The sequence below is a fragment of the Phaeobacter sp. CC-HEC084 genome, from assembly GCF_059429255.1.
In genome coordinates, this window is the sequence record NZ_JCAIJQ010000004.1 from 1 (window position 1) to 111,486 (window position 111,486).

Consider the following 111,486-nt stretch of genomic DNA (forward strand, 5'->3'; position numbering starts at 1 on the left):
ATGGGTTAAATGAAGCCATCGCGCCAAAAAACTGCCAGGAGCCGCCCCATGCCCGCCCAGCAGACGGACGCGTGGAAAGACTCACTCGCGACAAAACCCCACATCTAGACGGATACCACAATGAGACCACAAGACACCCGCGACTCACGGCAGCGACTCGGACTGATATCCGTCACAAAACAGTCGAATCCTCCGCGGCGGCGGCTCTGCTAACAACCGACGGACCATCGTCTGCAGTCTGGCGGCGACGTCGGAGGATATGCCCCCCTCCCCTACCGCCGCAGTTGCCTCTGCGGCATCGCGTGAGGATCCACTTGGCCAAGCGGGACCGAATGCGCATAGTGCAGGCATGAAAGCAGCTGCAATCACCATGGTGCACAAGGACTACTGGGCTTTGCGCCAGTGGTACCGGCATTATTCCAACGCCCTCGGGGCTGAGAATCTCTTTGTCGTCGCCCATGGGCCGGACCCGGCGGTGCAGGAGATCTGCCCGGAGGCATCGGTCATCACGATCCCCCGGGACCGGTTGCAGGGATTCGATCATTGGCGCGGACGCCTTCTGAACGGAATTCAACGCGGCCTGCTGGAGATCTACGACTGGGTGATCCGCACCGATGCGGATGAGCTGATCTGCGTCGACCCGCAGCGCTGGTCCTCTCTGCCGGAAATGCTGGCAGAGCAAGAGGCCAGCGCCATCTTTGCCCTTGGGGTGAATGTCTTTGCACCCGACGGCAAAACCGGAGCTGCGCCCTATGACGGCCTGTTCTCCGGGCACTACAGCAAGGCCTGGGCCGTGCGTCAGCCGCATGACCTGCGGCGCCACGGGGTACAGGTGCGGCCAAGGCGGCTGGCGGAGTTCCCCTATTGCATGCCACGCGGCGTCTATCTTGCGCATCTGAAGTTCGCCAACCGGCAGGCGGCGACCGAGATGGCTGATATCCGAACGGAGGTTGCAGGCGCTGAAGGCACCGGGACGCCCGGCAAGGCCTGGAAGCAAGCACATCAGGAAATGGCAGCGCAATTCGCGGCCCTTGCCGATCTGCCACTGTCGCCCTGGGAGAAAGCCGAGGCAGCGGCCTGGGACGCGTTGCAATCGCCGGTGCGGGACGAGGGGATCTCGGTCCTGCGCAGCAAGAGCCTGCGGTTTGACCGCCGGGTGCATCTGCCGGATTGGTTTCCGCCCCGCGGAGACTAAGGGCAGAGGCTAGCCCTGCCCTTTCGCTCTTTCCCTTAAAGGTCGACCTCGATGGTGCCGTCCTTTTGTGCTGCGCGCGATTGGCACAGGATGACCGCGCCTTTGCGCTGCGCCTTGGACAGGACGAAATCCCGGTGCTCGACCTCTCCAGAAAGGAGGTCACATTTGCAGACCCCGCAGATCCCGTCGGCACATTTCACATCGACGCCGATCCCGGCCTCTGCCAGCACATCGGTCGCACTTTTGTCCGCCGGGACGTGCAGATCCCGCCCAGACTTGCGCAGGCGCAGTGTGAAGGGGTGGTTTTCATACTCGGGCACCTCGGGGACCGAGAAATACTCCAGATGCCGCGCCTCCTCGGGAAAGCCCTGGCGCTCGGCGGCCTCAAGCACCCCCTGCATGTAGCGATCCGGGCCGCAGGTGTAGACGTGATACCCTGCCTGATAGTCCGCCAGAACCTGATCAAGATCGGCCCGGGTGCCTTCCTTCGAGGCATGCACATGGACGAGATCCGCCCAAGGTACCTGCGCAAGATCGGGCAGATATCCCGCCGCTGTGCGGTCGCTTATGGAATAGTGCAGCTCGAACGGGCGGCCCAGCGCATGCAGACGATGCCCCATCGCGATCATCGGGGTGACGCCGATGCCGCCGCCCATCAGGAAGGACTTCGCAGCGCCCTCCTCTAACGGGAAATGGTTGATCGGCTTTGAAATAAAGATCCGGCGCCCTTCGGTAAAGATCCGGTGCAGCAGTTTAGAGCCGCCCCGCCCGGCATCCTCGCGCAGAACACCGATCTGATACTTTGACCGGTCGGCAGGATCGCCCGACATGGAGTACTGCCGCAAGAATTCCGGCGCCACGACGATGTCGAGATGCGCTCCGGCGGTCCATTCCGGCAGGTCGCTGCCATCGGGGCTGCGGAATTCATACTTGGTGACATCGGCGCTCATCTCTTCGACCTTGGAGACGATCACCTGCAGCACGGGACTGTCCGCGTCGTTGGAATAGATGTGATCCCAGGCCCCGGTTTCCCCGCGCGCCCGGCGGGATTGATATTCTTCGGCGGTGACCATCGCCTGATAGGCCTCGATCCCGGCCTCCCGGTCCATCGGGAACGGATAGGGCCAGGGGTGCGGCGCCAGCGGCGCGGGATAGACCGCAAGAGTCTGATCCTCGTATTTCAGATCGAGATCCTTTTGCAGGCCGCGGGCATTGACCGGGTGACGAGTCGGGCGATAGCCACCGTCCTCTTCCAGCTCCAGATCCCACCACCATTTCTTGGCCGGGTTCATCTCACCATTTCCCAGCGCATCGTCCAGTTTCGCCAGCGCAGGCGCCGCCTTGGGCAGTTTCATCGCCGCCCAGCGGAAGGGCTTTTCGGCAAAGATCCCCTCAAGATTCCACGGACAGGTCTTCATGCAGCGCCCGCACATGGCACCGCCCGGCGTGGTGATCCGGTAGGTGGTGCATTTCTGGCTGTCACTTTTCCAGATCTCATAGCCGTTGAACATCAGCTTGGGTCCGGCCGTGATCGCCCCCGAGGGGCATTCGCGGGCGCATTTGTTGCAGCTCTCGCAAAAGGACTGCAGGCCAAAGTCGATCGGCTTGTCATGCGCCAGCGGCATATCGGTGGTCACCACCCCGGATTTCAGGCGCGGGCCAAGGAAGGGATTCAGGATCACCTCGCCAATGCGGCTGACTTCCCCCAGCCCTGACAGCAGCAAAAGCGGCGGTTGCAGGACCTCGCCGTCCATCACGGTGTGTGCCTTGGCCTTGTAGCCAAGGTTGCGGATCTGCCGCGCGATCACCCCGCCCAGCAGGGAAAACCGTAGATAGGCCCGCATGGATTGCGCCACCGCGATCCAATCGTCGCCCGAGGTGCCCTCGGTGGTGTCAAAGCCCTGATCGACGATCATGCTGATGGCCTGATCATGGTCGGGCACGATGGGCGCGCCGGTGGCGTCATGGCTGTACCAGGTCCAGTCGGGGCAGCGACTGATCCCGACCGCATCGATCCCCAGCCAGTAACTGGCGGCCTTTACGTTGGCGGCGTTGCGCTCTGCATCCGCGGGACGCGGTCCTCGCGCGGGTTCACCATCCTGCAACAGGACAAAGGCCCCCAGCATCCGTCGCTGCGCCATTGATGGCGCCGCCTTGCGCGCATAGAGCCCGCCGGTTGCGGCCTTCTGATTTGCCTTGCCCATGTCGCCGAACTGGCTACGGGCAAACATGTCGGCACGTTTTGGGACGCGGGCGACGCGCGCTTCGTCGATATAGGTGGTCGGCGTCTCGACCCGCTTCAGGGTTTCAAAGGGATGCGGCCCGTCCTTGAAATCCCGCGCCGCGAAGGGATCGCCATTCAGCGCCGAACGTTCCGAACCAACGCCCAGCCACCATTTCGGCCCCTTGGTAGAAAGGCCCGGTTGCTGATCCTCGGGCGCAAGCGGGCGATCCATCGCAAGGTCGAAATCGGTGGTGACCACCGCAAGGCCAAAGCGATCCCCCAGATAGGGATTGTGCAAACGGGAGCCATTCACCGTTGCCAGTCCAGCAGCCACCGCAAGCTGGTTCAGGTCCACATCTGCCGAGGTGCCGGTATGCGCCTTGGCGTCCCAGCCCAGCAGGCGAATGTAATTGGCCAGCACCACGGCGGTTTCGCTCGCCCGCAGGCAAGCGCGGTGATGTTCCGCATCGTGCAGCCAGTCGCAGCCATCCTCACCCGGATGCGGGTCGCGCGGCATCTCGTAAAGAAAGGTGATCGCACGGGTATGCCCGCCGATCCCACTGGGCGGCGCCTGCATGGCATCGCGCAGATCCGCCATGATCATATCAATGCCCGAAGCCAGCGTCTTGGTCTGCTTGGTCTTCAGATCATGGGCCAGCCGGTCGATATCCGGATTGCGATAGGGCTGCTGCAGATGCGCCGACTGTGGCACCGGGCCGATCCCGACCATCGCAGCATCAGCAAAATAGCCAAACGCCTTGATATGATCTGCCCGCACCTGGGGATCCTCCGGGCAGCCTGCCTGCGCCTTGTTGACCAGTCCATCCCGGATGGCGTCCATCATCGCCTGATAATCGCCCATGGCGTTGACGATCGACCCCGGCAGATCCGGGCGGCTGAAGGTCAGCGGCTGAAACGGCGGCACCGCAGTGAGATCCGGCATCCTGCCCCGCGCCAGCCGCTCAAGCGGGAAAGGCCCCAGATGAACGGGCCGGTCACGAGTAGAGAAGAAACGCATCGCCATAACACCGGATCCTGCTGTGAATGAAAAAGCTGCGCAGTCTATACCGCAGGTACAGGCCTATCGGTAGCAGCCAATATCCAATTTCACATAAAATCCACTTAACTCACTGAATAATTTAAGAACAATAATGAGAGACGCGCCAGGTAACGCAGCTCTCCACTTCTTATCAGGCCGACGGCCAAGCGACGGATCAGCCCGTGCGGCCGTCGAAACGGCGGACATCCACCCCGCCTTCGGTCAAGCTGGCACGCACCGCGCGGGCCAGAGACACCGCCGTCGGTGTATCCCCGTGCAGGCAGATCGTGTCGATGGCGGTCGGGATACGCTTGCCGCTTTCGGTGATGATCGCGCCTTCCGTGACCATCTGCAGCATGCGCGGACCGGCCAGTTCCGGATCATGGATCACCGCGCCCGGCTGACTGCGATCAACCAGGGTGCCATCGTCGTTATAGGCGCGGTCCGCGAAGATCTCGCCACACCAGTTGCAGCCTAGATCCCGCACCACCTCTTCCATGGCCGTGGCCGCAAGCACCATGATGATGATGTCCGGATCCACCTCCAGTGCCGCCTGATAGCAAGCCCGCGCCATATCGTAGTCGGTGCAGGCCATGTTGGACAGGGCGCCGTGCAGTTTCAGGTGCCGCACCTCGGTGCCCAGCGCCGCCGCCATGCCACGTGCGGCGCCCAGCTGATAACGCACCAGATTGCCCAGCGTCTCATGCGGCACATGCATCCGGCGGCGGCCAAAACCCTGCAGATCCGGAAAACCGGGGTGCGCGCCGATGCCGACGCCATTGTCGCGGGCCAGCCCCATGGTACGCGCCATCACATCCGGATCGCCGGCATGGAACCCACAGGCAATATTGGCAGAGGACACCACGTCCAGCAGCGCCTGATCATCGCCCATATTCCACGGGCCAAAGCTTTCGCCCATATCCGCGTTCAGATCGACAGTTTTGCTCATGTATCGCCTCCAATGGCAAAGGGGTCGGCCAAAGCAGAGACCGCACCGCTGACAAGTTGATAGGACAGAAGGTCCTGAATCTCTGCGGGATCCCGCAGCAGAGGATGGCAACCGCCCGGCAAGGCGCGCAGCGCCCGGTCATATGCGTCCTGAATCTGCAACCCCTCCTCCAGCGAGACCCAGCGGAACCGTATCGACGCGCCCGCCTGCGCCTGGGCCACCTTGGGCAGATCGCAAGGCAGGACTGTCCCGATCCTCGGATATCCGCCAGTGGTCTGGGCCTCACGCAGCAACACGAAGGGTTTACCGTCGCCGGTCATCTGCACATCACCGGGCACGATCACTTCGGACAGGATGTTGAGCTGCCCGGCGGCCGCAAAGCCCTCCCCTTCAGACAGCATTTCAACCCCCATCCGGTTGGCCCGGCTGCCGCGGGTGAAGTCGGTGTCCGCAAACCGGTTGCGCACCTCGGGCGAAAACAGCGCGCTCTGAAAACTCTCCACGATGCGCAGCTCGCCGCCCTGAAACCGGTCTTCTGCAGCAAGGGTCAGCCCCGCTTCGCCCGGTGCATCCGGTCCGGCAGGCAACAGATCACCCACGGCGACTGCCCGGCCCAGCCCCGCCGCCACATGGGCGGACCGGGAGCCAAGCACCGGCTCCGTATCGATACCGCCCCCTAGGTGCAGATAGCCATAAACACCGCGCCGGGCCGGGCCGATGTCCAGCCGCTGTCCAGCCTCAATCCGGTGGCTGGCGTTCCACGCCAGCGCCGCCCCATCCAGCGTCGCGGCCATCGGTGCCCCGGTCAGGGCAATGCGCAGGGGCGCTGTTGCTTCGAAAGTGCCGCCCATGCCGCCCATTTCCAGCGCGGCCAGCCCCGGATCCTGCCGCAGCAAGGCAGCGCCTTCAGCCAACGCCAGCACATCGGCAGCGCCGCCGCGAGACACACCTTGATCCAGTAGACCCGGACGCCCGCCATCCTGCACCGAGGCCGCCGGGCCGATTTTCAGCACCTTCAGCGCGTTCATGCCGGGATCTCCTCTGCGATGGCGCCGCCCATGGCTGCATCACTCTCTCGCAGCTTCAGGAAATCAGCGCGCGAGACCGGTTCGAACTGCAACTCATCCCCCGCCTGCAGCGCAAAGGGCGCTTCGGCTTCGGGGCGGAAGATCATGAAACCCGTCTGTCCGACATGGCGCCAGCCTGTCGGTGTGGCAGAAGAAAACAACACGAACTGACGGATAGCCAAGACCAGCGCACCGCGCGGCACCATCGGCGTCAGCTCGGTCTGGCGCGGCAGATCCCATTCAGGTCCCAGCGGCCCCAGATAAGGCTGCCCCGGCGCAAAGCCGATGGTCAGAACCCGCACCCGCGCCGATCCCAGACTGTCGATCGCCTGCGCCTCGCTCATCCCCGCAGCATCGGCGGCCTCTGCCAGTTGCGGCGCCAGATCGGTGCCATAGACGGTGGGGACCCGCCAGAACCTGCGCCCGGGCGGCAGCGCCTGCTGATACCAATCCCGGGTACTCAGCTCTTCCTCAAGCCGGGCCTGTAGCCTGTGATGATCAAGGATCGCGGGATCGAAACGGATATAGACCGAGGCCAGCGAGGTTGCGGTTTCAAGCACGCCATCAAGGCCCAGCGCCTCAAGCCGCTGACGAAAGGCAAGTGTCGCCCGGTTCGAAGGCTCACTCAATGCATCGGCAAAGGTCACCAGCATACCTGTCAGGCCGACCGTGCGGATCATTGGGAAATCCGAAGCTACGTGCGAAGTCATCCATGCCCCCTGTTTTGCGCGCAAACGTTGCGGCGCAGGGCGGGAGTGTCAACACAGCAGTTTCAATCCTCGCCGGGGATCAGGCCCCCGCGAGCCCCCCCGCCCCTATGACAGGAGACATCTCCGTGCCAGCCAAGACAAGGCGGCGCGTGTCAATCAGAGGATTCAGAAATCTTCCCAGCGCACAGCCTCAGCCGTGGCAGCGCTACCGACCGCGACCGGCGCGGCGGGCCTTGGCCGGGGGGCGGAAGGCTTGGCCGAGGGGCCTTTCCCAGAGCTCTCACCCTTGGTTTCCATGCCGATATCCGGACGCGTCTTGAAGGACTGCACCTCTTGCATCAAATGCGACGCATCGTTGGACAGAATCTGTGTCGCGGCCGTCGTCTGCTCCACCATGGCCGCGTTCTGCTGGGTCACCTGATCCAGCTGCGAAACGCCGGCACTGATCTCGACCAGAGTGGTGGACTGCTCTGAAGCGCCGGTGGCGATCTCGGAAATGTGACCGGAGATCGTCCCCACCGCATCGACGATTCGCTTCAGTTCCTCGCCGCTGCGGCCGACCAGATCGACGCCAGTGCCGACGTTGTCCTTGCTCTCGTCGATCAGTTGTTTGATTTCACCCGCGGCCGTCGCCGACCTTTGCGCCAGCGCCCGGACCTCTGCGGCAACAACAGCAAACCCACGCCCTGCGTCTCCGGCACGGGCGGCCTCAACCCCCGCATTCAGCGCCAGAAGGTTGGTCTGGAAGGCGATCTCGTCAATCACAGTGATGATCTTGGCGATCCGCTCGGATGAGTTTTCGATCGCGGACATGGCGCCAATGGCATCGGATACAACCCGCTCACTCTGCACGGCGACAGACTGCGTGTTGCCAACAATTTCCTCGACCTTGCGCGCGCCTTCAGCAGCAGCGCGCACGGTCGATGTCAACTGTTCCAAAGCCGCCGCCGTCTGCTCCAGCGTGGCTGCCTGGCTTTCGGTGCGATGCGACAGATCGGTGGACGACTGACTGATCTCGGATGCGGTCTGCTCCACCGCGAAGGACACATTCTTGACCGTGTTAACGGCCTTTTCCAGCTGTTCCATGGAGCGATTGAAGGCTTTGGCGATTACCACCGTGTCTTCCGAGCTGCGTACATTGACCCGCTGACGCAGATCCCCCTCGCTCAACGCCTGAAGTCCGGCGGCAACCTCCTGCAGGGCACGACGGCGGGCTGTGACATCGGTTGCAACCTTGATGACCTTTTCGGTCACACCATCGGCACCAACCACAGGTGCATAGGTCGCTTGGATCCACACCACCGACCCATCCTTGGCAAGCCGGGGATATTGATCCGACATGTTGCGCCCGGCTCGCAGCGCCGTCCAGAACTGTGCATAGTCCCCGCTTGCTGCAAATTTCGAATCCACGAACATCGCATGGTTTTTGCCGACAATCTCGTCGAGCTGGTATCCCAGCAACGAAAGAAAATTCTCGTTCGCAGAGATGATGGTTCCGTCAGCTTTGAACTGGATAACCGCCTGAGTCCGCTCGATCATATCCACGAGCACGCGATCCATTTCCGATCTTTCGGGCGCTGCCCGCGTCCTACCTTTAAAAAACACTCCAGCGCTCCGCGATGAGTTGGATTGGTTGTGTACTGAAAGCTCAAACTATCCGGAAATCTCTATCTAAACTTTAACGCTTGCAGAAAATCCGCGGTGCAAAAGAATAGCTCACGCTTCGACGGGATAGATGCCGACGGGAAAATGCGGCATGCCCGCTCCACTACGAAAGGGCGTCTCTGCCACACCGGAACAAAGTAAAGGGGAGAAGAGAAGCAGTGGCGGACCGAGGAGGATTCGAACCCCCGACCCCTTGATTCGTAGTCAAGTACTCTATCCAGCTGAGCTATCGGTCCACTGCTGCGGGATTTAAGGCTCCCAGACGAATGCGGATTTACCATTCGTCTAACCTGCGCCGTCCACACCATTTTCAGTGTTTCAGGTAGTGGCGGACCGAGGAGGATTCGAACCCCCGACCCCTTGATTCGTAGTCAAGTACTCTATCCAGCTGAGCTATCGGTCCACTGGTGGCGGGGTTTAATGTGACCCGCAGATAGGCGCAACCCCAAAAACGAAATTAGTTTCAGCGCACCCGCACGGGCGCGTGAGCGACTTAAAACGCTCCGTCTCCTTTGGGCAGGCAGATCTCAAAAACCGTGCCCTCCGGGCCAGTCTGACGCATATAAACGGCGCCGCCATGGCCCCGCGCCAATTCCTGCGCGATGGCAAGGCCAAGGCCACTGCCCCCCTTGCGCGCGCCACCCTGGAACGGGGTGAACAGGTTGTCCTGCGCCTTTTTTGGCAGCCCCGGCCCGGTATCGGTGATCCGGATTGTCCAGGCGTCATCCTCTTCGCTGGCGGTGATTTTGACCTGCCCCGGCTTTCCGGTCGCGGCAATGGCCTGGCGGGCGTTGCGCACCAGGTTCATCACGATCCGGTAGAGCTGCTCCTGATCTGCCCGCACGGTCAGCCCGGCCGGGACCGCGGCCACGATCTCGACCTCTCCACCGCTGGCTGCCAGTGTCTCGCTTTCGGCGACGTCACAGGCGATCTCATGCAAGGAGACGAAAGCAAATGTTGGCGCGGGTTCTTCGGCACGGCCAAAGGCCAGCGTGCCTTCGCACAGCGAAACGGCCCTTGTGATGGAATTCACCAGCTTAGGCGCCAGCCTGCGCACCAGTGGATCCTCGCTGGTTTCGATGCGGTCGGTGAACAGCTGCGCTGAAGTCAGGATATTGCGCAGATCGTGGCTGACCTTGGCCACCGCTCCGCCCAGCTGCGCCAGCCGTTCTTTCTGCTTCAGCGCGTGGGTCAGCTCGGTCTGCAGCTTCATCAGCGCCTCTTCGGCTTCGCGCAGCTCAGTTACGCCTGCGTTTGGCTGGATGATTCCCCGCGCATCCTCGGGCGCGGCTGCATAGCGCTGCATATAGCCCACAACGCCCTTGATCGGGCGCACCAGAAACACCCGTACCGCCATGAACAGCAAAAGCGCCGTAAAGACCGAGATCACCGCCGACAGGATCAGAATACGAACGCCATAATCGATCATCGCCGACCGCAGGGGCGCGGTCTCCATGGTGATTTCGATCAGCAGCCCGGCATCTCGCACCGGCGCGCCAATGACCCGGATAATGCGGTTTCCGGGCGTCACCATACGCGTCACCGCATCGGAAATGAGCGTGAACGGCCCGGCCATGCGCAGATCAAAGGTGCCTTCGATCGGCTGCGGAATCGGCGAGGACAGCACCAGCTGGCGCATCTCGTCCCGGCGCAGGACCACGTTGAAGACTCCCGCATTCGCCAGAAGCTCCTTCTCCAGCTCCGAATCCAGCATGTCGTCCGCCAGAAGCGCCAGCGAGGCGAGCTGCGCCCGCTCCAGACGGTCCGACAGGTAATCCAGCCGAAACCGGGAAATGGAGGGCACGAAGATCAGCACCTCGGCCAGCATTACAAAGACCGTGGTCAGAACCAGAAATCTGCCCGACAGCGTATTCAGCATTTCGCCCCTTCCGGCTTAGGGGATCCAGCGCTGTACGAACCGGACCACGCGTTCAACCTTGGGATTATCAAATAGACGAGGAGAGAAATAGGCCCCCGCGACCCGTTTGTTAACCTCACCAATCGTCGGATAGGGCGAGACCATGGCCGCGACCTGGCTCATCTTCATATTATTGGCCAGAACAAGCGACCAGAGGTTGATCAGTTCGCCTGCCTGATGGCCGACAATCGTGACCCCCACCGGACGGCCCTTGACCACCATCGCCTTGATGAAACCCTTCGCCTTGCGCTCGGCAAGGGCGCGGTCGTTATGGCTGAAATCAAACCGCGCGATTTCCAGCTTGCTGCCGTGTTTCTTCCGCGCCTCTGCTTCGGTCAGGCCGACCTGCGCCAGTTCCGGGTCCGTATAGGTGGCCCAGGGAATATGGGCGGTCTTTGCCTTTGACGGCAGCCCGAACAAGACAGAGCGGATGATCACCCCGGCATGATATCCCGCCACATGGGTAAACTGCAGCCCCCCGGCCACGTCACCGATGGCATAAACGCGGCGATTGGTGGTGCGCAGGCTGTCATCGACCTTGATCCCCGAGCGCGTGGTCTCGATCCCCGCTACGTCCAGGTTTAGCCGCTCCGTATTGGTCTTGCGCCCGACCGCCACCAACAGATGCGTACCTTTGAAGATGCGGCCATCCTTTGCTTCAACTTCAATAGCCCCCGCCGCGCCGCGAATCTCACTGGCCAGGGCCTGTTCGGCAATCTCAACGCCTTCGGCGCGCAGATGATCCAGCACCAGGGTTGCGGCCTCAGGATCATCCTTTGCCAGCGCGGTGTCACCTTCGATCACCGTCACCTTGCTGCCCAAACGCACATGCGCCTGCGCCATTTCAAGACCGATGGGGCCACCGCCGATGATCAGCAGATGATCTGGGCGCTCGCGCAGATCAAACAGGGTCTCGTTGGTCTCGTAAGGCACCTGATCCAGCCCGGGGATTGGCGGCACCAGCGGCGACGATCCCGTGGCGATGACAATCCGCCGCGCGGTGATGACGTGATCGCCCGCCTCCACCTCGCGCGGAGAAATAAACCGCCCGAGCGCACGGATCACCCGCACCCCGAACCCTTCGAACCGCTCCTGACTGTCGACCGGTGCAATGGTGTTGATCACATCCTGAACATGATCCTTGGCCGCCGCGTAATCCGCCTGCGGCACCTGATCTGCCACCCCGAAGGCCGAGGAATGCGCGGCGCCATAGGCCGCCTTGGCGCTGGCCAGCAGCGCCTTTGAGGGCACGCAGCCGTAGTTGAGGCAATCGCCGCCCATCTTGTGCCCCTCCAGAAGGACCACATCGGCGCCCATCTGGCTGGCCCCGGCCGCGACAGACAAGCCACCTGACCCGGCCCCGATGACCAGCAGATCACATTTAATACGCTGCATGATCATGCCTCCGGCGTTTTGCCTGCACCCTTGCGGCGCAACGATTTGACGATGATTGGCATGGCCGCCAGCACACAGAGCCCCAGAATCGGGCCGATCACATGCGGCTCCCACAGGAGCGACAGGTCGGGATCCTCGCCTCGGTCGAACACGGCGCCGACACCAACACCGATCCAGGTAAAGACAATGGCGCCGGGGATGATTCCCACCGCCGTCGTCCACAGGAAGTTTCCGAACTTCACCCCGACCATGGCGGGCAGCAGATTGGCCACGAAAAACGGTACCGCCGGAACAAGGCGTAACAGCAGGAGCACCTCAATCTCGTTTTCCCGCAGCGCCTGTTTCAACATTTGCACACGTCCTTCGGCGGCTTCGAACCGGGCCGAGAGTGTTTCGCCCAGCCCCCAGCGCGCCGCCAGAAAGATGCCTGCTGCACCGATGGTGGCCGAGACCACATTGAGCGTGGTCCCGGTGGCAAGGCCGAACAGGAAGCCGCCGGTCACCGAAGCAACAGCGGCGCCGGGAAGCGAAAACACGACCATGACGATGTAAACGGCCGCAAAAACCGCCGCGAGGCCGATCAGATTCTCATCACGGAACTGCAACAGCGCCTCCCGATTGTCCCGAAGCGTGTCGAAGGTAAGGTAATCCTTCAGCGTCACGGCTCCGATCACCGCGACCACAGCCACGATAATCAAAGGCAGGTGCCGCGCGATGCCCGGCTTTTTGAGGTCTGTCATCTTGCTCTCACCCATGTCTTGGCTGTTCGGCAGGGCACGGCCACCGGGGGAGGTTCTCCCCCCTTGATCCGCCTGCCCCGGCGCCTTTTGCTGCTCCGGTGCATTTTTCTATGATCAATATGGCCCCGGCACGAGCCTGACGCATAGCAGTTCACGGGCGCTTGATCACCGGACATTTTTCGTGAGAAATCCACTAGTCCGCATGCGCGCCCTGTAACAATCCCACCGGTTTTCCTGACGCGACAGCGCCGCAGCCCCCCGAATTTTGACATAAATATTGCATGAGGGGACGAAAAGCGGCGAAAACACCGGCCAATGGGTTTGACTTGCCGCCCGATCCCTTCTAATGACCGGGCTTCGAGATTTGACCCCGGGAGGCGATTCCGCGCCCTGCCCGTAGATACAATGTGGAGACCGGAGCGATGAAACGCACCTATCAGCCTTCGAACCTGGTTCGCAAACGCCGCCACGGCTTCCGTGCGCGCATGGCCACCAAGGCAGGCCGCAAGATCCTGAACGCACGCCGCGCACGTGGCCGGAAAGAGCTGAGCGCATAAACCGCGCTCACTGCTTGATCCGCGTTGACGGTATGACACCGCCGAAGGCCCCCAAAGACGGCTCTGCCGACGACCGGGACACGCCTTCGGCGGTTTCCGTTTGTCCAGACGGCGCCGAATCCCCGCAAGGGATCGAGGTGTTGACCAAGCGCCGCGAGTTTCTTGCGGCGGCGCGCGCGCGTCGTCAGGGCAGCAAGGGCATGATGGTCCAGGGTCGCAACCGCCGGGATACCGGCGGCATTCGCGTTGGCTTCACCTGTTCAAAAAAGGTCGGCAATGCCGTTGCCCGCAACCGGGCCAAACGCCGACTGCGCGAGGTGGCTCGGATGATTCTGCCCAGTCACGGTCGCCCCGGCTGGGATTACGTGCTCATTGGCCGCGCCAATGAAACCGCCCAGCGCCCGTTCGAAGAGCTGAAACGCGACCTGATCTACGCCCTGAAGAAGATTCACGGCTGATCCTGTCTGCGGGGCCTTCCCCGGGCCCAACCTGCTTCCTATCTTGATCAACATGACCTTCTTTGCCCGCATCCTTGCCCTGCCCGTGCGCGCCTATCGGCTAATCTTTAGTCCCTGGGTCGGTTTTAACTGCCGGTATCAACCCACCTGCTCGGCCTATGCGCTGGAATCGCTGGAAAAACACGGCGCGGTAAAGGGAACATGGCTGATCCTGCGGCGAATCGGCCGCTGCCATCCCTTGGGCGGAGATGGCTACGATCCGGTCCCGGGCAGCGATCCACAGCACGAGACCGAACAAAAGAGCAAGTCACAGGGTTAAGGGGCTGCTATTCCCCACCCAGCGCCCACGACAGGCACTCTCGGCTCAAAACCTTGTGCCCCGCTTTTTTCTTGGCAAAGCCGTTTTGACAGGCTACGGGGCCGTCATGCTTGATGATGATCTGGACGAAATCCATCCGCTCTTTGCCGGTGCGCCCTCCACCACCGAATTCAAGAAGCTGCGCAAACGCATAGTCCGCTATGCCCGCGAAGCGATTGATCAATACGGCATGGTGGAACGACGCACGGACGGCACCACGCCGCGCTGGCTGGTCTGCCTGTCCGGCGGCAAGGACAGCTACACCCTGCTTGCGGTTCTATATGAACTGAAATGGCGTGGGCTGTTGCCGGTGGACCTTCTGGCCTGCAATCTGGATCAGGGTCAGCCCGGTTTTCCGGCAACGGTTCTGCCGGAATTCCTTGAAAAGATGGGCGTTCCGCACCGCATCGAATATCAGGACACCTACAGTATCGTCGTCGACAAGGTGCCACAGGGGCGAACCTATTGCGCCCTCTGCTCCCGCCTGCGCCGGGGTAACCTTTATAGGATCGCGCGCGAGGAAGGCTGCTCCGCGGTTGTGCTGGGGCATCACCGCGATGACATCCTTGAGACGTTCTTCATGAACCTGTTTCATGGCGGGCGACTGGCCACCATGCCGCCCAAGCTGGTCAATGAAGAGGGCGACCTCTTCCTGTTCCGCCCCCTGGCCCATGTGGCCGAGGCGGATTGCGAGAAATTTGCCAAGGCGATGAACTACCCGATCATCCCCTGCGACCTGTGCGGAAGCCAGGACGGGCTGCAGCGCCAGCAGGTCAAACAGATCCTGGATCAGTGGGAATCAAACAGCCCCGGGCGCCGTCAGGTTATGTTCCGGGCCCTTATGAATGCACGTCCTTCGCATCTTCTTGACCCGAAACTGTTCGATTTTGTAGGGTTGAGCGTGAAAAACCCATCAGAAACAGAAGATTTGGACAAGATTCCCGTATTGCGTTAACTCCGCAGTCAGAAGCGGATCATAGTCTTTGCATGCACCCCTGTGCAGAAGGTGAAAGGTCCGCTCATGCCAAAACTCAATTCAGGTCTGCTGACGCACATCCGGAGAAAGATCGCTCCCGCGTTGTTCACGCCTCCTGTCTTGGCGTTTCTGCCTGCCCTGACACTGGCGACCTTCTGGATTGGCGGCGAGGCTGCGCTGCTTTGGGTGGCCCTCGGCCTTCCCATTCTCTTCGCGGCCCTTGGCGGCTTTGACCGCTCACGTAATCGCGGCACACCCCGGGATAGCATCACCGGCATGATGCTGCGCGAAGGGTTCGAACTGGGTGTGCGCGACGTGTTCGAGGATACCTCTGATACCGGGCTGCGCTCGGTGATCTACATCATCGAAATCGACGATTACAAAAACGTGGTGGATCGCTACGGTCAGGAAGCCGGCGATCAGATCATGCAGCGTTGCGGCGACCGCATCGCCAGCACCCTGCGCAACAAGGATATCGTGGCACGGATCGGCGACAGCAAATTCGGTATCTGCCTGACGCCCGTGTTGCAGCTGGACCTGGAATCCTGCGTGCAGTTGTCCGGCCGCATGCAGGCCTCGGTCGAAGAACCGATCTCGCTTGATGGCACATCGGTTTATATCTCCTGCTCCATCGGGTTCTGCCTGCGCAGCCGTGCGCCGGGCACCAAACCTTCCGACTGGGTCGCTGCCGCAGCCACCGCGCTGGCCGAGGCGCAGCAAAATGGCCCCTCGGGCATCCGGGTCTATTCCGCAGATATCTATCACCGCACCAAAGCGCGCTGTAATCTGCGCGACGAAGTTGCCGAGGCGCTGGAAACCGGTCAGATCATGCCCTGGTTCCAGCCCCAGATCTCAACGGATACCGGACGAGTGTCCGGGTTTGAGGCGCTGGCCCGCTGGATGCATCCGGTCCGCGGCCTGATCCCGCCTCATACCTTCCTGCCCGCGCTGGAAGAGGCCGGGCTGATGGAGCGATTGAGCCAGGTCATGCTGTTCCACTCTCTCACCGCCATCAAGGCATGGGACGCGGCTGGTGTGGAGGTTCCCTCTGTCGGGGTGAACTTTGCCACCCAGGAGCTGCGCAACCCCGGCCTTGCCGACAATATCCGCTGGGAGCTGGAACGCTTTGGCCTGTCGTCGGACCGCCTGTCGGTCGAAATTCTGGAAACCGTCATGACGGACCAGCCTGACGATGTGGTCACCCGCAATATCGCAGCGCTCAGCGCCATGGGTTGCCGGATCGAACTGGATGATTTCGGCACCGGCCATGCCTCGATCTCGGCGGTGCGACGCTTCAATATCTCCCGGATCAAGATCGACCGCTCTTTCGTGATGAAATCGGACCGCGATCCGGAGCAGCAGAAACTGATTGCTGCGATCCTGACCATGGCCGAACGCCTGGACCTGGAAACCCTGGCCGAAGGCGTCGAAACCGTCGGAGAACACGCGCTGCTGTCGCAACTGGGCTGTGACCATGTTCAGGGCTTTGGCATCGGCCGCCCGATGCCCTTTGACCAGACTCTGGACTGGATCACCGCGCATCAGTCCAAACTGCAGGACGCACCGGCCATTGGACGGCAAAACCCCTGATTTTTTGGATTTCCCGGCGCCGGGGGCGGAATGCCGCCCCTGTTTTCCCGGATTCCGCTTGACCTTTGGGGTCCACCTCTGTTGAACCACACCCTGTCATTCCATGCACGAGGTGGCGGTCCCCAATGGACGATCAGAACAAGAATCTCATTCTCGCAACAGCACTCAGTTTCCTGGTGATCCTTGGGTGGTACAGCTTTTTCCCGCCGCCGGAACCGGAGCCTGCTCCGGAAACCGTGGCGAATGAAACGGCTCCTGCGGGAGACACGGCAGCTGCGCCCGGCGCAGCCCAGCCCGATACCGCGGTCAGCACCCAGCCCAGCGAAGAGGCCCAGGCCCCCGACGCTCCGCGCCTGACCATCGATACCCCACGCCTGGCGGGCAGTATCTCGCTTCAGGGTGGGCGGATCGATGATTTGGCGCTGAAAGACTACCACGTCGAGTTGGCAGAGGACTCCGACATCGTGCGGGTGCTGTCCCCGGTGGGCGAGGACAATGCCTTTTACGCGCTTTATGGCTGGGCACCGGGCACCGGGCTTGGCTTTGACGATGTTCCGGGCGCCAATACCGTCTGGTCTGCGGACGAAGGCCAGGTTCTGACACCGGACAGCCCGGTAACCCTGACCTGGGACAACGGCAAGGGCCTGACCTTTACCCGTACCGTCGCAGTGGATGAGGATTATCTGTTCTCGGTCACCCAATCGGTTCAGAACGCCACCGGCGCCACCGTGGCCCTGGCACCCTATGGCACCCTGGCGCGTCACGGCGAACCTGCGAATCTGAAAAACTTCTTCATCCTGCACGAAGGCGTCGTCGGCATGGCCGACGGAGAGCTGGCGGAAATCGATTATGGTGACATGGCCGATTTCGACCCCGATCCGCGTGATGGATCGCGCGCCGAGGTCAAGCAGGTCGAATCCAACGGCTGGCTCGGCTTCACCGACCACTACTGGATGTCCACGCTGATTCCCGAACCCGGTCAGGGCTTCCGCTCGATCGCGAAATACGACGAACGGCGCGAAATCTACCAGACCGACGTCGTGCTGCCGACCGCGACCCTCGCCGATGGCGAAAGCAGCGAAGTCACCACCATGCTGTTTTCCGGCGCCAAGGAATGGGCGACCATCCGTGGCTACCAAAAAGACGGCATCGAAGGCTTCCTCGACAGCATCGACTGGGGTTGGTTCTTTTTCCTGACCAAACCGATCTTTGCCGTCCTGCACTGGCTGCACGCGATGATCGGCAACATGGGCTGGTCCATTATTGGCCTCACCATCTTCATCAAGATCCTGGTCTTCCCGCTGGCATATAAATCCTATGCCTCGATGGCGAAGATGAAGGAACTTCAGCCGCAGATGGAAAAGCTGAAAGAGCGCGCAGGCGACGACCGTCAGAAGCTCCAGAAAGAAATGATGGAGCTCTACAAGAAGGAAAAGGTAAACCCCGCTGCGGGCTGCCTGCCGATCCTGATCCAGATCCCGATCTTCTTCTCGCTCTACAAGGTGATCTTCGTCACGCTGGAACTGCGGCACGCGGCCTTCTTTGGTCCCTTCCAGGACCTCAGCGCGCCCGATCCGACCTCGTTGATGAACCTCTTCGGCCTGCTGCCGTTCTCTGGCCCCGAGCCCGGAACCATCTTTGCCACCGTGTTCATCGGGATCCTGCCCATCCTTCTGGGTGTGTCCATGTGGCTGCAGCAGAAACTGAATCCGGCGCCCACCGATCCGACGCAAAAGATGATCTTTGCCTGGATGCCTTGGGTGTTCATGTTCATGCTTGGCGGTTTTGCTTCGGGTCTGGTGGTTTACTGGATTGCGAACAACACCATCACCTTTACGCAGCAGTATCTGATCATGCGCAGCCACGGGTATAAACCGGACGTGTTTGGCAATATCAAATCCAGCATGAAACGCGCCCCCAAGACGGAAGACAAATGACAGACACCGTTACAGAAATCTGGCGCCACCCGGTCAAATCACACGGCCGGGAAGCGCTGGAAACGGTAACACTGACCGCCGGGCAGACCATGCCCGGCGATCGTGTTTGGGCGGTGGCGCATGAGGCCTCTACCGCCGATGGCAGCGCATGGGTGCCCTGTTCCAATTTCAGCCGTGGCGCCAAGGCGCCGCAACTGATGGCGATTGATGCCAGCTACGACGAGGCCACCGGCCACGTCACGCTGCGCCATCCCAGCCGGGGCGAACTGACCTTTGATCCCGACGCCGCAGAGGACCTGCCCCGGTTTCTTGATTGGGTGGCCCCGCTGATGCCCGCAGAGCGCGCCGCCTCGGCGCGTATCGTTCGGGTGCCGGGGCGTGGCATGACTGACACCGATTTCCCCTCGGTGTCGCTGTGCAACCTTGCCTCGCACCGCGCGGTCGAGGCGGCGATCGGTCATGAGCTGTCGCCACAACGCTGGCGCGGCAACATCTGGTTCGATCTGGGCACGCCCTGGGTGGAAAACGAATGGCTGGGCCGTGAGGTGCATATCGGGGAAGCGGTCTTTGCGGTGCGCGAACGCACCCGCCGCTGCATGGCGACAACCGCCAACCCGGCCACCGGCGAACGCGATGCCGAAACGCTGAAGACCCTGAACAGTGCCTTTGGCCATCAGGATTTTTCAGTCTATGCAGAGGTCGTGCGCGGCGGAACTATCCGCCTTGGCGATCTGGTAAAGGTGCTCTGATGCAAATGCAATTTTCCCTGGCCGAAGCGCCGGACGAGGCAACCGCCGAAAAGGGCCGCAAACTCTTTGCTGGCCAGTCCGAATTCCTGAAAGGCGTGGTCGCCATGTCGGGCCTGCCCGAAGCCGACCGGGTCGAGGTCTGCTTTGCCGGGCGCTCCAACGTGGGCAAGTCGAGCCTGATCAACGCGCTGACCGGCACCAAGGGGCTGGCGCGCGCCTCCAACACCCCGGGCCGCACGCAAGAGATCAACTATTTCACCCAAGGTCCCGATCTCTACCTCGTCGACCTGCCCGGCTATGGCTATGCCAATGCGCCGCTGGCGGTGGTGGAGAAATGGCAGAAGCTGCTGAAACGCTATCTCAGCGGGCGTCAGACCCTGCGCCGCGCCTTTGTGCTGATCGACAGCCGCCACGGCATCAAGAAGGTCGATGACGAGATCATGGCGCTGCTGGACAGCGCTGCGGTGACCTTCCAATGCGTGATGACCAAGGCCGACAAGGTCAAGGCGAAGGATCTGGATAAGGTGATGGAGCAGGTACGTAGCGCCCTGTCCAAACACCCGGCGGCCTATCCTGAAATCGTGATGACCTCTTCTGAGAAGGGCGAGGGAATCGCCACGCTGCGCTCGATCATCTCCGGCATCGACTAAGCCATTCGGCGCCCGTCAAACATGCTGGGCGCCGTTCACTTCGATCTCCGCCCCGGAGATATATGAGCTCCCTTCAGAGCAGAGGAAGTAGATCGCAGAGGCGACTTCCTCGGGCTGGCCCAGACGCTGCATCGGCAGTTTTTCCACGATATGTTCGGTCCCCGGTGACAGGATGGCCGTTTCCACTTCTCCCGGCGCGATGGCATTGACCCGCACGCCGAGCGGGCCGAAGTCATGCGCCATCTCCCGCGTCAGTGCTGCCAAGGCAGCCTTTGACGTGGCATAGGCCGCCCCGGCGAATGGATGCACCCGGCTGCCCGCGATTGAGGTCACGTTGACCACGGAGCCCTTGGCGGCTGCCAGTTCATCCTTTAGCCCCCGCGCTAGCACCACCGAGGCAAAGAAATTGACGTGGAACACCTTGCCCCATGTCATCAGATCGGTGTCGAGCGTGTTCAGCCGTTCGCCATCCGGCCCTTTGGGGGAAATCCCCGCATTATTGACCAGTGCATCCAGCCGCCCGTTCAGACGTTCCTGAATGACCCCAACCGCATTAATGGTGTCCGAAGGGTCCGACAGGTCCAGTTGCACGTGATTCTCTTCTCCGCCGCCCCAGGGGCATTCCTGCGGAAACGGGTGGCGGGAACAGGTGATCACCCGCCAGCCTTCGGCATTGAAATGCCGCACGGTGGCATGGCCAATGCCGCGGCTGGCTCCGGTCAGCAAAAGGGTCTTCTGGCTCATGGGGTGGGTTCCGGTCTGAGGGCTATACGGCCTGACCCTATCATTCCCGCACCGCGCTGCAACGGCGCACTTGGCACAGGGCGCAGAACCGCGTAACACCACTTGCCAGAGGGACCCAGCCATGAAGAAGCAAGATATGAACCGCGATTGGATTGCAACCGCCGAGACACTGTCCAGCGCCCTGCCCTATATGCAGTGCTATGACGGTGCCATCGTCGTGATCAAGCTCGGCGGACACGCCATGGGCAGCGACGAGGCCATGGAAACCTTTGCCCGCGATATCGTGCTAATGCGACAGGTCGGAGTGAACCCGGTCATCGTGCATGGCGGCGGTCCAATGATCAACGCAATGCTGGACAAGCTTCAGATCAAGTCCGAGTTCGTCAACGGCAAGCGGGTCACCGACAAGGCCACGATGGAAGTGGTTGAGATGGTCCTGTCCGGTCTGGTCAACAAACGCATCGTCCAGGCGATCAATGCACAGGGCGGTATGGGTGTTGGCCTGTCAGGCAAGGATGCGGATCTGATCACCTGCGAAGAGACCAACCCGGATCTGGGATTCGTCGGCACACCGGTAGAAATGAATCCGGCGGTGCTGCACCACCTGTTCGAGAATGACATCATTCCTGTCATCGCTCCGATCGGCGCGGGCCGCAATGGCGAGACGTTCAACATCAACGGCGACACCGCCGCCGGGGCGATTGCCGAATCCCTCAACGCTGATCGCCTGCTGCTGCTGACGGATGTGTCCGGCGTGAAAAACGCCAGCGGCGAAGTGGTTACCGAGCTGAAGGCCGCCGATGTCGAGGAAATGACAAAGGCAGGCGTCATCGCAGGCGGCATGATCCCGAAGACGGAAACCGCCCTGTCAGCGGTCCGAAACGGTGTCCGGGCCTGCACCATCGTCGATGGACGGGTGCCGAATGCGGTGCTGCTGGAGCTGTTCACCGATCATGGCGCCGGGTCGATGATCCGGGCCTGACCCGCACGGGTGACATCAAGACAGTATTGAAACCGCCCCTCCCCCGGGCGGTTTTTCTTTGGGATCACGGGTCCAGAGGCTACATTTGGCTACCATCACCCAGGGAAGCCTATGACATCCGCACCCAGTTATCAGGAGATCGAGCGCGCCGCCAAACACCGCGACCTTGCTGTGCTTGGCGCCCTACACCCGCGCCATAACCCAGTTCAGGACCTGAAGGGCGGTACGCTGGTCCTCCTAGGCCTTCTGGGGCCGGAATGCTGGACCCGCATCACCGGCGCGCCGGAGTTCAGCGATGCTGCGACCGATCCGCTGGACCGATGGTCTGAGCGGATCATCGACGCCTTGGCGACAGATACCGGAGCCACCGCCCACTACCCCTTTGGCGGGCCGCCCTATACGCCCTTCATCAACTGGGCGCTGGCCTCGGGGCGGGCTTTCACATCCCCGTCGCACATGCTGGTCCATGATACGGTTGGCATGATGATCTCGTACCGGGGAGCGCTTCACTTGCAGCAGGAGATCGATCTACCACCGCCTCCTCTGGCGCAGTCCCCCTGCGACAGCTGCGTGGCCAGACCCTGCCTCAGCACCTGTCCGGTGCAGGCGTTGGTGGCGGGTGGCCCCTACGGTGTTACCGCCTGCCACAGCCATCTGGACACCCCGGAGGGCGCTCCTTGCCTTGAAAACGGCTGCCTTGCCCGGCTTGCCTGCCCCCTTAGCCAGGGGGCCAGTCGCGACCCGGTGCAATCGGCCCATCACATGAGCTATTTTCACAAGACATGACCTGCACACTTATTCTGACCCGCCACGCTAAATCCGCCTGGGACACCAGCGCCCCCAGCGACCATGCCCGCCCGCTGAACAAACGGGGCCGCGCCTCGGCCAAGGCATTGGGCGACTGGCTGCGGGACATCGATCAGTTGCCGGGACAGGTGCTTTCTTCCTCTTCGCAGCGCACGCGGGAAACCTATCAGTTGATGGATCTCTTCGCCCCGGCTGTCTTTACCGAACGACTGTTCCACGCCAGCCCGGAGATCATCTTTGAGGTTCTGAAACAGGCCGAACATCCGCGAACCATGATCCTGTGCCACAACCCGGGCATTGCCGCATTTGCCCATGCCATCGTAAGCCATCCGCCAGACCATTCGCGATTTGACGACTACCCCACCGGCGCCACGCTGATCGCCCGCTTTGACATCGACCGCTGGAGCGATCTGACCTGGGGCAGCGGCAAGGTGGTGGATTTCATCGTGCCACGCGAACTTTTGGGCGCCTGAGCCCCCACAATAAGAAAAACCCGCCGGAATATCCGGCGGGTTTCTTATTGGCGCAATGATCGGGAAGATCAGTGACCCAGGATCTGGCTCAGGAAGAGCTGGGTACGTTCGCTTTGCGGGTTGTTGAAGAAGGCTTCCGGCTCATTCTGCTCAACGATCTGACCCGCATCCATGAAGATAACCCGGTTCGCCACCTGACGGGCAAAACCCATCTCGTGGGTCACGCAAAGCATGGTCATGCCCTCTTCCGCCAGTTCGATCATGGTGTCGAGCACCTCTTTGATCATCTCGGGGTCAAGCGCCGAGGTTGGCTCATCGAACAGCATGATGCGCGGCATCATGCAAAGGGAGCGCGCGATCGCCACACGCTGCTGCTGACCACCGGACAGCTGGCCCGGGAACTTGTTGGCTTGATCGGGGATCTTGACCTTTTCAAGGAAATGCATCGCCCGCTCTTCGGCTTCCTTCTTGGGCGTCTTGCGAACCCAGATCGGCGCCAGCGTGCAGTTTTCCAGAATGGTCAGATGCGGGAACAGGTTGAAGTGCTGAAAGCACATGCCAACCTCGGACCGAATCTTGTCGATGTTCTTCAGATCCGACGACAGCAGCGTGCCATCCACGGTGATCGCCCCCTGCTGGTGTTCTTCCAGCGCGTTGATGCAGCGGATCAGTGTCGATTTACCAGAGCCGGACGGGCCGCAAATCACGATCCGTTCGCCCTCATAGACCGTCAGGTTGATATCGCGCAGCACGTGAAAGGAGCCGTACCACTTGTTCATTCCGTCAATGGTGATCGCGACTTTGTCGGATACCTGCATTTGTGAAGTGCCAGTCATGTCTTGGCCTCCTTATCGGTGATCGGTCGCAAGGCGGCGTTCCAGCCATTGCGAGTATTGTGAGATGCCGTAGCAGACGACAAAGAACAGAGCGGCAGCGAAGCCCAGAAGCTCCCAGTAGACGCCATTCCATTCGGTCGAAGCGAGGATCGGTCCGCGGATCATACCCACCAGGTCGAACATCGAGATGACCGACACCAGCGTGGTATCCTTGAACAGACCCACGGCCACGTTGACGATGCCCGGGATCGAGATCTTCAGCGCCTGCGGCAGGATGATCAGACGCATCGCCTGCGGGTAATCAAGCCCCAGCGAATCCGCAGCCTCATACTGCCCTTTGGGCAGGGCCGCGAGACCACCACGGATCACCTCGGCGATGTAGGCCGCGGAGAACATAGTGATCATGATGACCACACGCAGGAACAGGTCCACAGTGGCATCAGGCGGGAAGAAATAGGCCAGCATCACCGACGCCACGAACAGCAGCGTGATCAGCGGCACACCGCGCACGAACTCGATGAAGACCACGCAGATCCATTTGATCAGCGGCATGTCAGACTGACGGCCCAGCGCCAGGGCAATGCCCAGCGGCAGGGACAGCGACACACAGGTCACACCCAGCATCAGGTTCAGCATGAAGCCACCCAGATCACGCGAAGGCACCGCTGGCAGCATCGCATTGTCCGACGCCCCTTCGGGGATCAGCAAGCTGCCCAGCCACCAGATGATCAGGGCTGCAGCAATGCCACCAAAGAAGCCCGCGGCGAAGGAACCCCGTCCATAGATCTGGAACACCACGCCGCCAACAATGAACCCCAGAAGGGCCAGGATCGGCGCCATGATTGTGCCACCCCAGATCAGCCAGAAGGCAATAAAGGGATAGAGCGCGGTGAAGATCAGCATCTTGCGGGGTAAATCGAAGAACAGCACTGGCGCAATCGCCACCAGCAGCAGAACCAGCGCCAGGTTCGGGCGCCAGTAGAACTCTGCCGGGTATTTGAACCCGTAAAGAAGCTGGTGCCAGCGTTCGGTCAGAACCGAGAAACAGGCCCCGACCTTGCCATCCAGAACCTCGCGGCACTCATTCAGCGAGTTGGTCGTCCACACGCCATTCACCAGCCAGGGCACGGTGTTCTGCAGGATCATGTAGATCAGGGTCAGCGCCACAAGGGTCAGGATCCCGTTGGGAATGCTGGAGAACAGGTTTTCCCGCAGCCACCTGACCACGCCAGCCTGGCTGGCAGGCGGCGGTGAGGGCGGAATGGTGCCTTCGGCGACAAAGGCAATCTGATGGGTTGTCTTGTCACTCATGGCTTAGCGCTCCTTCAGCTTCACGGAGGCGTTGTAGATGTTCATCACCATCGAGATGACCAGTGATGCCGTGAGATAGAACAGCATCAACAGGAGCACGCATTCGATCGCGCGTCCGGTCTGGTTGAGGGTAATGCCGCCCAGGGTCGCGGTGATATCCGCATAGCCCACGGCGATCGCCAGCGAGGAGTTCTTGGTGATGTTGAGATACTGCGAAATCAGCGGCGGAATGATCACCCGCAGCGCCTGAGGCAGAATCACCAGGTTCATGATGCGTCCGGGCCGCAGTCCCAGCGCGGCCGCCGCTTCGGTCTGGCCCTTGGAGATCGCCTGGATCCCTGCCCGCACGTTCTCGGCGATAAAGGCACCGGTGTAGATCGAAAGTGCGAACCACAGTGCGATCAGCGGACCGCCGATCTTGATACCGCCCTGGAAGTTGAACCCTTTGAGTGCGGGAACTTCCCAGGTCAGCCCCATGATGAGCATCAGCAGGATGAATGGCACCAGCCAGACGCCCAGCACCATCAGCAGCGTCTTGGGGCGCACGCCGGTGGCTTCCTGTTTCGCGGTCGCCCAGGTCTCGATCCGGCGGGTGACGAACAGCGAGCCGATCAGAACCGCCAGCACCAGAACCCAATTGAGGGCGGTGGAAGCAAACAGACCGCTCTCGAACCACGGCATCGGAATGTAGACACCCCGGTTGGTGAAGGCGAAGAGTTCCAGTAGCATCGTCGAATCCGGATTGTCACCGCGGAAGGCCCGCGGTCCCGGCAATACGGCGGTCATGATCGTAAAGATGATGATGATCCAGATCAGAACCGGAATGTTGCGGAAGATCTCGACGTAGACCGCCATCAGCTTGGAGACGAGCCAGTTGTTGGACAGACGCAGAACGCCGGCGATCACGCCGAAAATCGTCGCCGTCACGCAGGCAAGGAAAGCAACCAGAAGCGTATTCAGAACGCCCACAAGGGCGGCACGCCCGTGGCTGTCCTGGTTGTCATATTCGACAAGCCGCTGGTTGATATCATAGCCGGCGGGATTGCCCAGAAAGTCATAAGAGATGTTGAGGCCCGCGGCGCGCAGGTTCTGGATCAGGTTATTCCCCAGATACCAGATCGAAAGTGCAAGCAGGAGCGCGGCAATCGCCTGAAAGGTCAATGAACGATAGCGGGTATCGTTGATCAACATAGACAGCCGGAACCCGTCCTGTGGAGGGTCAGAGAGAGTTGACATGTAAAGAGATCCCCGAGGCTACAGATCTGTGTCCCGGCAGGGTTTTCCCCTGCTCCGCAGAAATCCGAAGCTCATTTTTTTTCAGATAGGAAAAGGGCGCAGGATATCCTGCGCCCTTTTCGTTTTATGCTTACCGGAACGGCGGCGAGTACAGCAGACCACCTTCGGTCCACTGTGCGTTCAGACCACGGGCCAGACCGATCGGGGTGTCCTCACCGATGTTCTTGGCGAAGATTTCGCCATAGTTACCGCCAGCGGCGATTGCGTTTTTAGCCCAGTCAGCCGACAGACCCAGCATCTCGCCCAGGGTACCTTCGGTGCCCAGCAGACGGTTGATTTCGGGGTTGTTGGTGCCTGCGGACATTTCAGCCAGGTTGGCCGAGGTCACGCCCAGCTCTTCGGCGGTGATCAGAGCGTTGAGGGTCCAGCGGACCACGTCGCCCCATTCGTTGTCGCCGTGGCGGACAAGCGGACCGAGCGGCTCTTTGGAGATGATCTCGGGCAGCAGCACGTGGCCTGCCGGATCGTCAAAGGTTGCGCGGGTCGCGGCCAGGCCGGATGCGTCGGTGGTGTAAACGTCACAGGCGCCAGCCAGATACTGCTGTTGTGCTTCGGCATTGGTTTCGATCGGAACCGGCTCGTAGCTGATGTTGTTCGAGCGGAAGAAGTCCGCCAGGTTCAGCTCGGTGGTTGTACCGGTCTGGATGCAGACGGTTGCGCCGTCCAGTTCCTTCGCCGAGGAAACACCCAGGTCCTTGGGAACCATGAAGCCTTGGCCGTCGTAGTAGTTCACGCCGGTGAATTCGAACTTCAGATCAACGTCGCGCGAAAAGGTCCAGGTGGTGTTACGCGCCAGCATGTCGATTTCACCCGAGGCCAGAGCCGTGAAGCGGGTTTTGCCGGTGGTCGGCACGAATTCAACAGCGGTCGAGTCGCCCAGAGTGGCCGCAGCAACAGCGCGGCAGACGGCGACGTCAAAACCTTCCCATTCCCCATTCGCATTCGGAGCAGCAAAACCGACCAGACCGGTGGTGACGCCGCAGTTCAGTTTGCCGCGGGCTTTCACATCGTCCAGCGTACCGGCAGCAGCTGCACCAGCTGCAATCCCGGCCACGGTCAGCGCGCCCAAAAATACGGATTTGTTCATTTTTACCTCTTCCTGATGTTCCACCTGTACTGGTGGTTTTTTTCCGCCGTTAGCCATACCGGAACGACGGGATCTAGGGAAAACACCTAAATCACAGGGAAGTTTGGGCGGATTCATAAACAAACGTCAAGGGTTGGATCACCAAATTCGATGGACGCATAGCGAACAGGGGGGCGATTGTTAAAATTTTTCGCTCAACCGTCCCGCTGTGATATTTCCTGTCTCACGTCCTATCCCGGCGGCTGTCTCAACCCGAGAAATCGTAGAACCGTTTAGCGTGCAAAAAAGAATCACGCTTCAGTTCTGCTGTGGTTTGCGCCTCTTCATCGACGCCCCACTGCTCTTCCTGCCAGCGTTCATCCAGCCGGGACAACTGCCAGATCTCCTCGGCGTCGCGCCAGTCCATAGCCGCGGCAAATCCCAGGATCAGAGACCCCGACATCCCCACGAGATCGTGAAACCCGGCGAGCTGAAATGGGGTCATCCCATGCACCCGGGCGCGCAGGTCAGCAATAGTGGCCGCATCCTGCGGCTGATGAAGAACACCGCTGCGCGGATGCAAGCGTGCGCCCAGGGTCTGATGCGCCCAGTCGAGCGCCGGATCCCATTCCTCGGCCTGACGGGCGACCAGTTCCTTCGGGCTATCGGCCCGGTAGCACAGCAAATCGGAATCGCCATATTCAGCCAGCATATCGGCCACTTCGGCGTGCTGATGGGTCACCTTGTCGATGGCAGCATTGGCCGAGCGGGTAAAAGGCATGGTGGCAGGATTGACCGATTCGGTCTGCGCGTCCCACTCCGCCGCGATGGCTTCGGCCATCTGCTGCGAGGGGACTTCAAGCAGAGCCTTTGCCGGGGTTTTAACCCGGCGCCCGTCCAGTTCGACGGTATAGCCGTCATCCGTTTCGGCGACTGCCGTGGCTTTCCAGAATCGTTTCGGTGCCCATTCGCTCATTGTCTTATGCCTTCCAGATCTTCTCTAGCAGCGGTTCCAACTCGGTAAAACTGCCGATCATATGGTCTGCCTGCAGCCGCTCTGCCGGGTGATAACCCCAGTCCACAGCGATGGTGGTGACCCCGGCCGCGCGGCCCATATCCATATCAAAGCTGGTATCGCCGATCATCACCGCATGGCGTGCGTCCACTCCGGTTTCAGCGAGCGCCGTCAGCACCATCGAGGGATGCGGTTTGGACGGGTGGTGATCGGCCACCTGTCGGGTCACGAAACAGTCCAGATCATGCGCCGCGATCAGCGCATCGAGGCCCCGCTGTGATTTCCCGGTCGCGACACCCAAAAGGTATTCGGGCACCGCGTGCAGGGCGTCCAAAGCCTCCCGTGCGCCCGGAAACAGCGGCGAGTGCCCCGCCCCTGCAGCCTGACGCGCCGACATATAAGCCTGCTTGTAGCCATCCACCAACGCAGCCTGCGCCGTCGCGCCAGCCTCGGGCGCCAGCTGTGCCATGGCCTGCGGCAGCGACAGCCCGACAATCGACAGGACCGCATCGCGCGAAGGTGCGGGCAGATCCACCGTCGCAAAGGCCGCGCTCATCGCGCTGGTGATGGCTGCCTGACTGTCGGCAAGGGTGCCATCCACATCGAACAGTACCAGCCGCAGCGGGGCACTCATAGGAGGCCCTCGAACGGATCCTCCGCCGCCAGATCCTCGGTCCAGCCAAAGGTATCCCAGCTGTCTTTCATATGCTCGGGCAACGGCGCGGTGACCGAGATCTGCTTTTTCGTCACCGGGTGCTCAAACGCCATCCGGCGGCAATGCAAATGCAGCTTCTTGCTGATGATGCCACCCAGTTGTGCGCCCCAACCGTCGCCCAGGTTTTCCTGACCCGAGCCACCGTATTTGCCATCGCCGACAATCGGATGGCCGATCTCGGCCATATGCGCGCGCAGCTGATGGGTGCGGCCGGTGACCGGCTCCATCGCCACCCAGGAAGCGCGCCCCGCCATCCGGTAGAGCGTGGCATAAAAGGTATGCGCCCGCTTGGCCCCTGGCGTGCTGTCGATCTCGGAAGGGTGCACCGCGATCATTTTTTCGCCTTCGCCGCTGCGACCATGGCCGCCCGCCTTTACAAGACCGGCCTTGATTTCGCCCAGGTATGGCGTCGGAACGCCGGCAACCAGCGCCCAGTAGATCTTGCGCGTGTTGCGGTGGCGGAAGGCGGCGGTCAGCGCCTGCGCGGCTGCCCGCGTTCGCGCCAGAACCAGTACACCCGAGGTATCCTTGTCCAGCCGATGCACCAGTCGGGGTTTTTCATCATAGCCAAAGCGCAGAGCCTCGGACAGGCCATCCACGTGTTTGGTGGTGCCGCTGCCCCCCTGCACCGCCAGCCCGTGCGGCTTGTTCAGCACGATGACATCATCGTCTTTGTAGATCACGCAATCGCGGATCATCTTGGCATCCGCATCCGAGATCCGCCGCTTTTCCGGCGTGATCGGCTGATGATCGGCCGACGGCAGCGGCGGCACACGCACGGACTGCCCGGCCTCAACACGGGTGCTGGCCTTGACCCGGCCACCGTCAATGCGGAGCTCACCCTTGCGGCACATCTTCTCGATGCGGCCCTGGCTGACATGCGGGAACAGGCGCCGCAGCCAGCGGTCCACGCGCTGGTCCGCATCCTCTTCGGTGACGGTAATTGTCTGAACGCCGCTCATGCGAAAACTCCTCTGGCGGCCATCAGGCCCAAGAACAGACCGCCAACAGACAGTCCCACAGACAGCACAATATAGAGAGCCGCCTGCCCCATTGCACCCCGTTCGATCATATTCGCCGTCTCAAGCGAGAAGGCCGAGAAGGTCGTGAAGCCACCCAGCATGCCAGTCATCACAAAAGGGCTGAGATGGGTCAGCCCTTTGTGCGCGGCGGTGACAGCAAAGACCCCCATGATGAAGGAGCCGATCACGTTGACCGTGATGATGGCCAAGGGAAAATCGCCATGGCCGAACAGTCGGACCACGCCAAGCCCGGTCAGATAGCGGCAGGCGGCCCCAAGGGCGCCGCCAAGGGCGACATATAGAACGGTGAGATACATGCGCGGTCTGTCGCGCGGCGGGCCACGGATGTCAAGTTTTCAACGCGCAAGGCGGCCAAACGCAAAATTCATGCCAACCTTCCAGTGGGTGGATGTCTTGTCAGACCTGCAGGCCCCCTTAGTTTGTCAGCCATCCACTGGGAGGAGACCCTTATGCCATCTCGCCGTTCCTTTCTCGCCAGCCTTGCCGCGCTGCCGCTTTTGCCCCGCAGTGGCTGGGCCGCGGCGCCGGTTCAGCTTGTGCTGGCGCCCCTGCAGCAGCAGATCGCGCCCGCGCAATATGGCAAGACAGATCTTTGGGGGGTGAACAGCAGCATGCCGGGACCGGCCCTGCAGGCCCGGCAAGGGGACCGGCTAAAGGTTCAGGTCAACAACGGGCTGCCACAAGAAACCTCGATGCACTGGCACGGCATCCGCATCGAAAACGCCATGGACGGCGTACCGGGGCTGACGCAGGACCCCATCGCGCCGGGCGCAGAGTTTACCTATGATTTCGCCCTGCCGGATGCCGGGACCTATTGGTACCATTCCCACGCCCAGTCGGTCGAACAGGTGGAGCGCGGCATTCAGGGCCCACTGATCGTGGCCGAACACGACGCCCCCGATGTGGATCAGGATCTTGTTCTAATGCTGGATGACATCCGCCTCATGCAGGATGCGGCGGTGGACCCGGTGTTCGACCACCCCCACGACATGTCCCACGCCGGGCGCATGGGCAATGTGATGCTGACCAACGGCCAGATCGAGGCGCGCTACCCCGTGCAGCAGGGCGACCGGCTGCGCCTGCGGCTGATCAACAGCGCCAATGCCCGGATCTTTGCCCTTGGGCTGCAGGGGCTGACAGGTTGGATCATGGCTTATGACGGCATGCCTCTGACAGCGCCGGAAGATATCCCCGACCAACTGCTGCTGGCACCCGCGCAGCGGATCGACCTGATCGTCGATGTGACGGCCGACGCGGGCGAGGATGCCTTTCTGGTGCAGTTCGAACGCGATGGCGGTTACGCGCAGGCGAGCTTTCCGGTCTCTGCCGGAACCAAGAGCACCCGCAACATGCCCGCACCGCTCCCACCCAACCCGGACCATGCGATCACCCTCGGCAATGCGCGCAGTGCGACCCTGCGCATGGAGGGCGGCGCCATGGGCGGCATGCGGGCCGCTGAGTGGCAGGGAGAGACGCAAGGCATGCGCTCGCTAGCGCAGGCGGGTCAATTCTGGGCGCTGAATGGCGTGGTCGGGCGACCGAACGCCCCGCTTGTGCGCGCGTCCATTGGCGAGACGGTCAAACTCACCATGGTCAACGACACTGCCTTTCCCCATGCGATGCACCTGCACGGAATGCATTTTGCCGAAGTCCTGCCGGACGGCGGGCTTGGCCCCCTGCGCGATACGCTGTTGATGCTGCGCGGGGAGACACGGACCGTCGCATTCAACGCCCACAACCCCGGCAAATGGCTGCTGCATTGCCATATGCTGTCGCATCACGCGGCGGGCATGGGCACCTGGGTCGAGGTCACCGCCTGACCTGATCCGCCCGTCACCCGGTCAACTGTTCCGCTGTAGCCGCAGCTTGGCAAAGAACTCGGTCCGCCGTTTCAATTCCCGTTCAAACCCGCGCTCGACGGGCTGATAGAGAACCGGACGTTTGACGCCTTCGGGGAAATAGTTCTGCCCGGAAAAGCCATCCTCGGCATCATGATCATACTGGTAGCCCGCGCCATAGCCCTGTTCGGTCATCAGCTTGGTCGGGGCATTCATGATATGTTTCGGTGGCGGCGTGCTGCCCGTTTCCTTGGCCAGACGCCGGGCGGCCTTGTAGGCCATGTAGCCTGCGTTGGTCTTTGGCGCGAGTGCGAGGTAGATCACCGCCTGCGCCAGCGCCAGCTCCCCTTCCGGGCTACCGAGCCGTTCGTAGGTCTCCCAGGCTTGCAGACAGACCGCCTGTGCCTGCGGGTCCGCCAGCGCGATATCCTCGACCGCCATCCGGGTCAGCCGCCGGGCCAGAAAACGTGGATCCTCGCCACCCTCCAGCATGCGCGCATACCAGTAAAGCGCCGCATCGGGATCCGAGCCGCGCACGGATTTGTGCAGCGCCGAGATCAGGTTGTAATGCTCCTCGCCAGATTTGTCGTATTTCGCCGCCCGCCGCATCAGCCGGGTCGCCAGCGCCTCTCGCCCGAGAGGCGCCTCAACCCGCCAGGCAGAGACCTGTTCGATCAGATTGAGCAGCGCACGCCCATCGCCATCCGCCATTTCCTGCAGCGCGTCGCGCGCATCGCCGGTCAGCGGCAGCGCCCGGCCGAGTTCCTTCTCGGCGCGCTGGGTCAGCAGTTCCAGATCCGCCAGCGGCAGGCGTTCCAGCACCAGCACCTGCGAGCGCGACAACAGAGCGGCATTCAGCTCAAAACTCGGGTTTTCGGTGGTGGCCCCGACCAGAAGGATGGTGCCATCCTCCATATGCGGCAGGAACCCGTCCTGCTGCGCCTTGTTGAAACGGTGGATCTCATCAACGAACAGCAGCGTGCCCTGTCCATTGGCGCGCCTGTGCTTGGCCGCCTCGAACACCTTCTTCAGATCCGGTACGCCAGTGAAGATGGCCGAGATCTGCACGAAATGTAGATCGGTTTCCTGAGCAAGAAGCCGCGCGATGGTGGTTTTCCCCACCCCCGGCGGCCCCCAGAACACCAAAGAGGACAGTGATCCCGATGCCAGCATGACACCCAGTGGTGCCTCCGGTCCCAGCACCTGCTGCTGGCCGATCACCTCGGACAGGGAGCGCGGGCGCAGACGGTCCGCCAGCGGCCTGTTCGGTTCTTCGCCGCCCGTGGGCTGTGGCGCGTCGCTGTCAAAAAGATCTGCCATGGATCAGAGCCGGAAACGCAGGCTGACGCGCTGCCCGCGCCGCAACAGGTCGATAACCAGCCAGCCCTGCGTGCGGCCCATCAGATCGACCACATCCTGCGGCGCCGTGACAGCCTCGCCATTGATCCCGAGCAAGACATCGCCCCGCTGCAGCCCTGCCCGTGCGCCATAAGGCCCCGGATCGGCGATCACCACACCTTCGGCCGTCAACGGCAATTGCAAATCCACGATGAGCCGCGGGTTAATGCGCGCCACCGTCAGCCCGGGCAGTGGGCTGCGTTCGCCCAGTTGCACTGGGTCGGCCGCAGGATTGTCCGGGGCGCTGTACATCTCGACCCGCACCACTTTTTTCTCACCGCCGCGCCAGCGCGCCACGTCCGAGCTGCCGCCCAGACCGGCAATGGTCATGCGGAACACCATCTCGGAGGGTGAATTTACCGGCTCGCCGTCCACCTCGATCACCACGTCACCAACCTCAAACCCGGCCTTGGCAAAGGGGCTTTCGGGGTGGAGTTCGGAGATTAGCATGCCTTCAGGGCGTGACATCCCCAGCGAGGCCGCCAGATCCGCATCCACCGGTTGCCCGGTCATCCCTGCCCAGGGGCGCTGAAAGCTTTCCGCGCCCGCGCGGGCCTGATGCAGGAACTCCCGCACCAGATTGGCCGGAATGGCAAAGCCGATGCCGTTGGATCCGCCCGAACGGCTAAGGATCCGTGTGTTGATCCCGATGAGCTCGCCATTCACGTCGATCAGCGCCCCACCAGAGTTGCCGGGATTGATCGGCGCGTCGGTCTGGATGTAATAGCCAAAACCTTCTCCGGTGCCGGTGCCCGTGCGCGCCAGCCCCGAAATGATACCGCTACTGACCGTCTGCCCCACACCAAAGGGATTGCCGATGGCCAGAGCCAATTCGCCGACCTCAACCTGATCGCTGTTGCGCAGATTGAGGAACGGCAGGCCCTCTGCATCTTCAAGCCGCAGGATCGCCAGATCGCTGGCCTGATCTGCGAGGACCACGCGGGCGTCATATTCGTGCCGGTCAGTGGTCACGACGCGGATTTCCGTCGCCATTCCAACCACGTGGTAATTCGACACAACGATGCCATCCTCGGCAAGGATCACCCCCGACCCCAATGAGTTCTGCACCCGGGGGCGCGGGTTGGAAAAACTGCGGAAGAAATCGTCAAAGAAGGGATCGCCCGCAAAAGGCGATGCCTGCGGCGCCTCGGTCACGATCTTGGCGTAGATATTGACCACTGCGGGGGCCGCCTGTTTCACAAGCGGCGCAAACCCAAGTGAAATCTCAGCCTGCGACTGCGGCACCCGCGTTTCGGCGGGGGCCTGCGTCCCCAAAGCAAGAGCCAGCATCAGAGCGGTCAAAACAGCGCGGATCATATCGCCTCCATTCCTCGGTCAGAACAGGATATGCGGAGGCTGGCAGCGGAATGCAAGCGCAGCAACGGCGCCAGTCGCGGTCCCCTGCCGGACCGGCACGTGAGGACAGAAATGAAAAAGCCCCTGCAGGCACAGCTGCAGGGGCCAGAATGACAGACCGTTGTGGCCTGTAATTTATTATTCGTCGTCGGCAGCCGCTTCGGCTTCGGCAACGCGCGCCTTGTCGGCAGCGCCCTTGGCATTTACGTCGCGGTCAACGAATTCGATGATCGCCATCGGCGCCATGTCGCCATAACGGAAGCCGGCTTTCAGGATACGGACGTAACCGCCCTGACGATCCTTGTAGCGCGGGCCCAGAACGTCGAACAGTTTCGACACATACTGGTCTTCCTTCAGACGCGAGGCGGCGTTCCGGCGGGAGTGCAGGTCGCCTTTTTTCGCCAGCGTGATCAGTTTTTCAACGATCGGACGCAGTTCTTTTGCCTTGGGCAGAGTGGTTTTGATCTGCTCATGCTCGATGAGCGAGCCAGCCATGTTTGCAAACAGAGCCTTGCGGTGCTCATGGGTGCGGTTCAGGCGGCGATATCCACGTGCGTGACGCATTTTCTAGTTCCTTCTAAAGGTTTTGCTTTGTCTGTCAGCCGATGCGTGTCAGCTGCTCTCCTTGGGGCGGGTTTGCCCTGATTGTCCCCACCAGCGTGGGCATTTGTAGTTGGGGAGGACTTGCGCCCTCCCCTTATTCTCAGAACGAATCTTCGAATTTCTTGGCCAGATCTTCGATGTTGTCCGGCGGCCAGTCCTCGACATCCATGCCAAGGTGCAGGCCCATGCCCGACAGCACTTCTTTGATCTCGTTCAGCGACTTGCGGCCGAAGTTCGGCGTGCGCAGCATCTCTGCTTCGGTCTTCTGGATCAGATCGCCGATGTAAACGATGTTGTCGTTCTTCAGGCAGTTTGCCGAACGCACCGACAGTTCCAGCTCGTCCACTTTCTTCAGCAGAAGCGGGTTGAACTCGAGACCATCGTCCTCGTCCTGGCGGCCAGCCGATTCCGGCTCGTCGAAGTTGACGAAAATCGACAGCTGGTCCTGCAGGATGCGCGCAGCATAAGCCACGGCGTCGTCCGGCGTCACGGAACCATCGGTTTCAACCTTCATGGTCAGCTTGTCATAGTCCAGAACCTGACCTTCACGGGTCGGCTGAACGTCGTAGGAGACCTTTTTCACCGGCGAGTAGATCGCATCGATCGGGATCAGACCGATGGGTGCGTCTTCCGGTTTGTTCTTCTCTGCCGAAACGTAGCCTTTGCCGGTGTTGACGGTCAGTTCCATGAACAGATCCGCACCATCATCGAGGTGGCAGATCACGTGGTCACGGTTCAGAACTTCGATACCGGCGCTTTCCGAGATATCACCAGCGGTGACAACTGCGGGGCCTTTGGCATTGATCGACAGGCGCTTGGGGCCTTCGACTTCCATGCGCAGCGACACACCTTTGAGGTTCAGGATGATGTCGGTGACATCTTCGCGAACGCCAGCGACGCTGGAGAATTCGTGCAGAACATTGTCGATCTGAACGCTGGTGATGGCTGCGCCTTGCAGCGAGCTCATCAGGACGCGGCGCAGTGCGTTGCCCAGTGTCAGACCAAAACCACGCTCAAGCGGCTCTGCAACGATGGTTGCCTGCCGTGCGGGGTCATTGCCCGGCTTCACGTCAAGCTGTGTCGGCTTGATCAGCTCTGCCCAGTTTTTATGGATCATGCAGTCCCTCCATTCCTGTCCGTACCCCATGTCCGAAGGTGCAGACGCCCGAGGTTTAAAATGACGTACTGGGGCCCGACAAATCAAGCGGGGCCCCAGCGAAAGTCGTAAATAATTAGACGCGGCGGCGCTTTGGCGGGCGGCAGCCGTTGTGCGCGATCGGGGTCACGTCACGGATCGAGGTGATGTTGAACCCGATTGCGGCCAGGGCGCGCAGTGCGGATTCACGACCCGAACCGGGGCCCTGAACTTCGACTTCGAGGGTTTTAACACCGTGATCCTGAGCTTTTTTGCCTGCATCTTCTGCAGCCATCTGCGCCGCATAGGGCGTGGACTTACGGGAGCCCTTGAAACCCATGGTGCCAGCGGAGGACCAGGAAATCGCGTTACCCTGAACGTCAGAGATCAGGATTTTGGTGTTGTTGAACGAAGAGTTCACATGTGCAACGCCGGTGGCGATGTTCTTGCGCTCTTTACGCTTCGTGCGGGATTTATCGCGTGCCATTGATCAAACCCTCCCTTACTTCTTCTTACCAGCGATGGCCTTTGCGGGGCCTTTGCGGGTGCGAGCGTTGGTGTGGGTCCGCTGACCGCGAACGGGCAGGTTACGACGGTGGCGCAGGCCACGGTAGCTACCCAGGTCCATCAGACGCTTGATGTTCATGGTCACTTCACGACGCAGGTCACCTTCAACGGTGTAGTTTGCGTCGATGTGCTCACGGATGGCCAGAACTTCGGAGTCGGACAGCTCGTTGACGCGACGGGTTGCGTCGATGCCAACGGCTTCACAGATGGCTTTCGCCGAAGTGTTGCCGATTCCGGTGATATAGGTGAGGGCGATGGGGACCCGTTTGGCAGTCGGGATGTTTACGCCGGCAATACGTGCCACGTGTCACTTTCCTTTTCGTTGCGGTTCCGTAACTCCAGAACCTTTTTTCACAACACCTGATGACGCCCCGAGAGGCTTTTCATCAGATAATGTATCGAGGTACTCACGCGGCACGGAATCGGGCCGCCTGGATTGATTCCCAAGAGGGATGGGCTTCCCTATTGAGAATTCCGCATGTCGTCAACCCGGCGCCCGGCGGAAACGTCAAAGTTTATGGGCCCAGGGGCAACATCCTCCCACATCGCCTGCATCCTGCCCGGACGACGTCAATCGGTGCAGGAATAAAACCGCGTCGTGTATTCGTTGCTGTCGAACAGTGCGATCTCCCCCGGGGCTTCTTCACTCATCACGAAGGTAAACAAGGTTGGCATGAAAACCGGCCCGGGCGTCTGGCAATGCCCCACATGGGTCGTAACCTGATAGCCGTCCCAATGATACTGCAGATCCGGCTCGAAACTGCAGAAATACTCCATTGAGCTGAAGCCGTCCTCCTCCAGGATCAGCCCACCGTCATTGGCAAAATCCATCAACCGGTCCTGCTCCTCCGCGTTTGTCGGGCAGGCGGAGGGATCATTGACGAAATAACGTTCGGCAAATCCGGGGGCCGTCGTCGCCAAACAGAGAACAGCCGCGGCGGTGATCACGGAACAGGTGGGAGTCGTCATTGGCAAGGTCCTTTTACAAGATCCGCCCACCCTCCCCTTTTCGCCTTTCCAAAACGAAAAGAGCCGGGACATGCCCGGCTCTTTTTTCATTCTGTGCTGACATTTCAGATCAGCCGAGGACCTTGGCGATAGAGGCCTGAACCTCGTCGATGGATGCCAGACCGTCGATCTTGTTCAGCTTGCCCTTGGCATAATAGTAGCCGATCAGCGGCGAGGTTTTCTTGTAGTATTCCATCAGACGGGTCTTGAGGCTTTCCTCATTGTCGTCCGCGCGCCGCTTGATGTTGCTGCTGCCGCAGTTGGCGCATTTGCCATCGGCCGGCCAGGGTTTGGTTTCATCATGGTAGACTTCACCGCAATCGCCGCAGGTCGACCGGCCGGTGATACGTGCCACCAGCGCAGCGTCATCGACCGCCATTTCAACGACGGCATCCAGGCTCTGCCCCATTTCGGCCAGCAGGTCGGTCAGTGCATCTGCCTGCCCCAGCGTGCGCGGGAAGCCGTCAAAGATGAAGCCTCCCTCGGCGCCTTCGGCGATTTTCTCGCGGATCAGACCGATGACGATCTCGTCCGTGACCAGTTCACCGCGGGCGATGACCTCGGCCACCTTCTTGCCCATCTCGCTGCCGCTGGCCTGCGCATCGCGCAGCATGTCACCAGTGCTGAGCTGTACCATGCCCCGGGTTTCGACCAGATGACGGGCCTGCGTGCCCTTACCCGCGCCTGGCGGGCCCAAAAGAATGATATTCATCGACGAGCGGGCCCCCGTTTTGTGCGTTTCTTGCTGCGGCCACGCAGCTGGCTTTTCTCGATCAGACCTTCGTACTGGTGCGCCAGCAGATGGCTTTGCGCTTGCTGGATCGTGTCCATCGTGACCGAAACAACAATCAGAACCGAGGTGCCGCCAAAGTAGACCGGAATGGCGAACTGACCGCGCAGGATTTCTGGCAGCAGGCAGACAGCCGCCAGATAGGCCGAGCCCAGAACCAGAACGCGGTTCACAACGTATTCGATGTACTCAGCGGTTTTCTTGCCGGGACGGATGCCAGGGACAAAACCGTTCTGGTTCTTCAGGTTCGTCGCCACTTCATCAGGTTTGAAGGAGACGTTGAAGGTGTAGAAATACGCGAAGAACACGATCATCGACACGAAGAACAAGAGGTACAGCGGCTGACCGGGGCCAAAGTTGGCCAGCAGCCAGGACATCACCGGACCAGAGGCCGAACCCGCCGAGAAGGTAGAGATCGTGGTCGGCAGCAGCAGCAGCGAGGAGGCGAAGATCGCCGGGATCACGCCCGCCGGGTTCACCTTGACCGGCAGGTGCGACGAGCCGCCATCATAGACCTTCATGCCCACCTGACGGCGGGGGTATTGAATGTGAATCTTGCGCAGGGCGCGCTCCATGAAGACCACGAACATGATTACCGCGACAACCATCAGGATCACGCCGATCAGAACCGCCGGGCTGATGGCACCGGAGCGGCCGGAGGCAAAGAACTGCGCGATGGCTGCGGGAACCTCGGCGATAATGCCGACAAAGATGATCAGGGAGATACCGTTACCGATGCCCCGCTGGGTGATCTGCTCGCCCAGCCACATCAGGAACATGGTGCCGCCCACCAGGGTAATCATGCAGGCCAACCGGAAGTACATGCCAGGGTCGGTCGCAAGATCGCCGGACTCCAGCGACACCGCCAGACCGTAGGCCTGCGCCGTTGCCAGCGCGACGGTGCCGTAACGGGTGTACTGGTTGATTTTCTTGCGGCCCTGATCGCCTTCTTTTTTCAGCTGTTCCAGCGCCGGAACCATGGAGGTGAGCAGCTGAACGATGATCGATGCCGAGATGTAAGGCATGATCCCGAGGGCAAAAATGCCCATCCGTCCAAGCGCACCGCCGGTAAACATCGACACCATGCCGCCGATGCCCTGCCCCGCCGACTCCATAAATTCGCGCAGTGCCGAGGCATCAATGCCCGGGACCGGAATGAATGTGCCAAGACGGTAGACGATCAATAGGCCGAGGGTGAACAGGATGCGGTTGCGCAGATCCTTGGCCTTGCCGAGCGCGGACCAGCTGGTGTTCGCCGCCATTTGTTCTGCTGCTGATACCATGAAATGGGTCTCTTTTTGCGAAAACGCCGCCCGGAACCGTTTTCCGGCTCGGGCGGCGTATGGAAAAACTGTGACCTATGTAAGCGGCATCGACGCCGCTCACAAGCCGTTACTCAGCAGCAGCTGCTGTCGCCACGGTCAGGGTGCCGCCCGCTTTTTCAACTGCCGCGATGGCAGATTTGGACGCGCCGGTCACGGTGATGTTGGATTTGGCCGAGAAATCGCCTTTGGCCAGGATCCGCACACCGTCTTTTTTGCGGCGCAGCAGGCCCGATTCGACCAGCGAATCTTCGGTGATGGTTGCCGCGTCCAGCTTGCCCGCGTCGATGAACTTCTGGATCAGGCCCAGGTTCACAACAGCGAAAGTCTTGCGGTTCGGCTTGGTGAAGCCACGCTTAGGCAGACGCTGGTAGAGGGGCATCTGGCCGCCTTCGTAGCCATTGATCGAAACACCCGAACGGGATTTCTGACCTTTGATACCACGGCCACCCATTTTACCTTTGCCGGAACCCGGGCCACGGGCCACACGGGTGCGTTTCTTGGCGGCGCCGGGATTGTCGCGCAGTTCATGAAGTTTCATATCGCTTCTCCTTGCCGGATGTGACCCCTGAAGCGTAAGCGGGCCAACCTCGGCTCTTCTTGATTGTTGATTCTGTGGCTTGGATTGCCACCGGGGGCGTATAGACGCTGTGCCGGGCGATATCAAGCCCTGCCTCCCGGCGCGGAAGCCCCCTGTCCGCCCCAGGCTTCCCGCGCATGGCGACGCCGGACAAATTAAAAACGCCCCTGCGCAGGGCAGAGGCGTCTTTCGATCCCGGCCAGTCCGGGGGAGGCAATAAGTCAGGCCGGGCTATGGTGTCCGATCAGTTGCCGTAAGCGTGCAACCGGGCAATGTTGCTGATATCGCAGCGCCGCACGCCGATATCGGCCAGCTCGCGGTTGGATAGGTTTTCCAGTTCCGCATAGGTGCGCCGGTATTCGGACCGGCGGGCCAGAGTGGTGCGGAAGTTCGCAACTGCGGCGCGGATGCGGGCGCCAAAGGAATAGGTCGGGGTAGCGGAAGTTGTATAGGCCATCGTCGTCGTCCTTGATCTCGGCAAAACCGGGATCCCTTCCCGGCTGGTCGTTCATGTCTGTTTTGTGACACCGGGGAGATAGGTCGCATTTCATGACCTAACAACCGACACTAGCGTTTGACCGCTATGCGTTTTCGGAATGGCTATAAAACAGGCGATAGTGGGGATTTTGCCCCCATCCGTGCAGATAATCGCAAATCTCCCGAGAAATCCGCCGATTTACGTGAACTGCTTCACACTTCGCGCTTGCGCATCGTGATAGCGGGCAGCGAATTGTAACAGTTTTTTAACAAGGCGGTTTCGGAATGATTGCGAGTCGGGACCTCGGTATAGCTACCTCTTATCTCAACTCAGGCGCCTACAAACCGGCCCTGAAGATTGCAAAACGCCTGCAAAAGACGACTCCGCGGGATCCACATCCGTTTAACGTCGCTGGCATCTGTCTTTCGGCCATGAACAAGCTGCCCGAGGCGATCGCACAGTTTCAGCGCGCGATGAAGATTGATCCGGGCTTTATCGACGCGCGGCACAATCTGGCACAGACCCTGATTCTGGCAGGGCGCCACGCGCAAGCTATCAAGATTGTCGAACCCCTGCGGGAAAGCGACCCGACCGCCTGTTTTTTCCTGGCGCAGGCGCATGTGCACCTTGGCGATCTCACCGCGGCAGAGGTTGCGATCAATCAAGCGGTGACCTTGCGCCCGTCATTTGCGCCTGCCCAGAATCTGCGCGGCATGATCCTTGCCAACCTCGGCGAAGAGACCGAGGCGATCGCGGCCTATGAAACGGCGCTATCGCTTGATCCCAACAACGTGGAGACCCTCGTCAATATCAGCCTCCCGCTGGCCCGCCAGAACAGACACGCCGAAGGCCGCGAGATGGTTGAACGCGCCGTACAGCTCGCGCCCGAGCACATTGGTGCCCGGCTCCGGCTCGGAACCTCATTCATCGAGGCCGGACGGTTCGAAGAGGCCAAAGAACAATTCCGGGCTGTCCTGGCCCTGCAGCCCGCGCAGACACAGGCGTTTGAACAATTGTCGCTGTTGCTCGACAGGGACGAGATGAAAACCCTGGCCCGCCCCGCAAAAAAGGCGCTCGGCAAACTCCGCTCAGGCTCGGTCGAAGCTGCCGAACTGCAGTTTGCCTTGTCCCGGATCGAAGATGCCATGGGCGACCGGCAGGCCGCCGCCAAGGCGCGCGAGCGTGCAAACGGTATCCTTGCAAAACAATTGCCCTATGACGAAGAGGAAGACACCCGGCAGACTGAGCGCATCCTGAGCCGCTTTCCGGACATCACTCCCTCTCCGACCGACAAACCCGACGGACCATATCCCATCTATGTCCTCGGCCTACCCCGCTCCGGCACCTCGCTGGTCGAGGCAATGCTGAGCCGCCTGCCAAATGTGGAAACGTTGGGCGAACGCGCGGCAACCGGGTTTCTGGTTCAGGATTTCGTGAGCAGCGACATTCCGTTTGATGCCGAGGCGGCGCGTATCTTTACCAATAAAGATGCAGCGCGGCTGCCCCCCTGCCCTGACGATACGCGCGCCTATGTCGACAAGATGCCGGAAAACTACCGCTACATAGGGTTTCTCAAAACGGCCTATCCGCATTGCAAGATTGTGCACGTACGGCGTGACCCACGCGACGTGGCCTTATCGATGTGGAAATCGCACTTCACCGGGACAGCCCTGTCCTACACCTACGACCAGACGGCCTTGGCGTGGCGCGTCGGCCTATATGCCCGCCTCATGCATCACTGGCAAACCGTATTCCCGGATCAGATCCTGACGGTCGACTACGAAGACCTTGTTGCAGACCCGGTGGCGGGCAGCCGCGCACTTGCAGATTATTGTAGGCTTGAATGGTTACCGGAAATGGCCGCGCCGGAAGATAGCAGCGCACCGACCCTAACGATGAGCGCCTCTCAGATCCGCCAGCCGGTACACCAAAGATCCATTGGCGGTTGGCGTGCGCAGGCCGCTGAATTGGCTGAATTCCTTGAGGCCCTAGACACGAGCCTGTGGCCGGATCTCGCGGACTGATCTGACGCCTCCGCGCCATTTCACTTTTCGCAAAGCCCAGCAGAGACCGTTCAAACGAAAAACGCCCCCGCAATGCGGAGGCGTTTGTCAGACTATGCCGGGTAAGGCTTAGCCTTTTTCTTCGACGATCTCGACCATGTGCGAAATCTTGTTGATCATGCCACGCACGGCCGGGGTGTCTTCCAGCTCGCGGGTTTTATGCATCTTGTTGAGGCCCAGACCGATCAGCGTCTGACGCTGTTTGGCGGGGCGACGGATCGGGGAACCGATCTGCTTTACAACGATGGTTTTAGCCATGTGTCCGTCTCCTTACGCTTCAGCGGCTTCGGCAGCCGGTGCTTCGTCCCGCTTGGGCAGGATGTCGGCGACCTTTTTGCCACGACGCTGTGCAACGGCACGCGGGCTCTGCTCTTTGGTCAGGCCGTTGATGGTTGCGCGGATCATGTTGTAGGGGTTCTGCGAGCCGATCGACTTGGACACAACGTCCTTGACGCCCAGCATTTCGAACACGGCACGCATCGGACCACCGGCGATGATACCGGTACCTTCCGGAGCGGTGCGCATGACGACCTTGCCGGCACCGTGACGACCGTTCATGTCGTGGTGCAGGGTGCGGCCTTCTTTCAGCGGCACACGGATCATCTGACGCTTGGCCTGCTCGGTCGCCTTGCGGATGGCCTCGGGCACTTCTTTCGCCTTACCCTTGCCAAAGCCGACGCGGCCTTTCTGATCGCCTACGACGACGAGCGCGGCAAAGCCGAAGCGCTTACCGCCTTTAACGGTTTTCGACACGCGGTTGATCGCAACCAGGCGATCTGCAAATTCCGGTGTTTCTTCTTCGCGGCGGCCACGGCCACGGCGGTTTTCACGTTCTGCCATGAGGCATTCCTTTCTGACTGGCGCGTCCAACAGGCGGGGCGCCGGTTATCTCAATCCTGGTGAGGGACCCCATGCAGGCTCCCTCCCGGATCATCGGGGCGGCGAAACCGCCGCCCGCAAGTCTTAGATCTTCAGACCACCTTCACGCGCAGCGTCGGCCAGAGCCTTCACCTTGCCGTGGAACAGGAAGCCGCCACGATCGAAATAGGCCTCGGAGACGCCTGCCGCCTTGGCGCGCTCGGCGATAACCGAACCCACTTTGGTGGCTGCTTCGACGTTGTTCTTGCCAACGAAGCCGAGATCTTTTTCCAGGGTCGAGGCCGCTGCCAGGGTCTTGCCCTGCACATCGTCGATCAGCTGAACCGAGATGTTCTTGTTCGAGCGGTGCACGGACAGGCGTACACGGCCTGCGTTGACCTTGCGAAGTTTGTTCCGGACGCGCAGGCGACGCTTCAGAAACAGGGTACGTTTGCTGTTTGCCATTTTGCTTGTCCTTACTTCTTCTTGCCTTCCTTGCGGAAGATAAACTCACCCTTGTAGCGGATGCCTTTGCCTTTGTAGGGCTCGGGACGGCGCCATTCGCGGATTTTCGCCGCGACTTCGCCCACCTGCTGCTGGTCGTTACCTTCCACAACGATTTCGGTCTGCTTCGGTGCGGTAATGGTGATACCTTCCGGAGCAACGAAGTCGACATCGTGGCTGTAGCCGAGGTTCAGTTTCAGGGTGTTGCCCTGAACCTGCGCCCGGTAACCCACACCCTGGATCTCCAGCTCTTTTTTGAAGCCGGTGGTCACGCCGGTCACGAGGTTCGCGACCATGGTGCGGGACATGCCCCACTGCTGACGGGCACGTTTGGACTTGCCGCGCGGCTCGACCATTACAACGTTGTCGTCAACGGACAGGGTGACGTCGTCGGTGGCGGTGAAGCTGCGGGTCCCTTTCGGGCCTTTCACTTCTACGGTCTGGCCGGATACCGAAGCGGAAACGCCGCTGGGCAGTGCGACCGGTTTTTTACCAATACGGGACATCTGTAAGCCTCCTTAGAAGACGGTGCAGAGCACTTCGCCGCCGACGTTGGCTGCGCGTGCGTTTGCGTCCGACATCACACCCTTGGGGGTGGAGACAATCGACACGCCCAGGCCCTGACGGACCGACGGGATGTCATTGACGCCCATGTAAACGCGACGACCGGGTTTGGAGACCCGCTTCAGTTCACGAATGACAGGTTCGCCATCGAAGTATTTCAGGCTGATTTCAATAGCCGGATGGCCATTTTCACCAGTGGTATTCTCATAGCCGCGGATGTAGCCCTCGTCCGCCAGCACATCCAGAACCCATGCCCGCAGCTTGGAAGCCGGGGTCAGGACGGTGGATTTACCGCGCAGCTGAGAGTTACGGATACGGGTGAGCATATCGCCGATAGGATCGTTCATATCTGTCTCTCCCTTACCAGCTCGATTTCACCATGCCGGGGATCTGGCCGTTCGAGCCCAGTTCCCGCAGAGCGATACGGCTGATCTTCAGCTTACGATAGTAAGCGTGAGGACGGCCGGTCAGCTGGCAGCGATTGTGCAGACGAGTTGCCGACGAGTTGCGCGGCAGTTTCGCCAGTTTCAGACGCGCTTTGAAACGCTCTTCCATCGGGCGGTTTTCGTCATTCGCGATTTCTTTCAGCTCGGCGCGCTTTGCGGCATATTGTGCCACCAGGCGCTCGCGCTTCTTTTCGCGTTCGATCATGCTTTTCTTAGCCATGTCTCTTCCTTCCCGCGCTTAGCTGTTGAAGGGCATGTTGAAAGCTTTCAACAGCGCCTTTGCTTCCGCGTCGGTTTTCGCGGTGGTGGCAATCACAATGTCCATGCCCCAGGGCTCATCGATCTTATCGAAATCGATTTCCGGGAACACCATGTGCTCTTTCAGGCCCATGGCGTAGTTGCCACGACCGTCGAACGAGTTACCCGATACGCCGCGGAAGTCACGGATACGAGGCATTGCGATGGTGATCAGGCGGTCCAGGAATTCGTACATCCGTTCGCCGCGCAGGGTCACCTTGGCGCCCATCGGCATGCCTTCGCGAACGCGGAAGCCGGCGATGGAGTTCTTGGCCACGGTGGTCAGAGCTTTCTGGCCCGCGATTGCGGTCAGGTCAGCCTGGGCCGACTTGGCTTTCTTGCTGTCTTTGACGGCAGCACGGCCACAGCCGATGTTCAGAACGATCTTGTCCAGCTTGGGGATCATCATCTCGTTCTTGTAGCCGAATTCCTCTTTCAGGGCGCCACGGATGGTGTCCTTGTAGAGATCCTTCAGACGCGGGGTGTAGTTAGCGGAATCAAGCATCGATCACGTCCCCCGTGGTCTTGGCAAAACGCACTTTCTTGTCGCCTTCCATGCGGAAGCCAACGCGGGTTGCTTTGCCGTTTGCGTCCAGCAGAGCCAGGTTCGACAGGTCGATCGGCAGTGCCTTGGGCAGGCGGCCGCCCTGTGCAGTCTGGGACTGACGGGTGTGACGGATCGCCATGTTCACGCCGTCGACAACGGCTTTACCGGCTTTGGGGTCAACGGAGGCGATGGTGCCTTCTTTGCCCTTGTCCTTACCGGCCAGCACGACGACCTTGTCGCCTTTGCGGAGTTTAGCAGCCATGATTACAGCACCTCCGGAGCAAGCGAGATGATTTTCATGAAGTTCTTCGCGCGCAGCTCACGAACAACCGGGCCAAAGATACGGGTACCGACCGGCTCGTTGTTGTTGTTCAGGATAACGGCAGCGTTGCGATCGAAACGGATCGCGGTACCGTCTTCGCGGCGGACTTCTTTGGCGGTACGTACGACGACGGCCTTACGGACGTCACCTTTCTTTACGCGACCGCGCGGGATGGCTTCCTTGACCGAGACGACGATGATGTCGCCAACGGATGCGTATTTACGCTTGGAACCACCCAGAACCTTGATGCACTGAACTCGGCGAGCGCCGGAGTTGTCAGCAACATCCAGATTTGTTTGCATCTGGATCATGTGGTTTCTCCCGACCTTTGGGGCAGCGATGCGTGCTGTGATCCCCCAGGGTTTCGACTGTGCTAAAAAGCCTAGTCGCCAGGAGCCTCAAGTGAGGCTCTTAGGCTTCCAGAACTTCCCAGCGTTTCGTTTTCGATTTCGGCGCGCATTCGATGATGCGTACGGTGTCGCCGACCTTGAAAGCGTTCTTTTCATCGTGAGCCCGATACTTCTTGGACTTACGGATGGTTTTCTTCAGAACCGGATGCGTAAAGCGGCGCTCGACGGAAACGGTAACGGTTTGTGCGTTTGCGTCGCTGGTCACAACGCCTTGCAGGATACGTTTGGGCATCTCAGAGGCTCCTTATTCAGCTGCCGCAGCGGCTTTTTCGTTCAGGATGGTTTTAACACGGGCTGCGTTACGGCGCGCGTTGCGCACTGCAGCGGTGTTTTCCAGCTGACCGGTTGCCTGCTGAAAGCGCAGGTTGAAGCTCTCTTTTTTCATGGATGCAAGCAGATCGCGGAGTTCATCCACGGTCTTTTCGCGCAGATCATTGGCGTTCATCGCCTTTGTTCCTTTTCCTTGGCACCAGAGGGCCCCTTTTGACGGGTCACCCTTACGTCTGGTGGGTTATGTAGCCCGCGCCCGAAGAGTTCAGGGCACAGAAAATGGATCACCGCGACTCATCACTGAGCGCGGTGATGGGTTCATATAGGAGAGTTGGTGGTTGGGGGCAAGGGAAAGATGCAGCTTGTGCCAAACGGGCGGCAGAGAACCACACATGTCTATGCGCACAACTCAGCACGCCGTTTAAAGTCAGCCTGAAACGGGCTGACTGCCCGGGCCGCCCGACCCTCCCGACAGGGAGGCGCTTCACGCCGGCCCAGGGTCAGGCACTGCACTCATGTTGCGCAAATCCCAAGCAAGCAATGGACTCCGCCCGTTCGCGCCTGAAATGATCCCCCAGATCACTTCCAAGACGGCGCTCACTCCCACTTATAGTTGAAGCTCACCGAAATCCGCTCTTCCTCGGCCATGTTCAGCGGGACCTCATGGCGGATGAAACTTTCCCAGAGCAGAACATCGCCCACCTTGGGAGACTGATAGACGAATGTCTTCAGCTCCTGGCGGCAGTCCTTGCGGCGCGGCGGGTGGGCCATCATCATCGCGTGGCGCGGGTCTTCCAGCTTTAGGGCGCTAGCGCCTTCGGGCATCGACACATATGTGGTGCCGGAGATTACCGAATGCGGGTGGATATGGCTGGCGTGTGTACCGCCCTCGGGCAGAATGTTGATCCAGAGATCCTCCAGCACCAACGCGCGATCATCCAGATCCAGTTCCAGGTCCTCAGCAAAAGCCGCCACATGGGCGTCCAGCGATTTCACCAGATCGGCGAAGATCGGGAACCGCCAGGGCAGATCGGTCAGCGAGGCATAGGAGGTATAGCCGGGATAGCCGTTCTCCTCGCACCAGTCCTGCCCGGCTTCATCATCACCGGCGATGACAAGGCAGGAGTTTTCAAGTTCGCCTGCGTCGATGTTCGGCCCGTGTTCGGACAAAGCAGCGCGGTAGAGACGGGTAACGAAGAGAGAGTCGATCTGTGCCATAGCTGCCTTTTATCCCTGCCCGGCGCACTTTTGCGAGTCCCAATTGGCTGCACCCCGCGCAATGGAACCCACTGCGGACAACGCCCACCACATTACAACATATATCAGCACGGCCAGCCATGACACTCTGGCAACCCTGCCATGCCCAGACCGCCACTGGGGCGCAACACAATATTAGCGCGGCACTGCTACCCTGACCCAGTATGACCTGAGTTCCGGTTGTCACCTAGCATCCCTATCTACCGAGTGCCCCACTATGAAGTTCAAAGTATCCATCAATCTCGCCATCCTGTCGATCATCGTGCTGGCCGCCGGCATCATGTTCACCTTGGCGGGCATTTCTCTTTATACCCATCAGGTTCGCGACGACATGCAAGTCCGGGCCGCGCAGATCGAAGCGGTCGACATGTCTCTTGTCGATCTGGAGCAGCAGTTTCTTTCGGCCCGCCGTGCTGAAAAGGATTTCCTACTGCGCAAGGACGAAAAGTACACTGAGCGCCATGCCGCGATCATGGATCAACTGGCCTCGACCTTTGACGGCCTGAAGCAAAATATCGCGCAGGTTCCCGAACTGCGGTCTACTGCCGTCACGCTGCCTGAACTGGAAACCGCGATCGCCGCTTATGGGGCAGCCTTTCTAAGTCTCGCGGACAGCAACCGGCGCCTGGGGCTTGATGAAAACGACGGACTGCAGGGCAATCTGCGGACTGCGGTGAAGAACGTCGAGACCGAGTTGCAGGGCCTCGAACAGCCCGAGATGCAGGTCAAAATGCTGATGATGCGCCGACACGAGAAGGACTTCATCATGCGCAAGGATCCGAAATACCTGGATCGGTTGAATGCACGTGTCGATGAGTTCCACGCCTTTCCCGAAAGCTATTACGCGGATCGCGCGCAGTTTCAGTTGATATCGGATCTGATGGACACCTATCAGACGTCTTTTGCGGCCTATGTTGATGAGACCCTGAAAGAACAGGATCTCCGGAAACAGATGTCAGAGACCTATGCAGCTGCAGAACCCTTGGTCGAAGCCCTGCACAAAGAGTCCCGTATCGTCATGGGTCAGATCCTTGCCGACACTGCCGCGATCAGCGAACAGGCCGCCAGTAACTCGACCCGCGCAGGTCTGGGCGGCGCAGCTGTTTTCATTGTGCTCGCGCTGCTTCTGGCCCGCGGGATTTCCCGGCCCCTGAAACGCACTGACAGGGTTCTGAAAAAGATGCGGGAAAACGATTTCACCCCCGCACTGCCCGTAACCCCTATCCGAGAAATCTCGGCAATCGCCGAGGCGGTTGGTGACTTCCGCAAGGACGAAGAAATCAAGCACCGTATGACCAAGGACATCGCCCGCGTCATCGACGCCTGCGCCGAAGGTGACTTTTCCAAACGGGTCGATACCGCTGGTAGCAGCGGCATGTTCGCAGAACTGGGCAACGGAGTGAACGCCATTGGCACCGTCGCCGAAAGGGGATTGAAGGACGTTCAAGAGGTGATCGGCGGTCTGGCAACCGGTGACTTGAACCAGGCGATGCAACCGGGGCAAAAGGGCGTGTTCCGGGAAATCTCTGATGCGATTGACCACCTGACCAACAGCCTTGATGGCATGATCCGGCAACTGACCGGCAGCAGTGAAATGCTGAACAACACCGCCAACGAGATTTCATCCGCCATGAACGATGCCTCGCGGCGGGGCGAAACCTCAGCCGCCGCGCTGGAAGAAACCGCCGCCGCGCTGCAGACCGTCAGCGACACGGTGCGTGACACGGCCTCCAGCGCGCAGGACGCCAAATCGCTGGTCGACAATGCGCAGAACAATGCAGAGGGCACCCGCTCGATCGCAGAACAGACCGTCACGGCCATGCAACGGATCAAGGACTCTTCGGATGCGATTTCCAAGATCACCGACATGATCGACGATGTCGCCTTCCAGACCAACCTGCTGGCGCTGAACGCCGGGGTCGAAGCCGCCCGCGCCGGAGAAGCTGGACGCGGCTTTGCCGTGGTTGCCTCTGAAGTCCGCGCGCTGGCACAGCGCTCATCGAATGCCGCTCAGGAAATCAACAACCTGATCAACACCAGCCGGGGCGAGGTCACCGTCGGCGTGAAGCTGGTCGACGAGACTGGCGAGTCCCTTGCAAAGATCGTTCAGACCATCATCCAGGTCGTGGAGCGCATGAATACGATTGCCGACAATACGGTGGAGCAGTCCAACGGGCTGACTGAAGTCAATGTCGCTGTCGACTCGCTCGACAAAGACTCCCAAAAAAGTGCGGCCATGCTGGAGCAAACATCCGCTGCGGGTCAGCTGTTGCAACAGGAGGCCCACCGCCTGTTCGAGGCGATCTCGGGCTTCCGCCTGAAAGGCAGCCCCGCGCACCATGGCTCTGCCCCAGCCGCCCAGCAGCAAGACGATTGGGCCGCATAGGCCGGACGCTCTGGTCCTGCCCCCCGGCTTGACGCCTTGAAGCGCAAGACGATGGCCCTCTCTGCACTCCGCCGAGCGGGCCATTTACTGCCTTCCCGACACTACGCAGCGCACCACGCCATACTGCCGTTCGCCTCAGGAAGGCAGACGGATTTTCCGGGAGTGACCACAAAGAAAAACCCCCGCCAATTTCTCGGCGGGGGTTTCTGATTTTCCAAAGAGCCTGGGCTTACCAGTCTTCGCGAACCACGACGCGGGTCTTGATCGGCAGCTTCATCGCAGCAAGGCGCAGAGCCTCGCGGGCGATGTCGTCATTGACGCCATCGATTTCGAACATCACGCGACCGGGCTTCACTTTGCATGCCCAATAGTCGACGGAACCTTTACCTTTACCCATACGAACTTCGACGGGCTTGGAGGTTACCGGGGTATCCGGGAAGATCCGGATCCAGACACGACCCTGACGTTTCATGTGACGGGTCATGGCACGACGTGCAGCTTCGATCTGACGGGCGGTTACGCGCTCGGGCTGCAGAGCCTTGAGACCGTAGGTGCCGAAGTTCAGGTCAGAACCACCTTTGGCGAGACCGGAAATCCGGCCTTTGTGCATTTTGCGGAATTTCGTACGCTTTGGTTGAAGCATCTCATCCCCTCCTTAGCGACGACCGCCACCAGCACCACGGGGTGCAGGGCCGTCCTGGATTTCCTGAGACTTACGATCACGCGCCTGCGGGTCATGCTCCATGATCTCGCCTTTGAAGATCCAGACCTTGATCCCGATGATCCCGTAGGGGGTCATGGCTTCGGAGTGAGCGTAATCGATGTCGGCGCGCAGGGTGTGCAGCGGCACACGACCTTCACGGTACCATTCGGTACGGGCGATTTCAGCACCACCCAGACGACCCGCGACGTTCACCCGGATACCCAGGGCGCCCATGCGCATTGCGTTCTGAACGGCACGCTTCATCGCGCGACGGAAGGACACACGACGTTCCAGCTGCTGAGCGATGGACTCGCCAACCAGCTGTGCGTCCAGCTCGGGCTTGCGCACTTCAACGATGTTGAGGTGCAGTTCCGAGTCGGTCATCGCTGCCAGCTTCTTGCGCAGGACCTCGATATCGGCGCCTTTTTTGCCGATGATCACGCCCGGGCGCGCGGTGTGAATGGTCACACGGCACTTCTTGTGGGGGCGTTCGATGATCACGCGGGCCACACCGGCCTGCTTGCACTCTGCCTTGATGAACTCACGCAGTTTCAGATCTTCCAGCAGAAGATCACCGTAGTCCTTGGTGTCGGCGTACCAACGGCTGTCCCAGGTGCGGTTCACCTGCAGGCGCATGCCGACCGGATTGACTTTATGTCCCATTAGGCTTGCTCCTCAACTTGACGCACCTTGATGGTGATCTCAGCGAACGGCTTCAGGATCTTGCCGAAACGACCACGGGCCCGCGGGCGACCGCGTTTCATGGTCATGTTCTTGCCAACCCATGCCTCGGCGACGATCAGTTCATCGACGTCCAGGTTGTGGTTGTTCTCGGCGTTCGCGATGGCGGACTGAAGGCATTTCTTCACGTCCTGCGCGATCCGCTTGTTCGAGAAAGTGAGGTCGGTCAGAGCCTTGTCCACTTTCTTGCCACGGATCATCTGAGCCACCAGGTTCAGTTTCTGCGGGCTGGTCCGAAGCATGCGGGTTTTCGCCATTGCTTCGTTGTCGGCCACGCGGCGGGGATTTTGTACCTTGCCCATGACTTACTTCCGCTTCGCTTTCTTGTCCGCAGCATGACCATAATAGGTCCGGGTCGGCGAATACTCACCGAACTTCTGACCGATCATGTCTTCCGAGACGTTGACAGGGATGTGTTTCTTGCCGTTGTACACACCAAACGTCAGACCCACGAACTGGGGCAGAATGGTGGAACGACGCGACCAGATCTTGATCACTTCATTGCGGCCCGATTCACGCGCAGCTTCGGCTTTCTTAAGCACATAGCTGTCGACGAAAGGACCTTTCCATACAGAGCGAGACATAGATTAACGTCCCTTCTTCTTGGCGTGACGCGAGCGGATGATCAGCTTTTGCGACGCTTTGTTTTTGTTGCGGGTGCGCTTACCCTTGGTCGGCTTACCCCACGGGGTCACCGGGTGACGACCACCCGAAGTCCGGCCTTCACCACCACCGTGCGGGTGGTCGATCGGGTTCATAACGACACCACGGACCGAGGGACGCTTGCCCTTGTGGCGCATACGGCCAGCTTTACCGTAGTTCTGGTTGCTGTTGTCAGGGTTGCTGACGGCACCAACGGTGGCCATGCATTCCTGACGGACCATGCGCAGCTCGCCCGAGGACAGGCGGATCTGAGCGTAGCCACCATCACGGCCAACGAACTGAGCGTAAGTACCGGCGGCACGGGCGATCTGGCCGCCTTTGCCGGGCTTCATTTCGATGTTGTGAACGATGGTACCGATCGGCATGCCCGAGAACGGCATTGCGTTGCCCGGCTTGATGTCTGCCTTCGCGGAGGCGATGACCTTGTCACCAACTGCCAGACGCTGCGGAGCGAGGATATAGGCCTGCTCGCCGTCTTCGTACTTCACCAGTGCGATGAAGGCAGTACGGTTGGGGTCATATTCAATGCGCTCGACGGTCGCGGCGACATCAAATTTATTCCGTTTGAAGTCAACGATCCGGTAAAGACGCTTTGCGCCACCACCACGGCGGCGAGAAGTGATCCGTCCGGTGTTGTTCCGGCCGCCCGATTTGGTCAGACCCTCAGTGAGAGACTTGACCGGACGCCCTTTCCAAAGCTCCGAACGGTCGATCAGAACCAGCCCACGCTGGCCCGGCGTCGTCGGTTTATACGACTTAAGTGCCATGCTTTCTGTCTTCCGTTTAGCGTGCGGATCCTTAGGTTCTTGTCTTTGGACCCGCTATGTTAAAGCCCCCTGATGTGCCGCAAGCGGCGGGTCAGGTGACCGATCTAAAGGGCCCCGAAGGTCCCAGGTTATTCATGATCCCGACAAAAGAGACAGCCCCGGACGAATCCGAGGCCTTCAGGATTGGTGCCGTTTAGCAGAGGTTGCTGGGGGTGGCAATGGGTGAAGAGCACCGCGATACGGCTAGCAGCTCGAGTTAGTTACTTGGACGTCTTCTGACCAAAGATATATCCAAGCGCGGTTGTCGCCAGTGCCAAGACACGGTTTGCGTTGTCCGCCCAAAACTGCTGGTCCGCGCCTTCGGGCTGCGCTTTTCCCAAGCACCACCACCAAAAGATGAGACTCAAGAACATTACTACGAACGCAATATTGACGGGCGCGCTTTCTCTGCCCCCAAGGGGATGCCCTAACTAACCAAGCTCCTTGGCGGCCATCTTCTCCTTATGTCTGTTACCTTCCTTCTCCAAGGCGACCCTAAGGTCTCCGGCACTTCTGAGGGCATCCGTCAGTTCAGGATCCTGAGCTTCCGAATCATCTTTAATGCCAGCTTTGGCCGCCTTTCGATCAACTGCCATATTCAAATGAAAGCCTATGCTTGATCATTGGAAGGGATACCGCAAAAAGCCTAGACAAATCCTGAGGCTTCAACGAGCTGTATTCATCCAACATATCCCTAGGCACCAGCAGGTGAGCCGCAAAAGCATTCGCTTCCTTCTCATGAGGTTCTCCATGGTCAGTTTGGTCATCGCGCATCAGAACGCGATATTCTTCACCCATAGCCCAATCACGATGCAGCAGAGCGTGCCCCAGTTCATGGGCAATCGTGAATGTCTGCCTTAAAGGAAACTCATCTTTATTCACATAAATAGCATTTTCTTCAGGGTCGTAGAAACCCGAGACATTCTGGAAATCTTCATTGAAGCCTACAAACCGGACCTCAACGCCCATATTCCTAGCAACCTCAACTGGATTGACCGGGGGCGAGGATATTCCAAACTCCTCGCGAATTGACCTCACTTGCGACTTAACACGCGCATAGTTTGGGCGATAGTTCATGTTCACTCCCCCTTGCCTTTGACGCAAAGTCACTCCAACGTCCGAACACATCAAATACTGCTGGCAGACATCACTTGAGCGGCGCGGCTACACCAAAGCTAGCACGCTTGTCAACGAATGTGGGAATTATCTTCTCCAGCTTCAAGTACCAATACTGTCCCTCGGGGCGGCGCTCTCAACGTACCGTCTCGCAGTCTAGCCTCACCAATTTCATAGAAGCATACCGACAAGCATGACACCAGCCAAAGCGCCGTTTCGACGGGACGCGCTGGCGCAATGGCCTAGATTCCGTTCCAATAATCACCCGGCCGCAGGCCGGGCAGCGCCCGCCCCTCCCCCAGGAGGGCGCTTCACGCCCACCTAGGGTCAGGCGCTGCCCTTTGTGACCAGACGCACCCCAAACGAAAAAGGCCCCCGCTTTCGCAAGGGCCTTCGATCTTTTTGAAAGCAAACAGATCTCAGAGTCCGGTGGACACGTCGATGGTGTTGCCTTCTTCCAGGGTCACATAGGCTTTCTTCACGTCCTTGCGACGGCCGATCTGGCCGCGGAAACGCTTGACCTTACCCTTGGTGATGGTGGTGTTGACCGCTTTGACCTTCACACCAAAGAGCGCCTCAACGGCCTCCTTGATCTGGGGTTTGTTGCTGTCGATCGCCACTTCGAAAACCACTGCACCGGCTTCGGACGCCATGGTGGATTTCTCGGTGATGATCGGCTTGCGGATCACGTCGTAGTGTTCTGCCTTCGCGCTCATTTCAGTCGAGCCTCCAGTGCTTCGACACCCGCCTTGGTGATCACCAGGGTGTCACGCTTGAGGATGTCATAGACGTTTGCACCCATCGTCGGCAGGATATCCAGACCTTCGATGTTGCGCGATGCTTTGAGGAAACCCTCGTTCACGGATGCACCGTCGATGACCAGCGCGCGCTTCCAGCCCAGGTTTTTCACCTGCTTGGCCAGCAGGGCGGTCTTGCCTTCTGCGGTTGCGTCCTCGATCACGACCAGTTCACCCGCTTTTGCCTTGGCGGACAGCGCGTGGCGCAGGCCCAGCTTGCGGAACTTCTTGGTCAGCTCGTGGCCGTGGCTGCGCGGGGTCGGACCCTTGTAGATACCACCCTTGCGGAAGATCGGCGCGTTGCGGTCACCATGGCGTGCGCCACCGGTGCCCTTCTGGCGGTAGATCTTCTTGGTCGAGTAGGAGGTCTCCGAGCGGGTCTTGACCTTGTGGGTACCGGCCTGCGCGTTGTTGCGCTGCCAGCGAACCACACGGTGCAGGATGTCCGCACGCGGCTCCAGACCGAACAGGTCTTCGGACAGTTCGATGTCGCCTGCCTTGCCGCCGTCGAGTTTGATCACATCAAGTTTCATGCTTCACCACCTTCCGCGGGAGCTTCCGCCGGTGCTTCGGTTGCTGCTGTCTTCAGAGCCGCCGGGAAGGGCAGACCTTCGGGCGCTTTCTTCTTGACGGCATCCTTGACGGTTACCCAACCGGATTTCGGACCAGGTACGGCACCTTTGATGAACACCAGGCCACGGTCGGCGTCAGTCTTGACGACTTCCAGGTTCTGGGTGGTCACGCGGGCAGCGCCCATGTGGCCGGCCATCTTCTTGCCTTTGAAAACCTTGCCGGGATCCTGACACTGACCGGTCGAACCGTGCGAACGGTGCGAGATCGACACACCGTGCGAGGCACGCAGACCGCCAAAGTTCCAGCGCTTCATGGCGCCTGCGAAACCTTTACCGATCGAGGTGCCGGTCACGTCCACTTTCTGACCTGTCAGGAAGTGTTCGGCCGAGATTTCGGCGCCAACTTCGATCAGGGCATCGGCGGGCACGCGGAATTCAACCAGCTTCCGCTTGGGTTCAACCTTTGCAGCGGCAAAGTGGCCACGCATCGCCTTGGAGACGCGCTTCACTTTGGCCGAGCCTGCGCCCAGCTGAACGGCGGTGTAGCCGTCTTTGTCTTCGGTGCGTTGCGACACGACCTGCAGACCATCCAGGTGAAGAACGGTCACAGGGATCTGCTTGCCGTCTTCCATGAACAGCCGGGTCATGCCGACCTTCTTTGCGATAATACCAGAGCGCATATTCATTACCCTCCGATCTTACGACTGCAGCTTGATCTCGACGTCCACGCCAGCGGCGAGGTCGAGCTTCATCAGCGCGTCCACGGTCTGGGGAGTCGGATCAACGATGTCGAGCATGCGCTTGTGGGTGCGGATCTCGAACTGGTCACGGGATTTCTTGTCGACGTGGGGACCACGCAGAACGGTGAATTTCTCGATCTTGTTCGGAAGCGGGATCGGGCCACGAACCTGCGCGCCGGTGCGCTTTGCAGTGTTCACGATTTCCTGGGTGCTGGCGTCCAGCACGCGGTAATCGAAAGCCTTCAGCCGAATGCGAATGTTTTGACTTTGCATTTCGTCAGCCTTTTATAGGCGTTGGAGTTGAGAGGAGGGCCCACGACCACCGCACACCCTCATCGAACCCAAAAGGCGGGAATCACCCCGCCTTGATATTCTCATTGAGAACTCGCGCGTCTTAAGCCTGCAGCGGCGGTATTGCAAGGGTAAATGAGGCCCGTGCGAATGCTCCCACGCTTTGGGCCCACCTCAGAAGCCGTTACCGCGATCGGGCAAGGTCACTCCCCAGAAATCTTGCCGTCCCGTGTTAAAAACTGACGCAGAGCGGCCAGTGGCCCTAGTGGCGCCCTCCAAGTCCGGTTAATCTTGCGCAAAGCCTCACAACGGACAACCCAATAGTGCCGCCTCACAGCCCCGAAACCGAGCAAGTTCTGCTGATTGCGCGCAGTATCGCTGGTGAAACCGGTCATGCGCTCCTAGCGCGCCTGGTTGAGGCCCTGAGCGAGCATCTGGATGCGGCCTTCGTCGCGGTCACCTATGGAGAAGGCGCACCCCCCACCCATGCACGGGCACTTTACGCGCTGCAAGACCACAAGGTGGCCCGCGGAATACGCTACGAGCTGCAAGGCACCCCCTGCGCCCGGGTATACGCCGGGGAGGTGGTGATCATCCCCTGCGGGATTGCCGATCTTTATCCGCGCGAAGCGAGGTTTGAGGGCTATATAGGTATTCCACTTCGCGACACCACTGGCGAGGTCACCGGTCATCTGGCTGTATTTTCCAACCAGGAGATCAAGGAATCCGAGATCGCCACCGCGATATCGACAATTTTTGCCCTGCGCGCCGAGGCCGAATTGCGCCGTCTCTCCGTGGAAAAGGAACGAAAGAAGCTAATCGCGGATCTCGCGCGGATGAACCGGCGCCTGCAGCAGGGCTATTCCGAGGTGCGGCGCGAAAACGCGGAAAAGATCGCGCTCATGGGTTTGATTGCCCACGATCTGCGCAGCCCGCTGGCCGCAGTCTTGTCGCAGGCGGAACTCGGGCTCGCCAGAACCCGCAGCAACGCGCCGGATCAGGCCCGGATCGAAACTGCATTTCAGAAGGTCATCGACAATGCGGACCGGATCGCGCAGTTGATCGACGCGACGCTGGACCGGGCCAGGGTCGAAGGCGAAGCGCTGCGCCTGGATCGCAAGCCGGTCGATCTGACCGGGTTGCTGCACATTGCTGCCGAAGCCAACCGGGAAGAGGCTGCACGCAAATCTATCTCCTTGTCCGTCGACCCACCGCAGCGGACCATCGCAGAGGTTGATGAAACACTGGTCATCTCTGCCATCGACAATCTGATTAGCAACGCCGTGAAATATACCTATCCCGGAGGCGAGGTCCGGATTTCGGTCGCGCAGGAAGGTGAAAGCGTCACCGTTGCCGTCTCCGATACCGGTCAGGGCCTGACGCCAGACGACCTGACGCGCGCCTTCGGCCGTTTCCAAAGGCTTTCCGCGCAGCCAACGGATGGTGAAAAGTCCACTGGCCTGGGACTCGCGAATGTACGCGAAATTGCCTGTGCGCATGGCGGCAGCGCTCATGCCGAAAGCGAAGGCCCGGGAAAGGGAAGTCGTTTCGTTCTGACGCTGCCCTGCAATGCGGACATCCAGCCCGCGCCCTGAGCCTAAGGCGTTCGGTCGTCTCAACCAAGAATACACCGGCCCGCAAAACCGCCCGGACGCCCCGCGTTTGTGCTGCGTCTGGGCCGCGCCCGACCAGACCGCCGGGCGTGCGCCTGATCCGATCAAATCCGCCTGAGGCCAAACGGTTCGATTGGCGAAGCGGCCCCTGCCCTGCTCAGCTTTGTACACATAGAAAAGGGCCTCCCGAAGGAGGCCCTTTCCATCCGCAATCAGGAGACCTGGTTGCTCGATGATCTTCGACACAGTCTTTTTGGTGCGTCTCGGGATCATCGCGTTCAAACAAAAAGGGCGCCACTGGGGCGCCCTTTCCGTTTGATCATTCGCGAGTGCGAATTACTCGATGATTTTGGAAACGACGCCAGCGCCGACGGTGCGGCCGCCTTCGCGGATGGCGAAACGCAGACCGTCTTCCATCGCGATCGGGGCGATCAGTTCAACTTCGAACTTCAGGTTGTCGCCCGGCATCACCATCTCGGTGCCTTCCGGCAGGGTCACGGTGCCGGTCACGTCGGTGGTCCGGAAGTAGAACTGCGGACGGTAGTTCGCAAAGAACGGGGTGTGACGGCCACCTTCTTCTTTGGTCAGAATATATGCTTCTGCCTCGAATTTGGTGTGCGGGGTCACGGAACCCGGCTTACACAGAACCTGACCACGCTCAACGCCGTCACGGTCAACGCCGCGCAGCAGCGCGCCGATGTTGTCGCCGGCTTCGCCGCGGTCCAGCAGCTTGCGGAACATTTCAACACCGGTGCAGGTGGTTTTCTTGGTGTCGTGGATGCCGACGATTTCGATTTCGTCGCCAACGTTGATCACGCCACGCTCAACACGGCCGGTCACAACGGTACCACGACCGGAGATCGAGAACACGTCTTCGATCGGCATCAGGAACGGCAGGTCAACGGCACGCTCGGGGGTCGGGATGTACTCATCCACAGCCGCCATCAGTTCCTTGATTTTGTTTTCGCCGATTTCCGGGTCACGGCCTTCCATCGCCGCCAGAGCGGAACCTGCGATGATCGGGATATCGTCGCCCGGGAAATCGTAGGACGACAGCAGTTCGCGGATTTCCATCTCGACGAGCTCGAGCAGCTCTTCGTCGTCGACCTGGTCAACCTTGTTCATGAACACGACCAGCGCCGGAACGCCAACCTGACGCGCCAGCAGGATGTGCTCGCGGGTCTGCGGCATCGGGCCGTCAGCTGCGTTCACAACCAGGATCGCGCCGTCCATCTGCGCCGCACCGGTGATCATGTTCTTCACATAGTCAGCGTGGCCGGGGCAGTCGACGTGGGCGTAGTGGCGGTTCTCGGTCTCGTATTCCACGTGGGCGGTCGAGATGGTGATGCCGCGGGCTTTTTCTTCCGGTGCGCCGTCGATCTGGTCGTAGGCTTTGAAGTCACCGAAGTATTTGGTGATCGCTGCGGTCAGCGTGGTTTTGCCGTGGTCAACGTGGCCAACGGTGCCGATGTTGACGTGCGGTTTATTACGCTCAAACTTTTCCTTAGCCATGGTGGCCTCCTTTTGATTGGAAGAAGGTCCGCGCGGGCCGCGAACCTTCCAATGTCATGACGCTTACGCGTATTTCGCCTGGATCTCGTCCGAGATGTTCTGCGGAACCGGATCGTAGTGACCGAACTGCATGGTGAACTGGGCGCGGCCCGAGCTCATCGAACGCAGGGTGTTGATGTAGCCGAACATGTTCGCCAGCGGCACGTTTGCGTCGATCGCAATCGCGTTGCCGCGGGGCTCCTGGCCGGACACCTGACCACGACGGGAGGTCAGGTCGCCGATGATACCGCCGGTGTATTCTTCCGGGGTGATCACTTCGACCTTCATGATCGGTTCCAGCAGCTTGGCGCCAGCTTTACGCATGCCTTCACGCATGCACATACGTGCTGCGATTTCAAAGGCCAGAACGCTGGAGTCAACGTCGTGGAACTTACCGTCGATCAGGGCAACCTTGAAGTCGATCACGGGGAAGCCAGCCAGCGGGCCGCTATCCATGACCGAGTTGATGCCTTTTTCAACACCGGGGATGTATTCCTTCGGAACAGCACCACCAACGATGCGGGATTCGAAGGAGTAGCCTTCGCCGGCTTCTGTCGGCGAGATGATCATCTTCACCTCGGCGAACTGACCCGAACCACCCGACTGTTTCTTGTGGGTGTAGGTGTGCTCGACCTCGTGACCGATGGTCTCACGGTAGGCAACCTGCGGGGCACCGATGTTGGCTTCAACCTTGAATTCGCGCTTCAGGCGGTCAACCAGGATGTCCAGGTGAAGTTCGCCCATGCCCTTCATGATGGTCTGACCGGATTCCAGGTCAGTTTCCACGCGGAAGGACGGGTCTTCGGCGGCCAGACGGGCCAGACCCTGGGACATTTTTTCCTGGTCAGCCTTGGTTTTCGGCTCAACCGCGATCTCGATCACCGGATCGGGGAAGGTCATGGTTTCCAGAACCACCGGGTCGTTGACGGCGCAGAGCGTGTCACCTGTGGTGGTGTCTTTCAGACCAGCCAGCGCGATGATGTCGCCCGCGAACGCTTCCGTGATTTCCTCACGGTCGTTCGAGTGCATCATCATCATCCGGCCAACGCGCTCTTTCTTCCCCTTGGTGGAGTTCAAAAGGGTATCACCCTTGTTCAGAACACCGGAGTAGATGCGGGTAAAGGTCAGCGAACCGACGAAGGGGTCGTTCATGATTTTGAACGCCAGGCCCGAGAACGCCATATCATCATCCGCGCGGCGCGGGATGTTACGGGTTTCGGTTTCGTCACCGGGTTTGAAGCCCATGTAATCAACAACGTCCAGCGGGCTGGGCAGGTAGTCGATCACGGCATTGAGCAGCGGCTGAACGCCTTTGTTCTTGAACGCGGAACCGCCCAGAACCGGAACGAAGTCCAGCGCCAGAGTGCCCTTGCGCAGCAGAGCGCGCAGTGTTGCGACGTCGGGCTCTTCACCTTCCAGGTAGGCTTCCATGGCGTCGTCGTCTTGCTCGACGGCCGCTTCGACCATCTTGCCACGCCATTCGTCGGCCATGTCCTTCAGGCTGTCACGGATCTCGACCTGCACCCAGGAGGCGCCAAGGTCTTCACCCTGCCACAGCCATTCCTTCATGGTGACCAGATCGATCAGGCCTTCCAGCTCGTTCTCGGCGCCGATCGGAATACCAACCGGAACCGCGCGGGCGCCGGTGCGGTCTTCGATCATGTTGACGCAGTTGAAGAAGTCAGCGCCGATCTTGTCCATCTTGTTGACGAAGACGATGCGCGGAACCTTGTAACGGTCAGCCTGACGCCAAACGGTTTCGGTCTGCGGTTCAACGCCAGCGTTGGCGTCCAGAACACAGACAGCACCGTCGAGAACCGCCAGCGAACGCTCAACTTCGATGGTGAAGTCAACGTGGCCGGGGGTGTCGATGATGTTCAGGCGGTGCTTCGGCGTGTCAGCAGTTTCGCCATCTTCGGTGCGTTCCCAGAAAGTGGTGGTCGCAGCCGAGGTGATGGTGATGCCGCGTTCCTGCTCCTGCTCCATCCAGTCCATGGTGGCTGCACCATCGTGCACCTCACCGATGTTGTGGGATTTGCCGGTGTAGTACAGGATACGCTCCGAGCAGGTGGTCTTACCTGCATCGATGTGCGCCATGATACCGAAGTTACGGTAATGGTTGAGTGTATAGTCGCGTGCCATAGGTCTAAGCCCCTTGGGTTACCAGCGGTAATGCGAGAAGGCCTTGTTGGCCTCTGCCATCTTGTGGGTGTCTTCGCGCTTTTTCACCGCGGTACCACGGGACTGGACAGCGTCCAGCAGCTCGCCTGCAAGGCGCTCTTCCATGGTGTTTTCGTTGCGGCTACGGGCGGCTTTGATCAACCAGCGGATTGCGAGTGCTTCGCGGCGCTCCGGGCGAACTTCGACCGGCACCTGGTAGGTTGCACCACCCACGCGGCGCGAACGAACTTCGACGGCGGGTTTCACATTGTCCAGAGCTTCGTGGAAGACTTCCACGGGAGCGCGTTTGATCTTGGCTTCAACGCGATCGAACGCGTTGTAGACGATTTTTTCTGCGACCGATTTCTTACCATCGATCATCAGGTTGTTCATGAATTTGGTCAGAACGCGGTCGCCATATTTGGCGTCGGGCAGAACTTCGCGTTTTTCAGCAGCGTGACGGCGTGACATCTGTGCTTATCCTTCTTCTTACTTAGGACGCTTCGCGCCGTACTTGGAGCGACGCTGCTTACGGTCTTTGACGCCCTGGGTATCCAGAACACCGCGAAGGATGTGGTAACGCACACCGGGAAGGTCTTTTACACGACCGCCGCGGATCAGAACCACAGAGTGTTCCTGAAGGTTGTGGCTTTCACCCGGGATGTAGGAGATGACCTCGAAACCGTTGGTCAGGCGGACCTTCGCAACTTTCCGCATAGCGGAGTTCGGTTTCTTCGGCGTGGTGGTGTAAACGCGCGTGCAAACGCCACGCTTCTGGGGGCACTGCTCCAGATGCATGGATTTGGAGCGTTTAACTTTCGGCTGCCGCGGCTTGCGGATCAGCTGTTGGATCGTTGGCATTCCGGTCTATTCCCCGTTTCGCAACTTTCATGTCATGCACGCGCAAGGGCGTGCGGCTCATATTTCCGGCACTTACGCGTCCGCAAGCGCAAAAACCGCAATCGTTCCCATTCCGAGGTGAACGACGCGGTGGGTCTACAGAGGATCCGGACGATAAAACTGTCCGAACCTTGATCCACTACAATAGTGATATCGGCTTTAGGGGCGGCCCCCGGATGCCGGATAGGCGCGCGTATATGGGGAGTCGCGGGGCTTGTCAACTGTCAGGCGCCCAGTGACGCCCAGGGTCGGCGGATGGCTGCACGGGAACACGCCGCTGGCAATACATCCTCTGCCACACCCACTGTCTTGTCGCATCGGTACCGGCGATGCATAGTTCAACAGGTCGCAATAAGATTGGGCCATACGCATACTCAGGACGCCCCATTCATGCAAGTCATCGGTCTTTGTCGTTTTTCTTATCCCGCAATTGGCGGCTTTCAGGTTGAACATGCCAGCCTGGAGGAGCGCATTGCCTACCTTTATGCTGAAGACCGTCTGGAGGAGCGGTTCCAACTGATGGAGACCGTCGCCCTGCCCTGTCTGCGCGAACAGACAGATCAGGATTTCGAGCTGATCATCGTCATTGGCGACAGCCTGCCGAAACAGCACCGGGAGCGGCTTCAGGACATCACCGCCGACATGCCGCAGGTCCGTATTTACAGCGAACCGCCGCGCAAACAGCGCCAGGTGATGAAAGAGATTCTCAACAAGGCCCGCAGGGACCCAGACGCGCCCTGTCTGCAGTTCCGACATGACGACGACGACGCGGTGTCGGTGGATTTCGTCGAACGCCTCCGGCAGACGGTTAAGGATTGTTCTGGCCTGATCGAAAAGAGCAAAACGGTCGCCGTTGATTTCAACCGTGGTTACGTGGCCGAGGTTGGGGCGTCCGGGATCGCCGCGACCGAGATACACAGGCCCTACTATGTGGCTTCGCTTGGCATGTATGTGCGCGGCGGCTGTAACCTGACGATCATGAACTTCGCGCATGAGAAAATCCTCCGCTTCATGCCGACGGTCACCATCAGCGATCAGCCGATGTTCGTTCGCACCCACAATGGCTATAACGACTCGCGCCAGAAACGGGTCAAACCGGTGCCCGTCACCCCGCTGACGCCGGATCAGGTGGGTGAGTTTGAAGCACGATTTGCCATCCGGCAGGATGATCTCAAACGGGTCTTCGCGGCTGACTAGCCCCCACGCTTTTGTTTTTACCAGGGATCGCATGTTATGCAGGTTATCGGATTGTGCCGCTTCTCTTATGTAGGGCACGGCGGCTACAAGCAGGAGCACGCCAGCCTTGAGGAACGCCGTGCCTATCTTTATGCAACCGAACGGCTTGAGGAGCGGTTCCGCCTGTTCGAAACTGTCTGCCTGCCCTCAGTCATCGGTCAGACCGACGCGGATTTCCAGCTTCTGGTCGTGGTCGGCGAGTGCTTTCCTCTCCCCTATCTCGACCGGCTGCTGACCCTCACCGAACCTTTGCCGAATGTGGTCATTTCCGTGCAGCCGCCGGGCCGTCACCGGCGGGTGATGATCCAGATGCTAAACGACGCGCGCGAAAACCCGGATGCGCCCTGCCTGCAGTTTCGTCTAGACGATGACGATGCGATGGCGGTGTCATTCGTGGAACGGCTGAAACAGGCGGCGCAGGACCTAGAACCGGTCTGGCCGCGCTATCCGATGACCACCATCGATTTCAACCGCGGCTATGTCTATCGCGCCAGTGCCGATGGGCTGGCGATCAAACCGGACCGCTACCCCTACACTGCGCTTTCTATGGGAGTCGTAGTGGCGGGCGGGTCCAACCAGACGATCATGCATCACGGCCATCATACCCTTTGGCGGGTCACACCAACGCTGACCATTCCGGATGGCGACATGTATCTGCGTGGTTACAACAGCTTCAACGATTCCCGCTCCAAGGGGCGCGGCAAGGAGATCAGCGTCACCCCTGTCACACCAGAGGAAGCGCACCATCTGAAACAGACCTTCAACGTCGATAGCGCCGCAGTCGCGCGGGCGTTCTCATCCCCCGGTCTGCTGCCGCTCCCGGTAGAAGGTGAATAGGCCGGCCGCCACAACGACGGCCGCGCCGGTCAGAGTAAGCACACCCGGCCAATCACCAAAGACTGCCCAGCCGAGGAACAGCGCCCACAACAACCCACTGTAGCGGAAGGGCGAGACCACGGCGACGTCTCCGACCCGCATGGTCATGACCGAAAACAGGTAGCCGGCAAAGATGAAGCAGGCCGCCCCCATAAGCAGACCCAGATGCCAGCCCTGCATCGGTTGCCAGTCCTGCTTGGTGCTGTAGATCAGGCCAAAACTCAGCACTGTCAAAGAGGCCATCAACGTCACCGTCATCGACGGAACCGCCGCCGACATCCGCCGGGTGAACAGATCCCGGGCCGTGACGCAGCCAACCGCACCCAAGGCATATAGGGACGCGCCATCGAACCCCTCTGGCCCCGGCTGCACGATCAGCAGCATACCGCAGAACCCCGCAAGGATCGCGGCCATGCGCCGCCAGCCAATGCTTTCGCCAAAGAACAACGCCGCCCCCAGCGTTACGGTCAGCGGCAGCATTTGCAGTACGGCAGTCACATTGGCGAGCGGCATCAGCATCAGCGCGCTGAGGAAGAGGTAAGTCGCCCCCGCTTCGGACAGACAGCGGCCCAGAACCAGCATCCAGTCGCCCCGTGGCAGGTTCATCCGCAAGCTGCCCAGATAGCGCGCCAGCAGGAAAATCAGCAGTGACGCAACCCCGCCGCGGACCACAAGAATCTGCGACAGCGGCAGATCCGCCCCCACAGATTTCACCAGCGTATCATTGAAGGTAAAGGCCGCCATGCTGCCCATCATCAACAGGGCACCGGTCTGATTGGGTTTCATGCGCTATACCGCCTTCAGCTGCGACAGCGTCAGACCGAAATGGCGTTGCAGCGCGCCGTCGATCTCTTCCTCGGCCATCTGATGAGTGATCCCTTTTTGGGTGGGATCGGATTTATTGTCACCATGGATAGTGCGCAGGAAGGATGGCACCGAAATATCCGAATAAAGGCTGTAGTGCCGCGCCAGTTTGCGGTGGTTGAACTTGTAGGGATTCGCGGCGCTTCCAACTGGGGTCACCAGCGCGGTGCCTGCCGACAGGGGCGCCTGTTCGACCGCGTCGAAGACCTCCGGCCCATCCAGCGTCGCCCGCATGTAAAAGCCCCGGTTATAGGCAATGACAAAAGCACCGCCTTCGGGTTGCAGCGGCAGGATCCCAGCCGCCAGGCGTTTTGTCCGCGCCACAAAATCAATATCAACCGCGTCATCATCATCCAGACGGAACAGGATGCGGTGACTGCCCTCCCCTGCCGGAATGGAATCGTACCCCCGGCGTAACAGCCGGTAATGATTGCGGGTTCCGACCGGACGACAATGCAGATTGCGATGCGGCGCGAGCAGCGCCTTCAGCCTTTGCATATAGCGATCAGGCATCGACGCCGCAGTCAGCACCACGACGTCAAATTCGGGATCGCTTTGCCGAAGCAGCGAAGGCAGGCACAGCTCTTCGAAAACGCGAAAGCGGAGCTCCATCCGGTCCTCGGAAAACAGATGTGCCGCCGTTTCCTCCAGTGTGCTGAAGCGTTCGGAATAATAGGTAGGCGTCAGAACCGAGAACCGGACCAGTCCAACCATATTCAACTGCTCTGACATTTCCCCTCCCCCGGTTGCGCGCACAGAAAACACCGGGGCGCAGCACTTGGGAAGAGGCATTCGCCGGTTGGGGGACGTCAGACAAAAGAAAACCCCCGCGCCATCGGCGCGGGGGGCATTCATTTTCAAAAAGTCTGTCGACGGATCAGTCGCGGCTTTCCGGTGTTTCCACCAGATTGTCGAAGTCGCCACCGGACACGTCGTCCTCCATCACCGGAGCGGCCAGAGCAGCTGCGGCCTCGGCTTCTTCGCGGCGCGCTTCCAGAACCACATTGTCGCGGGACTGAGCGATATGGCGCATCTGCTGGGTTGCACCACCGGTACCGGCCGGGATCAGGCGACCAACGATGACGTTTTCCTTCAGGCCAACCAGCTTGTCCTTCTTGCCCTGAACCGAAGCCTCGGTCAGCACGCGGGTGGTCTCCTGGAAGGAGGCCGCCGAGATGAACGAACGGGTCTGCAGCGACGCCTTGGTGATACCAAGCAGGATCGGTGCGCCCTGTGCCGGACGTTTGCCGCGCGACAGTGCCTTCTCGTTGGCAGCGTCGAACTCCTGCTTGTCCACGTGTTCGCCTTTCAGCAGCGTGGTTTCGCCGGAGTCGGAGATCTCCCACTTCTGCAGCATCTGGCGAACGATCACCTCGATGTGCTTGTCGTTGATCTTCACGCCCTGCAGACGATAAACGTCCTGAACTTCGTCGATCATGTAGTTGGCCAGAGCCTCGACACCCATAATTGCAAGGATGTCGTGCGGCGCCGGGTTGCCGTCCATGATGTAGTCGCCCTTCTGCACGAAGTCACCTTCCTGCACCGGGATGTGCTTGCCCTTGGGCACCATGTATTCGACGGTTTCCAGGCTCTCATCCGCGGGTTCGATCGAGATGCGGCGCTTGTTCTTGTAGTCGCGGCCAAAGCGCACGTAACCATCGATTTCGGCGATGATTGCGTGGTCTTTCGGACGACGGGCTTCGAACAGTTCGGCCACACGCGGCAGACCACCGGTAATGTCCTTGGTCTTGGCGCCTTCACGCGGGATACGCGCAACAACGTCACCGGCCTCGATCTGCTGACCGTCTTCACAGGACAGGATCGCATCAACGGACATCGGGTAGGTAACCGGGTTGCCCAGATCGTTGCGGACCGGCTCGCCGTCAGCATCCACAAGGATGATTTCCGGCTTCAGGTCGTTGCCTTTCGGTGCCGCACGCCAGTCGACCACGATCTTCTGGGTCATGCCGGTGGCTTCGTCGGTCTCGTCGCGGACGGCAAGGCCCGAAACCAGATCGACGTATTTGGCAGTACCCGGCTTTTCCGCGATGATCGGCAGGGTGTAGGGGTCCCATTCGAACAGCTTGTCGCCACGGGCAACGGATTGACCATCGGTGACGAACAGCTTGGAGCCATAGCCCAGCTTGTGGCTGGCGCGCTCTTCGCCGTGCTCGTCCTGAATGATCAGCTTCATGTTCCGGCCAACCACCAGCGTTTCGCCGTTGGCGTTCTGCAGGATCTGAGCGTTCTCGAAGACGATCTTGCCTTCTTGGCTCGCCTCGAGGAACGACTGCTGACCACCCTGGGCAACACCGCCGATGTGGAAGGTCCGCATCGTCAGCTGTGTACCAGGTTCACCGATCGACTGCGCGGCGATGATGCCGACAGCCTCGCCCGAGTTGACCATGGTACCGCGCGCAAGGTCACGGCCATAGCACATGGCGCAGACGCCCTCTTCGCTTTCGCAGGTCAGAGGCGAACGGATCCGCGTGGAGGCAACACCGGCTTCCTGCACGGCATCCGCCATGCGTTCGTCGATGAGCTGCCCCTGTGCGACGATCACCTCTTCGGTGCCCGGACGTTTGATGTCCTCGGCCGCAACACGGCCCAGCAGACGTTCACCGATGCTGGCAACCACTTCACCGTCGTTGACCGCAGCCTCTGCTGTGATCGCACGCTCGGTGCCGCAGTCGCGCTCGCGCACAATGCAGTCCTGCGCCACGTCCACCAGACGACGGGTCAGGTAACCGGAGTTCGCGGTCTTCAGAGCCGTATCCGACAGACCCTTACGGGCACCGTGGGTGGAGTTGAAGTACTCCAGAACCGTCAGGCCTTCTTTAAAGTTCGAGATGATCGGGGTCTCGATGATGTCGCCGTTCGGCTTGGCCATCAGGCCGCGCATACCGCCCAGCTGCTTCATCTGCGTAACCGAGCCACGCGCACCGGAGTGGGCCATCATGTAAACCGAGTTCGGCTCCATCACGGCACCGTTCTCGTCCCGCTTGTCGGCGGAGATGGTGCTCATCATCGCTTCGGTGACCTTGTCGTTACACTTCGACCAGGCATCGACAACTTTGTTGTACTTTTCGCCCTGAGTGATCAGGCCGTCCATGTACTGCTGTTCGAAGTCCTTCACCTGCTCGCGTGTCTCGTCGACGATGGTCCACTTGCCGTCCGGGATCACCATGTCGTCCTTGCCGAACGAAATGCCTGCCTTGAACGCTTCGCGGAAACCCATGGTCATAATCTGGTCACAGAAGATCACGGACTCTTTCTGACCGCAGTAACGGTAGACGGTGTCGATGACCTGCTGCACCTCTTTCTTCCGCAGAAGACGGTTGACCAGTTCAAACGGCGCCTTGGCGTTCTTCGGCAACAGTGCGCCCAGGCGAACACGGCCCGGGGTGGTCTCAAAACGCTTGAGAACCTCGTTGCCTTCTTCGTCGATCTGGGTGATCCGCGCGGTAATCTTGGTGTGCAGGTGCACTTCGCCGGCGTCCAGAGCGTGCTGAACTTCGTCGATGGTCCCAAAGACCTTGCCTTCGCCCACCATGCCTTCGCGTTCCAGGGTCACATAGTAGAGACCCAAGATCATATCCTGCGAGGGAACGATGATCGGCGCGCCGTTTGCGGGCGACAGAACGTTGTTGGTGGACATCATCAAGACGCGCGCTTCCAGCTGGGCCTCAAGGCTCAGCGGCACGTGCACGGCCATCTGGTCACCGTCGAAGTCCGCGTTGAACGCCGAGCAGACCAGCGGGTGCAGCTGGATAGCCTTACCTTCGATCAGCGTGGGTTCGAAGGCCTGAATACCAAGACGGTGCAGCGTCGGTGCGCGGTTCAGCATCACCGGGTGCTCGCGGATCACCTCGTCGAGGATATCCCAGACTTCGGGGCGTTCTTTTTCCACCAGCTTCTTCGCCTGCTTCACGGTGGAGGACAGACCTTTGGCCTCCAGACGCGAGTAGATGAAGGGCTTGAAGAGTTCGAGTGCCATCTTCTTGGGTAGGCCACACTGATGCAGCTTCAGCTCGGGACCTGTCACAATGACCGAACGGCCGGAGAAGTCGACGCGCTTACCCAGAAGGTTCTGACGGAAGCGACCCTGCTTACCTTTCAGCATGTCCGACAGCGACTTCAGCGGACGCTTGTTGGCGCCGGTGATGACGCGGCCACGGCGGCCGTTGTCAAACAGGGCGTCAACGGATTCCTGCAGCATCCGCTTTTCGTTGCGGACGATGATGTCAGGCGCGCGCAGTTCGATCAGACGCTTCAGACGGTTATTCCGGTTGATCACACGACGGTAAAGGTCGTTGAGGTCGGAGGTCGCGAAACGACCGCCATCCAGCGGAACCAGCGGACGCAGTTCCGGCGGGATGACCGGGATCACGGTCATGATCATCCACTCGGGACGGTTGCCCGACTCAAGGAAGCTCTCGACCACTTTCAGACGCTTGATGATCTTCTTGGGCTTCAGTTCGCCGGTGGCTTCGGCCAGTTCGGCGCGCAGCTGCTCGGCTTCGGCTTCCAGATCAATCGCGGCCAGCATTTCACGGATCGCTTCGGCGCCGATATTAGCGGTGAAGGCGTCCATGCCGTACTGGTCCTGGGCGTCCATGTACTCTTCTTCGGTCATCATCTGGCCGTAGGTGAGGTCGGTCAGACCCGGCTCGATGACAACGTAGTTTTCAAAGTACAGCACGCGTTCCAGATCGCGCAGGGTCATGTCCAGCATCAGGCCGATGCGCGAAGGCAGCGACTTCAGGAACCAGATGTGCGCAACCGGCGAGGCCAGTTCGATGTGGCCCATGCGCTCGCGGCGGACCTTTTGCAGGGTGACTTCCACACCGCATTTTTCGCAGACAACGCCGCGATATTTCATCCGCTTATATTTGCCGCAAAGGCATTCGTAGTCTTTGATCGGGCCAAAGATACGGGCGCAGAACAGACCGTCGCGCTCGGGCTTGAAGGTCCGGTAGTTGATGGTCTCGGGCTTTTTGATTTCGCCATAGGACCACGACAGGATCCGCTCCGGCGATGCCAGCGACACCTTGATCTCGTCGAAAACCTTCGGCGGGGTCAGCGGGTTGAACGGATTATTGGTGATTTCCTGGTTCATTTTGATACCTCAAATCTTGCGGAAGGGGGGACGGGAGAAGGGCAAGCGCCCTTACTCCTCAACCTCCGCATCCAGGAGTTCCATATTCAGGCCAAGGCCACGGACTTCTTTGACCAGAACGTTGAACGATTCCGGTACGCCCGCTTCGAAGTTGTCTTCGCCCTTGACGATGCTTTCATAGACCTTGGTCCGGCCTGCGACGTCATCCGACTTCACGGTGAGCATCTCCTGCAGGGTGTAGGCGGCGCCGTAAGCTTCCAGAGCCCAGACCTCCATCTCCCCGAAACGCTGACCACCGAACTGCGCCTTACCACCCAGCGGCTGCTGCGTGACGAGCGAGTACGGACCGGTCGAACGCGCGTGGATCTTGTCGTCGACCAGGTGGTGCAGTTTCAGCAGATACTTGATGCCGACGGTGACCGGGCGGGCAAACTGCTCACCGGTGCGGCCGTCGAACAGGATCGACTGACCGGATTTGTCAAAGCCCGCGCGGACCAGCGCGTCATTGACGTCATCCTCTTTGGCACCGTCGAAGACCGGAGTCGCGATCGGTACACCACGGGCAACATTGTTGGCCGCATCGATCAGGTCGGCTTCGGACATATCCGCAATGCCTTCGTCATAGACGTCCTGACCATATGCGTGATGCATCGCATCGCGCACCGGAGTCAGATCGCCGGAACGACGGTATTCCTGCAGCGCCTCGTCCACCTTGATGCCGAGACCGCGTGCGGCCCAACCCATGTGGGTTTCAAGGATCTGACCGACGTTCATACGCGACGGAACACCCAGCGGGTTCAGACAGAAATCGACCGGGGTACCATCCGCGAGGAACGGCATGTCCTCCATCGGAACCACTTTCGAAATCACACCTTTGTTGCCGTGACGGCCGGCCATCTTGTCGCCCGGCTGCAGCTTGCGCTTCACGGCGATGAAGACCTTGACCATCTTCATCACACCCGGCGGCAGGTCGTCGCCGCGGCGGACTTTTTCGACCTTGTCTTCGAAACGGGCATCCAGAGCGCGCTTTTGCACTTCGTACTGCTCGTTCAGGGCCTCGACGATCTGGGCGTCTTTCTCGTCCTCAAGGGCGAGCATCCACCACTGACCGCGGCTGAGGGAGGCCAACAGATCCTCGGTGATTTCCGAGCCTGCCTTGATGCCTTTCGGGCCTTTGACAGCGGTTTTGCCGACCAGCATGTCCTTTAGACGGGCATAGATGTTGCGATCCAAGATCGCCATCTCGTCGTCGCGGTCACGGGCCAGACGTTCGACTTCCTCACGCTCGATCTGCAGCGCACGTTCGTCTTTTTCGACACCGTGACGGTTGAAGACGCGGACTTCGACCACGGTACCGTAGTCACCCGGCTTCACACGCAGCGAGGTATCGCGGACGTCCGAGGCTTTCTCACCGAAGATGGCGCGCAGAAGCTTTTCTTCCGGCGTCATCGGGCTTTCGCCCTTCGGCGTGATCTTACCGACCAGAATGTCGCCCGGCTCAACATCCGCACCGATGTAAACGATGCCAGCCTCGTCGAGGTTGCGCAGCGCTTCTTCACCGACGTTCGGGATGTCGCGGGTGATTTCTTCCGGACCCAGCTTGGTGTCACGGGCGGCGACTTCGAATTCCTCGATGTGGATCGAGGTGAAGACGTCGTCACGCGCAATACGCTCGGAGATCAGGATGGAGTCTTCGTAGTTGTAGCCGTTCCAGGGCATGAAGGCGACGACGACGTTCTTACCGAGGGCCAGTTCGCCCATATCGGTCGACGGACCATCGGCGATAACTTCGCCCTTGCGCACTTCCTGACCCACTTTCACCAGCGGACGCTGGTTGATGCAGGTGTTCTGGTTGGAACGCTGGAACTTGCGCATGCGGTAGATGTCAACGCCCGCATCGCCCAGCTCCAGATCGGAGGTGGCACGGATCACGATACGCTGGGCATCGATCTGGTCGATGATACCGCCACGTTTCGCCATGATCGCAGCGCCCGAGTCGCGGGCCACGATTTCCTCGATACCGGTACCGACCAGCGGCGCTTCCGCGCGCAGCAGCGGAACCGCCTGACGTTGCATGTTCGAGCCCATCAGAGCGCGGTTGGCGTCGTCGTTTTCAAGGAACGGGATCAGCGAGGCCGCAACCGAGACCAGCTGTTTCGGGCTGACGTCGATCAGGTCAACGTTTTCGCGCGGCGCCAGCGTGTAGTCGCCGGACTGACGGGTCGAAACCAGATCGTTCTGGAATTTGCCTTCATCATCCAGGGTCGCGTTTGCCTGCGCCACGGTGTGACGCATTTCCTCGGTCGCGGACATGTAGTGCACTTCGTCGGTGACCTTGGCGTCCTTGACGACACGGTAAGGTGTTTCGATGAAGCCATACTTGTTCACGCGGGCAAAGGTCGCCAGCGAGTTGATCAGACCGATGTTCGGGCCTTCCGGCGTTTCGATCGGGCACATCCGGCCATAGTGGGTCGGGTGAACGTCGCGCACCTCAAAGCCAGCACGTTCGCGGGTCAGACCGCCCGGGCCAAGCGCCGAGAGGCGGCGTTTGTGGGTGACTTCCGACAGCGGGTTGGTCTGGTCCATGAACTGCGACAGCTGCGAGGAGCCGAAGAATTCGCGGACAGCCGCAGCCGCCGGTTTCGCGTTGATCAGATCCTGCGGCATCACCGTGTCGATCTCGACCGAGGACATACGTTCCTTGATCGCGCGCTCCATGCGCAGCAGGCCGACGCGGTACTGGTTTTCCATCAGTTCGCCAACGGAACGGACACGACGGTTACCCAGGTGGTCGATGTCGTCGATGTCGCCCTTACCGTCGCGCAGCTCCACCAGAGCCTTGATGCAGGAGACGATGTCTTCCTTGCGCAGGGTCCGCTGGGTGTCTTCGGCGTCCAGTGCCAGGCGCATGTTCATCTTCACACGGCCAACCGCGGAGAGATCGTAACGCTCGGAGTCAAAGAACAGGGTGTCGAACAGAGCCGAAGCGGCTTCGACGGTGGGCGGCTCGCCCGGACGCATCACGCGATAGATATCCATGAGCGCGGTGTCGCGGCCCATGTTCTTGTCCATCGCCATGGTGTTGCGCATGTAGGGGCCGACGTTGACGTTATCGATGTCCAGAACCGGAATCTCGGTGACGCCCGCGTCCAGCAGTTCCTTGACGGTACCGCCGATGATCTCGCCGTCCTTGTCGTATTCCAGCGTCAGCTCGTCACCGGCTTCGACATAGATGGCGCCGTTTTCTTCGTTGATCAGATCCTTGGCAACAAATTTGCCGACGATCTGCTCGAAGGGCACCAGAAGTTCGGTGATCGAACCCTCGTCGATCATCTTCTTCACGGCGCGCGGTGTGACTTTCTTGCCCGCTTCGCAGATGATTTCGCCGGTTGCAGCGTCGACCAGGTCATAGGTCGGACGGGTGCCACGGACGCGCTCGGGGAAGAACGGTGTGACCCAGCCGCGGCTTTTGTCCAGCTTGAAGGTGACGGTGTCGTAATAGGCATCCATGATGCCTTCCTGGTCCAGCCCCAGAGCGTACAGCAGGGTGGTCACAGGCAGCTTGCGGCGACGGTCGATCCGGGCAAAGACGATGTCTTTGGCGTCGAATTCGAAATCGAGCCAGGAGCCGCGATACGGGATGATGCGGCAGGCGAACAGCAATTTACCCGACGAGTGCGTCTTGCCCTTGTCGTGGTCAAAGAACACACCCGGCGAACGGTGCATCTGGCTGACGATCACACGCTCGGTGCCGTTGACGACAAAGGTACCGTTCGGGGTCATCAGGGGCATATCGCCCATGAAGACGTCTTGCTCTTTGATGTCCTTGACCGAGCGGGCGCCGGTGTCTTCGTCGACATCGAACACGATCAGACGCAGGGTGACCTTCAGCGGCGCCGAGTAGGTCATGTCGCGTTGCATGCACTCTTCGACGTCATATTTCGGTTTTTCCAGCGCGTATTTCACGAACTCGAGAACGGAGTTTTCATTGAAATCCTTGATCGGGAAGACAGATTGAAAAACACCGTTGATACCTTCGCCGTCCAGCGGTGCTTCGGCGTCACCCGAGCGAAGGAAAAGATCGTAGGAAGATTTTTGAACCTCAATGAGGTTCGGCATATCCAGCACTTCGCGGATCTTGCCATAATATTTGCGAAGACGTTTCTGGCCAAGGAACGTTTGAGCCATGTCAGATGTCACCTTTCGAATTTCTCACCGGACAAGGATGCCGCCGGGCTTCGGCATCTTGCCCATACGAGATAGAGCGTTCGGATCAATTCATGGCCGCCGTCCCGAATGGCTGCCTCCCGATCCTGTGAACCGCGCCTAAGAAAGAGACCCAATCAAAAGGTCCCTTTCTGAGACAGGTTCGGCTGGACCCGGGTTTCCCCGGATCCAGCCAAATTCTAAGGGAGCGCAGAGCAAGATTTCGCAGGGAAACCGCTGCCCTTATGTCCCGCCAAAGGTGGCTTAGGCCACTTCGACTTCGGCGCCAGCTGCTTCCAGCTTGCCTTTGATGTCTTCGGCTTCGGCTTTGTCGATGCCTTCTTTGATCTTGCCGCCGGCTTCAACCAGTTCCTTGGCTTCTTTCAGGCCCAGGCCGGTGATCGCGCGAACTTCTTTGATCACGTTGATTTTCGAAGCGCCGGCGTTCTTCAGAACGACGTCGAATTCGGTTTTCTCTTCTTCAGCTGCGCCACCGGCGTCGCCACCAGCTGCAACCATCACAGCGCCGCCAGCTGCGGGCTCGATGCCATACTCGTCTTTGAGGATGGTTTTCAGTTCTTGTGCTTCAAGCAGGGTCAGACCAACGATCTCTTCTGCCAGTTTCTTCAGATCAGCCATTTTATCAGCTCTTTCCGTTTGTAAGTATGTGTTTCCAGCGTATGAACATTTGCTCCACGCCAGTCATTCAGTGCCAACCGCTTACGCAGCTTCCGCCTTCTCTTCGATGGTCGAAAGGATGCTTGCGATGTTGCTTGCAGGTGCGCCAACTGCGCCAGCGATGTTGGAAGCGGGTGCGCCAAGCATGCCTGCGATGGTAGCAATAAGCTCCTCGCGGGACGGCATTTTCGACACGGCTTCGACACCGGCACGGTCCAGAGCGTTCTCACCCATTGCGCCGCCGAGGATCTCAAACTTCTTGTTATCCTTGGCGAAGTCCTCGGCCACCTTGGCTGCTGCCACGGGGTCCTCGGAATAGGTCAGTACGGTCATCCCTGTCAGCAGGTCAGACATGCTTTCACACGGCTTACCCTCGAGGGCGATTTTGGCGAGCCTGTTTTTGGCAACACGCACGGCACCACCCGCGTCACGAGCACGTGCGCGAAGGTCCTGCATCTCGGCAACTGTCAGACCGGTGTAGTGGGCTACGACCACCACGCCAGAGCTTTCGAAGATCTGGCCGAGTTCCTCGACCAATTTCTCTTTCTGGGCTCTATCCACAGTTCTCTCCAGGTTTTGGGGGGCTTGCGCTCCCCGGCTCTTTGATGTGCCGAACCAGATGGCCCGGCGTTCAAGTCCGCAATACGGGGTTAGCCAAAGTCGCCCGAGGGTATAGAAACCCTCGATCTATTGGTCTTTCCCGTCTCAGGAGGGAAATTAAGGCCCGATCGAGAGGCCACCCACCATCTTGGACGAAATGAAATAAAGCGCACGACGAATCGCACGCTTTACCTCATGGCCGTAGTTAAAGCGTTGAGACGTGATTTCCAAGCGGAAATTTGACCCACAGAGCAGTTCGCACTCAGGCCGCCGATCGCCCTGGCAGGGTCAGCACGGAGAGATCCAGCATTCGCGCCAGCGGCGCGGCCGTATCCACCTCTGCTTCTAAACATACACCATGGGCCCGCATGCGCGCCAGCACTTCGGGACGGACCCGGTGCAACCGGTTGTAAAGGGCCAAAAGCGCAGCCTCTCGCGCCGCCTCGGCGTGCCCCGCTGCCTCAATTTCCCGGATGCAATCTCCGACGTATTTGGTGAAGCCGCTGGACGCCAGACGCCAGGCCATCTTGCGGCGCCACCCCTCATACTCCGGGGCCAGGTAATGCAGCAGGTAAAGCCCGCTAGCGGCCCCCAATACAACTTCAGGCAAGCGCTGACCCTCGGCGTCATGCGCCCAATGCTGGCGCAGATAGATACCCTGCAGCCCAGCCCGGATAAAGGATTTCCCCTGCGGGTGGCCGACAAGCCCCATCCGGCGCGGCCCAAACAGCGGCACATCCTCGCCATAGACATCACGCCGGACCGCCCGTGGCATCGGGGTGCGGAACACGGTTTTCTCAGACCGCTCAAGCGCCGGAACCACTTCGGCGGTTTCAATCCGTAGCGCCTGTGTCTCTGACCCCTGCCCGGCCAGCGCTGCGCGGATATCACCAACCCCGCCGTTCGCAAATAGAAACTCATCCGCATCGACGGACAGCACCCACCCAGAGGCGATCTGGCGATAGGCCCAGGTCAGCGCCCGGATCTGTCGCTTGGGAAACCGGGCGCGCGCGGCAATGCCGATGCTGCGCCAGAACCCGGTTGTGCAGGGAATGCAGGTGATGGCTGGATGTGGGGAAAGTACAGGGATGGCCGGATCATCGGGATTGTCGAACAGGAGGATCAGACTGCGCGCGCCAAGGTCAAGATACCAGCTGGCAAAACGCAAAGTCTCCTCCAGCGGCTCATTGACCACTGCGATCAGATGCCAGGCATTGCTCCCCTCTGCCATCCGCTGCTCCCCTAAGAAACGGCCCACCAAACAAAAAAAGGGCGGTGCCAGCGGCACCGCCCTTCGACATTTATCATGCCAGCTTATTCGCTGACAGCTTTTTCCACGTCGACGGTGACGCCCGGGCCCATGGTCGAAGACAGCGCGATCTTCTTCATGTAAGCGCCCTTGGCACCCGACGGCTTTGCCTTGGCAACAGCCGAAACAAAGGCGCGGACGTTTTCGGCCAGCTTGGCTTCGTCGAAGGAGGCTTTGCCGACGCCTGCGTGCACAACGCCGCCTTTTTCCGCCTTGAACTGAACTTCACCGCCTTTGGCTGCTTCCACGGCCGCTTTCACGTCCATGGTCACGGTGCCAACCTTGGGGTTCGGCATCAGGTTGCGCGGGCCGAGGATCTTACCCAGACGGCCGACGACAGGCATCATGTCCGGGGTTGCGATGCAGCGATCAAATTCGATGGTGCCGCCCTGGATGGTTTCCATCAGGTCTTCGGCGCCAACGATGTCCGCACCGGCTTCCTTGGCTTCGTCCGCCTTGGCGCCACGTGCAAAAACAGCAACGCGCATGGATTTGCCGGTGCCGTTGGGCAGACCGATCACACCACGAACCATCTGGTCGGCGTGACGGGTGTCGACACCCAGGTTCACGGCGATCTCGATGGTTTCGTCGAATTTCGAAGTGGCGTTGGCCTTCACCAGGGCAACAGCTTCTTCGATGGTCAGGTTCTCTTTGCCAGCGAAGGCTTCGCGCGCTGCGCGGGTACGTTTACCGAGCTTTGCCATCTTACTTCACCTCGATGCCCATGGAGCGGGCGGAGCCCAGGATGATCTGCATCGCCGCTTCAATATCGTTGGCGCTCAGATCTTTCATTTTCGCTTCGGCGATTTCCTTCACCTGAGCAGCGGTCACCGTACCAACGGTTTCACGGCTCGGGGTCTTGGCACCGGATTTCACCTTGGCAGCCTTCTTCAGGTAGTAAGACGCGGGCGGCGTCTTGATGTCCATGGTGAAGGACTTGTCCTGATAGTAGGTGATCACGGTCGGGCACGGCGCGCCGGGCTCCATGTCTGCGGTCTTGGCGTTGAACGCCTTGCAGAATTCCATGATGTTGATGCCGCGCTGACCCAGAGCCGGACCAACCGGCGGGGAGGGGTTCGCTTGACCTGCAGGAACCTGCAGTTTCATTGTACCAGCAAGCTTCTTGGCCATCTGGTTTCTCCTTTTCCAACACCCTCGGGACGCGTCCTTCGGGCCTTACTGTTGTGTGGTCTGGTCCGGGTGCCGCGGCCCCCTCGCCTCCCACGATGTACGCGCACCGCACAAACGGCGCGCCAAAATCACATCAGGCCTGTTTGGTGACCTGTGTGAAATCCAGTTCGACCGGGGTTTCCCGGCCAAAGATCGATACGGTGACCTTGAGCTTCTGATGCTCGTCGTCGACCCCTTCGACAGTGCCGTCGAAATCCTCGAACGGGCCGTCGTTGACCTTGACCCGCTCACCGATCTCAAAGGAGATCAGGGTACGCGGTGCTTCTTCGCCTTCCTGAACGCGGTTCAGGATACCGTTCACCTCGGCGTCGCGCATGGGCATCGGACGACCCTGCGGACCAAGGAAACCGGTCACGCGGTTGATCGAGTTGATCAGGTGATAGCCCTGATCGGACATTTCCATGTGCACCAGCACATAGCCCGGCATGAAACGGCGCTCGGTCGAGACTTTCTTGCCTCGACGAACCTCGATCACCTCTTCTGTGGGGACCAGAACTTCGTCGATTTCGTCCTCAAGACCATTTTCGGCAACCGAGGCGCGGATCTGCTCTGCGATTTTCTTTTCGAAGTTCGAAAGAACGCTGACCGAATACCACCGTTTCGCCATGAGCCTGATCGTCCTTGTTTTGCCGGGCGCGCTGCGCCGCCTTCACTTAAATTCGCTATCAGCCTCGGGACTGACCCTTTGGCTGTGCCCTAACAAAAATCGGCGCGCAACACGATTCGCCGCACGCCCATGCCAGAGTTACCGGCTCACCTACCGTCCAAAGGGATCAAGATCAAGAGGTAGGGAGGTATTTCCATGCAAGGAAACCCCTGCTCCGGAATCACCCTGCGGCTGTCAGCCGAACATGCCCAGGATGCCGGTCAGACCGGTGCGGATCAGCAGGTCGACCAGAGCAAAGAACACAGCCGTCAAAGCCGCCATGACAAAGACCATCACGGTGGTCAGCAGCACTTCGCGGCGGGTCGGCCATACGACTTTGCCAACTTCAGCGCGAACTTGCTGGATGAACTGAACGGGATTTGTGGTGGCCATGTGGCTTGGTCTCTCTGCTAGCAGGTTCGCCGGGATTTAGCCGTTGCGAGCGCTGAATTCAAGCCCGGAAGCACGCAACGCCTTCAGTCAACGCCGCAAGCAGGAATCAAAACGGACCAAATCGGCTGCGTCTCTTTTACCTGCTGCGGTCGCGAACAAGATCAATCCGATATTAATGCTCTTCCTTCATGGTCGGGACCAACGCCCCGTAAGCCACCAGAAGGTGCAGAGGCTGACCATAGCGTGCAATTGAGACAGGATGCCATGACCATCGCAACTTCTATGAACGAGGCTCAGCGCCTTGAACGCGACGCAAAGCTGGATGACGCAGCGCTCGTCTACACCGATATTCTGAACCGGTTTCCCAAAAATGCGCGGGCACGCAAGGCTCTGGAAGCCCTGCAGCAGCGGATGCAGCATGAACAGGAACTCCCGACCGACGCAAAAGAAAAACTGTCGGCCAGTTTCGCAGCAGGTCACTACCCACAAACGGCCTCTGTCTGTGCGACCCTCCTAAATACTTACCGCAAGTCTCACTTTCTTTGGGATACACTGGGTCAATGCCACCTCCACTCCGGCAATCTGGATGAAGCCGCTACCTGCCTCAACAAGGCGTGCGAGCTGAATCCGCGTGCGCCGGGCACCTATTCGGCAATGGGCGACGTCTGCGCCAGAATGGGCCGTACGAGTGATGCGATTGCCCTCTATAAAAAAGCCCTGTCGCTCGATTCCGATCACATTGTCGCCTTGAACAATCTGGCCAATCTGCTGGCAGGCCAGGGGCAGCAAGGCGAAGCCGCGCAACTGCTTGAGCGAGCTTCCTCATTGGCCCCAAATAATCCGAGCCTGATCTACAACCACGCCAACACTCTGCGCCGCCTCGGGGATCTGGCCAAGGCCAAGACCCTGTTCGAAAAAGCCGCCACGCTGAACCCCGATTTGACCGAAGCACGCTTCAATCTGGGTCAAATGGAATTGGCTGCCGGCAATCAGCATGAGGCCATCCGCAATTTCGAGGCCGTGTTGCAAACAAACCCCGGGAACGACCGTGCCCGCGTCCAGAAACTGCATATGATGGCACAACTGAACGACTGGAACTGGGTCACTGAATACAACGAACATCGGCGTCATCTAGGATTGCAGGGAACCTCTTGCACACCCTTCATTATGATGACCCTTGAGGACAACCCGGATTTGTTGCGCCTGCGCACCCAGGCCTATGCTAACGAGCGGTTTGGTAGTCGGCCTGCAGCGACACCGGCGCGAGTTGCACAACGCCCCCAAAAGCTGCGTATTGGCTATTTCTCCTCCGATTTTCACAGTCACGCGACCATGCACCTCATGGGCGGCTTGTTCTCACGTCATGACAGCACCCAGTTCCATATCAGCGTCTATTCCTATGGCGCCGCCCCTGCCGACAGTGAACAGGAGCGCGTGGCCCGTAATGTTGCGCAATTCCGCAATGTCGCGGGCCTACCGGACAGCCAACTCCTGGATATTGTCCAGTCAGATGGACTGGATATTGCAGTTGACCTGAAAGGCTTCACCGGAGACACCCGAACCGAGCTGTTCGGCAACCGCCTCGCACCGCTTCATGTGTCCTATCTTGGCTATCCCGGCACCATGGGGACCACCGCATTTGACTACTTCATTGGTGATGCAATTACCTGCCCCCCCGGCAGCGAGCGTTTCTTCGAAGAGCATCTGATCCGGATGCCGAACAGCTATCAGGTGAACGATCAGGATCGCGAGATTTCCGGCAAACAGTACACCCGGCGTGAGTGCGGACTTCCTGACACTGGCACCGTCTTCTGCTGTTTCAACAACAGCTACAAAATCACACCCCGGGAATTCGAGATCTGGATGCGGCTGCTAAATCAGTCAGAGGGCAGCGTCCTGTGGCTGCTGGACAGTGGGGAAACCTCGAAGCAAAACCTGCGCCGCGAAGCACAGGCACGCGGGGTCGATCCGGACCGGTTGATCTTTGCCCCCCGCATGCCGCACGCCGAACACTTGGCCCGACATCGCGCCGCAGACCTGTTCCTCGACACATTTGCCGTCAACGCCCACACCACCGCGAGCGATGCGCTATGGGCTGGGTTGCCGGTGCTGACTATGCCCGGACGCCAATTCGCCGCCCGCGTCGGAGCCAGCTTGGTCAATGCAGTCGGATTGCCGGAGCTCATCGCCAAGGACGAAGCCGACTACGAAGAAAAAGCTCTGACCCTGGCCAATGATACGGAAGCCCTGGTCGCGCTGCGCGGCAAGCTGATGAGCAAACGTCGGAAATCGCCTCTCTTTGACACGGACAGCTTTGCCCGTGATCTGGAGCAAGGTTTCAACATGATCTTTGACCGTCACTTGCAGGGACTGCCCCCGGCACATGTCGACATCCCAAGCCACCGGCAACACAAAACCTTGTCGAGCGAAGCGCGGGCCAGTGCAGCGGCCTGATAAGACACCCGGAACCTGCTAGAGTTTCAATAGGCCGCAGAGGTTATCCACTGCGGCCTTTGTAGTGCTGCCGATCCACGCTGCGCTTCGGCCCAGCACCTGCGATGTTGCGCGCAGCCGCAACGAATTCTCATGTGTCCGCATGTCCATGCTTTCAGCACTGCAAGTTGCGGTCTTACTGCTGAGTAGAAGGGCACTATGCATACGCACATGGCGAGCTGTCCGGGCAGGCATTGCTACGGGCACACACCATCTGCCACCCACCCCGCTGAGGCAGACCATGCCTCAGCCATCCACACTCCCAACGACTTAGGAACCGGCCTCAGGAGACACCGCGCTTGATCCACGCTTCCCGTTCTCCTGTCATGCCGTTGTACTACCGTCCTACGACCACGGCGCGACGGTCGAAACGATCAAAATGGGATGAGGCCTGACAATCCCTCCCATGGAAAATCCCATCACTCCCCCAACAATCCGGAGCGCCCGCCGAACGCCTGACCACTTCTTAAGAACGCGCCAAACCGCCCTGCTGGCCTCCCTTGACCTGATGGGCGCGCTTTCTTGCTTTTCCCTGTGTGGGGTAGCCCTGACGGGTGACATGCCGGAATGACCGACCCGGAAATGGTCGGCTTGTTGTGGCAGACGCCAGTGGGTAATGCACTGATCTACCAGATCTCTGGCGGCATCGCCCCCTGTTAGCAGGTGCCCTCATACCCCGCATTGCGCCCTGGGTTTAACTGGGCGGCGGCACGATGACATTGTGGTCCCCGGCCCAAATTGGCCATGCGCCAGAGATTGGGTAGATCTGGTTGCGTCCGCTGTTGGTCCTGCAACTGACCCGCGCCGCATTCTAGGTCGGCATTCTTGCGTCGCTGTGGCACCCGACGCGGTCTCCGGATCTTTCGAAACCTCAGCACAGCTTAGCCACCGGTTCGGGCAGACTGCAAGGCTCGTTGTCCCCGGCCTGATCCTGGCAGGCCACATCATGGCCTGGCTCCTGCTGGGAGGTCTGGCCGCCCTTTTCTCCACCTCCTATGGCTTGGCGCTGGTTTGCAAGCAGGACCTGGCCGCAGGTCGTTCGGCCCCCCGCAGCAGCAAACAAATTGCATTTCATTCCGGCCATGCAGCGCGGCGATCGCAACGCGGTGCACCATCTGACCCGCTCAAGCATCGTAGAGGCTTTTGTGATCCTCCTCATTCTGATTGCATCAGCCTATCTGACCAATAGCCTCAGCCCGCCGGGATAAGGTCATGCAGGGAAGCAACTGATTCTGTCTCCCCGTGACCTCAGCCCCGTACAGGATCTCTTTTGTGCTGAAACCTATCGAAAGCCCCCGATGTTTCGCCTCGCGATGTAGGGGCTCTCAAAAACGTAATCCAAAATCTGTATGTAGGAATCGGCCTTCAAAAAAACATTACACGAAATTGTGAATTCACGTTATTAAGCCTGCCCTATTTGCCCCCGCTTGGTTCGGAAAAGATTTAGAAACGGCCAGTAGGTGTACTCAAAGACCTCAATAAAAGTGGAAAGTTACCTGCTCGCCGCGAAACACCTTTTTGCTTTACACGAACAGAAGGCTTTGCCGAATAGATCAGGCAGGCGATCGAATACGGTGAGCCCAAAATCAATCGCGCTCTGATCTACTGGGAAACAAACACTAGTTCGCCCCACGACGCCAAAGAACCCCAGTAGACTTTTTTCCCTTAAATTCAGTGCCTTAAAAAACGCTCGCAGCACACTTCAAACGGGATATCTGCGCGAACGCCCGCCTCAAAGATGATTAAAGTTGTAATATAATTTTCTCGCCTCAATCTTCAACCCTTTCCGAAAGCATTAAGAGTCCCTAGCGCATTAATTATCGAGAACCCTCACCAGAAATAACGGAGTTCCCAAATGTCACTCAGAAAAACAATGTTTGCAGCCGCCACTTTTGCAGCCTTGCCATTTATTGCGCAGGCAGATCAGGGGGTAACCGCGAACAATGTCTCCTTTGCCCAAGTCGCGGCCTTTGAAGGTCCGGCGGCCGCTCTTGGCCAAGGTATGCGCCTGGGGATTAGCGCTGCGTTCGAAGAGGCAAACGCCGCAGGAGGCGTGCATGGCCGGACCCTGACACTGGACAGTATGGATGACGGCTATGAACCTGATCGCTCCGCGGCGCTGGTCAAATCGGTGGTGGATGCAAACGACCACATCGGGTTGATCGGCGCTGTCGGCACCCCGACGGCTTCTGCGACCCAACCGATCGCGACCGCGGCAAATGTACCATTTATTGGTCCTTTCACCGGCGCCGGCTTCCTGCGCGATGCAAGCCACGGCAACATCTTCAACGTGCGCGCGACCTATGCCACCGAAACCGAAGCATGGATTGAATACCTCGTCGACCAGCAGGGAATGAAATCCATCGCACTGCTCTATCAGGACGATGGCTTTGGCCGGGTTGGCCTCGCGGGCGTGACCGCCGCCCTTGAAAAGCGTGGCATGACGATTGCTGCGGAAGGCACCTATACGCGCAACACCACCGCCGTCAAAAAGGCCCTGCTTACCATCCGCAAGGCAAAGCCGGACGCGGTCGTCATGGTTGGCGCTTACAAACCCGTGGCGGAATTCATCAAGCTCTCGCGCAAACTGAAGCTCGACGCGACCTTCGTGAACATCTCCTTTGTGGGATCCGAAGCCCTGGCACAGGAGCTGGGCGATGAAGGCGAAGGCGTCATCATCAGCCAAGTCGTCCCCTTCCCGTGGGACAGCTCCATTCCGGTCGTGGCACAATACACCGAAGCCTTGAAAGCCTATGACGCCGCAGCCAAACCGGGCTTCGTATCGCTCGAAGGTTACATCGTCGGTCGTCTCGCCATCAAGGCGCTGGAGGATGCGGGCAAGGACCTGACCCGCGAAAGCTTCCTGGCGGCGCTGTCTGGCCTGTCCACGGTGGATCTTGGCGGCGCCAAGATGGTCTTTGGCGCCGACGACAACCAAGGCATGGATGACGTCTTTCTGACCCGGATCACCGCAGATGGTGGTTTTGCCCCTGTCGTGCTGGGTGGCGGATCCTGATCTCCAAACGCGCGACCTCTGACCGCGCAAGATAGGCGCCTGCCCGATACGCGGGCAGGCGCAGACCAAAGTTTCATCGCAAAGGTGTCATCATGATCCGGGAACTGGGATCCACCCTCTTACGCCGTCTGAACGTGCTGTCGAGTATTCGGGGCAAAATCACGTTCATCCTGCTGACCTTCACAGTCGTGACCGGGGGCGCAGGATATCTTATCTATCAGTCGTTCGACCGTGTTTCGGCCAGCGTCGCGGAAATGACCTCCGACGATTTGCCGACGCTGGCGCAAAGCAACGGGCTGATTGCGGCCGCGTCCAAAACCAAAGACGCCATGGTCGGTGTGATGATCGCGCAAAACATCGCCGCCCTCTCGTCGGCGGCCTCCGAGGTCGAGACATCTCTGACCGGTCTGCAGACCTCGATCGCAGCCCTGCCGCCCGAGGCTCAGGAAGAATTCGAGGCCGCCCGCAGCCAGGTCGAAGGCACCCTGCTGACTTCCATCGAGGCCCGCGAGAATGTTTTTGAATACTCCGAACGCTTTGCCACTATGACCAAGGAATTGCAAAACATCGCCGCCGAGCTGCAGGTGGTTTTGCTTGAGACGGCAGACAATGCCTATTTCGATATCTCGATCAATGGCGAAGACACGATCTCCTCGATCGAAGAGACCATGTTCGATCTGGTCGAGAACAAGTTTGCCACGCTTCAGTCCCTGTTGGAAATTCGTGCCGAAATCAACCTGATGTCCGGCGCAGCCCTGGCCCTAACCACGACCCGGGACAGCGCCATGGTGTCGATCATCCGGGATATCGCGGTGTCCTCGAACGACCGGCTCACCGGATCGATAGAGGTTCTCAAGGGATCGGAAAATGGCCTCTCCGTCGTGGAAGAGCTCGATAGCGTCCTGAGTACGCTGAACACAGCAATCGCTGCCGCAGGCACCTTTCGGCAGGTCGAACGCGACGCAGTGCTAGAAGCGCGCCAGTCCGCTGACGTCGCCCTAGCCTCTGCTGTGGATGACATGGTCTTTGAGCTGACCATCGCCGCCGAAGATGCCAGCACCAACAACCGCGACACCATCCAGAGCCTTCTGGACAACGAAGTCGCCTTCATGAACACGCTGCTGGAAATCAACGCCAAACTGGGCGCCTTCCAGATCGAAGCCCTGAAGATCGCGACCTCTGCCACCGTCGAGCAGGCGAAGGCCAGCCAGAAGGCGCTGTCCGGAGCCGCCACGGCTCTGGCCGGATACCGGGACTTCGGCGACGGCATCCTTGCTGCTGGGCTGGACGGTCTTGCCGCGATGGCAGCGCCCGACACTGGCCTCGCCCATTTCCGCATTCAGTCACTGCTTGCCGATGGCACTGCGGTTCATGCCGCGGATGACACCGCCAAGGCGGTGCTGAAAATTGCCGGTCTCGCCTCGCTGAGGGGCCGCGCCAGCCAAGACGCGATCACGGATCGGGCGGTCAATATCGCCGAGGATTCGACTGAGGTAAAAAGCAACCTGGTGACTCTCGCCTGGATGGGCGCGGCCTTCGTGTCCTGCGTGCTGGTACTCAATCACCTGCTGATTGTGCGCCCGCTCAACCGGATCAGCCTGACAACCGAACGGCTGTCGCAGGGCGATATGAGCCCGGTTACGGGTTTCGACCGCGCCAGCGACGAAATCGCCCGCATCGCCGGGGCGCTGAAAGTGTTCCGGGATGGATTGGTCGAAAAAGAGGAAATCGAACGCGTTGCAGCGGAAGAGCGCGCGGCGAACCAGGCCCAACAGACTGCAGCCGTGAACGCGGTGGGCACCGGGCTTGCGAATCTGTCGCGTGGTGATCTGACCTATCGGATCGAAGAGGAACTGACCGATGGGTATGCCCAGCTTAAGGAAGATTTCAACAGAACCGCCGAGACGCTCAACCTAACGGTGGTGGATGTGGTCGCCGTAGCGGAATCGATCCGCAATGGGTCCAGCGAAATCAGCCAGGCCTCGGACGATCTCTCGCACCGTACCGAAAGCCAGGCTGCAACTCTGGAAGAAACCGCAGCCGCGCTTGAGGAATTGACGGCCAGCGTCCGCTCTGCCGCCGATGGCGCACGGGATGCAGCCACGACAACGCAGGATGCCCGGAGAGAGGCAACCGATAGCGGTGAAGTGGTGGAAAACACAGTCAAGGCGATGAAAGATATCGCGGATAGCTCTGACCAGATTGCCCAGATCATCGGCGTGATCGACGATATCGCCTTCCAAACCAACCTGCTGGCGCTGAACGCGGGGGTCGAAGCTGCACGCGCGGGTGATGCCGGCAAGGGCTTCGCGGTGGTTGCATCTGAGGTTCGCAGCCTGTCCCAGCGGACCGCCGATGCGGCCCATGAGATCAAGGTTTTGATTACCAAAAGCACCGAACAGGTCGGGCTTGGGGTCAAACTGGTTGACCAGGCCGGGCAAGCTCTCAGGAGCATTGTCGACCGGGTCTCGTATATCTCCAGCCTCGTTGGCAATATTGCGGACGGCACCAGCGAACAGGCGACCGGACTGTCCGAAGCCAACATCGCGGTGTCCCAACTGGATCAGGTCACCCAGCAGAACGCGGCCATGGTCGAACAAACCAACGCAGCGGGCCACTTGCTCAGCAGCGACGCCGAAAAACTGGCAACGCTGATGGGTGGGTTCACGGTGTCTTCTTCAGCGCATGTGGCCGGTGATATCCTGGAACTCCGAGAGGTTCCTCCAGACGAATGGCCCATGGCCCAGTCCGCCTGAGACACGCTTCTCCCGAGCAGCCCCGGATCCCTCCGGGGCTGTTTCCATTTCGCGAGAAGAAATCCCTTATGAGTAAGAACCGAGGGGAGAAGCGTAGGTGGCTGAAACCACACCAATGGGAAACGCCTCTAAGAGCAAAATTCTTAAACGAGCGACCAAGCGCCCACTCTTCGTCATGCCCAGAATTTTGTGAGAGATTTGAATGGCAGGGGCAGCAGGGTTCGAACCCGCGACCTACGGTTTTGGAGTCCAGATTAGAGCATTGTAAATAAACAGATTTTTTTCAAACCAGTGTGGTTTCCACCCAATATTAATCAAGGGCTTAGGTGACGAAATCCAACCGTTTCGTTACCGTTTCATTGTTCCATCATGCCCTTGTGGATGCGCCTGAGACTTCCTTTTAAGAAGTTACGTTCAACTAAATGGCAATCAGATGGGAAGCGCATCAATCTCAGCCTTCCTTTCTTCCTTTTCCGCAGGTGTTAGGTAGCGCTGCTTGGCACTAAGTGAGGCAAGCCTATCACTGTTGAGGCGAATAGCCTTATCCCGCTTCTGGCGAATAGAATTCATTTCGCTTGCGATCTTTTGCCCGCGTTTAGATTTCTTGCCGACGACATGCCGAATCCCTCCAAGATGCGCTAATAGCCGCGTCGAAGCGACATCGAGCTCGTCCAAGGTTGCGGCACTTTTGAGTTCCGCCCAAAGAGCTTTTGACTTCAACTCAAGCTTCCGATGCACCGTCAGGTTTGCCCCAACGATTCCGACCCCGGTTATGAAGACAGGCCGGTTTCCGGTTCTAAGTTTGAGTTTGTGAGACTTAAGACCGAACGAAGACACAATCTCACGGACTTTCTTCACAAATCCGCCTGAAATCTTACGGCCTGAAATTGTCAGATCGTCCACCCAAACAGTAAAACTCAGGTCATGAGCAATGCATAGGTCAGCAATCGCATCGAACATAGGCCGATGAACCAGTGAAGCAAGGACTGGCGTGAGCGGCGAACCAAAACAAGCTTTGTCATCAGCCGTGCTGACGTGCGCAATCAGCCCTGCAACATCGGGCTGCATCCCAAACTGGTCGACAAGTGACTTGCGGATCATGCTTCGAGAAGTTGAAGGGTAAAATTGCTTTAGGTCCAACGTGAGATACTGCACGGCAGAAAGGTGAGCTGCCGCATTGTCACGCTGTGCCCGGCCCATTCTCGGACTCATCAAGTAACTGTTTTGAATAATTTTCGAGAAGTGGAACCTCAATCGCTCATGAACTGCCCGCAGGCGCCCCACTGGGTAGACTAGCTTCCGTTCTTTCCCACTAGAGGTGACGGTCCGTCGGACCAAGAAATGCTCTTTGAACCGAGGTGTTCCTAATCGCTCTAGATCGTCTCGTCGTTCACGGACGAGGTCAGCCACGTCCCGCTGAGTTGGGCTTTGTGCAAACGGAGAGCGGTTTAGCTCATAACGCTCCTGCCCCCTACGAGTTCGATGTTTCCGCACCGTGAGGCTCCGCAGGCTTTAGCTTTTCGAGCAAATTTAGTGCCTTTTTAGCGACGATAAGGCGCCCTTTGCGGACAGGAGCATCACCTTCGATTTCCTCCGCAAAGAACAATAATTGTGATTTCCTGACCCCGAGGACTGCGCTGTACTTATCCAAGGTATCTAGAGTAACGGATTTCGTTCCCCGCTCAATCTCTGAAACCATTGCCTGTGACATCCCTAGCGCTTCAGCAAGCTCCGTCTGGGAGAAACCCCAGTACAGCCGCGCAAGCATCAGCGCTTCGTTTATCATCGGCTTTTTAGAAGTTGCCATAGGTACACCCAAGGGCTGTGAAGGGGTCACCGCCGCTGCCCGCAAAGAGACCGAGATTTACTCCCAGAACTCCGTGATCAAGTTCCAGAGACGGAACAGGATGACGATGACGGAAAACAGGTACCGCCACTTCGAAGGTTTCTTGCGATGCCGCCGCTGGTTCTGAACATCTTTCTTGCACATCATTACTGCTCCTCGTTTCCGGCCGGAATTGGCCCCCGTAGGAAAGAGGATTGTGATCAGCGGCGTTTGACCCCTTACATGCCGCACCCAACCCCGGATGGGTGCGGCGCATGGCCACTCCCCTCCCCGAGACGCAGGTGTTTGACGAAGGCGCTAAGCCTTCACAGGGCCTCTGGCCCCAGGTCTTGTCGGGTTCTGCGTATGCAAGGTTCATAACACCTCACAATGTAGGGAAGTCAAATCCGCCTTTCAAGTACAATATCACCAATAGCGATAAACTATTCTACGCGTGCGCCGACAACGCGCCTGCTAACTGGAAGCAACTATGGGCATCCAGCTCTGGCACCCCTCGGCTACATGTATACGAGTTCGACCACCGGTACGGAGCATATCACTAGTCCACTGGGCGGCCGTCAGCTTTACCTTCACAACATCCACAAAGAAATCAACATTCTTGGGTGATGCAGATTAGACGCGCAGTTGGCAAAACTGAGAACTGTAAATCACACACTCAATGCACTGAAATAGAACTAATTTTTTCCCAACCGATTCCCCAACCGCGTAAATTTGAGGATCAAAATACCCAACTGACCCGCCTGAAGCAGGCGAGAAATCGGAAAAACTGTTTGATTTCAATGGCAGGGGCAGCAGGGTTCGAACCCGCGACCTACGGTTTTGGAGACCGTCGCTCTACCAACTGAGCTATACCCCTACGGTGCGGCAGTTCCTAAGCCACCACCGCGCAGGAGGCAAGAGGGAAATGGCCGGAAATGCGGGGAAAGTCCCTCTCCTCTTCCTCTCCCTTTGCTGTCACGCCCGCATACAGGCCTTGTCATGCCCTGTGGGGTGGCAGCGGGCCATCCGCTGCTTTATGAAAGAGCCAAAAGGACCCTGCCGTGAGCCTGAGAAAACGCATCGCAGACAGCCCGCGCTTCAACCGCACCATTGAGGGGCTGTTCGCCGCCTACGTCCGATTCGCTTATCGCGCCTCGCGCTGGCAACGCAGCGGCTTCGAGGAGATGGACGCCTGCGTCAAACGCGGAGAGCCGGTCATATTTGTCCTGTGGCATCAGCGGCTGATCATGGCGCCCTACCTGTTCGATACCTCTCTGGGGCGCATCTGCGCCCTGACCTCGGCGGCGCGGGCCGGGCGGCTGGCCGGGCAAATCCTGGTTCGGCTTGGTTTCGAGACAATCCCGATGTCCAGCCACAAGCGCCACGTTGCCCTGTCGCGGGAGGTGCTGCGCCGCACCAAGGAAGGCTGTTCCATCGGGATCGCCGCCGACGGGCCGCGCGGTCCTGCCAGGATTTCCTCGGGCGTGCCGATCACCTGGGCCCGCATGACCGGCTGCCGTGTCTTCACCGTGGCCTTTGCGGAAAAGAAGGTCCTGAAGCTGCCCACCTGGGACAAGCAGATGCTGCCGCTACCGTTTTCCCGCGGTGTGCTGATCTGTCAGGAATGGCAGGAAACCGTTCCTAAAAAACCCACAGACGACGAAGCAGAGGCCCTGAGGCAAAGCCTTGAGCAGGCTCTGGACCAGATCACCGACAAGGCGGACCAGGCCGCCGGGCGCGCGCCTGACCCGATCAAGTCCGCCTGAGGCCAAACGGCTCCATTGGCAAAGCGGCCCCGGCCCTGCTCAGCTTTGTGCACATAGAAAAGGGCCTCCCGAAGGAGGCCCTTTCCATCCGCAATCAGGAGACCTGGTTGCTCGATGATCTTCGACACAGTCTTTTTGGTGCGTCTCGGGATCATCGCGTTCAAACAAAAAGGGCGCCACTGGGGCGCCCTTTCCGTTTGATCATTCGCGAGTGCGAATTACTCGATGATTTTGGAAACGACGCCAGCGCCGACGGTGCGGCCGCCTTCGCGGATGGCGAAACGCAGACCGTCTTCCATCGCGATCGGGGCGATCAGTTCAACTTCGAACTTCAGGTTGTCGCCCGGCATCACCATCTCGGTGCCTTCCGGCAGGGTCACGGTGCCGGTCACGTCGGTGGTCCGGAAGTAGAACTGCGGACGGTAGTTCGCAAAGAACGGGGTGTGACGGCCACCTTCTTCTTTGGTCAGAATATATGCTTCTGCCTCGAATTTGGTGTGCGGGGTCACGGAACCCGGCTTACACAGAACCTGACCACGCTCAACGCCGTCACGGTCAACGCCGCGCAGCAGCGCGCCGATGTTGTCGCCGGCTTCGCCGCGGTCCAGCAGCTTGCGGAACATTTCAACACCGGTGCAGGTGGTTTTCTTGGTGTCGTGGATGCCGACGATTTCGATTTCGTCGCCAACGTTGATCACGCCACGCTCAACACGGCCGGTCACAACGGTACCACGACCGGAGATCGAGAACACGTCTTCGATCGGCATCAGGAACGGCAGGTCAACGGCACGCTCGGGGGTCGGGATGTACTCATCCACAGCCGCCATCAGTTCCTTGATTTTGTTTTCGCCGATTTCCGGGTCACGGCCTTCCATCGCCGCCAGAGCGGAACCTGCGATGATCGGGATATCGTCGCCCGGGAAATCGTAGGACGACAGCAGTTCGCGGATTTCCATCTCGACGAGCTCGAGCAGCTCTTCGTCGTCGACCTGGTCAACCTTGTTCATGAACACGACCAGCGCCGGAACGCCAACCTGACGCGCCAGCAGGATGTGCTCGCGGGTCTGCGGCATCGGGCCGTCAGCTGCGTTCACAACCAGGATCGCGCCGTCCATCTGCGCCGCACCGGTGATCATGTTCTTCACATAGTCAGCGTGGCCGGGGCAGTCGACGTGGGCGTAGTGGCGGTTCTCGGTCTCGTATTCCACGTGGGCGGTCGAGATGGTGATGCCGCGGGCTTTTTCTTCCGGTGCGCCGTCGATCTGGTCGTAGGCTTTGAAGTCACCGAAGTATTTGGTGATCGCTGCGGTCAGCGTGGTTTTGCCGTGGTCAACGTGGCCAACGGTGCCGATGTTGACGTGCGGTTTATTACGCTCAAACTTTTCCTTAGCCATTCTCTTGGCGCCCTTTTGAAATGTGGGGTCCCTATGCGACCCGGTTTCCTCTGCGCGCGCCGATTATTTGGTTTACGCGCAAAAATCAACCCGTTCCTGCTTGACAGTCGTGGATTTGGCAAACTTCGTCCGGATTGATGTGGTTTCGCACCCCGGAGCGGGGCAATGCCCTACTCGGCGACCTCGGCCCGCAGATCAAACCAGCCGTTTTCCTTGTGCTGTTCGGCCATCCATTCTTCCACCGCATCGGCGATATTCAGCGACAATCCGGCGATCTGTTCTTCCTTGGTCCGGCTGTGGCCCGAACCGACAATCGCGCTTTCGCCTGTGGTGTCCTCGAAGATCTCCATCTGATGCTTGTCGGCAAGGAACTCTTCCTTTTCCACGTCGTAGACAAAGACATTCACAACCGCGACGCTTTTGGGATTGAACAGAACCGGCACACCCGGCGGCGCCAGCATGAAGCCCTCAAGGGTCACGGCAACGTCGTACTCCTGCGGCCCGTCATAGCGGCGCAGGCGGGCTTCCAGCGCTGTTTTCATCGGCTCGATCCACTCCGATTGCTCCGCAGCGCGGGACATCGGCCATTTCAGCGCTTTTTCAGTATAAACATGGGCAACCCGCACCCGGAAGGCACCCAGGTCCTCGGGTGGTTCGTCCAGCAGCGTTTCAGTGCAGGCCGAAAGCAGCGCAAAAAGGCCCAGAAAGGCAAGAAGTCGGGTCATTCCATTTCCCTTGTATGAATCTGGTGTATGAGGCCGGTCGCGCACAGATAGGCAGAGCCGCGCGCGCCGGTAAAGACGCGCGTCAGCAACACCGACGGCAGGTGGCAAAGGGGGCACAGATTTTCCGCGCCCCGCACCATCACTTGAATTTATAATTCCGTGGGAAGCCATAGGGCGGACGCTTGCCGACACCGGCGCGTTTACCCAGCCATTGGCTCAGGTCCGTTTCATGGCGGGTCTTGCCGCCGCCCATTTCCCAGGTCAGGCCATCATCCCAGTTGAAGGTGGTGACATCGCTAAGGCCACCATCCAACTCCAGCGAGCCCTGCTTGCCACGCGCCATATTGTACTTTTGCAGACGCACGCCCTTGCCACGGGACAGCTCCGGCATTTCCTCGACCGAGAAGACCAGGAACTTGCCGTTTTCCGAAACCACAGCCACGTGATCGCCAGTCACCGGCACACAGATTCGCGCCTGTTCGTCCTCCTTGACGTTCAGCACCTGCTTGCCGCCACGCGTCTGCGCCACGATGTCCTTTTCGGCGCAGATGAACCCGTTGCCCGCAGAAGAGGCGACCAGCAGCCGTCCTTCGGGGTTGTGGATCAGGATATCGACGATCTCGACCTCGTTGGGGAGGTCCACCATCAGGCGCACCGGTTCCCCCATGCCACGACCACCGGGCAGGGTCGCAGCGCTGACCGTATAGAACCGTCCGTTGCTGCCAAAGACCAAAAGCCGGTCGGTGGTTTCCGCATGGAAGATAAAACGTGGCCCGTCGCCGTCCTTGAACTTCAATTCACGGTTCAGGTCGATATGGCCGGTCATGGCCCGGATCCAGCCCATCTGCGAACAGACAACGGTGATCGGTTCGCGGTCGATCATCGCCTCCAGCGGCACTTCTTCGACTTCGCCCGCCTCGGCAAACCGGGTGCGTCGCGCGCCGCCTTCGTAGTTCTTGCCGAACTGCTTTTTGGTTTCCCGCAGCTGTTCGGTGATCCGGGTCCATTGCAGCTCTTCCGACCCCAGGAGTTCCACCAGCCCGGCGCGTTCCTCGCGCAGGGCATCGCGTTCCCGGGTCAGCTCGATCTCTTCCAGTTTGCGCAGAGAGCGCAGCCGCATGTTGAGAATCGCTTCGGCCTGAACCTCGGACAGCTCTCCGGCGCCGTCGCCGGGTGTTACGTAATCCGCCTCGTCATAGGCGCGGGGGTGATCCTTGGACCAATCCTCGCGCATCAGGGCGGCCTTGGGGTCTTCATCATACCGGATGATGTCGATCACCCGATCGAGGTTGAGGAAGGCGATGATGAAGCCGTCCAGAACCTCCAGCCGGTGGTCGATCTTGGCCATCCGGTGGCGCGAGCGGCGCTGCAGCACGTCGCGGCGGTGATCAAGGAAGGCGCGTAGCACCTCCTTCATCGAGCAGACCTTGGGCGTGACCCCGTCGATCAGCACGTTCATGTTTAGCGAAAAGCGCAGCTCCAGATCGGAGTTACGATAAAGCATGCCCATCAGCACATCGGGGTCGACGTTCTTGGAGCGCGGCTCCAGCACGATGCGAATGTCATCGGCACTCTCATCGCGCACATCGCCGAGAATCGGCACCTTCTTGGTCTGGATCAGCTCGGCGATCTTTTCGATCAGCTTGGATTTCTGAACCTGATAGGGGATTTCCGTGACCACGATCTGCCACTGCCCCCGGCCAAGGTCCTCGACCTCGTGGGTGGCGCGCAGCCGGAAGGAGCCACGCCCGGTGCGATAGGCCTTAGCGATGTTTTCCTGTGGCTCGACGATCACGCCGCCGGTCGGGAAATCCGGCCCCGGCACATATTTCAGCAGCGTATCATCATCGGCGCCCGGCGCCTTGATCAGGTGGATACAGGCGTCGATCAGCTCGGCAATGTTATGCGGCGGGATATTGGTCGCCATGCCCACGGCAATGCCGCTGGCGCCATTGGCCAGAATGTTCGGGAAAGTTGCCGGCAAAACCGCCGGTTCGGTCAGGCGGCCATCGTAGTTGTCGCGAAAATCGACGGCATCCTCGTTCAGACCGTCCAGCATAGCCTCGGCGACAAAGGTCATGCGCGCCTCGGTGTAGCGCGAGGCCGCCGGGTTATCGCCATCGATATTTCCGAAGTTGCCCTGACCGTCGACAAGCGGGTAGCGAACGTTGAAATCCTGCGCCAGACGCGCCATCGCATCATAGATCGCCGCGTCGCCGTGGGGGTGGAAATCCCCCATGGTATCGCCGGAAATCTTCGCCGATTTCAGAAAGCCCCCGGTCGAATTCAGCCGCAACCGGTTCATCGCATAAAGAATGCGCCGATGCACCGGCTTCAGCCCGTCACGCGCATCGGGCAGCGCCCGGTGCATGATCGTGCTCAGCGCATAGGTCAGGTAACGCTCGCCAATAGCGCGGCGCAGCGGTTCCAGCACTTCGCCGTTCTGCGGCGCGGAGGGGAGGTCGGGGTCTTCTACCAAGTCACTCATTCCGTGGTAATACTGCCCCCATGTGCCGCGGTAAAGCGGCGCGTTGTCCTCCCCCGGCCCGGATTCCCCCCTTGGTACCACTTGGGGGAGAAGAAATCGGACTCTCCCCTGTGTTTACGATCCTTTTTCACCTAGGCTTAAACCCGCGCAGCCTAATGTCCTGGCGTCAGTGCCACAGGGTCGAACAGCAGGATTCGGCCGCCACCGCCCACGAACGATGCCGCAGGGACATCTGCCTCGGGCTGTCGTTAAATATTGCTATTTTCCGGGGGACCACGCCATGTCGCGCTTTGTTCTGGCGTCTTTTGCCTTCCTTGGCTGGGGGTTCTATGAGCTCAGCGGCGGGGCGGATTTTACGCCGCCGCAACGGCCTGTGGTGGAAAAGAGCGCGGCCACGGACCCCACAGACAGCCCGGCCAAACTCGCAACACCCCGCAATGAGATAACCGTCACCGCAAGCTCTCTGGTGACCCGGACCTCTCTTGATCAGCGACACAAGGCCCTGGCGCAGGCACGTGCCGCTGGCCAGCAGGGCCTATCCCCCAATCTGGGCGCCCAAGAGACCGAGACCGCCGCTGCCAAGGATGGCACAGCCACGTCCAGCGCCACCTCCCCCGGCGAGCACGACAGCCCCCCGGGCACCACACCATCCGTTACATCCCGGACCTCTGCGGCGCGGGTGATCTCCGCCGGGCTGGACACCGGAGGAATGCAACTTGCCTCGCTTGAAGAGGGCCTTGGCGGCGGGATGCAACTCGGCTTGCAAGGTCTAGGCACAACTCAGGCGCCACTGGCGGCCGCCACCAACCACCCCCCGACGACAGGCACGGCTTTGCTTGCCCCTGGGCTGACGGAAGACCCCGAAACGGACAAACGCAGCATCCGGGCCGCGCGGGTCAATATGCGGCAGGGGCCGGGCACCGCCTATCCGATCATCACCCGCCTGCTGGCCGGGGACGAAGTGATCGTGATCGGGGACAGCGGCACCGGCTGGCTGCATCTGCGCACCCCGGACAATGAACATTTTGGCTGGATCGCCGCTTCACTGGTCAGTCAAAAGGTCCCATAACTGCGCTGGCGCGGGTATCCCCCGCGCAGATGCAATGGGGGCAATATGCAAAAAACCATCCTGATTACGGGCTGTTCTTCGGGCATCGGACTGGATGCGGCGCGCGGCATGCGGGATCGTGGCTGGCGGGTCTTTGCCTCCTGCCGCCAGCAGCAAGACTGCGACCGGATGCGCGGTGAAGGCTTTGACAGCCCGCTGATCGACTACACCCGGCCAGACACCATCACGGACGGGCTGAAGCAGGTGCTGACCGCAACCGGCGGGGGCCTTGATGTGCTGTTCAACAACGGCGCGCACGGGCTGCCCGGCGCAGTCGAGGATCTGCCGACCGAGGCGCTGCGTGACATCTTCGAAAGCAATTTCTTTGGCTGGCACGAGCTGACACGCCAGGTGCTGCCGGTGATGCGGGCGCAGGGCCATGGGCGCATCGTGCAGAACTCGTCCATTCTGGGTCTGGTGACCTTCCCGTGGCGCGGCGCCTATGTGGCAACCAAATACGCCATCGAAGGGCTGACGGATACGCTCCGGATCGAACTGACGGACACCAACATCCATGTGATCCTGATCGAACCCGGCCCGGTGACATCGAAGATTCGCGAAAACTCTATCCCGCATTTCGAACGCTACGTGGATTGGCGCGCCTCACCCCTGCGCGCCCGTTATGAGGAGAGCCTGCTGAAACGGCTTTACGAAAGCAAAGGCCCCGACCGGTTCGAACTCCCGGCCTCGGCGGTGACGGCGAAACTGATCCATGCCTGCGAGTCGCCTCGCCCCCGCCCGCGCTATTACGTAACCACGCCGACCCATATCGCCGGCTTCCTGCGCCGGATTTTGCCAACCCGGTCAATTGACCGCATCCTGGCGCGGCTTAGATAGCGGATTCGCGGTCGCCATCCGCCCATGCAGGCGATAGACCGGGGCAACGCAAATGCGAAGGAGCAAGAGCAATGGGTGATCCGCTCTATATTCTGGCCATCCTGGCCATGGCGGCCGTGGTGATCGTTCTGGTGATCGGCCTTGGTGGCTTTGGTAAAGGCGGCGCCTTCAACCACACGTATGGCAACAAGATGATGCGCCTCCGGCTACTGTTCCAGTTCATTGCCGTTGTACTGGTGGCCGCCTATGTCTACCTGCGCAATCAGGGAGGATAAGAAATCATGGTTGTTCTGAACAAGATTTACACCCGCACCGGTGACAAGGGCGATACGGCTCTGGGTAATGGTGACCGGGTTGCGAAACATTCGGCCCGGGTCACCGCCTATGGCACCTCGGACGAGTTGAACGCCTTTGTCGGCGTTGCCCGTCTTGAGGCCTCAGGTGAAATGGATGCCGCCCTTGCCCGCATCCAGAACGACCTTTTCGATCTGGGGGCCGACCTTTGCCGCCCGGACATGGATAAGGACGGCGAATCGGAATACCCGCCGCTGCGCATGGTGCCCAGTCAGGTCGACCGGCTCGAAGCCGAGATCGATGTGATGAACAAAGAGCTGGCGCCGCTGCGCAGTTTTGTTTTGCCAGGCGGGTCGAAACTGGCTGCCCATCTGCACGTCTGCCGCACTGTGGCGCGCCGCGCTGAACGCCTGGCCACCGAGCTTGCCACCGAAGAAGACGTGAATCCGGCAGCGGTCAAATATCTCAACCGCCTGTCCGACTGGTTTTTCGTCGCCTCCCGCGCCGCTAATGACAATGGCGATCTGGATGTGCTCTGGGTTCCGGGCGCCAACCGCTGACCCCCGGATCACCGCCTCTGCGAATCGCAGAGGCCCAAGACATACCCCGGCGACAACGCCGGGGTGGAAATCTGCCGTGGCGGCAGGCAGGGGCGCTTGCGAAACATTCTTGCAAAAATGATGCGCCAAACACGCGGACGCGACGTCCGGGGCCGCTAACATGACGATTTTTCACTGTTGCCCGCACCACTGACCCGGTATCAACGGCGCGAGAGCATGGAGGCCCGCCGTCCCCACGGCAGGCCGTTTGTTAAGGAGAGAACGCAAAATGAAGGTACTCGTGCCTGTCAAACGCGTGATTGACTATAACGTGAAGGTCCGCGTCAAAGCGGACGGAAGCGGTGTCGATCTCGCCAACGTCAAAATGTCGATGAACCCCTTTGACGAAATCGCCGTCGAAGAGGCCATTCGCCTGAAAGAAGCCGGTAAGGCGGATGAGGTCGTTGCGGTCTCGATCGGCGTAAAACAGGCACAGGAAACCCTGCGCACCGCACTGGCCATGGGCGCAGACCGCGCCATCCTGGTTGTCGCCGCCGATGACGTGCACACCGATATCGAACCGCTGGCCGTGGCCAAGATCCTCGCCAAGGTCGTCGAGGAAGAGCAGCCCGGTCTGGTGCTCGCAGGCAAGCAGGCGATCGACAACGACATGAACGCCACCGGTCAGATGCTGTCCGCACTGCTGGGCTGGTCGCAGGGCACCTTTGCCTCCGAAGTCGACATCGACGGCGACAGCGCCAAGGTCACCCGCGAGGTGGACGGCGGTCTGCAGACCATCTCGGTCAAGATGCCCGCCATCGTCACCGTGGACCTGCGCCTCAACGAGCCGCGCTATGCCTCGCTGCCGAACATCATGAAGGCCAAGAAAAAGCCGCTGGACGAGAAAACCGCTGCCGATTACGGCGTCGACGTCTCCCCGCGTCTTGAGATCGTCTCCACCACCGAACCGCAGGCCCGCTCGGCTGGCATCATGGTCGGTTCGGTTGACGAACTGGTTGCGAAACTCAAAGAAGCGGGGGCTGTGTAATGGCTGTTCTTCTCCTTGCTGAAGTGAATAATGGCGAACTGGCGATGGACGCCACCGCCAAGGCTGTCTCCGCCTCCAAGGCGCTGGGCGATGTGACCGTGCTTTGTGCAGGTGCATCGGCTGCTGCCGCGGGCGACGCTGCTGCCAAGATCGACGGCGTGGCCAAGGTGCTGGTCGCCGAGGACGCCACGCTGGGTCACCGCCTGGCCGAGCCGACTGCAGCGCTGATCGTGTCGCTGGCTGGCGATTACAGCCACATCGTGGCGCCTGCGACCACCGACGCCAAGAACGTGCTGCCGCGCGTCGCGGCGCTGCTGGACGTGATGGTGATCTCGGATGTGACCGCGGTTGTCGACGCCGACACCTTCGAGCGTCCGATCTATGCCGGCAACGCGATCCAGACCGTGAAGTCGAAAGACGCCAAAAAGGTCATCTCCTTCCGGACTTCGACCTTTGACGCGGCTGGTGAGGGCGGCTCTGCCGCTGTTGAAACCACCGGCGCAGCCGAGAACCCCGGCCTGTCCGAATGGGTCGAAGACAAGGTTGCCGAAAGCGACCGCCCCGAACTGACCTCGGCTGGCGTTGTTGTCTCCGGTGGTCGCGGTGTCGGCTCCGAAGAGGACTTCAAACTGATCGAAGGTCTGGCGGACAAGCTGGGCGCTGCAGTTGGTGCCTCGCGTGCTGCGGTCGATTCCGGCTATGCGCCGAACGACTGGCAGGTGGGCCAGACCGGCAAGGTCGTCGCCCCCGAGCTTTATGTCGCGGTCGGCATCTCCGGCGCGATCCAGCACCTGGCGGGCATGAAGGACTCCAAGATCATCGTCGCCATCAACAAGGACAAAGAGGCACCGATCTTCCAGGTTGCCGATTATGGCCTCGTGGCAGACCTGTTCCAGGCCGTCCCCGAACTCACCGAAAAACTGGGCTAGAGCCCTGGCTCCGGCCCGGCACACGCCGGGCCACACAGAGCCACATGTCATCGAAAAAGGCCCGCATCCGATGCGGGCCTTTTGCGTTCTGTATACTTCGAAAACCAGGCAGCAGGTCGGCCACCCTACTGACCGGCAGCTATCACATGCGGGTCAGCCCGCTGCTTTGCGCTGCCCCAGGATACCCTGCAGCTTCTCAGCCGTGGCGCATCCAATCCGGTTGTGTTCCTTCGGCCCCAGCATATGGCGTGCCGTCGGCAGGTCGAGCGGCCCCATGTCCATGCCCATGACGTCATTTGCCAACCCTGCGGTGGCAACGGGGAGCTCTACCACCCCTTTGACCAAGGGCCTCAGAGAATCGACCATCGCCTGATCGACTAGGACCGGTTCACGTCCGAACATTCCCACACCACCCAGATTATAGCGCAGCCACAGCAGCACCAACCGTCCCTCCATCGCAGTGATGAGATCACCCATGCGACTGACCCACACAGATTGCAGATGCAGGCAGAGGGTTTCAAACCGCTCCTCAGAGACGTTTTTGAGCTCGGTCAGGAGATGCTTGTTGAAATGAAACTCGGTGAAATCCACTTCCGGAAAAAGGGCCTTCAGTTCAGGGCGGGCTTGCAGGAACCGGTCATTCCGGCGCGGATGCACCCGGTAATATTTATTCGACAGGTTCTGGGCGCCCAGAAGCTGGAAGACAGCGATATCTGATTCCTTAGCCACCCTCATAAGGCTGTCATCGCTCATGAAACTGTCCAGCCCCGCGTTCACACCACCGAGGTTGATGCATGGCACATCCAGCAGGGATTCGGCGACGGCGGGAAACGGCTCAGCCACAAAGCGACCAAACACCTCTGTTCCGCCCAGAAATGCGATATAAGGTTCATTCAAGTCGCGTTCGGGTCCACGTACCTGCAGCCTTGAGCCTGCATAGCAACATGTTCCACCCGAAAGCGTCGAAACGCTTTGGAGTTCGTAACTCATAGTCCCACCAATTTTTCACCCGATACTCACTTTGAGCCTGAAAACTTGCAAATTTCCTAAAGCTCAAATTTGGTTAAAATACCCCTTCGCCAGCCTTGTGCCCCCCCCGAAACGACCGATAAGATCACCCGGCAGGCAGCCAGGGAGCCATCGGCATGGAAGTCAAAAAAATCGGCGTAATCGGAGCGGGACAGATGGGCAACGGCATTGCCCATGTCATGGCAGTTGCGGGTTATGACGTTGTTATCAATGATGTAAATCAGACCGCATTGGATGGCGCTATGAGTGCGATCCAGAAGAACCTGGCCCGGCAGGCCAGTCGCGGCAAGATCAGCGAAGAGGACATGAATGCGGCCCTTGCGCGCATCACTCCGACGCTGGCTCTGCCCGATATCGGGGCCACCGATCTGGTCATCGAAGCGGCAACCGAGCGTGAAACCATCAAGCAGGCGATCTTTGAAGATCTGCAACCGCATCTGCAGCCGCATACGATTCTCACCTCTAACACCTCGTCTATCTCGATCACCCGTCTGGCGAGTCGCACCGACCGCCCCGAACGTTTCATGGGCTTCCACTTCATGAACCCGGTGCCAGTGATGCAGCTGGTCGAATTGATCCGCGGTATCGCCACCGACGAGGAGACCTTCACGGCATGTCAGACCGTGGTGGAGCGTCTGGGCAAGACCGCCGCCAGCGCCGAAGATTTCCCCGCCTTCATCGTCAACCGGATCCTGATGCCGATGATCAACGAAGCCGTCTACACCCTCTATGAAGGGGTTGGTTCGGTGAAATCCATCGACGAATCGATGAAGCTGGGCGCCAACCATCCGATGGGGCCGCTGGAACTGGCAGACTTCATCGGCCTGGACACCTGTCTTGCCATCATGAACGTGCTGCACGACGGGCTGGCCGACACCAAATACCGCCCCTGCCCACTGCTAACCAAATATGTCGAGGCTGGCTGGTTGGGCCGCAAGACACAGCGCGGGTTCTATGACTATCGCGGGGAAACGCCGGTTCCGACGCGCTGATCCCCGGGCTTTCCTGACTGCTGCGGCGACGGCCCTCTATCCAGGGGCCTGACCCGCAGCGATCAAAAAGCTGCAGCGCGTCCATCAATTTAGAAAGCGGATTACTTGTCGTCAGCCGGAGTTTTACTGCCCAGCGACAGGGTATGCTCTCGCAGCCAAGCCATGAAGCCGCGCGGATCGCTGTGCAACCGCTCCATCTGCGCATCCGTCAGCGGCTCTCCGACCACTGGCGCCTGCGGCTTGTTGCAGGAGCGCACGATTTCATGCAGCAGCAGCCCCTGACGCAGGATCGGAGAGATCCGGCAGGCAATCTGATACCAGCGCGAATTCGACCCCGGGAAGAAGATCGGAACCACACGCGCGCCAGAACGGCGGATCAGCTGCGCGGTGAACACGTTCCACTCCTGCTCGATAGCAGGGCCAAACCAGCTGTCCGACGACATCACCACCCCCGAGGGGAACAGCGCCACAACGCCGCCTTCCTTCAGATGGGCCATGGTCTTGGCTCGCATTTCCACCATCTTGCGCTGCGCTTCAGGGTCATGGGGGAACGGCACCGGGATCATGAAGGAGGTCGCCGCCTCATCAAGCCCCGTCAGGACCGAGCGCGTCAGAATTCGGTAATCAAGCCGGATGCGACCAATCAGGTCAGCAAAGATCATGCCATCGACCATTCCGTGCGGGTGGTTCGCCACGATCACAACCGGACCTTCGGCGGGAATGTTGCGGATCTGCTCTTCGGGCGTAAGCAGATCGATCCCCATCACGTTCAACGCGCCGCGCCAGAATTTCTGGCCGCGGTACTGGGCGTTCTGCTTTTCGAACTTCTTGACCATGCGCAGAATGGTCAGCTTGCCGGTGAACCATTCGATGGCGCGGATGGCAAGCGAGGTCCAGCGGTCGTCAAAGGAATTGGCATAGGTCAGGGTGCGCCGGTCATAGACCTCGCCCGTCTCCGACTCTGCCTTCAGGCCGCCGTCATGGTCATGCGCCGTATCCGCCACTTTGCCCTTCCCGTCTTCCACAGGTGCTTGTGCCCTTCAGTATCCTTCGCCGAATTTGTCGGCGACAAGAGCCTCCAAAGCCTCTGCCAGAGCCTCTGCGTCCGGCCCCGAAGTATCGACGTCAATAGTCGTTCCTTTCGAGGCTGCCAACATCAAAAGCCCCATGATACTGTCGCCGGAAGCTGACAGACCGTCCTTTGAAACCTCAGCCGTGGCATCAAAGCCTTCGACCACTTCGACCAGCTTTGCGGAGGCACGCGCATGCAGGCCTTTTTCATTTATGATCTTCAGCGTTTTAACTGCCATTGAAGTGTCTTACTCCCCTGCGGGGTTAATGTTCTGCGAGTTGATATACTTGCGCCCCGCCTCCATCGCCTGGCGCACGGCATCGGCAACAGGCAAATGGCGGGATTTTGCCAGCTTGATCAGCATCGGAAGATTGGCACCGTAAAGGATGCGCCGATCCGTGGGCGCACAGGCCCGTAGGCTGAGATTGGACGGAGAGCCACCAAACAGGTCTGTAACGATCACAACGCCATCGCCGGTGTCCACATCGTCGGCGGCAATACAAATTTCGCGCTGTTTGTCGTCACGGTCATCGTCAGGTGCAATGGTAATCGCACGCAGGTTCGGCTGCTCGCCAACCACATGCTCAACGGCGGCCAGATACTCTCTGGCCAGCCCCCCATGCGCGACAATAACAATCCCGATCAACCCGGCCTCTCCGTTCCGCTGTTAGCGCTGCAGCTCGCGATGTCTAATTGACACCTGCTGCCCGTCTTCCGCAAGGGTCTTAGCCAGGGTTTCTGCCAGGGTCACCGAACGATGTTGCCCACCGGTACAGCCAAAGGCGATGGAGAGATGCGATTTCCCTTCGCTGCGAAAGGCGGGTAACAAAAAACGGACCATATCCACCACCCGCGCCATGAACCCGTCGTACAGCGGGTCCTGTTTCACATAGTCCTGAACCGCAGCGTCGCGGCCATTCAGCGACCGCAGTGCCTCTTCCCAATAGGGGTTTGCCAGGAACCGGCAATCAAAGACCAGATCGACGCTGCGCGGCACACCGCGTTTGTAGGAAAAACTTTGTACGGACAGGGCCAGCGACCGCCCATCCGGCGCGAACCAATGTTCAATCTCGGCCTTCAGCTGGTGCACATTCATTTCGGAGGTGTCGAGCAGCATATCCGCGCGTTCGCGAATTGGCGCCATCAGGTCCTGCTCCCGCGCCACGCCAACCTCGGGCGTTTCTGCCGGGGCCAGTGGGTGCCTGCGCCGTGTTTCCGAATAACGCCGCAGCAGGACGCCGGGGCGGGCATCCAGATAGAGAACCGTCAGTTCGGCGTCCTGCCGCGCCGCCAGCATTTCAATCATGTCGAGAAGGGCACCCGGCGCAAAATCCCGATTGCGGCTGTCCAGCCCCAGCGCCATTGGCGCGCTCACCCCTGCCGCCTCGATCAGGATCGGCAGCAGCCGCAGCGGCAAGTTGTCAATCGCCTCGAACCCCAGATCCTCCAGCACATTGATCGCCGTGGTGCGCCCGGCGCCGGACGGACCGGTGACCAGAACGATCGGCTGTGCATCGGGATCGACGTCAGGCATCAGGGTTCAGGGCTCCACATTTCAGATACTGCAACAGGGCCGGAGCGAAATGCGTTGCCTCCACGCGGTGTATCACGGGAAGATCCAGCCCCAGCATCGTTTCGACAGACTGGGCCGGAAGCCGCCCGCCTGCAAGCCGGTCCAAGTCCACAATGGCACAGACAGCCGCCTGAGCGGTGTTTTCCGCGTGCAGGATGCCCAGACCGCGCGCTTCGATCAGGCCTGCCGTTGCCTTGGGCGGCCGCGCCACGACGGATCCATCATTGAGCGTGAGCAAAACCCGGTCGTCCGCGACCAGCTGCGCTCCATAGGCCATCAGTTGCAGGGACAGCGCCGATTTCCCACTGCCGGAAGCCCCCCGGATCAGGAGGCCCCGCCCGTCAAGCGCTACACAGGAGGCATGTATACAGTGGCTGAGGTCCTGCACCATCACAGGACCATCACAAGAGGATCACACCGGCAGGCCGACCACAAACCTTGCACCCAGCGGTTCAGAGGTGATGTCGGCTTCGGTCGGGCGGATATTCTCGGCCCAGATCACACCACCATGAGCTTCGACGATCTGCTTTGAAATCGCCAGTCCAAGGCCGGAGTTATTGCCAAAATGCTCTTCCGGGCGCTGTGAGTAGAAGCGTTTGAAAATGTTCGATAGCGCCTGTTCGGGAATGCCCGGGCCGGTGTCCTCGACCACAATCAGCACCCGATTGGCCCGGCGTCGCGCCCAGACACGGATCGCATCGCCGTCCTCGCAAAAGGAAATCGCATTGGTGATCAGGTTGACGAACACCTGCGCCAGACGTGCCTCAAGTCCCTGAAGCATTATCGGTTGCGGCGGCAAGTCGGCGATATAGTCGATCCCTTTGGAGCGGGCATCTTCGCCAAGGAACTGGTTGAGATTGCCCAGCATGGTCAGGAGGTCGAATTCTTCTTCTTCTTCCTTGACCAGTTCGGCATCCAGTCGGGAAGCATTCGAGATATCGCTCACCAGCCGGTCAAGGCGGCGCACGTCGTGTTCGATCACTTCCATAAGCTTCTCCCGTTGGTCTTCGCGCTTTACCATCCGCAAGGTCCCGACTGCAGATTGCAGACTCGCCAAGGGATTCTTGATCTCGTGTGCCACATCAGCTGCAAATTGTTCGTTACTATCGATGCGACTGTAGAGCGCTTTTACCATTCCGCGCAGCGCCCGGCTGAGACGACCAATCTCGTCAGGCCGTGCAGACAGGTCCGGGATACGTACCCGGCCGGGGTGACTTTTTCGGGCATCACGGTCGCGCCCGCTTTCCGCAGCCTCTGCCAGATCGGCAAGAGGATTGGCTATGGTCGAAGCCAGAACCAGGCTGAGACCGACGGAAACCAGCAGCGCCACGACGAACATCTGCAACACGCGCTCGCGCTCACCACGCACCAGCGCGTCGATTTCCCCGATGGGAGAGGCCAGGGCCACCACTCCGATGACCTGTCCGTTGTGAAGAATCGGGGCTGCCGCCGAGAAGACCGTACCCCCCCTGGTATCTACGGCAGTATCAACTGTTGCTCCGGCGCCAAGGGTGTGCTCCGCCAACCGGCCCAATTGCGCCTCGAGCGTAAGCCCCGCATCGGCGGTGTTTTCCCCGGATTTGAACACACTGCCCGCCGCCGACCACAGCGCCGACAGCCCGTCGGAGATCAGAGTTTTACCCTTTTGATTTTCATTCAAAGCATTCAGCGCATCCGAGCGAGCAACGCCTGTGACGCTGGCGATCAGGGTGCCACTGGCATCGAATACCATGGCTTCGACCCCGCCCCGCAGGCTGATGCCGGACAGGGTGCCCTCGGCATCGATGCCGTCACCGGTGGCAAAGCTGACGCCGCCCACCGCAGGCAATTCAGCTTCGAACACATTTGCGATCAGGGTTGCTTCGGACACTAGCGCGCCCGCCTTTTGGCGAACCAGGCTCTGCCGCGAGGAGTTAAGGTAGAGAATCCCAGCGACAAGGATGATCAGTGCGATCAGGTTGAAGGTGATGATTTTCCGTGTCAAAGGCGAGCCTTTGAGCGAAAATACCCCGCGGCTGGCCCGGCGCACCTGCATCTCTTCCGTCACGGTTTGCTCTGGAGCGACCCAATCGTCGCCCAGAACCACATCCTCACCGGATGGTGGCGGTGTGCTGCCGGTATCGCGCATATCCCCCTGCCTCCCCAAACCGGATCTGACTCTTACTCTTCGTTGTAGCGGTAACCGATCCCATACAGCGTCTCGATCGCCGCAAAGTCGGAATCCGCGCTGCGCATCTTTTTGCGCAGGCGTTTGATGTGGCTATCGATGGTGCGGTCATCCACATAGACCTGATCGTCATAGGCCACATCCATCAGCTGATCGCGGCTTTTGACGAAACCGGGCCGCTGGGCCAGCGCCTGCAGCAGGAGGAACTCGGTCACGGTGAGCGAGACATCCTTGCCCTTCCAGCTGACCGCATGACGCAGCGGGTCCATACGTAGGTTGCCGCGCTCCATGACCTTGGTCTCTGTAACCGCAGCGCCTTCTACCGCGTCGCCGTTGATTGCTTCCTGGCGCCGCAGCAGGGCACGGATGCGTTCGACCAGCAGGCGTTGCGAAAACGGTTTCTTGACGTAGTCATCCGCCCCCATGCGCAGACCGAGAACCTCGTCGATCTCATCGTCCTTGGAGGTGAGGAAGATCACCGGCATCTGCGATTTCTGCCGCAGACGCTGCAGCAGATCCATGCCGTCCATGCGCGGCATCTTGATGTCCAGCACGGCCATATCCGGAAGCTTCTTGTTAAAAGCATCCAGGGCGGCCTGACCGTCGTTGTAGGTTTCGACCTCGAACCCTTCTGCCTCCAGCGTCATAGCCACCGAAGTCAGGATGTTTCTGTCGTCGTCCACCAAAGCAATCTTTGACATTGAATGCGCCCCTAAATCACTGCTCAGCTTTTCGCTTTTTACATTCCTTAATCGCCCTTCTCAGGCTGCGAATCAATCCCCATTGGCGAATCACGGCACCTTTGGGCCGCAATTAAGGCAAAAATGTCTTAGCACTCACTGAAGAAAGCGCTTCCTTTTGGCGACAAAAAAAATGGTTGCGCTAAACGTTCACTTGATGGCGCTAACTGCGCCAAAGCGTCCTGTTCACCGTGTAAAACGTCATGTTAAGACCCGGCTCACCGGTGTCGCTACCGGTGAATTGCCCCACGGCGCGGCTTTAGATGTATGCGGCTTCAAGCAGCCGCCACAGGAGAAAGAACACATGGCATCAGGACGGGTGAACCCACAATTCCGCCTCGAAGATCAAGGTATCGAGGGTCTGGGCAATGTCCATTACAACCTGATGGAGCCCGCGCTGATCGAAGCGGCGCTGAAACGGGATGAAGGCACACTGGGCAACGGCGGCGCCTTTCTCGTGACCACCGGCAAATTCACCGGTCGCTCCCCCAAGGACAAGCACGTGGTCAAGACCGAAGCGGTTGCAGACACCATCTGGTGGGAAAACAACGCCGAGATGAGCCCCGAAGGCTTTGACGCGCTTTATGCCGACATGCTGGAGCACATGAAGGGTCGCGACTACTTCGTGCAGGATCTGGTTGGCGGTGCGGACCCCGCCCACGCGATCAACGTGCGCATGGTGACCGAACTTGCCTGGCACAGCCTGTTCATCCGCCACCTGCTGCGCCGTCCCGACCGCGAGGATCTGGACGAGTTCATGGCAGATTTCACCATCATCAACTGCCCCAGCTTCCAGGCTGACCCGGCCAAGCACAACTGCCGCAGCGAAACCGTGATCGCGCTGAACTTCGACAAGAAGCTGATCCTGATCGGCGGCACCGAATACGCGGGCGAGAACAAGAAATCGGTCTTCACCCTGCTGAACTACCTGCTGCCCGAAAAAGGCATCATGCCGATGCACTGCTCGGCCAACCACGCCAAGGGTAACCCGGTGGATGCGGCCGTGTTCTTTGGCCTGTCCGGCACCGGCAAGACCACCCTGTCCGCCGACCCGGACCGTGTGCTGATCGGTGATGACGAACATGGCTGGGCCGACAACGGAACCTTCAATTTTGAGGGCGGCTGCTATGCCAAGACCATCAACCTGAACCCCGAGGCAGAGCCGGAAATCTACGCCACCACCGAGAAATTCGGCACCGTGATCGAAAACATGGTCTTCGATCCCGAGACCTTTGAGCTCGACTTCGACGATGACAGCCTGACCGCCAACATGCGCTGCGCCTATCCGCTGGAGTACATCTCCAACGCATCCAGCACCGCCCGCGGTGGTCACCCCAAGAACATCATCATGCTGACCTGCGATGCCTTCGGTGTGCTGCCTCCGATTGCACGTCTGACCCCGGCGCAGGCGATGTATCACTTCCTTTCGGGCTTCACCTCCAAGGTGGCCGGCACCGAGC

110 protein-coding genes and 3 tRNA genes (1 of these 113 only partly in view) are annotated in these 111,486 nt (G+C 59.9%); 31 read left to right on the plus strand and 82 right to left on the minus strand.

Translation table 11 applies throughout. The features are described 5' to 3' along the window. The first annotated feature begins 349 nt into the window (after positions 1 to 349). The gene (locus AC5SSZ_RS13895; RefSeq protein ID WP_495438389.1) at positions 350 to 1,195 is read left to right on the plus strand and encodes a glycosyltransferase family 2 protein; all 846 of its coding nucleotides are present in this window, start codon (positions 350 to 352) and stop codon (positions 1,193 to 1,195) included. Positions 1,196 to 1,230: 35 nt separating this feature from the next. Here AC5SSZ_RS13895 and AC5SSZ_RS13900 read toward each other — a convergent pair whose 3' ends face one another. The 10 genes from AC5SSZ_RS13900 to AC5SSZ_RS13945 form a co-directional block, all read right to left on the minus strand. After that, positions 1,231 to 4,443, minus strand: coding sequence for a 2Fe-2S iron-sulfur cluster-binding protein (locus tag AC5SSZ_RS13900; protein ID WP_495438390.1), 3,213 nt, complete (start codon positions 4,441 to 4,443; stop codon positions 1,231 to 1,233). A gap of 190 nt (positions 4,444 to 4,633) precedes the next feature. Beyond that, positions 4,634 to 5,407, minus strand: coding sequence for a LamB/YcsF family protein (locus AC5SSZ_RS13905; RefSeq protein WP_274831113.1), 774 nt, complete (start codon positions 5,405 to 5,407; stop codon positions 4,634 to 4,636). Beyond that, positions 5,404 to 6,435 carry a 5-oxoprolinase subunit C family protein gene (locus AC5SSZ_RS13910; RefSeq protein ID WP_495438392.1) on the minus strand — a complete coding sequence of 344 codons (1,032 nt, stop codon included), beginning with the start codon at positions 6,433 to 6,435 and terminating at the stop codon, positions 5,404 to 5,406. The genes AC5SSZ_RS13905 and AC5SSZ_RS13910 overlap by 4 nt, the downstream gene beginning before the upstream one ends. Next, positions 6,432 to 7,184 carry a 5-oxoprolinase subunit B family protein gene (locus tag AC5SSZ_RS13915; protein WP_274836624.1) on the minus strand — a complete coding sequence of 251 codons (753 nt, stop codon included), beginning with the start codon at positions 7,182 to 7,184 and terminating at the stop codon, positions 6,432 to 6,434. The genes AC5SSZ_RS13910 and AC5SSZ_RS13915 overlap by 4 nt, the downstream gene beginning before the upstream one ends. 165 nt (positions 7,185 to 7,349) lie before the next feature. Then, complete coding sequence (locus AC5SSZ_RS13920) at positions 7,350 to 8,789, minus strand: methyl-accepting chemotaxis protein (RefSeq protein WP_495438394.1); 1,440 nt, start codon at positions 8,787 to 8,789, stop codon at positions 7,350 to 7,352. Positions 8,790 to 9,008: 219 nt separating this feature from the next. Next, positions 9,009 to 9,085, minus strand: a tRNA-Arg gene (locus tag AC5SSZ_RS13925). Positions 9,086 to 9,175: 90 nt separating this feature from the next. Further along, positions 9,176 to 9,252: transfer RNA gene (locus AC5SSZ_RS13930), tRNA-Arg, on the minus strand. Positions 9,253 to 9,342: 90 nt separating this feature from the next. Next, a complete protein-coding gene (locus AC5SSZ_RS13935; protein WP_495438395.1) occupies positions 9,343 to 10,728 on the minus strand; it encodes a sensor histidine kinase in 1,386 nt (461 codons plus the stop codon). 15 nt (positions 10,729 to 10,743) lie between these two features. Then, positions 10,744 to 12,162, minus strand: a complete 1,419-nt coding sequence (locus tag AC5SSZ_RS13940; RefSeq protein WP_495438396.1) for a dihydrolipoyl dehydrogenase family protein — start codon at positions 12,160 to 12,162, stop codon at positions 10,744 to 10,746. Between the two features lie 2 nt (positions 12,163 to 12,164). Continuing rightward, positions 12,165 to 12,902 (minus strand): TVP38/TMEM64 family protein, encoded by a 738-nt coding sequence (locus tag AC5SSZ_RS13945; protein WP_335645307.1) that lies wholly within the window; start codon positions 12,900 to 12,902, stop codon positions 12,165 to 12,167. Between the two features lie 422 nt (positions 12,903 to 13,324). On the opposite strand from AC5SSZ_RS13945, the gene rpmH reads away from it, so the two are divergent. From rpmH to yihA, 8 genes are all read left to right on the plus strand, one after another. Further along, positions 13,325 to 13,459, plus strand: a complete 135-nt coding sequence (rpmH, locus tag AC5SSZ_RS13950; protein ID WP_008554144.1) for a 50S ribosomal protein L34 — start codon at positions 13,325 to 13,327, stop codon at positions 13,457 to 13,459. Between the two features lie 32 nt (positions 13,460 to 13,491). Then, positions 13,492 to 13,917 (plus strand): ribonuclease P protein component, encoded by a 426-nt coding sequence (rnpA, locus tag AC5SSZ_RS13955; RefSeq protein WP_065271426.1) that lies wholly within the window; start codon positions 13,492 to 13,494, stop codon positions 13,915 to 13,917. A 52-nt stretch (positions 13,918 to 13,969) separates the two neighbouring features. Then, on the plus strand, positions 13,970 to 14,236 hold the full coding sequence (gene yidD, locus AC5SSZ_RS13960; RefSeq protein ID WP_274836228.1) for a membrane protein insertion efficiency factor YidD: 267 nt from the start codon (positions 13,970 to 13,972) through the stop codon (positions 14,234 to 14,236). A gap of 106 nt (positions 14,237 to 14,342) precedes the next feature. Next, entirely contained in the window at positions 14,343 to 15,230 is an 888-nt protein-coding gene (ttcA, locus tag AC5SSZ_RS13965) for a tRNA 2-thiocytidine(32) synthetase TtcA (RefSeq protein WP_065271428.1), read from the plus strand. Positions 15,231 to 15,296: 66 nt separating this feature from the next. Then, positions 15,297 to 16,841: a putative bifunctional diguanylate cyclase/phosphodiesterase gene (locus tag AC5SSZ_RS13970; protein ID WP_065273587.1), complete on the plus strand. Its 1,545-nt coding sequence runs from the start codon at positions 15,297 to 15,299 to the stop codon at positions 16,839 to 16,841. A gap of 125 nt (positions 16,842 to 16,966) precedes the next feature. After that, the gene (yidC, locus tag AC5SSZ_RS13975) at positions 16,967 to 18,778 is read left to right on the plus strand and encodes a membrane protein insertase YidC (protein ID WP_065271429.1); all 1,812 of its coding nucleotides are present in this window, start codon (positions 16,967 to 16,969) and stop codon (positions 18,776 to 18,778) included. Next, positions 18,775 to 19,527 carry an MOSC domain-containing protein gene (locus AC5SSZ_RS13980; protein ID WP_495438399.1) on the plus strand — a complete coding sequence of 251 codons (753 nt, stop codon included), beginning with the start codon at positions 18,775 to 18,777 and terminating at the stop codon, positions 19,525 to 19,527. Before yidC ends, AC5SSZ_RS13980 begins: the two co-directional genes overlap by 4 nt. Then, positions 19,527 to 20,177 carry a ribosome biogenesis GTP-binding protein YihA/YsxC gene (gene yihA / locus AC5SSZ_RS13985; RefSeq protein ID WP_065271431.1) on the plus strand — a complete coding sequence of 217 codons (651 nt, stop codon included), beginning with the start codon at positions 19,527 to 19,529 and terminating at the stop codon, positions 20,175 to 20,177. Before AC5SSZ_RS13980 ends, yihA begins: the two co-directional genes overlap by 1 nt. A 15-nt stretch (positions 20,178 to 20,192) precedes the next feature. On the opposite strand, the gene AC5SSZ_RS13990 is transcribed toward yihA, so the two are convergent. Next, complete coding sequence (locus AC5SSZ_RS13990) at positions 20,193 to 20,921, minus strand: SDR family NAD(P)-dependent oxidoreductase (protein ID WP_065271432.1); 729 nt, start codon at positions 20,919 to 20,921, stop codon at positions 20,193 to 20,195. A 121-nt stretch (positions 20,922 to 21,042) separates the two neighbouring features. Here AC5SSZ_RS13990 and argB point away from each other — a divergent pair, with 121 nt between their 5' ends. From argB to AC5SSZ_RS14005, 3 genes are all read left to right on the plus strand, one after another. Then, entirely contained in the window at positions 21,043 to 21,903 is an 861-nt protein-coding gene (gene argB, locus AC5SSZ_RS13995) for an acetylglutamate kinase (RefSeq protein ID WP_495438402.1), read from the plus strand. Between the two features lie 111 nt (positions 21,904 to 22,014). Further along, complete coding sequence (locus tag AC5SSZ_RS14000) at positions 22,015 to 22,689, plus strand: ferredoxin (RefSeq protein ID WP_495438404.1); 675 nt, start codon at positions 22,015 to 22,017, stop codon at positions 22,687 to 22,689. Further along, positions 22,686 to 23,183, plus strand: a complete 498-nt coding sequence (locus AC5SSZ_RS14005; RefSeq protein WP_065271435.1) for a SixA phosphatase family protein — start codon at positions 22,686 to 22,688, stop codon at positions 23,181 to 23,183. The genes AC5SSZ_RS14000 and AC5SSZ_RS14005 overlap by 4 nt, the downstream gene beginning before the upstream one ends. Positions 23,184 to 23,251: 68 nt before the next feature. On the opposite strand, the gene AC5SSZ_RS14010 is transcribed toward AC5SSZ_RS14005, so the two are convergent. From AC5SSZ_RS14010 to crcB, 8 genes are all read right to left on the minus strand, one after another. Beyond that, positions 23,252 to 24,001 (minus strand): amino acid ABC transporter ATP-binding protein, encoded by a 750-nt coding sequence (locus AC5SSZ_RS14010; protein ID WP_490363271.1) that lies wholly within the window; start codon positions 23,999 to 24,001, stop codon positions 23,252 to 23,254. A gap of 30 nt (positions 24,002 to 24,031) precedes the next feature. Then, positions 24,032 to 25,330 carry an amino acid ABC transporter permease gene (locus AC5SSZ_RS14015; protein ID WP_274834283.1) on the minus strand — a complete coding sequence of 433 codons (1,299 nt, stop codon included), beginning with the start codon at positions 25,328 to 25,330 and terminating at the stop codon, positions 24,032 to 24,034. 3 nt (positions 25,331 to 25,333) lie between these two features. Continuing rightward, positions 25,334 to 26,566 (minus strand): amino acid ABC transporter permease, encoded by a 1,233-nt coding sequence (locus tag AC5SSZ_RS14020; RefSeq protein WP_495438407.1) that lies wholly within the window; start codon positions 26,564 to 26,566, stop codon positions 25,334 to 25,336. A 130-nt stretch (positions 26,567 to 26,696) separates the two neighbouring features. After that, entirely contained in the window at positions 26,697 to 27,713 is a 1,017-nt protein-coding gene (locus tag AC5SSZ_RS14025; RefSeq protein WP_274836222.1) for an amino acid ABC transporter substrate-binding protein, read from the minus strand. Between the two features lie 247 nt (positions 27,714 to 27,960). Continuing rightward, positions 27,961 to 28,668, minus strand: coding sequence for an ATP12 family chaperone protein (locus AC5SSZ_RS14030; RefSeq protein ID WP_495438409.1), 708 nt, complete (start codon positions 28,666 to 28,668; stop codon positions 27,961 to 27,963). A gap of 4 nt (positions 28,669 to 28,672) precedes the next feature. Beyond that, a complete protein-coding gene (locus AC5SSZ_RS14035; protein ID WP_495438411.1) occupies positions 28,673 to 29,341 on the minus strand; it encodes an HAD-IA family hydrolase in 669 nt (222 codons plus the stop codon). After that, on the minus strand, positions 29,338 to 30,384 hold the full coding sequence (locus AC5SSZ_RS14040; RefSeq protein ID WP_495438413.1) for an RluA family pseudouridine synthase: 1,047 nt from the start codon (positions 30,382 to 30,384) through the stop codon (positions 29,338 to 29,340). The genes AC5SSZ_RS14035 and AC5SSZ_RS14040 overlap by 4 nt, the downstream gene beginning before the upstream one ends. Then, positions 30,381 to 30,761, minus strand: coding sequence for a fluoride efflux transporter CrcB (crcB, locus tag AC5SSZ_RS14045; RefSeq protein ID WP_065271442.1), 381 nt, complete (start codon positions 30,759 to 30,761; stop codon positions 30,381 to 30,383). The genes AC5SSZ_RS14040 and crcB overlap by 4 nt, the downstream gene beginning before the upstream one ends. 153 nt (positions 30,762 to 30,914) lie before the next feature. Between crcB and AC5SSZ_RS14050 the strand changes: the two genes are divergently transcribed. After that, positions 30,915 to 32,285, plus strand: coding sequence for a multicopper oxidase family protein (locus tag AC5SSZ_RS14050; RefSeq protein WP_495438416.1), 1,371 nt, complete (start codon positions 30,915 to 30,917; stop codon positions 32,283 to 32,285). A 21-nt stretch (positions 32,286 to 32,306) separates the two neighbouring features. Here the strand turns inward: AC5SSZ_RS14050 and AC5SSZ_RS14055 are convergent, their stop codons facing one another. The 11 genes from AC5SSZ_RS14055 to AC5SSZ_RS14105 form a co-directional block, all read right to left on the minus strand. Next, the gene (locus AC5SSZ_RS14055; RefSeq protein ID WP_495438418.1) at positions 32,307 to 33,623 is read right to left on the minus strand and encodes a replication-associated recombination protein A; all 1,317 of its coding nucleotides are present in this window, start codon (positions 33,621 to 33,623) and stop codon (positions 32,307 to 32,309) included. A 3-nt stretch (positions 33,624 to 33,626) separates the two neighbouring features. Continuing rightward, positions 33,627 to 35,018 (minus strand): trypsin-like peptidase domain-containing protein, encoded by a 1,392-nt coding sequence (locus AC5SSZ_RS14060; RefSeq protein WP_495438419.1) that lies wholly within the window; start codon positions 35,016 to 35,018, stop codon positions 33,627 to 33,629. 177 nt (positions 35,019 to 35,195) lie between these two features. Further along, positions 35,196 to 35,621, minus strand: coding sequence for a 50S ribosomal protein L17 (gene rplQ, locus AC5SSZ_RS14065; RefSeq protein ID WP_065271446.1), 426 nt, complete (start codon positions 35,619 to 35,621; stop codon positions 35,196 to 35,198). 139 nt (positions 35,622 to 35,760) lie between these two features. Beyond that, positions 35,761 to 36,777, minus strand: coding sequence for a DNA-directed RNA polymerase subunit alpha (locus tag AC5SSZ_RS14070; RefSeq protein WP_065271447.1), 1,017 nt, complete (start codon positions 36,775 to 36,777; stop codon positions 35,761 to 35,763). A 115-nt stretch (positions 36,778 to 36,892) separates the two neighbouring features. Then, positions 36,893 to 37,282 carry a 30S ribosomal protein S11 gene (gene rpsK / locus AC5SSZ_RS14075; RefSeq protein ID WP_065271448.1) on the minus strand — a complete coding sequence of 130 codons (390 nt, stop codon included), beginning with the start codon at positions 37,280 to 37,282 and terminating at the stop codon, positions 36,893 to 36,895. A 15-nt stretch (positions 37,283 to 37,297) separates the two neighbouring features. Beyond that, the gene (gene rpsM, locus AC5SSZ_RS14080; RefSeq protein WP_065271449.1) at positions 37,298 to 37,666 is read right to left on the minus strand and encodes a 30S ribosomal protein S13; all 369 of its coding nucleotides are present in this window, start codon (positions 37,664 to 37,666) and stop codon (positions 37,298 to 37,300) included. A gap of 266 nt (positions 37,667 to 37,932) precedes the next feature. Continuing rightward, complete coding sequence (locus AC5SSZ_RS14085) at positions 37,933 to 38,331, minus strand: hypothetical protein (RefSeq protein ID WP_495438422.1); 399 nt, start codon at positions 38,329 to 38,331, stop codon at positions 37,933 to 37,935. A gap of 109 nt (positions 38,332 to 38,440) precedes the next feature. Continuing rightward, entirely contained in the window at positions 38,441 to 39,082 is a 642-nt protein-coding gene (locus AC5SSZ_RS14090; protein ID WP_274830250.1) for an adenylate kinase, read from the minus strand. Continuing rightward, on the minus strand, positions 39,079 to 40,443 hold the full coding sequence (gene secY / locus AC5SSZ_RS14095; RefSeq protein WP_495438424.1) for a preprotein translocase subunit SecY: 1,365 nt from the start codon (positions 40,441 to 40,443) through the stop codon (positions 39,079 to 39,081). The genes AC5SSZ_RS14090 and secY overlap by 4 nt, the downstream gene beginning before the upstream one ends. A gap of 109 nt (positions 40,444 to 40,552) precedes the next feature. Continuing rightward, positions 40,553 to 41,023: a 50S ribosomal protein L15 gene (rplO, locus tag AC5SSZ_RS14100; RefSeq protein WP_065271453.1), complete on the minus strand. Its 471-nt coding sequence runs from the start codon at positions 41,021 to 41,023 to the stop codon at positions 40,553 to 40,555. 283 nt (positions 41,024 to 41,306) lie between these two features. Then, on the minus strand, positions 41,307 to 41,519 hold the full coding sequence (locus AC5SSZ_RS14105; RefSeq protein WP_274830252.1) for a DUF1127 domain-containing protein: 213 nt from the start codon (positions 41,517 to 41,519) through the stop codon (positions 41,307 to 41,309). Between the two features lie 305 nt (positions 41,520 to 41,824). On the opposite strand from AC5SSZ_RS14105, the gene AC5SSZ_RS14110 reads away from it, so the two are divergent. Next, positions 41,825 to 43,564, plus strand: a complete 1,740-nt coding sequence (locus tag AC5SSZ_RS14110; RefSeq protein WP_495438426.1) for a tetratricopeptide repeat-containing sulfotransferase family protein — start codon at positions 41,825 to 41,827, stop codon at positions 43,562 to 43,564. Positions 43,565 to 43,672: 108 nt separating this feature from the next. Here the strand turns inward: AC5SSZ_RS14110 and rpmD are convergent, their stop codons facing one another. From rpmD to AC5SSZ_RS14170, 12 genes are all read right to left on the minus strand, one after another. After that, positions 43,673 to 43,861: a 50S ribosomal protein L30 gene (gene rpmD, locus AC5SSZ_RS14115; RefSeq protein WP_065271456.1), complete on the minus strand. Its 189-nt coding sequence runs from the start codon at positions 43,859 to 43,861 to the stop codon at positions 43,673 to 43,675. A 12-nt stretch (positions 43,862 to 43,873) separates the two neighbouring features. Next, positions 43,874 to 44,443, minus strand: a complete 570-nt coding sequence (gene rpsE / locus AC5SSZ_RS14120; protein WP_065271457.1) for a 30S ribosomal protein S5 — start codon at positions 44,441 to 44,443, stop codon at positions 43,874 to 43,876. Between the two features lie 123 nt (positions 44,444 to 44,566). Then, positions 44,567 to 44,926 (minus strand): 50S ribosomal protein L18, encoded by a 360-nt coding sequence (rplR, locus tag AC5SSZ_RS14125; RefSeq protein WP_065271458.1) that lies wholly within the window; start codon positions 44,924 to 44,926, stop codon positions 44,567 to 44,569. An 11-nt stretch (positions 44,927 to 44,937) separates the two neighbouring features. Then, a complete protein-coding gene (gene rplF / locus AC5SSZ_RS14130; RefSeq protein WP_065271459.1) occupies positions 44,938 to 45,471 on the minus strand; it encodes a 50S ribosomal protein L6 in 534 nt (177 codons plus the stop codon). 12 nt (positions 45,472 to 45,483) lie between these two features. Beyond that, positions 45,484 to 45,876, minus strand: coding sequence for a 30S ribosomal protein S8 (gene rpsH / locus AC5SSZ_RS14135; protein ID WP_495438427.1), 393 nt, complete (start codon positions 45,874 to 45,876; stop codon positions 45,484 to 45,486). Positions 45,877 to 45,889: 13 nt separating this feature from the next. Continuing rightward, entirely contained in the window at positions 45,890 to 46,195 is a 306-nt protein-coding gene (gene rpsN / locus AC5SSZ_RS14140) for a 30S ribosomal protein S14 (RefSeq protein ID WP_065271461.1), read from the minus strand. Between the two features lie 18 nt (positions 46,196 to 46,213). Continuing rightward, entirely contained in the window at positions 46,214 to 46,777 is a 564-nt protein-coding gene (gene rplE / locus AC5SSZ_RS14145; protein WP_065271462.1) for a 50S ribosomal protein L5, read from the minus strand. After that, positions 46,770 to 47,081, minus strand: coding sequence for a 50S ribosomal protein L24 (gene rplX / locus AC5SSZ_RS14150; protein WP_065271463.1), 312 nt, complete (start codon positions 47,079 to 47,081; stop codon positions 46,770 to 46,772). Before rplX ends, rplE begins: the two co-directional genes overlap by 8 nt. Positions 47,082 to 47,083: 2 nt before the next feature. Then, positions 47,084 to 47,452, minus strand: coding sequence for a 50S ribosomal protein L14 (gene rplN, locus AC5SSZ_RS14155; protein WP_005621870.1), 369 nt, complete (start codon positions 47,450 to 47,452; stop codon positions 47,084 to 47,086). Between the two features lie 100 nt (positions 47,453 to 47,552). Further along, a complete protein-coding gene (gene rpsQ, locus AC5SSZ_RS14160) occupies positions 47,553 to 47,783 on the minus strand; it encodes a 30S ribosomal protein S17 (RefSeq protein ID WP_008555996.1) in 231 nt (76 codons plus the stop codon). A 12-nt stretch (positions 47,784 to 47,795) separates the two neighbouring features. Further along, positions 47,796 to 47,996 carry a 50S ribosomal protein L29 gene (gene rpmC, locus AC5SSZ_RS14165; RefSeq protein ID WP_065271464.1) on the minus strand — a complete coding sequence of 67 codons (201 nt, stop codon included), beginning with the start codon at positions 47,994 to 47,996 and terminating at the stop codon, positions 47,796 to 47,798. A 422-nt stretch (positions 47,997 to 48,418) separates the two neighbouring features. Then, the gene (locus tag AC5SSZ_RS14170) at positions 48,419 to 49,039 is read right to left on the minus strand and encodes a TIGR02466 family protein (RefSeq protein WP_495438432.1); all 621 of its coding nucleotides are present in this window, start codon (positions 49,037 to 49,039) and stop codon (positions 48,419 to 48,421) included. A gap of 256 nt (positions 49,040 to 49,295) precedes the next feature. Here AC5SSZ_RS14170 and AC5SSZ_RS14175 point away from each other — a divergent pair, with 256 nt between their 5' ends. Beyond that, entirely contained in the window at positions 49,296 to 51,464 is a 2,169-nt protein-coding gene (locus AC5SSZ_RS14175) for a methyl-accepting chemotaxis protein (RefSeq protein ID WP_495438433.1), read from the plus strand. A 229-nt stretch (positions 51,465 to 51,693) separates the two neighbouring features. Here the strand turns inward: AC5SSZ_RS14175 and rplP are convergent, their stop codons facing one another. The 10 genes from rplP to rpsJ all read right to left on the minus strand — a co-directional run bounded on the left by rplP (position 51,694) and on the right by rpsJ (position 57,875). Continuing rightward, positions 51,694 to 52,107, minus strand: coding sequence for a 50S ribosomal protein L16 (gene rplP, locus AC5SSZ_RS14180; protein WP_065271467.1), 414 nt, complete (start codon positions 52,105 to 52,107; stop codon positions 51,694 to 51,696). A gap of 12 nt (positions 52,108 to 52,119) precedes the next feature. After that, on the minus strand, positions 52,120 to 52,830 hold the full coding sequence (rpsC, locus tag AC5SSZ_RS14185; RefSeq protein ID WP_065271468.1) for a 30S ribosomal protein S3: 711 nt from the start codon (positions 52,828 to 52,830) through the stop codon (positions 52,120 to 52,122). Then, the gene (gene rplV, locus AC5SSZ_RS14190; protein ID WP_065271469.1) at positions 52,830 to 53,210 is read right to left on the minus strand and encodes a 50S ribosomal protein L22; all 381 of its coding nucleotides are present in this window, start codon (positions 53,208 to 53,210) and stop codon (positions 52,830 to 52,832) included. The genes rpsC and rplV overlap by 1 nt, the downstream gene beginning before the upstream one ends. Positions 53,211 to 53,213: 3 nt before the next feature. Continuing rightward, positions 53,214 to 53,492, minus strand: a complete 279-nt coding sequence (gene rpsS / locus AC5SSZ_RS14195; RefSeq protein WP_065271470.1) for a 30S ribosomal protein S19 — start codon at positions 53,490 to 53,492, stop codon at positions 53,214 to 53,216. Positions 53,493 to 53,495: 3 nt separating this feature from the next. Beyond that, positions 53,496 to 54,338: a 50S ribosomal protein L2 gene (rplB, locus tag AC5SSZ_RS14200; RefSeq protein WP_065271471.1), complete on the minus strand. Its 843-nt coding sequence runs from the start codon at positions 54,336 to 54,338 to the stop codon at positions 53,496 to 53,498. 624 nt (positions 54,339 to 54,962) lie between these two features. Beyond that, positions 54,963 to 55,454, minus strand: coding sequence for an ImmA/IrrE family metallo-endopeptidase (locus tag AC5SSZ_RS14205; RefSeq protein ID WP_495438435.1), 492 nt, complete (start codon positions 55,452 to 55,454; stop codon positions 54,963 to 54,965). A 458-nt stretch (positions 55,455 to 55,912) separates the two neighbouring features. Next, a complete protein-coding gene (locus AC5SSZ_RS14210; protein ID WP_192965366.1) occupies positions 55,913 to 56,209 on the minus strand; it encodes a 50S ribosomal protein L23 in 297 nt (98 codons plus the stop codon). Next, positions 56,206 to 56,823, minus strand: a complete 618-nt coding sequence (rplD, locus tag AC5SSZ_RS14215) for a 50S ribosomal protein L4 (protein ID WP_274849419.1) — start codon at positions 56,821 to 56,823, stop codon at positions 56,206 to 56,208. Before rplD ends, AC5SSZ_RS14210 begins: the two co-directional genes overlap by 4 nt. Next, the gene (rplC, locus tag AC5SSZ_RS14220; RefSeq protein WP_065271476.1) at positions 56,820 to 57,542 is read right to left on the minus strand and encodes a 50S ribosomal protein L3; all 723 of its coding nucleotides are present in this window, start codon (positions 57,540 to 57,542) and stop codon (positions 56,820 to 56,822) included. Before rplC ends, rplD begins: the two co-directional genes overlap by 4 nt. A gap of 18 nt (positions 57,543 to 57,560) precedes the next feature. Beyond that, the gene (rpsJ, locus tag AC5SSZ_RS14225) at positions 57,561 to 57,875 is read right to left on the minus strand and encodes a 30S ribosomal protein S10 (protein ID WP_058289455.1); all 315 of its coding nucleotides are present in this window, start codon (positions 57,873 to 57,875) and stop codon (positions 57,561 to 57,563) included. Between the two features lie 341 nt (positions 57,876 to 58,216). On the opposite strand from rpsJ, the gene AC5SSZ_RS14230 reads away from it, so the two are divergent. Next, positions 58,217 to 59,488 (plus strand): sensor histidine kinase, encoded by a 1,272-nt coding sequence (locus AC5SSZ_RS14230; protein ID WP_495438437.1) that lies wholly within the window; start codon positions 58,217 to 58,219, stop codon positions 59,486 to 59,488. Positions 59,489 to 59,842: 354 nt separating this feature from the next. Here AC5SSZ_RS14230 and tuf (AC5SSZ_RS14235) read toward each other — a convergent pair whose 3' ends face one another. From tuf (AC5SSZ_RS14235) to rpsL, 4 genes are all read right to left on the minus strand, one after another. Beyond that, positions 59,843 to 61,018: an elongation factor Tu gene (gene tuf / locus AC5SSZ_RS14235; protein ID WP_065271478.1), complete on the minus strand. Its 1,176-nt coding sequence runs from the start codon at positions 61,016 to 61,018 to the stop codon at positions 59,843 to 59,845. 63 nt (positions 61,019 to 61,081) lie between these two features. After that, complete coding sequence (gene fusA / locus AC5SSZ_RS14240) at positions 61,082 to 63,199, minus strand: elongation factor G (protein WP_274830259.1); 2,118 nt, start codon at positions 63,197 to 63,199, stop codon at positions 61,082 to 61,084. 18 nt (positions 63,200 to 63,217) lie between these two features. Beyond that, a complete protein-coding gene (gene rpsG, locus AC5SSZ_RS14245) occupies positions 63,218 to 63,688 on the minus strand; it encodes a 30S ribosomal protein S7 (RefSeq protein WP_065271480.1) in 471 nt (156 codons plus the stop codon). 18 nt (positions 63,689 to 63,706) lie between these two features. Beyond that, positions 63,707 to 64,078, minus strand: coding sequence for a 30S ribosomal protein S12 (gene rpsL, locus AC5SSZ_RS14250; protein WP_005621086.1), 372 nt, complete (start codon positions 64,076 to 64,078; stop codon positions 63,707 to 63,709). Positions 64,079 to 64,507: 429 nt separating this feature from the next. Here rpsL and AC5SSZ_RS14255 point away from each other — a divergent pair, with 429 nt between their 5' ends. Both AC5SSZ_RS14255 and AC5SSZ_RS14260 read left to right on the plus strand, forming a co-directional pair. Further along, positions 64,508 to 65,314, plus strand: a complete 807-nt coding sequence (locus AC5SSZ_RS14255) for a putative rhamnosyl transferase (protein ID WP_495438441.1) — start codon at positions 64,508 to 64,510, stop codon at positions 65,312 to 65,314. Between the two features lie 36 nt (positions 65,315 to 65,350). Further along, on the plus strand, positions 65,351 to 66,190 hold the full coding sequence (locus tag AC5SSZ_RS14260) for a putative rhamnosyl transferase (protein ID WP_495438443.1): 840 nt from the start codon (positions 65,351 to 65,353) through the stop codon (positions 66,188 to 66,190). Here the strand turns inward: AC5SSZ_RS14260 and AC5SSZ_RS14265 are convergent. The 11 genes from AC5SSZ_RS14265 to secE all read right to left on the minus strand — a co-directional run bounded on the left by AC5SSZ_RS14265 (position 66,149) and on the right by secE (position 81,235). Then, on the minus strand, positions 66,149 to 67,015 hold the full coding sequence (locus tag AC5SSZ_RS14265; RefSeq protein ID WP_495438445.1) for a DMT family transporter: 867 nt from the start codon (positions 67,013 to 67,015) through the stop codon (positions 66,149 to 66,151). The genes AC5SSZ_RS14260 and AC5SSZ_RS14265 overlap by 42 nt on opposite strands. Before the next feature lie 3 nt (positions 67,016 to 67,018). After that, on the minus strand, positions 67,019 to 67,825 hold the full coding sequence (locus tag AC5SSZ_RS14270; protein WP_495438448.1) for a glycosyltransferase: 807 nt from the start codon (positions 67,823 to 67,825) through the stop codon (positions 67,019 to 67,021). Positions 67,826 to 67,970: 145 nt separating this feature from the next. Continuing rightward, a complete protein-coding gene (gene rpoC, locus AC5SSZ_RS14275) occupies positions 67,971 to 72,212 on the minus strand; it encodes a DNA-directed RNA polymerase subunit beta' (RefSeq protein WP_065271485.1) in 4,242 nt (1,413 codons plus the stop codon). A 51-nt stretch (positions 72,213 to 72,263) separates the two neighbouring features. After that, positions 72,264 to 76,400, minus strand: a complete 4,137-nt coding sequence (gene rpoB / locus AC5SSZ_RS14280; RefSeq protein WP_065271486.1) for a DNA-directed RNA polymerase subunit beta — start codon at positions 76,398 to 76,400, stop codon at positions 72,264 to 72,266. Positions 76,401 to 76,682: 282 nt separating this feature from the next. Further along, the gene (gene rplL, locus AC5SSZ_RS14285) at positions 76,683 to 77,057 is read right to left on the minus strand and encodes a 50S ribosomal protein L7/L12 (RefSeq protein ID WP_065271487.1); all 375 of its coding nucleotides are present in this window, start codon (positions 77,055 to 77,057) and stop codon (positions 76,683 to 76,685) included. An 81-nt stretch (positions 77,058 to 77,138) separates the two neighbouring features. Beyond that, positions 77,139 to 77,657, minus strand: coding sequence for a 50S ribosomal protein L10 (gene rplJ / locus AC5SSZ_RS14290; protein ID WP_065271488.1), 519 nt, complete (start codon positions 77,655 to 77,657; stop codon positions 77,139 to 77,141). Between the two features lie 301 nt (positions 77,658 to 77,958). Further along, complete coding sequence (locus AC5SSZ_RS14295) at positions 77,959 to 78,927, minus strand: glycosyltransferase family 2 protein (RefSeq protein WP_495438451.1); 969 nt, start codon at positions 78,925 to 78,927, stop codon at positions 77,959 to 77,961. 83 nt (positions 78,928 to 79,010) lie between these two features. Continuing rightward, positions 79,011 to 79,709, minus strand: coding sequence for a 50S ribosomal protein L1 (gene rplA, locus AC5SSZ_RS14300; protein ID WP_065271490.1), 699 nt, complete (start codon positions 79,707 to 79,709; stop codon positions 79,011 to 79,013). A 1-nt stretch (position 79,710) separates the two neighbouring features. Next, entirely contained in the window at positions 79,711 to 80,136 is a 426-nt protein-coding gene (gene rplK, locus AC5SSZ_RS14305) for a 50S ribosomal protein L11 (protein ID WP_065271491.1), read from the minus strand. 133 nt (positions 80,137 to 80,269) lie between these two features. Then, positions 80,270 to 80,803 (minus strand): transcription termination/antitermination protein NusG, encoded by a 534-nt coding sequence (gene nusG / locus AC5SSZ_RS14310; RefSeq protein WP_065271492.1) that lies wholly within the window; start codon positions 80,801 to 80,803, stop codon positions 80,270 to 80,272. A gap of 234 nt (positions 80,804 to 81,037) precedes the next feature. Beyond that, positions 81,038 to 81,235, minus strand: a complete 198-nt coding sequence (secE, locus tag AC5SSZ_RS14315; RefSeq protein ID WP_065271493.1) for a preprotein translocase subunit SecE — start codon at positions 81,233 to 81,235, stop codon at positions 81,038 to 81,040. A 264-nt stretch (positions 81,236 to 81,499) separates the two neighbouring features. On the opposite strand from secE, the gene AC5SSZ_RS14320 reads away from it, so the two are divergent. The 4 genes from AC5SSZ_RS14320 (at position 81,500) to AC5SSZ_RS14335 (ending at position 89,500) form a co-directional block, all read left to right on the plus strand. Then, positions 81,500 to 83,689 (plus strand): O-linked N-acetylglucosamine transferase, SPINDLY family protein, encoded by a 2,190-nt coding sequence (locus AC5SSZ_RS14320; RefSeq protein WP_495438455.1) that lies wholly within the window; start codon positions 81,500 to 81,502, stop codon positions 83,687 to 83,689. Positions 83,690 to 84,792: 1,103 nt separating this feature from the next. After that, positions 84,793 to 84,936 carry a hypothetical protein gene (locus tag AC5SSZ_RS14325; RefSeq protein WP_274869234.1) on the plus strand — a complete coding sequence of 48 codons (144 nt, stop codon included), beginning with the start codon at positions 84,793 to 84,795 and terminating at the stop codon, positions 84,934 to 84,936. A gap of 647 nt (positions 84,937 to 85,583) precedes the next feature. Continuing rightward, positions 85,584 to 86,744, plus strand: a complete 1,161-nt coding sequence (locus tag AC5SSZ_RS14330; RefSeq protein WP_495438456.1) for an ABC transporter substrate-binding protein — start codon at positions 85,584 to 85,586, stop codon at positions 86,742 to 86,744. A gap of 92 nt (positions 86,745 to 86,836) precedes the next feature. After that, positions 86,837 to 89,500 (plus strand): methyl-accepting chemotaxis protein, encoded by a 2,664-nt coding sequence (locus AC5SSZ_RS14335; RefSeq protein ID WP_495438457.1) that lies wholly within the window; start codon positions 86,837 to 86,839, stop codon positions 89,498 to 89,500. Between the two features lie 429 nt (positions 89,501 to 89,929). On the opposite strand, the gene AC5SSZ_RS14340 is transcribed toward AC5SSZ_RS14335, so the two are convergent. The 4 genes from AC5SSZ_RS14340 to AC5SSZ_RS14355 all read right to left on the minus strand — a co-directional run bounded on the left by AC5SSZ_RS14340 (position 89,930) and on the right by AC5SSZ_RS14355 (position 92,202). Then, on the minus strand, positions 89,930 to 90,700 hold the full coding sequence (locus AC5SSZ_RS14340) for an RNA-dependent RNA polymerase family protein (protein ID WP_495438458.1): 771 nt from the start codon (positions 90,698 to 90,700) through the stop codon (positions 89,930 to 89,932). A 271-nt stretch (positions 90,701 to 90,971) separates the two neighbouring features. Then, a complete protein-coding gene (locus AC5SSZ_RS14345) occupies positions 90,972 to 91,307 on the minus strand; it encodes a helix-turn-helix domain-containing protein (protein WP_495438459.1) in 336 nt (111 codons plus the stop codon). Positions 91,308 to 91,364: 57 nt separating this feature from the next. Further along, entirely contained in the window at positions 91,365 to 91,493 is a 129-nt protein-coding gene (locus AC5SSZ_RS14350; protein WP_495438460.1) for a hypothetical protein, read from the minus strand. A 633-nt stretch (positions 91,494 to 92,126) separates the two neighbouring features. Further along, positions 92,127 to 92,202: transfer RNA gene (locus AC5SSZ_RS14355), tRNA-Trp, on the minus strand. Between the two features lie 184 nt (positions 92,203 to 92,386). On the opposite strand from AC5SSZ_RS14355, the gene AC5SSZ_RS14360 reads away from it, so the two are divergent. After that, positions 92,387 to 93,091, plus strand: a complete 705-nt coding sequence (locus tag AC5SSZ_RS14360; protein ID WP_495438461.1) for a lysophospholipid acyltransferase family protein — start codon at positions 92,387 to 92,389, stop codon at positions 93,089 to 93,091. A gap of 218 nt (positions 93,092 to 93,309) precedes the next feature. Here AC5SSZ_RS14360 and tuf (AC5SSZ_RS14365) read toward each other — a convergent pair whose 3' ends face one another. The 3 genes from tuf (AC5SSZ_RS14365) to AC5SSZ_RS14375 all read right to left on the minus strand — a co-directional run bounded on the left by tuf (AC5SSZ_RS14365) (position 93,310) and on the right by AC5SSZ_RS14375 (position 97,698). Then, positions 93,310 to 94,485 carry an elongation factor Tu gene (gene tuf, locus AC5SSZ_RS14365; RefSeq protein ID WP_065271478.1) on the minus strand — a complete coding sequence of 392 codons (1,176 nt, stop codon included), beginning with the start codon at positions 94,483 to 94,485 and terminating at the stop codon, positions 93,310 to 93,312. 170 nt (positions 94,486 to 94,655) lie between these two features. Beyond that, positions 94,656 to 95,210: a hypothetical protein gene (locus AC5SSZ_RS14370; protein ID WP_495438462.1), complete on the minus strand. Its 555-nt coding sequence runs from the start codon at positions 95,208 to 95,210 to the stop codon at positions 94,656 to 94,658. A gap of 139 nt (positions 95,211 to 95,349) precedes the next feature. Then, positions 95,350 to 97,698, minus strand: coding sequence for a DNA topoisomerase IV subunit A (locus AC5SSZ_RS14375; RefSeq protein WP_495438464.1), 2,349 nt, complete (start codon positions 97,696 to 97,698; stop codon positions 95,350 to 95,352). 280 nt (positions 97,699 to 97,978) lie between these two features. Between AC5SSZ_RS14375 and AC5SSZ_RS14380 the strand changes: the two genes are divergently transcribed. From AC5SSZ_RS14380 to AC5SSZ_RS14405, 6 genes are all read left to right on the plus strand, one after another. Further along, a complete protein-coding gene (locus AC5SSZ_RS14380; protein ID WP_495438465.1) occupies positions 97,979 to 98,767 on the plus strand; it encodes an SH3 domain-containing protein in 789 nt (262 codons plus the stop codon). Positions 98,768 to 98,812: 45 nt separating this feature from the next. After that, positions 98,813 to 99,643: an SDR family NAD(P)-dependent oxidoreductase gene (locus AC5SSZ_RS14385; protein ID WP_495438466.1), complete on the plus strand. Its 831-nt coding sequence runs from the start codon at positions 98,813 to 98,815 to the stop codon at positions 99,641 to 99,643. 71 nt (positions 99,644 to 99,714) lie between these two features. Continuing rightward, positions 99,715 to 99,918: a twin transmembrane helix small protein gene (locus tag AC5SSZ_RS14390; RefSeq protein ID WP_495438467.1), complete on the plus strand. Its 204-nt coding sequence runs from the start codon at positions 99,715 to 99,717 to the stop codon at positions 99,916 to 99,918. Positions 99,919 to 99,924: 6 nt separating this feature from the next. After that, positions 99,925 to 100,497 carry a cob(I)yrinic acid a,c-diamide adenosyltransferase gene (locus AC5SSZ_RS14395; protein WP_274834407.1) on the plus strand — a complete coding sequence of 191 codons (573 nt, stop codon included), beginning with the start codon at positions 99,925 to 99,927 and terminating at the stop codon, positions 100,495 to 100,497. 268 nt (positions 100,498 to 100,765) lie between these two features. Further along, entirely contained in the window at positions 100,766 to 101,524 is a 759-nt protein-coding gene (locus AC5SSZ_RS14400) for an electron transfer flavoprotein subunit beta/FixA family protein (RefSeq protein WP_065271505.1), read from the plus strand. Further along, positions 101,524 to 102,453, plus strand: a complete 930-nt coding sequence (locus AC5SSZ_RS14405) for an electron transfer flavoprotein subunit alpha/FixB family protein (RefSeq protein ID WP_495438469.1) — start codon at positions 101,524 to 101,526, stop codon at positions 102,451 to 102,453. Before AC5SSZ_RS14400 ends, AC5SSZ_RS14405 begins: the two co-directional genes overlap by 1 nt. 153 nt (positions 102,454 to 102,606) lie before the next feature. Here AC5SSZ_RS14405 and AC5SSZ_RS14410 read toward each other — a convergent pair whose 3' ends face one another. After that, positions 102,607 to 103,443, minus strand: coding sequence for a DUF6473 family protein (locus AC5SSZ_RS14410; RefSeq protein WP_495438471.1), 837 nt, complete (start codon positions 103,441 to 103,443; stop codon positions 102,607 to 102,609). Positions 103,444 to 103,598: 155 nt separating this feature from the next. Here AC5SSZ_RS14410 and AC5SSZ_RS14415 point away from each other — a divergent pair, with 155 nt between their 5' ends. After that, entirely contained in the window at positions 103,599 to 104,474 is an 876-nt protein-coding gene (locus tag AC5SSZ_RS14415) for a 3-hydroxybutyryl-CoA dehydrogenase (protein ID WP_065271508.1), read from the plus strand. 101 nt (positions 104,475 to 104,575) lie between these two features. On the opposite strand, the gene AC5SSZ_RS14420 is transcribed toward AC5SSZ_RS14415, so the two are convergent. From AC5SSZ_RS14420 to AC5SSZ_RS14450, 7 genes are read right to left on the minus strand one after another with little or no spacing between them, the layout of a single operon-like run. Continuing rightward, positions 104,576 to 105,478 (minus strand): lysophospholipid acyltransferase family protein, encoded by a 903-nt coding sequence (locus tag AC5SSZ_RS14420; RefSeq protein WP_274835481.1) that lies wholly within the window; start codon positions 105,476 to 105,478, stop codon positions 104,576 to 104,578. Between the two features lie 36 nt (positions 105,479 to 105,514). Next, positions 105,515 to 105,784 (minus strand): HPr family phosphocarrier protein, encoded by a 270-nt coding sequence (locus tag AC5SSZ_RS14425; RefSeq protein ID WP_065271509.1) that lies wholly within the window; start codon positions 105,782 to 105,784, stop codon positions 105,515 to 105,517. A 9-nt stretch (positions 105,785 to 105,793) separates the two neighbouring features. Further along, the gene (locus AC5SSZ_RS14430; RefSeq protein WP_065271510.1) at positions 105,794 to 106,192 is read right to left on the minus strand and encodes a PTS sugar transporter subunit IIA; all 399 of its coding nucleotides are present in this window, start codon (positions 106,190 to 106,192) and stop codon (positions 105,794 to 105,796) included. A gap of 21 nt (positions 106,193 to 106,213) precedes the next feature. After that, the gene (gene rapZ / locus AC5SSZ_RS14435; protein ID WP_274835482.1) at positions 106,214 to 107,080 is read right to left on the minus strand and encodes an RNase adapter RapZ; all 867 of its coding nucleotides are present in this window, start codon (positions 107,078 to 107,080) and stop codon (positions 106,214 to 106,216) included. Beyond that, positions 107,073 to 107,510, minus strand: coding sequence for an HPr kinase/phosphorylase (locus AC5SSZ_RS14440; protein ID WP_495438474.1), 438 nt, complete (start codon positions 107,508 to 107,510; stop codon positions 107,073 to 107,075). Before AC5SSZ_RS14440 ends, rapZ begins: the two co-directional genes overlap by 8 nt. Before the next feature lie 21 nt (positions 107,511 to 107,531). Continuing rightward, positions 107,532 to 109,247: a sensor histidine kinase gene (locus AC5SSZ_RS14445; protein WP_065271512.1), complete on the minus strand. Its 1,716-nt coding sequence runs from the start codon at positions 109,245 to 109,247 to the stop codon at positions 107,532 to 107,534. 32 nt (positions 109,248 to 109,279) lie between these two features. Then, positions 109,280 to 109,987 (minus strand): response regulator transcription factor, encoded by a 708-nt coding sequence (locus AC5SSZ_RS14450; protein WP_065271513.1) that lies wholly within the window; start codon positions 109,985 to 109,987, stop codon positions 109,280 to 109,282. 343 nt (positions 109,988 to 110,330) lie between these two features. Here AC5SSZ_RS14450 and AC5SSZ_RS14455 point away from each other — a divergent pair, with 343 nt between their 5' ends. Continuing rightward, a protein-coding gene (locus AC5SSZ_RS14455; RefSeq protein ID WP_274833362.1) for a phosphoenolpyruvate carboxykinase crosses the window boundary here: on the plus strand, positions 110,331 to 111,486 show its 5' portion. 443 nt of this gene lie beyond the right edge of the window; the window shows 1,156 of its 1,599 coding nt (coding positions 1–1,156); its start codon is at positions 110,331 to 110,333; its stop codon lies off the right edge, out of view.

What these genes read in the sequence shown, in the direction of transcription:
- AC5SSZ_RS14030 (WP_495438409.1), bottom strand. Translation starts at nt 28,668, where the DNA reads ATGAGCGAATGGGCACCGAAACGATTCTGGAAAGCCACGGCAGTCGCC.
- yidC (WP_065271429.1), top strand. Translation starts at nt 16,967, where the DNA reads ATGGACGATCAGAACAAGAATCTCATTCTCGCAACAGCACTCAGTTTC.
- AC5SSZ_RS14085 (WP_495438422.1), bottom strand. Translation starts at nt 38,331, where the DNA reads ATGACGACTCCCACCTGTTCCGTGATCACCGCCGCGGCTGTTCTCTGT.
- AC5SSZ_RS14390 (WP_495438467.1), top strand. Translation starts at nt 99,715, where the DNA reads ATGGGTGATCCGCTCTATATTCTGGCCATCCTGGCCATGGCGGCCGTG.
- rplV (WP_065271469.1), bottom strand. Translation starts at nt 53,210, where the DNA reads ATGGGCAAGGTACAAAATCCCCGCCGCGTGGCCGACAACGAAGCAATG.
- rpsH (WP_495438427.1), bottom strand. Translation starts at nt 45,876, where the DNA reads ATGAACGATCCTATCGGCGATATGCTCACCCGTATCCGTAACTCTCAG.
- rpsE (WP_065271457.1), bottom strand. Translation starts at nt 44,443, where the DNA reads ATGGCAGAACGTGAAAACCGCCGTGGCCGTGGCCGCCGCGAAGAAGAA.
- AC5SSZ_RS13905 (WP_274831113.1), bottom strand. Translation starts at nt 5,407, where the DNA reads ATGAGCAAAACTGTCGATCTGAACGCGGATATGGGCGAAAGCTTTGGC.
- AC5SSZ_RS14450 (WP_065271513.1), bottom strand. Translation starts at nt 109,987, where the DNA reads ATGTCAAAGATTGCTTTGGTGGACGACGACAGAAACATCCTGACTTCG.
- AC5SSZ_RS14035 (WP_495438411.1), bottom strand. Translation starts at nt 29,341, where the DNA reads ATGAGTGCCCCGCTGCGGCTGGTACTGTTCGATGTGGATGGCACCCTT.
- rplE (WP_065271462.1), bottom strand. Translation starts at nt 46,777, where the DNA reads ATGCTTGATTCCGCTAACTACACCCCGCGTCTGAAGGATCTCTACAAG.
- rpmH (WP_008554144.1), top strand. Translation starts at nt 13,325, where the DNA reads ATGAAACGCACCTATCAGCCTTCGAACCTGGTTCGCAAACGCCGCCAC.
- ttcA (WP_065271428.1), top strand. Translation starts at nt 14,343, where the DNA reads ATGCTTGATGATGATCTGGACGAAATCCATCCGCTCTTTGCCGGTGCG.
- argB (WP_495438402.1), top strand. Translation starts at nt 21,043, where the DNA reads ATGAAGAAGCAAGATATGAACCGCGATTGGATTGCAACCGCCGAGACA.
- rapZ (WP_274835482.1), bottom strand. Translation starts at nt 107,080, where the DNA reads ATGCCTGACGTCGATCCCGATGCACAGCCGATCGTTCTGGTCACCGGT.
- AC5SSZ_RS14070 (WP_065271447.1), bottom strand. Translation starts at nt 36,777, where the DNA reads ATGATCCATAAAAACTGGGCAGAGCTGATCAAGCCGACACAGCTTGAC.
- AC5SSZ_RS14255 (WP_495438441.1), top strand. Translation starts at nt 64,508, where the DNA reads ATGCAAGTCATCGGTCTTTGTCGTTTTTCTTATCCCGCAATTGGCGGC.
- rnpA (WP_065271426.1), top strand. Translation starts at nt 13,492, where the DNA reads ATGACACCGCCGAAGGCCCCCAAAGACGGCTCTGCCGACGACCGGGAC.
- AC5SSZ_RS14270 (WP_495438448.1), bottom strand. Translation starts at nt 67,825, where the DNA reads ATGTCAGAGCAGTTGAATATGGTTGGACTGGTCCGGTTCTCGGTTCTG.
- nusG (WP_065271492.1), bottom strand. Translation starts at nt 80,803, where the DNA reads ATGGCGAAACGGTGGTATTCGGTCAGCGTTCTTTCGAACTTCGAAAAG.
- AC5SSZ_RS14090 (WP_274830250.1), bottom strand. Translation starts at nt 39,082, where the DNA reads ATGAATATCATTCTTTTGGGCCCGCCAGGCGCGGGTAAGGGCACGCAG.
- AC5SSZ_RS14260 (WP_495438443.1), top strand. Translation starts at nt 65,351, where the DNA reads ATGCAGGTTATCGGATTGTGCCGCTTCTCTTATGTAGGGCACGGCGGC.
- AC5SSZ_RS14015 (WP_274834283.1), bottom strand. Translation starts at nt 25,330, where the DNA reads ATGAGTGACAAGACAACCCATCAGATTGCCTTTGTCGCCGAAGGCACC.
- crcB (WP_065271442.1), bottom strand. Translation starts at nt 30,761, where the DNA reads ATGTATCTCACCGTTCTATATGTCGCCCTTGGCGGCGCCCTTGGGGCC.
- AC5SSZ_RS14005 (WP_065271435.1), top strand. Translation starts at nt 22,686, where the DNA reads ATGACCTGCACACTTATTCTGACCCGCCACGCTAAATCCGCCTGGGAC.
- AC5SSZ_RS14440 (WP_495438474.1), bottom strand. Translation starts at nt 107,510, where the DNA reads ATGGTGCAGGACCTCAGCCACTGTATACATGCCTCCTGTGTAGCGCTT.
- AC5SSZ_RS14370 (WP_495438462.1), bottom strand. Translation starts at nt 95,210, where the DNA reads ATGACCCGACTTCTTGCCTTTCTGGGCCTTTTTGCGCTGCTTTCGGCC.
- AC5SSZ_RS14295 (WP_495438451.1), bottom strand. Translation starts at nt 78,927, where the DNA reads ATGGCAGAGGGGAGCAATGCCTGGCATCTGATCGCAGTGGTCAATGAG.
- rplQ (WP_065271446.1), bottom strand. Translation starts at nt 35,621, where the DNA reads ATGCGTCACGCACGTGGATATCGCCGCCTGAACCGCACCCATGAGCAC.
- AC5SSZ_RS14415 (WP_065271508.1), top strand. Translation starts at nt 103,599, where the DNA reads ATGGAAGTCAAAAAAATCGGCGTAATCGGAGCGGGACAGATGGGCAAC.
- AC5SSZ_RS13940 (WP_495438396.1), bottom strand. Translation starts at nt 12,162, where the DNA reads ATGCAGCGTATTAAATGTGATCTGCTGGTCATCGGGGCCGGGTCAGGT.
- rpmD (WP_065271456.1), bottom strand. Translation starts at nt 43,861, where the DNA reads ATGGCTAAAACCATCGTTGTAAAGCAGATCGGTTCCCCGATCCGTCGC.
- AC5SSZ_RS13980 (WP_495438399.1), top strand. Translation starts at nt 18,775, where the DNA reads ATGACAGACACCGTTACAGAAATCTGGCGCCACCCGGTCAAATCACAC.
- AC5SSZ_RS14060 (WP_495438419.1), bottom strand. Translation starts at nt 35,018, where the DNA reads ATGATCCGCGCTGTTTTGACCGCTCTGATGCTGGCTCTTGCTTTGGGG.
- rplF (WP_065271459.1), bottom strand. Translation starts at nt 45,471, where the DNA reads ATGTCCCGTATTGGTAAAAAACCGGTCGCACTGCCCAGCGGCGTTTCC.
- AC5SSZ_RS14400 (WP_065271505.1), top strand. Translation starts at nt 100,766, where the DNA reads ATGAAGGTACTCGTGCCTGTCAAACGCGTGATTGACTATAACGTGAAG.
- AC5SSZ_RS13900 (WP_495438390.1), bottom strand. Translation starts at nt 4,443, where the DNA reads ATGGCGATGCGTTTCTTCTCTACTCGTGACCGGCCCGTTCATCTGGGG.
- AC5SSZ_RS14020 (WP_495438407.1), bottom strand. Translation starts at nt 26,566, where the DNA reads ATGTCAACTCTCTCTGACCCTCCACAGGACGGGTTCCGGCTGTCTATG.
- rpoB (WP_065271486.1), bottom strand. Translation starts at nt 76,400, where the DNA reads ATGGCTCAAACGTTCCTTGGCCAGAAACGTCTTCGCAAATATTATGGC.
- AC5SSZ_RS13915 (WP_274836624.1), bottom strand. Translation starts at nt 7,184, where the DNA reads ATGACTTCGCACGTAGCTTCGGATTTCCCAATGATCCGCACGGTCGGC.
- AC5SSZ_RS13945 (WP_335645307.1), bottom strand. Translation starts at nt 12,902, where the DNA reads ATGACAGACCTCAAAAAGCCGGGCATCGCGCGGCACCTGCCTTTGATT.
- AC5SSZ_RS14265 (WP_495438445.1), bottom strand. Translation starts at nt 67,015, where the DNA reads ATGAAACCCAATCAGACCGGTGCCCTGTTGATGATGGGCAGCATGGCG.
- rplP (WP_065271467.1), bottom strand. Translation starts at nt 52,107, where the DNA reads ATGCTTCAACCAAAGCGTACGAAATTCCGCAAAATGCACAAAGGCCGG.
- AC5SSZ_RS14010 (WP_490363271.1), bottom strand. Translation starts at nt 24,001, where the DNA reads ATGCAGGTATCCGACAAAGTCGCGATCACCATTGACGGAATGAACAAG.
- AC5SSZ_RS14445 (WP_065271512.1), bottom strand. Translation starts at nt 109,247, where the DNA reads ATGCGCGATACCGGCAGCACACCGCCACCATCCGGTGAGGATGTGGTT.
- AC5SSZ_RS14345 (WP_495438459.1), bottom strand. Translation starts at nt 91,307, where the DNA reads ATGGCAACTTCTAAAAAGCCGATGATAAACGAAGCGCTGATGCTTGCG.
- rplL (WP_065271487.1), bottom strand. Translation starts at nt 77,057, where the DNA reads ATGGCTGATCTGAAGAAACTGGCAGAAGAGATCGTTGGTCTGACCCTG.
- rpsL (WP_005621086.1), bottom strand. Translation starts at nt 64,078, where the DNA reads ATGCCAACGATCCAACAGCTGATCCGCAAGCCGCGGCAGCCGAAAGTT.
- rpmC (WP_065271464.1), bottom strand. Translation starts at nt 47,996, where the DNA reads ATGAACGCCAATGATCTGCGCGAAAAGACCGTGGATGAACTCCGCGAT.
- AC5SSZ_RS14425 (WP_065271509.1), bottom strand. Translation starts at nt 105,784, where the DNA reads ATGGCAGTTAAAACGCTGAAGATCATAAATGAAAAAGGCCTGCATGCG.
- tuf (WP_065271478.1), bottom strand. Translation starts at nt 94,485, where the DNA reads ATGGCTAAGGAAAAGTTTGAGCGTAATAAACCGCACGTCAACATCGGC.
- AC5SSZ_RS14395 (WP_274834407.1), top strand. Translation starts at nt 99,925, where the DNA reads ATGGTTGTTCTGAACAAGATTTACACCCGCACCGGTGACAAGGGCGAT.
- AC5SSZ_RS14175 (WP_495438433.1), top strand. Translation starts at nt 49,296, where the DNA reads ATGAAGTTCAAAGTATCCATCAATCTCGCCATCCTGTCGATCATCGTG.
- AC5SSZ_RS13910 (WP_495438392.1), bottom strand. Translation starts at nt 6,435, where the DNA reads ATGAACGCGCTGAAGGTGCTGAAAATCGGCCCGGCGGCCTCGGTGCAG.
- AC5SSZ_RS14330 (WP_495438456.1), top strand. Translation starts at nt 85,584, where the DNA reads ATGTCACTCAGAAAAACAATGTTTGCAGCCGCCACTTTTGCAGCCTTG.
- AC5SSZ_RS13990 (WP_065271432.1), bottom strand. Translation starts at nt 20,921, where the DNA reads ATGAGCCAGAAGACCCTTTTGCTGACCGGAGCCAGCCGCGGCATTGGC.
- AC5SSZ_RS14405 (WP_495438469.1), top strand. Translation starts at nt 101,524, where the DNA reads ATGGCTGTTCTTCTCCTTGCTGAAGTGAATAATGGCGAACTGGCGATG.
- rplK (WP_065271491.1), bottom strand. Translation starts at nt 80,136, where the DNA reads ATGGCCAAGAAGCTTGCTGGTACAATGAAACTGCAGGTTCCTGCAGGT.
- AC5SSZ_RS14025 (WP_274836222.1), bottom strand. Translation starts at nt 27,713, where the DNA reads ATGAACAAATCCGTATTTTTGGGCGCGCTGACCGTGGCCGGGATTGCA.
- AC5SSZ_RS14105 (WP_274830252.1), bottom strand. Translation starts at nt 41,519, where the DNA reads ATGGCCTATACAACTTCCGCTACCCCGACCTATTCCTTTGGCGCCCGC.
- rplD (WP_274849419.1), bottom strand. Translation starts at nt 56,823, where the DNA reads ATGAAACTTGATGTGATCAAACTCGACGGCGGCAAGGCAGGCGACATC.
- rplR (WP_065271458.1), bottom strand. Translation starts at nt 44,926, where the DNA reads ATGGCAAACAGCAAACGTACCCTGTTTCTGAAGCGTCGCCTGCGCGTC.
- AC5SSZ_RS14340 (WP_495438458.1), bottom strand. Translation starts at nt 90,700, where the DNA reads ATGGGCCGGGCACAGCGTGACAATGCGGCAGCTCACCTTTCTGCCGTG.
- rpsN (WP_065271461.1), bottom strand. Translation starts at nt 46,195, where the DNA reads ATGGCTAAGAAAAGCATGATCGAACGCGAAAAGAAGCGCGAGCGCCTG.
- rpsC (WP_065271468.1), bottom strand. Translation starts at nt 52,830, where the DNA reads ATGGGACATAAAGTCAATCCGGTCGGCATGCGCCTGCAGGTGAACCGC.
- AC5SSZ_RS14210 (WP_192965366.1), bottom strand. Translation starts at nt 56,209, where the DNA reads ATGAGCGCGAAGGCAGAACACTACGACGTGATCCGCAAGCCGATCATC.
- rpsS (WP_065271470.1), bottom strand. Translation starts at nt 53,492, where the DNA reads ATGTCTCGCTCTGTATGGAAAGGTCCTTTCGTCGACAGCTATGTGCTT.
- AC5SSZ_RS13935 (WP_495438395.1), bottom strand. Translation starts at nt 10,728, where the DNA reads ATGCTGAATACGCTGTCGGGCAGATTTCTGGTTCTGACCACGGTCTTT.
- rplA (WP_065271490.1), bottom strand. Translation starts at nt 79,709, where the DNA reads ATGGCAAAGCTCGGTAAACGTACCCGCGCAGCGCGCGAAGCCTTCGCT.
- AC5SSZ_RS14410 (WP_495438471.1), bottom strand. Translation starts at nt 103,443, where the DNA reads ATGAGTTACGAACTCCAAAGCGTTTCGACGCTTTCGGGTGGAACATGT.
- rpsK (WP_065271448.1), bottom strand. Translation starts at nt 37,282, where the DNA reads ATGGCACGCGATAAATCCCGCACGAAGCGTAAAGAGCGCAAGAACATC.
- yihA (WP_065271431.1), top strand. Translation starts at nt 19,527, where the DNA reads ATGCAAATGCAATTTTCCCTGGCCGAAGCGCCGGACGAGGCAACCGCC.
- rpsQ (WP_008555996.1), bottom strand. Translation starts at nt 47,783, where the DNA reads ATGCCCAAACGTATCCTGCAAGGCGTTGTGACCAGCGACGCAAACGCA.
- fusA (WP_274830259.1), bottom strand. Translation starts at nt 63,199, where the DNA reads ATGGCACGCGACTATACACTCAACCATTACCGTAACTTCGGTATCATG.
- AC5SSZ_RS14350 (WP_495438460.1), bottom strand. Translation starts at nt 91,493, where the DNA reads ATGATGTGCAAGAAAGATGTTCAGAACCAGCGGCGGCATCGCAAGAAA.
- rpsG (WP_065271480.1), bottom strand. Translation starts at nt 63,688, where the DNA reads ATGTCACGCCGTCACGCTGCTGAAAAACGCGAAGTTCTGCCCGACGCC.
- AC5SSZ_RS14335 (WP_495438457.1), top strand. Translation starts at nt 86,837, where the DNA reads ATGATCCGGGAACTGGGATCCACCCTCTTACGCCGTCTGAACGTGCTG.
- AC5SSZ_RS14205 (WP_495438435.1), bottom strand. Translation starts at nt 55,454, where the DNA reads ATGAACTATCGCCCAAACTATGCGCGTGTTAAGTCGCAAGTGAGGTCA.
- AC5SSZ_RS14040 (WP_495438413.1), bottom strand. Translation starts at nt 30,384, where the DNA reads ATGAGCGGCGTTCAGACAATTACCGTCACCGAAGAGGATGCGGACCAG.
- rplC (WP_065271476.1), bottom strand. Translation starts at nt 57,542, where the DNA reads ATGCGCTCTGGTATTATCGCAAAGAAGGTCGGCATGACCCGGCTGTTC.
- AC5SSZ_RS14375 (WP_495438464.1), bottom strand. Translation starts at nt 97,698, where the DNA reads ATGAGTGACTTGGTAGAAGACCCCGACCTCCCCTCCGCGCCGCAGAAC.
- AC5SSZ_RS14050 (WP_495438416.1), top strand. Translation starts at nt 30,915, where the DNA reads ATGCCATCTCGCCGTTCCTTTCTCGCCAGCCTTGCCGCGCTGCCGCTT.
- rpsJ (WP_058289455.1), bottom strand. Translation starts at nt 57,875, where the DNA reads ATGCAAAGTCAAAACATTCGCATTCGGCTGAAGGCTTTCGATTACCGC.
- AC5SSZ_RS14055 (WP_495438418.1), bottom strand. Translation starts at nt 33,623, where the DNA reads ATGGCAGATCTTTTTGACAGCGACGCGCCACAGCCCACGGGCGGCGAA.
- AC5SSZ_RS14380 (WP_495438465.1), top strand. Translation starts at nt 97,979, where the DNA reads ATGTCGCGCTTTGTTCTGGCGTCTTTTGCCTTCCTTGGCTGGGGGTTC.
- rplN (WP_005621870.1), bottom strand. Translation starts at nt 47,452, where the DNA reads ATGATCCAGATGCAAACAAATCTGGATGTTGCTGACAACTCCGGCGCT.
- rplX (WP_065271463.1), bottom strand. Translation starts at nt 47,081, where the DNA reads ATGGCTGCTAAACTCCGCAAAGGCGACAAGGTCGTCGTGCTGGCCGGT.
- AC5SSZ_RS13895 (WP_495438389.1), top strand. Translation starts at nt 350, where the DNA reads ATGAAAGCAGCTGCAATCACCATGGTGCACAAGGACTACTGGGCTTTG.
- secY (WP_495438424.1), bottom strand. Translation starts at nt 40,443, where the DNA reads ATGGTATCAGCAGCAGAACAAATGGCGGCGAACACCAGCTGGTCCGCG.
- rplB (WP_065271471.1), bottom strand. Translation starts at nt 54,338, where the DNA reads ATGGCACTTAAGTCGTATAAACCGACGACGCCGGGCCAGCGTGGGCTG.
- AC5SSZ_RS14170 (WP_495438432.1), bottom strand. Translation starts at nt 49,039, where the DNA reads ATGGCACAGATCGACTCTCTCTTCGTTACCCGTCTCTACCGCGCTGCT.
- AC5SSZ_RS13970 (WP_065273587.1), top strand. Translation starts at nt 15,297, where the DNA reads ATGCCAAAACTCAATTCAGGTCTGCTGACGCACATCCGGAGAAAGATC.
- rpoC (WP_065271485.1), bottom strand. Translation starts at nt 72,212, where the DNA reads ATGAACCAGGAAATCACCAATAATCCGTTCAACCCGCTGACCCCGCCG.
- rplO (WP_065271453.1), bottom strand. Translation starts at nt 41,023, where the DNA reads ATGAAACTTCATGAACTGCGCGACAATCCCGGCGCCGCCAAGAAACGC.
- AC5SSZ_RS14110 (WP_495438426.1), top strand. Translation starts at nt 41,825, where the DNA reads ATGATTGCGAGTCGGGACCTCGGTATAGCTACCTCTTATCTCAACTCA.
- tuf (WP_065271478.1), bottom strand. Translation starts at nt 61,018, where the DNA reads ATGGCTAAGGAAAAGTTTGAGCGTAATAAACCGCACGTCAACATCGGC.
- AC5SSZ_RS14385 (WP_495438466.1), top strand. Translation starts at nt 98,813, where the DNA reads ATGCAAAAAACCATCCTGATTACGGGCTGTTCTTCGGGCATCGGACTG.
- yidD (WP_274836228.1), top strand. Translation starts at nt 13,970, where the DNA reads ATGACCTTCTTTGCCCGCATCCTTGCCCTGCCCGTGCGCGCCTATCGG.
- AC5SSZ_RS14000 (WP_495438404.1), top strand. Translation starts at nt 22,015, where the DNA reads ATGACATCCGCACCCAGTTATCAGGAGATCGAGCGCGCCGCCAAACAC.
- AC5SSZ_RS14320 (WP_495438455.1), top strand. Translation starts at nt 81,500, where the DNA reads ATGACCATCGCAACTTCTATGAACGAGGCTCAGCGCCTTGAACGCGAC.
- secE (WP_065271493.1), bottom strand. Translation starts at nt 81,235, where the DNA reads ATGGCCACCACAAATCCCGTTCAGTTCATCCAGCAAGTTCGCGCTGAA.